The sequence below is a fragment of the Acidovorax sp. FW305-C-20-28 genome (assembly GCF_058783375.1).
The window spans coordinates 55568-155331 of record NZ_JBYSYM010000013.1; the positions used below are offsets into that span (position 1 = coordinate 55568).

General features: G+C 68.5%; 85 protein-coding genes, 2 tRNA genes, 1 other RNA gene and 1 pseudogene (1 of these 89 cut by a window edge). 32 read left to right on the forward strand and 57 right to left on the reverse strand.

All coding sequences use genetic code 11. The annotated features are described in order from the left end of the window. Positions 1–1376: the 5' portion of a DNA polymerase III subunit gamma/tau gene (gene dnaX / locus AC3WOH_RS16220; protein WP_492230325.1), read on the reverse strand. 649 nt of this gene lie to the left of the window's left edge; only the first 1376 of its 2025 coding nucleotides appear in the window; it begins with the start codon at positions 1374–1376; its stop codon lies off the left edge, out of view. Between the two features lie 230 nt (positions 1377–1606). Here dnaX and AC3WOH_RS16225 point away from each other — a divergent pair, with 230 nt between their 5' ends. Beyond that, positions 1607–3172 carry a methyl-accepting chemotaxis protein gene (locus tag AC3WOH_RS16225; protein WP_492230326.1) on the forward strand — a complete coding sequence of 522 codons (1566 nt, stop codon included), beginning with the start codon at positions 1607–1609 and terminating at the stop codon, positions 3170–3172. 19 nt (positions 3173–3191) lie between these two features. Here AC3WOH_RS16225 and AC3WOH_RS16230 read toward each other — a convergent pair whose 3' ends face one another. Beyond that, positions 3192–3782: a TetR/AcrR family transcriptional regulator gene (locus tag AC3WOH_RS16230; protein WP_492230328.1), complete on the reverse strand. Its 591-nt coding sequence runs from the start codon at positions 3780–3782 to the stop codon at positions 3192–3194. A 70-nt stretch (positions 3783–3852) separates the two neighbouring features. On the opposite strand from AC3WOH_RS16230, the gene AC3WOH_RS16235 reads away from it, so the two are divergent. Further along, positions 3853–4257 (forward strand): DUF4345 domain-containing protein, encoded by a 405-nt coding sequence (locus AC3WOH_RS16235; RefSeq protein ID WP_492230330.1) that lies wholly within the window; start codon positions 3853–3855, stop codon positions 4255–4257. 17 nt (positions 4258–4274) lie between these two features. Here AC3WOH_RS16235 and AC3WOH_RS16240 read toward each other — a convergent pair whose 3' ends face one another. Then, positions 4275–4952, reverse strand: coding sequence for a hypothetical protein (locus tag AC3WOH_RS16240; RefSeq protein ID WP_492230332.1), 678 nt, complete (start codon positions 4950–4952; stop codon positions 4275–4277). A gap of 225 nt (positions 4953–5177) precedes the next feature. On the opposite strand from AC3WOH_RS16240, the gene ffs reads away from it, so the two are divergent. Both ffs and AC3WOH_RS16250 read left to right on the forward strand, forming a co-directional pair. Further along, an RNA gene (gene ffs / locus AC3WOH_RS16245) (signal recognition particle sRNA small type) lies at positions 5178–5274 on the forward strand. Positions 5275–5461: 187 nt separating this feature from the next. Beyond that, positions 5462–6199 carry a hypothetical protein gene (locus AC3WOH_RS16250; RefSeq protein WP_492230333.1) on the forward strand — a complete coding sequence of 246 codons (738 nt, stop codon included), beginning with the start codon at positions 5462–5464 and terminating at the stop codon, positions 6197–6199. A gap of 25 nt (positions 6200–6224) precedes the next feature. On the opposite strand, the gene AC3WOH_RS16255 is transcribed toward AC3WOH_RS16250, so the two are convergent. From AC3WOH_RS16255 to AC3WOH_RS16265, 3 genes are read right to left on the reverse strand one after another with little or no spacing between them, the layout of a single operon-like run. Further along, positions 6225–7595: a TIGR03862 family flavoprotein gene (locus tag AC3WOH_RS16255; RefSeq protein WP_492230334.1), complete on the reverse strand. Its 1371-nt coding sequence runs from the start codon at positions 7593–7595 to the stop codon at positions 6225–6227. 36 nt (positions 7596–7631) lie between these two features. After that, positions 7632–11129, reverse strand: a complete 3498-nt coding sequence (locus AC3WOH_RS16260) for a UvrD-helicase domain-containing protein (protein ID WP_492230336.1) — start codon at positions 11127–11129, stop codon at positions 7632–7634. Next, positions 11126–13672, reverse strand: a complete 2547-nt coding sequence (locus tag AC3WOH_RS16265; RefSeq protein ID WP_492230337.1) for a PD-(D/E)XK nuclease family protein — start codon at positions 13670–13672, stop codon at positions 11126–11128. The genes AC3WOH_RS16260 and AC3WOH_RS16265 overlap by 4 nt, the downstream gene beginning before the upstream one ends. A gap of 109 nt (positions 13673–13781) precedes the next feature. Here AC3WOH_RS16265 and trxA point away from each other — a divergent pair, with 109 nt between their 5' ends. Both trxA and rho read left to right on the forward strand, forming a co-directional pair. Beyond that, positions 13782–14114 carry a thioredoxin TrxA gene (gene trxA, locus AC3WOH_RS16270; protein WP_184862384.1) on the forward strand — a complete coding sequence of 111 codons (333 nt, stop codon included), beginning with the start codon at positions 13782–13784 and terminating at the stop codon, positions 14112–14114. A gap of 260 nt (positions 14115–14374) precedes the next feature. After that, positions 14375–15637 (forward strand): transcription termination factor Rho, encoded by a 1263-nt coding sequence (gene rho / locus AC3WOH_RS16275; RefSeq protein WP_184862382.1) that lies wholly within the window; start codon positions 14375–14377, stop codon positions 15635–15637. Between the two features lie 73 nt (positions 15638–15710). Here the strand turns inward: rho and AC3WOH_RS16280 are convergent, their stop codons facing one another. Next, entirely contained in the window at positions 15711–17102 is a 1392-nt protein-coding gene (locus tag AC3WOH_RS16280; protein WP_492230339.1) for a CoA transferase, read from the reverse strand. Positions 17103–17195: 93 nt separating this feature from the next. Here AC3WOH_RS16280 and AC3WOH_RS16285 point away from each other — a divergent pair, with 93 nt between their 5' ends. The 4 genes from AC3WOH_RS16285 (at position 17196) to AC3WOH_RS16300 (ending at position 22011) form a co-directional block, all read left to right on the forward strand. Further along, on the forward strand, positions 17196–18374 hold the full coding sequence (locus AC3WOH_RS16285; RefSeq protein WP_492230341.1) for a citrate/2-methylcitrate synthase: 1179 nt from the start codon (positions 17196–17198) through the stop codon (positions 18372–18374). Positions 18375–18493: 119 nt separating this feature from the next. Next, positions 18494–18757 carry a type B 50S ribosomal protein L31 gene (locus AC3WOH_RS16290; protein WP_492230342.1) on the forward strand — a complete coding sequence of 88 codons (264 nt, stop codon included), beginning with the start codon at positions 18494–18496 and terminating at the stop codon, positions 18755–18757. Positions 18758–18937: 180 nt separating this feature from the next. After that, positions 18938–20647, forward strand: coding sequence for a hypothetical protein (locus AC3WOH_RS16295; RefSeq protein WP_492230344.1), 1710 nt, complete (start codon positions 18938–18940; stop codon positions 20645–20647). Next, on the forward strand, positions 20647–22011 hold the full coding sequence (locus tag AC3WOH_RS16300) for an MATE family efflux transporter (RefSeq protein ID WP_492230346.1): 1365 nt from the start codon (positions 20647–20649) through the stop codon (positions 22009–22011). Before AC3WOH_RS16295 ends, AC3WOH_RS16300 begins: the two co-directional genes overlap by 1 nt. On the opposite strand, the gene phoR is transcribed toward AC3WOH_RS16300, so the two are convergent. The 7 genes from phoR to pstS all read right to left on the reverse strand — a co-directional run bounded on the left by phoR (position 21968) and on the right by pstS (position 28647). Then, positions 21968–23320: a phosphate regulon sensor histidine kinase PhoR gene (gene phoR, locus AC3WOH_RS16305; protein WP_492230348.1), complete on the reverse strand. Its 1353-nt coding sequence runs from the start codon at positions 23318–23320 to the stop codon at positions 21968–21970. The two genes, AC3WOH_RS16300 and phoR, sit on opposite strands and share 44 nt — an antisense overlap. A 58-nt stretch (positions 23321–23378) precedes the next feature. Next, on the reverse strand, positions 23379–24095 hold the full coding sequence (phoB, locus tag AC3WOH_RS16310; protein ID WP_492230349.1) for a phosphate regulon transcriptional regulator PhoB: 717 nt from the start codon (positions 24093–24095) through the stop codon (positions 23379–23381). Between the two features lie 15 nt (positions 24096–24110). Further along, positions 24111–24812 carry a phosphate signaling complex protein PhoU gene (gene phoU, locus AC3WOH_RS16315; RefSeq protein ID WP_492230351.1) on the reverse strand — a complete coding sequence of 234 codons (702 nt, stop codon included), beginning with the start codon at positions 24810–24812 and terminating at the stop codon, positions 24111–24113. A gap of 11 nt (positions 24813–24823) precedes the next feature. Next, the gene (gene pstB / locus AC3WOH_RS16320; RefSeq protein ID WP_471639320.1) at positions 24824–25609 is read right to left on the reverse strand and encodes a phosphate ABC transporter ATP-binding protein PstB; all 786 of its coding nucleotides are present in this window, start codon (positions 25607–25609) and stop codon (positions 24824–24826) included. Positions 25610–25635: 26 nt separating this feature from the next. Continuing rightward, complete coding sequence (pstA, locus tag AC3WOH_RS16325; protein ID WP_492230353.1) at positions 25636–26517, reverse strand: phosphate ABC transporter permease PstA; 882 nt, start codon at positions 26515–26517, stop codon at positions 25636–25638. Continuing rightward, positions 26514–27476, reverse strand: coding sequence for a phosphate ABC transporter permease subunit PstC (gene pstC, locus AC3WOH_RS16330; RefSeq protein WP_492230354.1), 963 nt, complete (start codon positions 27474–27476; stop codon positions 26514–26516). The genes pstA and pstC overlap by 4 nt, the downstream gene beginning before the upstream one ends. 130 nt (positions 27477–27606) lie before the next feature. Continuing rightward, a complete protein-coding gene (gene pstS / locus AC3WOH_RS16335; RefSeq protein ID WP_492230355.1) occupies positions 27607–28647 on the reverse strand; it encodes a phosphate ABC transporter substrate-binding protein PstS in 1041 nt (346 codons plus the stop codon). Between the two features lie 193 nt (positions 28648–28840). Here pstS and AC3WOH_RS16340 point away from each other — a divergent pair, with 193 nt between their 5' ends. From AC3WOH_RS16340 to AC3WOH_RS16355, 4 genes are all read left to right on the forward strand, one after another. Beyond that, complete coding sequence (locus tag AC3WOH_RS16340) at positions 28841–29332, forward strand: fasciclin domain-containing protein (RefSeq protein ID WP_492230357.1); 492 nt, start codon at positions 28841–28843, stop codon at positions 29330–29332. A gap of 27 nt (positions 29333–29359) precedes the next feature. Then, on the forward strand, positions 29360–30550 hold the full coding sequence (locus tag AC3WOH_RS16345) for an ABC transporter substrate-binding protein (protein ID WP_492230358.1): 1191 nt from the start codon (positions 29360–29362) through the stop codon (positions 30548–30550). A 70-nt stretch (positions 30551–30620) separates the two neighbouring features. Beyond that, positions 30621–32099: a Ppx/GppA phosphatase family protein gene (locus AC3WOH_RS16350; RefSeq protein WP_492230360.1), complete on the forward strand. Its 1479-nt coding sequence runs from the start codon at positions 30621–30623 to the stop codon at positions 32097–32099. 52 nt (positions 32100–32151) lie between these two features. After that, the gene (locus AC3WOH_RS16355) at positions 32152–32688 is read left to right on the forward strand and encodes a hypothetical protein (protein ID WP_492230362.1); all 537 of its coding nucleotides are present in this window, start codon (positions 32152–32154) and stop codon (positions 32686–32688) included. A 53-nt stretch (positions 32689–32741) separates the two neighbouring features. On the opposite strand, the gene AC3WOH_RS16360 is transcribed toward AC3WOH_RS16355, so the two are convergent. From AC3WOH_RS16360 to AC3WOH_RS16380, 5 genes are read right to left on the reverse strand one after another with little or no spacing between them, the layout of a single operon-like run. Further along, positions 32742–33206 carry a SixA phosphatase family protein gene (locus tag AC3WOH_RS16360; protein ID WP_492230364.1) on the reverse strand — a complete coding sequence of 155 codons (465 nt, stop codon included), beginning with the start codon at positions 33204–33206 and terminating at the stop codon, positions 32742–32744. Continuing rightward, entirely contained in the window at positions 33206–35407 is a 2202-nt protein-coding gene (ppk1, locus tag AC3WOH_RS16365; protein WP_492230365.1) for a polyphosphate kinase 1, read from the reverse strand. Before ppk1 ends, AC3WOH_RS16360 begins: the two co-directional genes overlap by 1 nt. Positions 35408–35445: 38 nt before the next feature. Then, the gene (locus AC3WOH_RS16370) at positions 35446–36537 is read right to left on the reverse strand and encodes a glycosyltransferase family 4 protein (protein ID WP_492230366.1); all 1092 of its coding nucleotides are present in this window, start codon (positions 36535–36537) and stop codon (positions 35446–35448) included. Further along, entirely contained in the window at positions 36534–37412 is an 879-nt protein-coding gene (locus AC3WOH_RS16375; protein WP_492230367.1) for a UDP-2,3-diacylglucosamine diphosphatase, read from the reverse strand. The genes AC3WOH_RS16370 and AC3WOH_RS16375 overlap by 4 nt, the downstream gene beginning before the upstream one ends. Further along, positions 37412–38239, reverse strand: a complete 828-nt coding sequence (locus AC3WOH_RS16380; protein ID WP_492230368.1) for a GNAT family N-acetyltransferase — start codon at positions 38237–38239, stop codon at positions 37412–37414. The genes AC3WOH_RS16375 and AC3WOH_RS16380 overlap by 1 nt, the downstream gene beginning before the upstream one ends. Positions 38240–38525: 286 nt before the next feature. Here AC3WOH_RS16380 and AC3WOH_RS16385 point away from each other — a divergent pair, with 286 nt between their 5' ends. Next, positions 38526–40754: an EAL domain-containing protein gene (locus AC3WOH_RS16385; RefSeq protein ID WP_492230369.1), complete on the forward strand. Its 2229-nt coding sequence runs from the start codon at positions 38526–38528 to the stop codon at positions 40752–40754. Positions 40755–40782: 28 nt separating this feature from the next. Here the strand turns inward: AC3WOH_RS16385 and AC3WOH_RS16390 are convergent, their stop codons facing one another. Continuing rightward, on the reverse strand, positions 40783–43413 hold the full coding sequence (locus tag AC3WOH_RS16390) for a sensor domain-containing diguanylate cyclase (RefSeq protein WP_492230370.1): 2631 nt from the start codon (positions 43411–43413) through the stop codon (positions 40783–40785). A gap of 172 nt (positions 43414–43585) precedes the next feature. Here AC3WOH_RS16390 and azu point away from each other — a divergent pair, with 172 nt between their 5' ends. The 3 genes from azu to AC3WOH_RS16405 are packed head-to-tail and all read left to right on the forward strand — an operon-like array spanning position 43586 to position 45752. After that, entirely contained in the window at positions 43586–44044 is a 459-nt protein-coding gene (gene azu, locus AC3WOH_RS16395) for an azurin (RefSeq protein ID WP_492230371.1), read from the forward strand. Positions 44045–44088: 44 nt separating this feature from the next. Then, a complete protein-coding gene (locus AC3WOH_RS16400; protein ID WP_492230372.1) occupies positions 44089–44358 on the forward strand; it encodes a hypothetical protein in 270 nt (89 codons plus the stop codon). Further along, positions 44358–45752: a 3-deoxy-D-arabino-heptulosonate 7-phosphate synthase gene (locus AC3WOH_RS16405; protein WP_492230373.1), complete on the forward strand. Its 1395-nt coding sequence runs from the start codon at positions 44358–44360 to the stop codon at positions 45750–45752. Before AC3WOH_RS16400 ends, AC3WOH_RS16405 begins: the two co-directional genes overlap by 1 nt. A 178-nt stretch (positions 45753–45930) precedes the next feature. Here AC3WOH_RS16405 and AC3WOH_RS16410 read toward each other — a convergent pair whose 3' ends face one another. Continuing rightward, positions 45931–46809, reverse strand: a complete 879-nt coding sequence (locus tag AC3WOH_RS16410) for a LysR family transcriptional regulator (RefSeq protein WP_492230374.1) — start codon at positions 46807–46809, stop codon at positions 45931–45933. Positions 46810–46915: 106 nt separating this feature from the next. Here AC3WOH_RS16410 and AC3WOH_RS16415 point away from each other — a divergent pair, with 106 nt between their 5' ends. From AC3WOH_RS16415 to AC3WOH_RS16425, 3 genes are read left to right on the forward strand one after another with little or no spacing between them, the layout of a single operon-like run. Then, the gene (locus AC3WOH_RS16415; RefSeq protein WP_492230375.1) at positions 46916–48622 is read left to right on the forward strand and encodes an acyl-CoA dehydrogenase family protein; all 1707 of its coding nucleotides are present in this window, start codon (positions 46916–46918) and stop codon (positions 48620–48622) included. A gap of 34 nt (positions 48623–48656) precedes the next feature. After that, positions 48657–49631 (forward strand): Bug family tripartite tricarboxylate transporter substrate binding protein, encoded by a 975-nt coding sequence (locus AC3WOH_RS16420; RefSeq protein ID WP_492230376.1) that lies wholly within the window; start codon positions 48657–48659, stop codon positions 49629–49631. A 13-nt stretch (positions 49632–49644) separates the two neighbouring features. Further along, a complete protein-coding gene (locus AC3WOH_RS16425) occupies positions 49645–50772 on the forward strand; it encodes a CaiB/BaiF CoA transferase family protein (RefSeq protein WP_492230377.1) in 1128 nt (375 codons plus the stop codon). Between the two features lie 17 nt (positions 50773–50789). Here the strand turns inward: AC3WOH_RS16425 and AC3WOH_RS16430 are convergent, their stop codons facing one another. From AC3WOH_RS16430 to AC3WOH_RS16455, 6 genes are all read right to left on the reverse strand, one after another. Then, a complete protein-coding gene (locus tag AC3WOH_RS16430; protein ID WP_492230378.1) occupies positions 50790–51827 on the reverse strand; it encodes an amino acid ABC transporter substrate-binding protein in 1038 nt (345 codons plus the stop codon). Positions 51828–52041: 214 nt separating this feature from the next. Further along, on the reverse strand, positions 52042–52551 hold the full coding sequence (locus tag AC3WOH_RS16435) for a GNAT family N-acetyltransferase (protein WP_492230379.1): 510 nt from the start codon (positions 52549–52551) through the stop codon (positions 52042–52044). 4 nt (positions 52552–52555) lie between these two features. Further along, a complete protein-coding gene (glmM, locus tag AC3WOH_RS16440) occupies positions 52556–53890 on the reverse strand; it encodes a phosphoglucosamine mutase (RefSeq protein ID WP_492230380.1) in 1335 nt (444 codons plus the stop codon). 69 nt (positions 53891–53959) lie between these two features. Next, entirely contained in the window at positions 53960–54802 is an 843-nt protein-coding gene (gene folP, locus AC3WOH_RS16445) for a dihydropteroate synthase (protein WP_492230381.1), read from the reverse strand. Positions 54803–54956: 154 nt separating this feature from the next. After that, entirely contained in the window at positions 54957–56885 is a 1929-nt protein-coding gene (gene ftsH, locus AC3WOH_RS16450) for an ATP-dependent zinc metalloprotease FtsH (RefSeq protein WP_492230382.1), read from the reverse strand. Positions 56886–57078: 193 nt separating this feature from the next. After that, a complete protein-coding gene (locus AC3WOH_RS16455) occupies positions 57079–57741 on the reverse strand; it encodes an RlmE family RNA methyltransferase (RefSeq protein WP_492230383.1) in 663 nt (220 codons plus the stop codon). A gap of 33 nt (positions 57742–57774) precedes the next feature. On the opposite strand from AC3WOH_RS16455, the gene AC3WOH_RS16460 reads away from it, so the two are divergent. Beyond that, entirely contained in the window at positions 57775–58251 is a 477-nt protein-coding gene (locus AC3WOH_RS16460) for a YhbY family RNA-binding protein (RefSeq protein WP_184862299.1), read from the forward strand. Between the two features lie 5 nt (positions 58252–58256). Continuing rightward, on the forward strand, positions 58257–59027 hold the full coding sequence (locus tag AC3WOH_RS16465; RefSeq protein ID WP_492230384.1) for a glycosyltransferase: 771 nt from the start codon (positions 58257–58259) through the stop codon (positions 59025–59027). Between the two features lie 6 nt (positions 59028–59033). On the opposite strand, the gene AC3WOH_RS16470 is transcribed toward AC3WOH_RS16465, so the two are convergent. The 7 genes from AC3WOH_RS16470 to carA form a co-directional block, all read right to left on the reverse strand. Beyond that, positions 59034–59489 (reverse strand): DUF4149 domain-containing protein, encoded by a 456-nt coding sequence (locus AC3WOH_RS16470; protein WP_492230385.1) that lies wholly within the window; start codon positions 59487–59489, stop codon positions 59034–59036. A 20-nt stretch (positions 59490–59509) separates the two neighbouring features. Further along, positions 59510–59986: a transcription elongation factor GreA gene (gene greA, locus AC3WOH_RS16475; protein WP_492230386.1), complete on the reverse strand. Its 477-nt coding sequence runs from the start codon at positions 59984–59986 to the stop codon at positions 59510–59512. Between the two features lie 133 nt (positions 59987–60119). Next, positions 60120–60848 carry an alpha/beta fold hydrolase gene (locus tag AC3WOH_RS16480; RefSeq protein ID WP_492230387.1) on the reverse strand — a complete coding sequence of 243 codons (729 nt, stop codon included), beginning with the start codon at positions 60846–60848 and terminating at the stop codon, positions 60120–60122. Positions 60849–60975: 127 nt separating this feature from the next. Further along, positions 60976–61935 (reverse strand): AraC-like ligand-binding domain-containing protein, encoded by a 960-nt coding sequence (locus AC3WOH_RS16485; RefSeq protein ID WP_492230388.1) that lies wholly within the window; start codon positions 61933–61935, stop codon positions 60976–60978. 123 nt (positions 61936–62058) lie between these two features. Then, complete coding sequence (gene carB / locus AC3WOH_RS16490) at positions 62059–65307, reverse strand: carbamoyl-phosphate synthase large subunit (RefSeq protein ID WP_492230389.1); 3249 nt, start codon at positions 65305–65307, stop codon at positions 62059–62061. Between the two features lie 10 nt (positions 65308–65317). Beyond that, the gene (locus tag AC3WOH_RS16495) at positions 65318–65728 is read right to left on the reverse strand and encodes a hypothetical protein (protein ID WP_492230390.1); all 411 of its coding nucleotides are present in this window, start codon (positions 65726–65728) and stop codon (positions 65318–65320) included. A gap of 21 nt (positions 65729–65749) precedes the next feature. Then, positions 65750–66922: a glutamine-hydrolyzing carbamoyl-phosphate synthase small subunit gene (gene carA, locus AC3WOH_RS16500; RefSeq protein WP_492230391.1), complete on the reverse strand. Its 1173-nt coding sequence runs from the start codon at positions 66920–66922 to the stop codon at positions 65750–65752. 456 nt (positions 66923–67378) lie between these two features. Here carA and AC3WOH_RS16505 point away from each other — a divergent pair, with 456 nt between their 5' ends. Continuing rightward, positions 67379–68182 carry a hypothetical protein gene (locus AC3WOH_RS16505; RefSeq protein WP_492230392.1) on the forward strand — a complete coding sequence of 268 codons (804 nt, stop codon included), beginning with the start codon at positions 67379–67381 and terminating at the stop codon, positions 68180–68182. Between the two features lie 115 nt (positions 68183–68297). On the opposite strand, the gene AC3WOH_RS16510 is transcribed toward AC3WOH_RS16505, so the two are convergent. The 16 genes from AC3WOH_RS16510 to rpsB all read right to left on the reverse strand — a co-directional run bounded on the left by AC3WOH_RS16510 (position 68298) and on the right by rpsB (position 83530). Further along, positions 68298–69089, reverse strand: coding sequence for a TrmH family RNA methyltransferase (locus AC3WOH_RS16510; protein WP_492230394.1), 792 nt, complete (start codon positions 69087–69089; stop codon positions 68298–68300). 48 nt (positions 69090–69137) lie between these two features. After that, complete coding sequence (gene rnhB, locus AC3WOH_RS16515) at positions 69138–69809, reverse strand: ribonuclease HII (protein WP_492230395.1); 672 nt, start codon at positions 69807–69809, stop codon at positions 69138–69140. Further along, on the reverse strand, positions 69772–70941 hold the full coding sequence (lpxB, locus tag AC3WOH_RS16520) for a lipid-A-disaccharide synthase (RefSeq protein ID WP_492230396.1): 1170 nt from the start codon (positions 70939–70941) through the stop codon (positions 69772–69774). Before lpxB ends, rnhB begins: the two co-directional genes overlap by 38 nt. Positions 70942–70963: 22 nt before the next feature. Next, positions 70964–71761, reverse strand: a complete 798-nt coding sequence (gene lpxA, locus AC3WOH_RS16525) for an acyl-ACP--UDP-N-acetylglucosamine O-acyltransferase (RefSeq protein ID WP_492230440.1) — start codon at positions 71759–71761, stop codon at positions 70964–70966. 11 nt (positions 71762–71772) lie between these two features. Further along, a complete protein-coding gene (fabZ, locus tag AC3WOH_RS16530) occupies positions 71773–72213 on the reverse strand; it encodes a 3-hydroxyacyl-ACP dehydratase FabZ (RefSeq protein ID WP_184862261.1) in 441 nt (146 codons plus the stop codon). A 16-nt stretch (positions 72214–72229) separates the two neighbouring features. After that, complete coding sequence (gene lpxD, locus AC3WOH_RS16535; RefSeq protein ID WP_492230397.1) at positions 72230–73210, reverse strand: UDP-3-O-(3-hydroxymyristoyl)glucosamine N-acyltransferase; 981 nt, start codon at positions 73208–73210, stop codon at positions 72230–72232. A gap of 33 nt (positions 73211–73243) precedes the next feature. Next, the gene (locus AC3WOH_RS16540) at positions 73244–73765 is read right to left on the reverse strand and encodes an OmpH/Skp family outer membrane protein (protein ID WP_184862257.1); all 522 of its coding nucleotides are present in this window, start codon (positions 73763–73765) and stop codon (positions 73244–73246) included. After that, positions 73765–76062: an outer membrane protein assembly factor BamA gene (gene bamA / locus AC3WOH_RS16545; RefSeq protein ID WP_184862255.1), complete on the reverse strand. Its 2298-nt coding sequence runs from the start codon at positions 76060–76062 to the stop codon at positions 73765–73767. Before bamA ends, AC3WOH_RS16540 begins: the two co-directional genes overlap by 1 nt. Before the next feature lie 49 nt (positions 76063–76111). After that, positions 76112–77473, reverse strand: coding sequence for an RIP metalloprotease RseP (gene rseP, locus AC3WOH_RS16550; protein ID WP_492230398.1), 1362 nt, complete (start codon positions 77471–77473; stop codon positions 76112–76114). Between the two features lie 59 nt (positions 77474–77532). After that, positions 77533–78711 (reverse strand): 1-deoxy-D-xylulose-5-phosphate reductoisomerase, encoded by a 1179-nt coding sequence (gene ispC / locus AC3WOH_RS16555; protein WP_492230399.1) that lies wholly within the window; start codon positions 78709–78711, stop codon positions 77533–77535. Then, positions 78708–79568: a phosphatidate cytidylyltransferase gene (locus tag AC3WOH_RS16560; protein WP_492230400.1), complete on the reverse strand. Its 861-nt coding sequence runs from the start codon at positions 79566–79568 to the stop codon at positions 78708–78710. The genes ispC and AC3WOH_RS16560 overlap by 4 nt, the downstream gene beginning before the upstream one ends. Before the next feature lie 8 nt (positions 79569–79576). Further along, a complete protein-coding gene (gene uppS, locus AC3WOH_RS16565) occupies positions 79577–80311 on the reverse strand; it encodes a polyprenyl diphosphate synthase (RefSeq protein WP_492230401.1) in 735 nt (244 codons plus the stop codon). A gap of 23 nt (positions 80312–80334) precedes the next feature. Beyond that, positions 80335–80895, reverse strand: a complete 561-nt coding sequence (frr, locus tag AC3WOH_RS16570; RefSeq protein ID WP_492230402.1) for a ribosome recycling factor — start codon at positions 80893–80895, stop codon at positions 80335–80337. 63 nt (positions 80896–80958) lie between these two features. Further along, positions 80959–81681: a UMP kinase gene (gene pyrH / locus AC3WOH_RS16575; protein ID WP_184862243.1), complete on the reverse strand. Its 723-nt coding sequence runs from the start codon at positions 81679–81681 to the stop codon at positions 80959–80961. A 62-nt stretch (positions 81682–81743) separates the two neighbouring features. Next, positions 81744–82673: a translation elongation factor Ts gene (tsf, locus tag AC3WOH_RS16580; RefSeq protein ID WP_492230403.1), complete on the reverse strand. Its 930-nt coding sequence runs from the start codon at positions 82671–82673 to the stop codon at positions 81744–81746. Positions 82674–82777: 104 nt separating this feature from the next. Beyond that, positions 82778–83530 (reverse strand): 30S ribosomal protein S2, encoded by a 753-nt coding sequence (gene rpsB / locus AC3WOH_RS16585; RefSeq protein WP_184862239.1) that lies wholly within the window; start codon positions 83528–83530, stop codon positions 82778–82780. A gap of 169 nt (positions 83531–83699) precedes the next feature. On the opposite strand from rpsB, the gene AC3WOH_RS16590 reads away from it, so the two are divergent. Beyond that, positions 83700–85034, forward strand: coding sequence for an amidase (locus AC3WOH_RS16590; protein WP_492230404.1), 1335 nt, complete (start codon positions 83700–83702; stop codon positions 85032–85034). Between the two features lie 49 nt (positions 85035–85083). Then, positions 85084–86316, forward strand: coding sequence for an FAD-dependent oxidoreductase (locus AC3WOH_RS16595; RefSeq protein WP_492230405.1), 1233 nt, complete (start codon positions 85084–85086; stop codon positions 86314–86316). Here AC3WOH_RS16595 and AC3WOH_RS16600 read toward each other — a convergent pair. From AC3WOH_RS16600 to AC3WOH_RS16615, 4 genes are read right to left on the reverse strand one after another with little or no spacing between them, the layout of a single operon-like run. Beyond that, the gene (locus tag AC3WOH_RS16600) at positions 86313–87530 is read right to left on the reverse strand and encodes an alpha-hydroxy acid oxidase (protein ID WP_492230406.1); all 1218 of its coding nucleotides are present in this window, start codon (positions 87528–87530) and stop codon (positions 86313–86315) included. The two genes, AC3WOH_RS16595 and AC3WOH_RS16600, sit on opposite strands and share 4 nt — an antisense overlap. A gap of 10 nt (positions 87531–87540) precedes the next feature. Next, positions 87541–88506: a Bug family tripartite tricarboxylate transporter substrate binding protein gene (locus AC3WOH_RS16605; protein ID WP_492230407.1), complete on the reverse strand. Its 966-nt coding sequence runs from the start codon at positions 88504–88506 to the stop codon at positions 87541–87543. Between the two features lie 31 nt (positions 88507–88537). After that, entirely contained in the window at positions 88538–89236 is a 699-nt protein-coding gene (locus AC3WOH_RS16610; protein WP_492230441.1) for an RraA family protein, read from the reverse strand. Positions 89237–89241: 5 nt separating this feature from the next. Then, complete coding sequence (locus AC3WOH_RS16615; RefSeq protein WP_492230408.1) at positions 89242–90231, reverse strand: hydroxyacid dehydrogenase; 990 nt, start codon at positions 90229–90231, stop codon at positions 89242–89244. A gap of 79 nt (positions 90232–90310) precedes the next feature. Here AC3WOH_RS16615 and AC3WOH_RS16620 point away from each other — a divergent pair, with 79 nt between their 5' ends. Further along, entirely contained in the window at positions 90311–91255 is a 945-nt protein-coding gene (locus tag AC3WOH_RS16620; RefSeq protein ID WP_492230409.1) for a LysR family transcriptional regulator, read from the forward strand. A 17-nt stretch (positions 91256–91272) separates the two neighbouring features. Next, the gene (locus tag AC3WOH_RS16625; protein ID WP_492230410.1) at positions 91273–92793 is read left to right on the forward strand and encodes an NAD(P)H-hydrate dehydratase; all 1521 of its coding nucleotides are present in this window, start codon (positions 91273–91275) and stop codon (positions 92791–92793) included. 10 nt (positions 92794–92803) lie between these two features. On the opposite strand, the gene AC3WOH_RS16630 is transcribed toward AC3WOH_RS16625, so the two are convergent. Beyond that, entirely contained in the window at positions 92804–93541 is a 738-nt protein-coding gene (locus tag AC3WOH_RS16630) for a helix-turn-helix domain-containing protein (RefSeq protein ID WP_492230411.1), read from the reverse strand. A 73-nt stretch (positions 93542–93614) separates the two neighbouring features. On the opposite strand from AC3WOH_RS16630, the gene AC3WOH_RS16635 reads away from it, so the two are divergent. Next, on the forward strand, positions 93615–94589 hold the full coding sequence (locus AC3WOH_RS16635) for an alpha/beta fold hydrolase (RefSeq protein WP_492230412.1): 975 nt from the start codon (positions 93615–93617) through the stop codon (positions 94587–94589). 18 nt (positions 94590–94607) lie between these two features. Here the strand turns inward: AC3WOH_RS16635 and AC3WOH_RS16640 are convergent, their stop codons facing one another. Next, complete coding sequence (locus tag AC3WOH_RS16640) at positions 94608–95552, reverse strand: LysR substrate-binding domain-containing protein (protein WP_492230413.1); 945 nt, start codon at positions 95550–95552, stop codon at positions 94608–94610. Between the two features lie 128 nt (positions 95553–95680). Here AC3WOH_RS16640 and pobA point away from each other — a divergent pair. After that, positions 95681–96877, forward strand: a pseudogene (gene pobA, locus AC3WOH_RS16645) (4-hydroxybenzoate 3-monooxygenase). A gap of 79 nt (positions 96878–96956) precedes the next feature. Here pobA and rnr read toward each other — a convergent pair. Further along, positions 96957–99290 carry a ribonuclease R gene (gene rnr / locus AC3WOH_RS16650; RefSeq protein ID WP_492230414.1) on the reverse strand — a complete coding sequence of 778 codons (2334 nt, stop codon included), beginning with the start codon at positions 99288–99290 and terminating at the stop codon, positions 96957–96959. 19 nt (positions 99291–99309) lie between these two features. Here rnr and AC3WOH_RS16655 point away from each other — a divergent pair. Together AC3WOH_RS16655 and AC3WOH_RS16660 are read left to right on the forward strand one after the other, a co-directional pair. Then, a tRNA-Leu gene (locus AC3WOH_RS16655) sits at positions 99310–99394 on the forward strand. Positions 99395–99685: 291 nt separating this feature from the next. Next, positions 99686–99764 (forward strand) — tRNA-Leu (locus AC3WOH_RS16660).

Here is a 99764-nt window from a genome sequence, read left to right on the forward strand (position 1 = left end):
TGCTGCACAGCAGCGGGGGCGGGCGCCGGGGCCGGTTCAGGATCGGCCACGGGGGCTGGGGCAAGGGCAGGCACGGCAGCCACCGCCTCCACGACGGCAGGAGCCACCGGCACGGGGGCGGCCGGCCGGGGCGCCACTGCGGGAGGCGCCAGGGGCGCTGCCACCGGCACAGGGGCCGCCGCGGGGGCCTGGACCTGGGCTGGCGCGGGTGCCGGGATGACCGGCTCAGCGCGCGTCAGAGTTTTTTTTTCCGCCGGGCCGTCTCCGGCCGGGGGTTTGAATGCCAGCAGGCGCAGCAGCACCATGGTCAGGGCCGCGTATTCATCGGGCGCCAGGCCCAGTTCGCCGCGACCGTGCAGGCACAGGCTGTACAGCAGTTGCGTCTCGTCGGCCGGCATGGCGGCCGACAGGCGTGCGGTCTCGGCGGCCTCGGGGTCGTCGGCATCGATGGCGCCCGCCATCTGCGGCACGGCCTGGAACACAGCCATGCGCTGCAGCACGGCGCTCATCTCCTCCAGCGTGGAGGCGGCGGACAGGCCGTTCATGCGCAGTGCATCGGCGGTCTCCACCACCGTCTTGCCGTCGCCCAGGGCCAGGGCCTCGATGAGGCGGAACACATAGGAGCGGTCTACCGCGCCCAGCATCTGGCGCACACCGGCTTCCTGCAACTGGCCGCTGCCGAAGGCGATGGCCTGGTCGGTGAGCGACAGCGCATCGCGCATGGAGCCGCGCGCCGCGCGCGACAGCAGGCGCAGCGCCTGGGGCTCGGCCGGCACGTTCTCGGCGGCCAGCACCCGGGTCAGGTGGCTGAGCACCGTCTCGGGCGCCATGGGCCGCAGGTTGAACTGCAGGCAGCGGCTGAGCACGGTGACCGGCACCTTCTGCGGGTCGGTCGTGGCGAGCACGAACTTCAGGTACTCGGGCGGCTCCTCCAGCGTCTTGAGCATGGCGTTGAAGGCCGTGTTCGTGAGCATGTGCACTTCGTCGATCATGAAGACCTTGAAGCGCCCCTGCACCGGCTTGTAGACGGCCTGCTCGAGCAGGCTCTGCACCTCGTCCACCCCGCGGTTGGAGGCGGCGTCGAGCTCGGTGTAGTCGACGAAACGGCCGCTGTCGATGTCGGTGCAGGCCTGGCACACGCCGCAGGGCGTGGCGGTGATACCGCCATTCCCATCGGGCCCCTGGCAGTTGAGCGACTTGGCCAGGATGCGCGAGACGGTGGTCTTGCCCACGCCGCGCGTGCCCGTGAACAGGTAGGCGTGGTGCAGGCGCTGCTGGGTGAGCGCGTTGGTGAGCGCCTGCACGACATGCTCCTGCCCCACCATTTCCGTGAAATTGCGGGGGCGGTACTTGCGGGCGAGCACGAGATAGGACATGGGCTGATTCTAAGGGGGTCTGCGCATGCCCCTGCGCAGCGCTCGCCGCGAGCGGCGCCCGCTTACACCTCGCAAAACCCCAGGCTGGCAACCCGGGAAAACACTGCGGGCTGTTCCTCTGTACATCCTGCAACACCCTGCCTAGCATGGGCCAGGAGCGCATTCACGCTCCGTGGCAGGCCGGGCCCGCAGCCGGCCTGCCAGCAACGCACGACGGAAGGTGGCTGTATATGGTGGATACCTCCCAGCGGCGGCCCATGGGGATCGCCAGGCGCATGGGCCTTCTGATTGCCTGCGCACTTGCCGGCATTGCGCTCATCACCGCCATCCTGCTCGGCTCGGAGCGCAGCCTCATCATGGAGGAGCGAAAGAGCAGCGTGCGCCAGAACGTCGAGTCGGCGCACAGCCTCATCGTGCACTTCCATGGCCAGGCCAAGGCCGGCAAGATGCCCGAGAAAGAGGCCCAGCAACTGGCCAAGGACAGCCTGCGCGCCATGCGCTACAGCGGCAACGAGTACTTCTGGATCAACGACATGCACCCCGTGATGGTGATGCACCCGATCCGCCCCGAGCTCGAAGGCAAGGACCTCACGGACAACAAGGACCCCACGGGCATGCGCCTGTTCGTGGAGTTCGTGAACGTGGTCAAGGCGCGCGAGGCGGGCTTCGTGCTCTACCTGTGGCCCAAGCCGGGCAGCACCGACCCGGTGCTCAAGGCCTCGTATGTCAAGGGCTTTGCGCCCTGGGGCTGGGTGGTGGGCTCGGGCGTGTACGTGGACACGGTGACCTCGACCGTCAACGAGCGCATCGTCAAGTTCGGCCTGGGTGCCGTGGCCCTGGCCGTGCTGCTGCTGGGCGTGGGCATGCTGATCTCGCGCGGCATCCTGCGCCAGCTGGGCGGCGAGCCCGACTACGCGGCCCGCATCACCGAACAGATGGCCCAGGGCGATTTGTCGATGGACATCGCCCTGCAACCGGGCGACCAGTCCAGCCTGCTGCATGGCATGCAGGCCATGCGCACCAGCATCGCCAACATCGTGAGCGAGGTGCGCTCGGGCACGCAGTCCATCGCCACGGCATCGACCGAGATCGCGGCGGGCAACAACGACCTCTCGGCGCGCACCGAGCAGCAGGCCAGCTCATTGCAGCAGACAGCCGCCTCCATGGAGGAGCTGACCAGCACCGTGCGCCAGAACGCCGACAACGCGCGCCACGCCAGCCAGCTGGCCAACACGGCATCCCAGGTGGCCGTGCGCGGCGGCACCGTGGTGAACCAGGTGGTGAGCACCATGGGCGAGGTGAACACCTCGTCCAAAAAGATCGTGGACATCATCGGCGTGATCGACGGCATCGCCTTCCAGACCAATATCCTGGCCCTGAACGCCGCCGTCGAAGCCGCGCGCGCAGGTGAGCAGGGCCGCGGCTTCGCCGTGGTGGCCAGCGAGGTGCGCGGCCTGGCCCAGCGCAGCGCCGAAGCGGCCAAGGAGATCAAGCAGCTGATCGACGCCTCGGTCAACAAGGTGGGGGAAAGCACCCGCCTCGTGGACGAGGCCGGCAGCACCATGACCGAGGTGGTCAAGAGCGTTCAGCAGGTCACCCAGATCATCAGCGAGATCGCCTCGGCGAGCCAGGAGCAGTCCTCGGGCATCGACCAGGTGAACGTGGCCATCTCCAACATGGACCAGGTCACCCAGCAGAACGCCGCGCTGGTCGAGCAGGCCGCCTCGGCCGCCGAGTCGCTGAATGTGCAGGCCGCCAAGCTGGAGCAACTGGTCAGCGTGTTCCGGCTGGGTTAGCGCGCGCGCCAGCCACCGCTCACCCCAGGGCGAGCAGGCGTGCGGCCAGCACCGAGGCCAGGTGCTGCGCCGGGGGCACCGCCACGCCCGGTGCCGTGGCCAGGGCACCATCGATGGCCAGGCTGGCCAGCCCGTGCGCCAGGCTCCAGCCCGCCAGGGCCAGTTCATCACCGCCCTCGGGGGCATGGGCCCGTGCGGCGCGCAGCAGCACGTGGAAGGCTTCGTCCGCTGCCGCCTGCAGTTCCGGGTGCTCGGCCTTGTGCTGCAGCAGGGGGCTGAACATGAGCCGGAACACGGCCGGGCGTGCCAGCGCAAACGCCACATAGGCCGTGCAGTGCCCGACCAGGGCGGCCGCCGTGCCCTCCCCCGCCTGCGCGCCCCGCATGGCTGCGGCCAGATCACTAAAACCCCGCGCAGACACGGCCGCCAGCAAGGCATCCAGGTTGGCAAAGTGGTGGTAGGGGGCCGCATGCGAGACACCTGCCGCCTTGGCCACGGCGCGCAGGCTGAGCGCGCCCCCTGCAGCCAGCAGAGACTCGGCGGCGGCCAGCAGGGCGGCGCGCAGGTCGCCATGGTGGTAGGGCGCACGGGAGGCTTGCAAAGGGGTCATGGCCGCGATCTTGACACAGTCAAGATCAGTCCGGACAATGCACCCATCTTGACAATGTAAAGATAAATCCATGACCCGACGCCTGCTCCAGGTCGCCACCGCGGCGATGGCACTCATTCCGGTGGCCACCGGCGTGCTGACCATGATGGGAATCGACGATCCGCTCTACCACGCCAGCGGCCTGCCACGGGACGCGCTGCTCGACGGCAACCTGCGCTTTTTCGGGGGCGTCTGGCTTGCGCTCGGGCTGGCCATGCTGTCGCTGGTGCCGCGGATCGAGCGCGAGGGGCGTCTGTTCGCCGTGCTCTGGGGGGCCGTGTTCCTCGGCGGTGTGGGCCGGGCCCTGTCGATGGCCTGGCTGGGCCTGCCGCCGGCGCCGTTCATCGGCTTCACGGCGCTGGAACTGCTGGGGGCCCCGGCCTTCATTGCCTGGCAGCGCCAGGTGGCGGCCCGCAGTGGCACTGCCGGCCCATGAGCCCCGATGCCCTGGAATCAGGGGAATGGCGGCGCGCCGAGCTTCTTCACGGCTTCTTCGCGGTAGGCGCTCAACCCCTTCTGCACGATCGACAGCCAGGCCCCATCGGTCGCAGCGCCCTGGGACTCTTCGGCATGCACGCTGATGCTGGTCGCAGCGGTCTCGCTGCCTGCGATATGGATGCTGGTCTCGACATCGGCATTCATGGTGATGGCCCAGAGACCCATGTTCACCCAGGACCACAGCTTGCGGATGCGCACGTCCACGACCAGGGGGTCGGGCCCTGCACTGCCCACGTCCCGGGCCACGCGGTAGCCCAGTTGCTGGAAGGCGCTACCCAGGTTCTCCCGCACCAGGCCGGTCACGGTCTGGCCCTCTTGCACCAGCACATCGCCCAGGGCCTTGCCGTAGGTGTTGCGCTTGCGGGCCACAGCGCGGGCCTTGACGGCTTCGGTGGCGGCGGCCGCGCCGCCAAAACCCAGCGATGGCACGTTGGGTGAGCGCGGAGCCTCCTCGAACACGCGCTGGTCCGTGACGGACTGGATGACCACGGCACGGGCCTTGGTCACCGTGGGAGCGGCAGCGGGGGCTGCAGGCCCCGTCACCTTGAGCTCACTGCGGTTGGTGGCGCAACCGGTCAGAAAAACGGCCGCGGTGGCCAGCAATGCGATCACGCCGTAGCGTCGAATACCCATGATTTCTCTCTCCCTCGTTGGTGGTGACGTTGTTGCCTGACCGCGTGCCGCCAGGCGGCACCGGCGAGGCACTATAACAATGGAAAATCGAGATCAATAGAAAAATCCAACCACCCAGAATGGCATCACCCGCTTGGGGGAGCGCCATGAAAAAAGGCGGCCCGCGGCAAGGACAAAAGGCCATCCGCGCCGGCAGCCCCTTCCACACCGGCTACAATGGCGGCTGACGGGCCTCCCCGCATGGCAAAGCGGCCAACCGGGTCAGGTGGGGAACCAAGCAGCCCTAACTGTGGAGTCAGTGCCGGGGGTAAGGCTCGTCAACTTCTCTTCTTGCTGCCATGCCTGCGCAGCACGGAATGCGCCCAGCGCGCAGCATCCCTTACCCATTTCCGTTTTTTTGCCCGTGTCGGTGCTGTCCGACACAGTTTTGCGGCGCTCGGCACTTCCCTCCACTGCGGCACAGGCGCACACTTTGTGGCATCGCTTCTCCCCCTTTTTCGGGTGCTGCCATGTCCACCGCCATGACCGTGCAAGTGTCCCCAACCCGCCGCGGCACCGCTGCGTACTGCCAGGGTCCGGCCGCAGCAACAGGCCCCGCGGCATCCCAGTGGATACGGCCCGCGTGCACCCTGGGGTTGGTCCTCTTCGGAACCGGCTGGGCGGTCGCGGCCGATACCTCCTCGTTCGGCGATGAGGCCATGGCCGGCCTGCAGGAGGAATCCGCACCGTGGGCTTCTGCCTATGAAGTCCGCAGTGCCGTGCTGCCCGAGCTGGGCGACTACGCCGTGCGCAACCCGGCCCTCGCAGGCGGCGGCAACGCCCCCAACACCCAGTATCTGGACTTCACGCGCTGGCTCACACCGGACGCCGCGGCACGCTTCGGCCTTTCCCTGGGCCTGAGCGCTCCCGCACCTGGCGCCCTGCCGCTGGCGCCCGAAGCCGCCTCCCCCGCCAGCCTGGACCTGGGCGTGCGCTGGAGGTCGCGGCTGGAGAGCGGGCGCCAACTCGACGTCACGGCCTGGGCACGCACGCCGCAGGGGGCGCAGGCCTCGGACGCCCTGGGCCTGATCCGGCAGGCGCAGCAGCCCTTGTATGGCACGCGCGTGGAGGTGCAGTGGGCGACCGCCAAGACCGGCGGGCTCACGCCCGAGTTCGGCGCCGTGGGCGTGCAACTGGAGGGCGGATCGCGCCTGGTGCTGCGTGCGCGCAAGGGCGGCCCCATGCTGTACTACCGCTCGAAATTCTGAGTTCCCGGCCCGGCGGGGCCCCCGGTCACAGGTTGCCGGCCTGCTCCAGCCAACGCAACACTCCCTCACCCGCCACCCTGCCGCTGGCCATGCTCGCGGTGAGCAGATAGCCGCCGGTCGGAGCCTCCCAGTCGAGCATCTCGCCCGCGCAGAACACGCCCGGGGCCGCCGTGGCCATGAGCCGGGCGTCCAGCGCCTCGAAGGCGACGCCCCCAGCCGTGCTGATGGCCTCGTCCAATGGCCGCGCCGCCACCACGGTGACGGGCAGGGCCTTGATGGCATGGGCCAGGGCCACGGGGTCGGCCATGCCGTCCTTGCCCAGGTGCTCATAGAGCATGCCGGCCTTGATGCCATCGAGCCCCAGGCGGCTTTTGAGGTGGCTGGACAGCGAGCGCGAGCCGCGCGGGTGGCGCACCTCCCCCAGCACGCGCTCGGGCGTGTGGTCGGGCAGCAGGTCGAGATGGAAGGTGGCATGGCCATGGGCTTCGACCTCGTCGCGCAGCAGGTGCGAGGCAGCGTACACCAGGCTGCCCTCCACCCCCGTGGCGGTGGCCACGAACTCGCCGCGGCGCTGGAAGCTGCGGCCCTGGCTGTCGGTGAACGCCAGGGCCACGGTCTTGAACGGCTGACCGGCGAAGCGCTCGGTGAAGTGCTCCGTCCAGCCCACGGCCGGCGCCGACGTGCGGCCGATCAGCTCGCGCAGGAAATCGCGCCGCGTCTCGCCCGCCGGCGCATCGGCACGCAGCACGTCAAAGCCGCTGTTGGCCGGGCGCAGCGGCGCCACGGCCACGCCCCGTGCGGCCAGCAGGGGCACCCAGGCGCCATCGGAGCCCAGGCGCGCCCAGCTGCCGCCGCCCAGCGCCAGCACCGTGGCGCGCGCATGTACGGCCAGCTCGCCCGCCGGCGTGGCAAAGCGCAGCGCACCGCCCTGCCCGGCATCGGCCCAGCCCAGCCAGCGGTGGCGCATGTGGAACTGCACGCCCTGGCCGCGCAGTCGCTGCAGCCAGGCGCGCAGCAATGGGGCGGCCTTCATGTCGGTCGGGAACACGCGGCCCGAAGTCCCCACGAAGGTCTCCACGCCCAGGCCTTGGGCCCAGTCGCGGATCGCGGGCCCACCGAAGGCCGCGAGCAGCGGTTCGACCTGCTTCTCGCGGCCGGCAAAGCGGGTGGCGAAGGCCTCGTGCGGCTCGGAGTGTGTGAGGTTGAGCCCCCCCTTGCCGGCCAGAAGGAATTTGCGCCCCACTGAGGGCATGGCATCGAACACGTGCACCGCCACGCCCGCCTGCGCGAGCACCTCGGCCGCCATCAGGCCGGCCGGGCCACCGCCCACGATGGCGACATCGCAGTCCAGGCCCGGGGCGACCGCGTCCGGGGTGGGGGAAGTGCTTGCATTCATGGTGGAGGCTTTCGGAAGTCGGGGCAACGGCAAGGGTCAGAACAGCGACCCCTGGGGGGAGTCGTCCGCAGCCGGAAGCGCGCGGCGGTGCTTGGCCGCCGCAGGCGCTGGAGGTGCGGCGGGGGCGAGAGTATGCCCCATGGCGTCCGCCCCGCCACCGGCACCGGGATCCGCAGGCACCACGACCATGCGCCCATCCCCGGTCAGGAAGGCCGCATGCACGGGCTCACCGGGCATCAGCGCGCGCACCGCCTCGCGGTAGCGCTGCAGCTGCGCCATCAGGCCGGGCTGGCGCTCGGGCCGGGCAGCGCTCTTGTAGTCCAACACCCACCAGCCCGGCGCGGGGCCCGCGCCGCCTGCCACGGCCGGCCGGTGCACCAGCCGGTCGAGCCGCAGGCTCTGGCCCCGGTGGTTCAGGGGCGCCTCGTTCATGGCGCTGTCCATCTCCGCCGGGTCCCAGGCCCAGGAGCCCTCGCCGGCCAGGATGCGCTGGGCCAGTTGCGCCGCGCGCGCAGCGGCCGCGGCGCTGATCTCGTGGTCCAGCGCCAGGCGGGCCAGGCGCGCGGGTGGCCAGCCATGGTGGCGCAGATCGGCCAGCGCCATGCCCGCCACGCCGGCCTGCTCCAGCAGCTGGTGCATGGCCTCGCCCAGGCGGGACTCCGGGGTCGATTCGCTCGCCTGCCGCTCGGCCTGGCCATCGGCACGGCCCACCGCCGCGAACCCCTCGACCAGGCCCGCGCCCAACCCGCCCTTGCGCCCCCGGCCCAGTTCGGGGGGCAGCACGGGCAAGCCGGCCACGGCAAAGGCCTGGGCCTCGCCGGCTTCACCCGCCAGGGCCCCAGCGCCCCCCTCCCCCGGCACCACGACCTCGTGCACCAGGCTGGCCAGGCGGTTCCACCAGCTGCCAGGGGCGGAGCTGGTGGGCTGCACGGACGACAGGGCCAGGCAGTGCTTGGCCCGCGTCATGGCCACGTAGAGCATGTTGAGCTCTTCACGCTGGCGCGCCTGCTGCTCCACGGCCAGGGCATCGACGGCGCTGGGTGGCGGATTCGATTCACTGGCCAGGAAGACAAAGCCCGCGGGCACGGCCTGCTCGCCCGGCCAGTCCACCAGCACGCCCATGGTCTCGGCCTTCTGGGGGCGGGTGTCGGTGTCGAGCAGCAGCACGCACTCGGCCTCCAGGCCCTTGGCGCCGTGCACCGTGAGCAGGCGGATGGCCTGCGCGTCCACGCGGCCGGGCGCGCGCACCCCGCCCTTCTTCATGGCCCGCACAAAGGCATAGGGCGTGAGGTAGCGCCCGCCGTCGTGCTGCAGCGCCGACGCCAGCAGCGCGCGCAGGTTGGCCTGCACGGCCGCGCGCTGGGTGGCCGGTGCCGCTGCGGCAAAGCGGGCCAGCACATCGCCATGGGCATAGATGGCATGCAGGGCATCGTGCGGCGGCAGCGCATCCACCCAGGCCTTGTACTGCGCGAGCACGGGGCCGGCAGGGCCGGCTGGCGTGGCGTCCACCAGTGCGGGGCGCTGCAGCAGTTCGTACCAGCTGCACCCGGCATGCTCGGGCTGGCGGCGCAGCAAGGCCAGGGCCACGAGCGCATCGTCCCCCAGGCCGAACAGCGGTGACCGCAGGGCGCGTGCCAGCGACAGGTCGTGCCCGGTGGAGACCAGGGCATCGAGCAAGGCCACCATGTCCTGTACCTCGGGGGCGTCGAACAGGTCGGCCTTCTCGGGCTGCACGCAGGGCAGGTGCAGGGCGCGCAGCGCATCCTGCATGGAGGCCAGGCGGTCGCGCTTGCGCGCCAGCACCAGCACCTCCTTCGGGGGGATGCCCTGCGCGATCTGCTGCGCCACCCAGCGCGCAGCCTGCTCGCATTCGCGCATGCGCTGCGTTTCCTCGGCCTCGTGGCGCGGCTCGGTCAGGCTGTCGCGCCAGGCCACCAGGCCGCGACGGCTCGCATTGCCTTCTTCTTCCAGCGGGCCGATGGCGGGCAGGCGCAGCAGCTCACCGGGGTCGCGCGACTCGGTGGTGTGGTCGCGAAAGCCGCTGGTCTCGCCCTGCGCCTGGGCATTGCCCAGGGCATCGTTCACGGCGGCGATCACGCCCGTGGCATTGCGGCGCGTGTGGTCACAGCTGAGCAGGTCGCCCGCCAAGCCGTTGCGCACGAAGGCCTGTGCCGCAATGAAGACCTGCGGCTCGGCCCGGCGAAAGCGGTAGATGCTCTGCTTGGGGTCGCCCACGACGAACACGCTGGGCGCCGTGGAACCGCCACCCGAGCCCACGTAGCCCGACAGCCAGGCGTGCAGGGCCTGCCATTGCAGGGGGTTGGTGTCCTGAAACTCGTCGACCAGCAAGTGGCGCACGCGCGCGTCCAGCCGCTCCTGCACCCAGCCGCTGAGCACCGGGTCGGCCAGCATGACCAGGGCCGTGCGCTCCACGTCGTTCATGTCCACCCAGCCGCGCTGGTGCTTCACGGCAGCGAACTCGGCGATCAGGCAGCGCGCCAGGCGCGCCATGCGCTGCTGGTGCTGCCAGGCATCGTGCTGGCGGCGCGCCAGCAGCAGGCGCTGCAGCTCGGGCTCGGCCTCCTGCGCGGCGGCGAACTTCTCCAGGTTCTTCGACAGCCGGTCCTCCTTGGCGACGAACAGGGCCTTGCGCAGCAGGTCCAGGCGCAGGTCCAGGTCCTCGCAGGCAAAGGCGTCGACGATGGCATCGGCCGCCTTCTGGGGCGTCTTGGCGGACTCGGCGCCCAGGGCCTGGGCGCGGTCGAGCCAGCGGCGGCGCACCAGGTCGCCGCGCAATGCATCGGCAGGGCTGTCCAGCCCCGCCAGTTCGGGGCAGTGCTCGGAAAATGGCGGCACCGAGGCATCGACCACGCCAGCCTCGTCCGCCAGGTCGAACTCCACGCGCTTGGCCAGCGCCGCCGCCAGCGCCTTGTGCGTCTGCGAGCGGCCGTGGCGGAACACCGCGGCCTCGTAGTCGGCGCGCAGGCCGGCGTGGCCGTCCACCGCCTGCAGAAACGGCGGCCAGACTTCGCCCACGGCCTCGGCATCGTCCTCCAGCAGGTCGAAGTTGGCGGGCAGGCCCTGGGCCTGCAGCAGCGCCAGCGGCGCCGTGCCCAGCAGCGCGGCAAACCAGCTGTGGAAGGTGCGGATCTGCACGGGCCGGCCGCTCTCCAGCATCCGGCGGTACAGGCCGCGCAGGGCCTCGCGCTGCTCCAGCGCGCGCTCGGGTGCCATGCCGCGGGCCACCAACTCGCCCGTGAGCTGGTCCAGGGGGGCATCGGCGAACTGCTCCAGCCATTCCTGCAGGCGCTGGCGCATTTCGCCGGCCGCCTTCTTGGTGAAGGTGATGGCCAGGATCTCGTGCGGCGCGGCGCCGTCGAGCAGGGCACGCAGCATGCGCGAGACCAGCATCCAGGTCTTGCCCGCGCCCGCGCAGGCCTCGACCGCCACGCTGCGCTGCGGGTCGCAGGCAATGGCGTAGAAGCCCTCGCGCGAGATGGGCTGTCCATTGTGTTCGTAAGCGGCCTTGTTCATGCCCAGAAGTCCTTGCGGCACAGGCCGCGCGCCGCGCAGTAGTCGCAGACCATGCCCTCGCCCAGCGCAGGCATCGGGTCGCCGGCCGCAATGCGTTCGAAGTCGTGCTGTATGCCCTCGACCAGCAGGTCGCGCAGCGCCACCACGTCTTCCTGTTCGTGCATCTGCGTCTCGCCACGCTCACCCACGTTCACATAGGCGGCGCGCAGCGTGTCGTGGCTCAGCAGCGCGGCGTAGAAGGCCAATTGCGTGTCTTCGCTGCCCGCACCGATGCGCTGGCGCGTGACAGCATCGCTCTCGGTCTTGTAGTCGATCACCAGGGTCTGCACTTCGCCGATGCCCGAGACCGCATCGAGACGGTCGATGGTGCCGATCAGCTCCAGCGCCCCCAGAGGCTGCGTGGCCCGAAGTTCGGCCTGGCGGAAGGCGGCGCCCGCCTGTTCGTGCTGTGCCAGCCAGCGCAGGTAGCCATCGCGCACCTGCGGCCAGCCCGCGGCGAACGGCAGGAAATCGCCGCCTTGCAGGCCCTGGCGCACGGTCACGGCCTGGGCCGATTCGTCGAGCCTGCGCGCGCGCGCGGGCCCCGCATCGAGCGGCGACGCCAGCAGGCCTTCATGGAAATGCTGCAGCACCTCGTGCAGCCAGTTGCCGAAATCGCGCTTGTCGACCTCGCCGCCCAGCTCCTCGGCCTCCTGCAGGCCCAACTGGCGCAGTGCGAAGAAGCGGTAGGGGCAGTGGCGCAGGTCCGAGTACGCGGTGGACGACAGCTGGTGCAGCGGCAAGGCCTGGCCGCTGGGCTGCGGCCGGGCCGTGGGCGCACTGGCCACGCTGCGCGCCAGGCGCAGGTCTTCGCCCGCACGCGCCGTGCCATCCAGGTGCAGCGCCAGCACCAGGGCGCTGGCCAGCAGCGGCTCGCCGCCCTCATCGCCCGTGCGCCACAGCACATCCACCACGGGGGTCTGCAGCGCGCTGCGCCAGGCCAGGCGCTGCGCAGCCTCCAGCGATTCGCGCGTGGGCAGGCCAAAGGCCTCGCGCTGGGCCTGCGTCCATTCTCCGGGCGGCTCGGGCGCGGGCTGCAGGCGCTTTTCGTCGCAGCCCGGCAGCACCAGCGCGGCAAAGGTCCGCGCCAGCAGTTGCGGCAGCGGCAGGATCACGACCGGCGCGCCGGGTGGCGGCGGGGGCACGAAACGCGCGGCCTCCAGCACCTCGTCGACCCAGCGCGTGAACTCGGCCAGCGCCATGCGCCGGCCCGCGCCCTCCCAGACTTCGAGCCCGGCCTGCAGACCCTCGGGCAGGCGCAGCAAGGCCAGCACGCGCTCGCCCGCTTCGTCGGCCTCGAGCTCGGCCCATTGGCCCGTGGCCTCCAGCAGCCCGCGCAGGGCCGCCAGCCACTGCGCCAGCGGGCGCGCTGCGCGCAGGCCGGCGCGCCAGGCCTCGGTCTGCGCCACGGCATCGGCCAGCGCCAGGTGTGCGCTCCAGTCGCGCCCGGCCGCCGCATCCCAGCGCGCGAGCGAGCCCTTGCGCAGCGCCTTCTCCAGCCGGTTGAGCGTGTCCGCCGGCCAGGCCGGCACCTGCTTGAGCCAGGCGAGCACGGCGTCCGCGTCGGCGTCCCAGGCGCAGGCCTTGAGTCCAGCCATGACCTGGGCGGCCGCGCGCGTGGTCGACAGGGTCCAGCCGCTTTCGTCGCGCACATCCACGCCGCTGCTGCCCAGGTGGGCCCGCACGCGGCGGGTCAGGGCCCGGTCGGTGGCGGCCAGCACCACGGGTGTGCGGCCCGCCGCCAGGTGGGCCAGCACGCAGGCGGCGGCGCGCTGCGCCTCGTCCTCGGCGTCGCTGGCCGCATGCAGGGCGATCCGGCCCTGCGCACCACCGTCCTCGCCGGGCGCATAGAGCGGCAGCACCAGGGCGCGCTCGCCCCATTGGGCCAGCAGCGCAGCGGCCAGGGGTTCGGCCTGGAAGCCTTCGAGCACCACCAGGGCATCGGTGGCGGCGCACACGCCGGGCTCGAACAGCACATCGGTCGCGTAGCGCGAGGCCAGCGCCCATTCGAGCGCAATGCGCGCCACCACGGCTTCGAAGCGCAGGGCGCTGCCCTCGTCCGCCACCGGCAGCAGGCTGCGCGCCTGCAGGCCCCAGGCATCGCGCTGTGCGGGGGGCACAGCCGCCACGGCCAGGGCCAGCTGGGCCGCCGCCTCCTGCAGCGGTGTGGCCAGCACCTCGCGCTGCGCCGACAGGCCCGCCTGGTCGAGCAGGGTGCGCGCGGTCAGCGTGTCGCGCGCCACATCGCCCGCCAGGTCGCGGCCTTCAGGCACAAAGACCGCCAGCTGGTGGGCCCAGTTGCGCGTGGTCTCGAAGCGGGGAACGAAGCTGTCCGGCTGCTGGCGCGCCCACAGCTGCTGGCCCCAGGGCATGAGCTGCGCATAGGGCACCAGCACCACGGTGCGCGCCGGGTGCGCGCCGCAAGCCGCCAGGTGCCGCGCCACCGCACCCAGCACCCGGGCCCAGCAAGGCGCTGCCTGATCGGTTTTAGCTATGACAGTCATAGCATCGGAGGGCCCGGCCACACCGGTGAACGTGGGATTGGTTTCTGTCACAATGACCCAACTTTATACGTACCCCGGTCCCAACCCGCCCAGATACAAGGAATACGCCATGGCCAGCGAACTCATCAAGCACCTCACCGACGCCAGCTTTGAAGCCGACGTACTGCAGTCCACCACCCCCGTGCTGGTGGACTACTGGGCCGAGTGGTGCGGCCCCTGCAAGGACATCGCCCCCCACCTCGACGACCTCGCCAAGACCTATGAAGGCAAGCTGCAGGTCGCCAAGCTGAACATCGACGAAAACCGCGAGACCCCCGCCAAGTTCGGCATCCGCGGCATCCCCACGCTGATGTTCTTCAAGGATGGGCAGCTGGCTGCCACCAAGATCGGTTCCATGCGCAAGGAACAGCTGACGGCCTTCGTCGACCAGCAACTGGCCTGACGCCAGCATGGCAGCAGCGCCCCAGGCCGGGGTACTGCTGCCCCGCATTGCACCGCTGCTTGCATCTCTTCACATGCCCGCAGGCAGCGGCCCGGCCTTCCCGGATTTTTTCCTGTCATAATTCCAGCAGATCACCGGCTTGCACGCATTGGCAGCCGGTTCGAGAGATCCTCAGGCGCGCCGTGACTGCCATCAGCAGACCACCGGCGAACAGCCCCACTCCCCCGAGACACCTACCTACTCCGCCAAGGAGTCATTCCATGCACTTAAACGAACTCAAGGCACTGCACGTGTCTGAAGTCCTGAAGCAGGCCGAAGAACTCGAAATCGAAAACACGGGCCGGATGCGCAAACAGGAGCTGATGTTTGCCATCATCAAGAAGCGCGCCAAGGCAGGCGAGCAGGTGTTTGCGGACGGGGTGCTGGAAATCCTTCCCGATGGCTTCGGCTTTCTGCGCAGCCCGGACACGAGCTTCACCGCGAGCACGGACGACATCTACATCTCCCCCAGCCAGGTGCGCCGCTTCAACCTGCACACCGGCGACATGATCGAAGGCGAAGTGCGCACCCCCAAGGACGGCGAGCGCTACTTTGCCCTGACCAAGCTCGACAAGGTCAACGACGGCCCGCCGGAGCAGAACAAGCACAAGGTGATGTTCGAAAACCTGACGCCGCTGTTCCCCAAGGAGCAGATGCGCCTGGAGCGCGACGTCAAGAGCGACGAGAACATCACCGGCCGCATCATCGACATCATCGCGCCCATCGGCCGCGGCCAGCGCGCCCTGATCGTGGCCCCGCCCAAGAGCGGCAAGACGGTGATGATGCAGCACATCGCCCACGCCATCACGGCCAACAACCCCGACGTGCACCTGATGGTGCTGCTGGTGGACGAGCGCCCTGAAGAAGTGACCGAAATGCAGCGCACGGTCAAGGGCGAGATCATCGCCTCCACCTTCGACGAGCCCGCGGCCCGCCACGTGCACGTGGCCGAGATGGTGATCGAGCGCGCCAAGCGCCTGGTCGAACTCAAGAAGGACGTGGTGATCCTGCTGGACTCCATCACCCGCCTGGCCCGCGCCTACAACAACGTCGTGCCCTCCAGCGGCAAGGTGCTGTCCGGCGGCGTGGACGCGGCCGCACTGCAGCGCCCCAAGCGCTTCTTCGGCGCCGCCCGCAAGGTCGAGGAAGGCGGCTCGCTGACCATCATCGCCACGGCCCTGGTCGACACCGGCAGCCGCATGGACGAAGTGATCTTTGAAGAATTCAAGGGCACGGGCAACTGCGAAATCCACCTGAACCGCCGCCTGTACGAAAAGCGCGTGTTCCCCGCCATCGAGCTCAACAAGAGCGGCACGCGCCGCGAAGAGCTGCTGCTGGTGCCCGAGATCCTGCAGAAGACGCGCATCCTGCGCCAGTTCATGTACAACATGGACGAGATCGAGTCCATGGAACTCATGATCAAGAACATGAAGGCCACGAAAACGAACGTGGACTTCTTCGACATGATGCGCCGCGGCGGCTGAGGCAGGCCCGGCACCACAGCACAACGCCCCGCAGGCCGCACGGCCTGCGGGGCGTTGCCGCATCCGGCCCTGTCTACCAATGCGGCTGCGCAGAGCCCAGCGCCAGCGCCGGCCGCGCCCAATGCAGGGGGGCGCCCTGCACCACGAGTGGTGCACGCACCCGCCGGGCCGGGCCCCAGGCGGTGGCCTCCAGCGCGTCGCCCACATCGCTTGTTTGCTCGGGCGCCAGAGGCTGCGCCGGGTGGCGCGCGGCAGACATCAGCCAGTGCGCCGTGCGCGCCAGGGACAGCCGGGCCGCGCAGCCCGCGCCCATGGCCCGGCGGCGCGCCAGGCCCTGCACCACGGCCGCCGCCATCAGGTAGCCCGTGGCATGGTCGATGGCCTGCACGGGCAGGGGCATGGGCCGGTCATGGCCGCCTTCGCGCATGCCGGCATCGACGATACCGGAACTCATCTGCACCAGGCTGTCGAAGCCGCGCCGGTGCTGCCAGGGGCCACTCCAGCCATAGGCATTGAGCGACACGTCCACCAGGCCCGGGTGGAGGGCGCGCCGCCGCTCGGCCCCCAGCCCCAGGGCGTCGAGCGCGCCGGGCCGCAGGCCGTGCACCAGCACATCGGCTTGGCCCAGCAGCGCCTCGAACACCTGGCGCCCCTCACGCTGGCGCAGGTCGAGCCGCGCGCAGCGCTTGCCCAGCACGACCTCGGGCACGGTGACGGGCTCGTCCCAGCCGGGCGGGTCGATGCGCAGCACCTCGGCGCCAAAGCCTGCAAGAAAACGGGTGGCCGTGGGGCCGGCGAGGATGCGCGTGAGGTCCAGCACGCGCACACCGCGCAGGGGCCGCGCGGGATCGGTGCGCCAGCCGGGCAGCGGCATCGCCGGCGCAAAGGCCTCCCAATGCACCAGGGGCTCGGCCCGCACGGCCAGGCCCTGCGCATGGTGCGCCCAGCCCTTGATGCTGCGCATGGCGGCGGCGCAGCCACCCCGCTCCACCACGGCCGACTCCAGCGCATCGGCATTCCAGCGGGCCACGGCGCGCGCCACGGCCTCCCGGTCGGCCGCCACACCCAGCACCGCCAGGGCCGCCTCGCGGTGGTGCGGCGCATTGGTGTGCAGGCGCACCCAGCCATCGACCGCGCGGTAGTCGCCCGCCACGGCATCCCACACCGGCGGCAGGGACCAGCCCTCGGGGCGCAGCGACATGCCGAACCAGAAAGAAGCGAGGCGCCGGTCCACCTGCACGGCGGGCCAGGTGCCCGCTGCCTGCGCGATGAGCCCGGCCACCGACAGGCCCGCCACGCTGACCGAGGCGGCTGCCAGGTCCGTGACCGGGAAGACCGAGGGCAGGTCGCCATGGCCGGCCATGGACAGATGGCGGCACGCCGATGCATCCCCCTGCAGCGCCGCCCAGGCGTCGGCGGCCAGCGCCAGGGCATCTGCCGGGGTGGTAACTGCCTGCTCGACCATGGCCAAACTCCTTGAAAGAGGTTTCCCAGAATAGAGAGGCAGAATTTATTGTCAATATTGATTTATATTTTCAACATTATTTTGCCTACCGCCATGTCCAGCTACCTCACCGCTGCCCAGACTGCCGAGCGCCTGGGCGTCTCGCGCGCCACGCTGTATGCCTATGTGAGCCGCGGCCTGCTGCATGCCCACCCCGGCCCCACCCCGCGCGAGAGCCGCTACGCGCTGGCCGATGTGGAGCAGTTGGCCGGCCAGCGCAAGCGCGGCCGCAAGCCGCGCGAGGTGGCCAAGGCCACGCTGAGCTGGGGCCTGCCGGTGCTGGAGTCGGCCATCACGCTGATCGAGGATGGGCAGCTGTACCTGCGCGGTGCCCGCATCGACACCCTGGCCACTTCGGGCAGTGTGGAGGCCGTGGCGGCCCTGCTGTGGCAATGCAGCGAAGCCAGCGCATTCGCCGCACCACCCCCGCCCTCGCCTGCGCTGCTGGCTCTGGGCCAGGCCCATCTGGCAGGCCTGCGCCCAGAAGAATCGCTGCTGCCCTTGTTCACCATGGCCAGCGAGGATGGCCCCACCGCCCCTTGGCAGACCTCGCCCGAACGCCTGGCCGGGGGCTGCGGCGCCCTGGTGCGCCTGCTGGCGGCCTGCTTGCTGGGCACAGCGCCGGCCTCGGCACCGCTGCATGTGCAGTGCGCGGCCGCCTGGGGACTCGACGACCAGGGTGCCGACCTGGTGCGCATGGCGCTGGTGCTCAGCGCCGACCATGAGCTCAATGCTTCGGGCTTTACCGCGCGCTGCGTGGCTTCCACGGGTGCCAGCCTGCGCGCGGCGGTGGTGGGCGGCCTGGCGGCACTGACCGGGGGACTGCACGGCGGCGCCACGGCCCGCGTGGAGGCCCTGTGGGACCAACTGGGCCATGCGCCGGCCCAGGCCCTGCGCCAGCGCCTGGCGCGCGGCGAGGCACTGCCCGGCTTTGGCCACCACCTGTATCCCGAGGGCGATGTGCGCGCCCGGATGCTGTTCGGCCGCATCCTGCCCGCGCAACCCGCCTGGGCCGGCTGGATCGACGACGCCCGGGACCTGGTGGGCCAGTACCCGTCGCTCGACCTGGCGCTGGTGGCCGTGCGCAGGCACCTGGGGCTGCCGCCGGGCAGCGCCTACGGGCTGTTCGCCCTGGGCCGCTCGCTCGGCTGGATCGCCCACGCGCTGGAGCAGCGCAACGGCCAGGCCCTCATACGCCCCCGCGCCGCCTACACGGGGCCTCGCCCGGCTTGAGTTCATTTGCACTCCAGGTTATAATGGAGGGCTTTTATTGCGGAAAGTACGCTGGATGCTCCACGGCGCAGAGGTTGCACCGGGTCCTGCACGGCTCCCGCACTTGACAAGGATTGATCATGAAAGAAGGCATTCACCCCAACTACCGCGAAGTGCTGTTCGTGGACCTGTCCAACGGTTTCAAGTTCGTGACCCGTTCCTGCGTGAACACCAAGGAAACCGGCAAGACCGACGACGGCCGTGAGCTGCCCCTGTTCAAGCTCGATACCTCCAGCGAATCGCACCCCTTCTACACGGGCACGCAAAAGTCCGTGGACAACATGGGCGGCCGCGTGGAAAAGTTCCGCAACCGCTTCGGCAAGACCACTGCTGCTGCCAAGTAAATCTTCGCAGGCAGTGCGCCGACAGAAAGGCAGCCCGGGCAACCGAGCTGCCTTTTTTCATGCCCGCGCCATGCGCTGTGACCAGGGTTACCAGATTTACCCTGACCACCACAGCCTGCTGACGGAACCTGTGCGCTTATCCCTTATTCTTGGCGGCTCCCTGAAGCCCCTGACCACCGCGTGAATCCACCCACCCCGGCCATCGTTACCCAGAATGCCGTGCGGCCGCTGCCGCGCTGGGCCCTGATGCTGCTGTGCATTGCCTATGTGATCCCCGGCTTCGTGGGCCGCGCGCCGTGGAAGAGCGCCGACATCACCGCCTATGGCTACATGCTGGAGCTGGCCCAGGGGCGCACCAGTTGGCTCAATCCGCTGCTGGGCGGCATGGCGCCCGAGACCGAGGGCCTGCTACCCTACTGGATCGGTGCCCTCGCCATCCAGGGTGCCCCGGCCTGGCTCTCGCCCGAAATGGCCGTGCGCCTGCCCTTTGCCGCACTGCTGGCGCTGACCTTCATGGCCACCTGGTATGGCGTGTACTACCTGGCACGCAGCCCGGGCGCCCAGCCCGTGGCCTTTGCCTTTGGCGGCGAGGCCAACCCGCTCGACTATGCGCGCGCCATTGCCGATGGCGCCCTGCTCGCCCTGATCGCCTGCCTGGGGCTGGCCCAGCTCTCGCACGAGGTCACGAGCTACCTGGTGCAGTTGAGCTGCACCGCCTTCCTGTTTTTCGCCTTCGCAGCCCTGCCCTACCACGCCGGCAAGGCGTGGGCGGCCATGCTCGTGGGGGCGTTCGGCCTCACGCTGGCCGGAGCACCGGCCCTCACGGCGCTGCTGGGTGCCAGCGGCGTGCTGCTGGCCCTGCACCTGCCGGGCAAGGACGAGCGCCAGTGCAAGGCCTGGGCGGTGGCCACCGTGCTGGTCATCGTGGTGGCGGCCGCACTGGCCTGGCAGCTCGACCTGTGGCGCTGGCGCATTGTCAGCACCGAGGGCGGCGGCAAGGAATGGGCGAGCCTGGCGCGCCTGCTGGTCTGGTTCGGCTGGCCCGCCTGGCCCCTGGCGCTGTGGACGCTGTGGCGCTGGCGCAAGCAGATCGCCAGCCGCCAGTGGCACCGCCACCTGCTGCTGCCGCTGTGGTTCACCGCCGTCTCCGTGGCAGCCACCATCACCACGCAGCCGGCCGACCGCGCCCTGCTGCTGGGCCTGCCCGCACTGGCGGCGCTGGCCGCATTCGCCTTGCCCACGCTCAGCCGCAGCATGGGCGCGCTGATCGACTGGTTCACGCTGCTCTTCTTCAGCGTCTCGGCACTGGCCATCTGGGTGATCTGGATCGCCATGCAGACCGGCGTGCCCGCCAAGCCAGCCGCCAACGTAGCCAAGCTGGCGCCGGGCTTCGTGCCACAGTTCTCGGCGCTGGCCCTGGTGGTGGCGCTGGCCGCCTCGGTGGGCTGGTGCGCCCTGGTGTGGTGGCGCGCCTCGCGCAACCGCGCGCCGATCTGGAAGAGCCTGGTGCTGCCGGCCAGCGGTGCGGCCCTGAGCTGGCTGCTGCTCATGAGCCTGTGGCTGCCGCTCCTGGACTTCGCGCGCAGCTATGTGCCGCAGATGCGCGCCATCAGCGCCGTTGTCGGACCCAACCCCGGCTGCGTGCAGACCGTGGGCCTGAGCCGTGCCCAGGTGGCGGCCCTGCAGTACCACGCCGGCCTCACGCTGCACCCGGCCAGCCTCACGGTGACGGGCTGCGAGTGGCTGGTCTCGGACATCGCCTCCTGGCCCGCGCCAGCATCCACGGTCGACGCGCTGCAGTGGGAGCGCGTGGCCACCGTGGCACGCCCCACCGACAAGACCGACTTCCTGGTCCTGTTCCGCCGCATCGAGACCGAAGCCAAACCCTGATGAGCGAGCTGTCGACCATTTCCCGCCACGCCGTGACGGTGCTGGCCGGGCAACTGGCCGTGATGGCCTTCGGCGTGGCCGACACCATCGTGGCGGGCCGCTACAGCGAAGCCTCGCTGGCAGCGCTCTCGGTGGGCTCGGCCATCTTCATCAGCGTCTATGTGGCGCTGATCGGGGTGCTGCAGGCGCTGATGCCGGTCTGGGCCGAACTGCGCGGCGCCGGGCAGCAGGCACAGATGGGTGCATCACTGCGCCAGTCACTGTACCTGTGCGCCGTGGCCAGCGCCCTGGGCATGGCCGTGCTGCTCTCGCCCGGCGCCCTGCTGCGCTGGACCGAGGTGCCCGACACCCTGCGCGGCGAGGTCGAGAACTACCTGGCCGTGCTGGCCTTGGCACTGCCGCCGGCGCTGCTGTTTCGCATCTACAGCACGCTCAACCAGGCCCTGGGCCGGCCCCAGCTGGTGACCTGGCTGCAGGTGGGCTCGCTGTTCATCAAGGTGCCGCTGTCCATCTGGTTCACCTTTGGCGGCGCCGGCCTGCCCGCGCAGGGCGCCGTGGGCTGCGCCTGGGCCACCCTGGTGGTCAACTGCAGCATGCTCGCCCTGGCGCTGTGGCTGCTGCGCACGCAGTCGCTGTACCGGCCACTGGCCCTCTGGCAGCCGCTGGAGCGCCCGCACTGGCCCACCATCGCAGGCTTTGCGCGCCTGGGCGTGCCGGCCGGCCTGGCGGTGATGGTGGAGGTGACCTCCTTCACCCTCATGGCCTTGTTCATCGCGCGCCAGGGCACCGTGGCTTCGGCCGCGCACCAGATCGCGTCCAACCTGGCGGCGGTGCTCTATATGGTGCCCTTGTCGCTGTCCATTGCCACCAGCGCACGTGTGAGCTACTGGCTGGGCGCCGGCGAGCCGCTGCGCGCGCGCCAGGTCGGGTTGCTGGGGCTGCGCCTGGCCTGCACCATGGGCCTGGCCCTGGCGGCGCTGATGTTCCTCGGGCGCAACCACCTGGGGGCTCTGTATTCGTCGAACGCGCAGGTGGTGGCGGTCACGGGCGGCTTGCTGGCCTGGGTGGCGGCCTACCATGTGGCCGATGCGCTGCAGACCCTGTGCGTGTTCGTGTTGCGCTGCTACCGCATCACGGTGGCGCCGCTGGTGGTCTACTGCACCCTGCTGTGGGGTGCCGGCCTGGGCGGCGGCTACCTGCTGGCCTACCAGGGCCTGGGGCCCTGGGATGCCATGGCCACACCGGCCACCTTCTGGGCGGCCAGCGCCGCCGCCCTGGCCGTGACGGCGGCCCTGTTCGCGGCCATGCTCTGGCGCGCGATCAAGCTGCCAGTGCCTGTGGCGCTGGCACGCGCAGCCGGTTGACCGGAAAGGTCACGCAAAAGGTCGAGCCCTTGCCCAGGGTGCTCTGGATGTTGAGCGTCGCGCCATGGCGCTGCAGCACATGCTTGACGATGGCCAGGCCCAGGCCCGTGCCCCCGGTCTCGCGCGAGCGGCTGCGGTCCACCCGGTAAAAGCGCTCGGTCAGCCGCGGGATGTGCTCGGGCGCAATGCCAGGCCCCGTGTCCTGGACCGAGAACGTGGCCGAGCCATCGTCCTTGCGCACCCAGCTGACCGTGATGGTGCCGCCCGCCGGCGTGTAGCGCACGGCGTTGTTGATGATGTTGGACAAAGCACTCTGCAACTCGGCCGGCACGCCGGCAATGTCGCCTTGGGCCAGCAGCTCGGCCTTGCTGGGGAACAGCAGGGTATGGGGGCGCTGCTGGGTCTGCGCAAGCAGGGCCGACAGGGCACGGCTCTCCTCCTCGCAGCGCTGCACCAGGCCCTGCACCGGCGTCCATTCGGCCATGCCGGGCGGCGGGCTGCCCTCCAGGCGCGACAGCGTGAGCAGGTCCTGCACCACGCTCTGCATGCGTGCCGCCTGCTGGGACATCATGCCCAGGTAGCGTGCGCGCTCGTCCTGCGCCAGCGGCAGGGTCTGCAGCGTCTCGACAAAGCCCATGAGCACCGTGAGCGGCGTGCGGATCTCGTGCGAGACGTTGGCCACGAAGTCGCGGCGCATGGCCTCGGCCTGCTCCAGCGCCGTCACGTCGCGCGAGAGCAGCAGTGTGCGCCCGTCGCCGTAGGGATGCAGCTGCACCGAGATGCGCACCGGGCGCGAAGACGTGCTGAAACGCCCCTCCAGTACCACATCGTGCGTGAAGTCCTGGGCCGTGTAGTAGGCGGTGAATTCGGGGTCGCGCACCAGGTTGCCGATGGACTGCATGACGTCGCGCTGCGCGTCGAAGCCGAACTGGCTGGCCGCCATCTGGTTGCACCACTCGATGTGGCCCTGCGCGTCGAGCAGCACCACGCCGTTGGGCGTGGCCTGCAACGCCGCCAGGATCTCCTGCAGGCGGTTCTGGCTGCTTTGCACCTCCTGGGCCTGCAGGCGCAGCAGGCGCCGCGCCCGGTCGGCCGCCTCGCCCCACATGCCGCGCATCACCGGGGCGCGCGACAGCTCGCCCGTGCGCAGCCAGCGCAGCACGCGTGCGCCACGCAGCAGGTCCCACACAAACCAGGCCCAGGCCGCAATCGCCGCACCCAGGGCCGCCCCCCAGGGCCCTCCCTGCCACCAACCGAGCCCGCCGCCGGCGATTTGCCAGAGCAGGAAATACGTGAATCGCCAAAGCATGCAGCGTGCAAAGCCTTTTTCTGAAAACCAGGGGCGCCCTGCGGCGCCCCGTGAACCGTCAGGCCTGCAGTGGCTGCGCCTGGGGTTGCGATTGCGCCGTGAGCCGGTAGCCGGCGCCGCGCACGGTCTCGACCATCACCGACGCAGCGCCCAGCGCCTCGCGCAGGCGCTTGACGTGCACGTCCACGGTGCGCTCCTCGATGAAGACATGGTCGCCCCAGACCTTGTCCAGGAGCTGCGAGCGGCTGTGCACGCGCTCGGCATGCTTCATGAGGTAGTGCAGCAGCTTGAACTCGGTGGGCCCCACCTTGAGCTGCTGGCCCTGGAAGGCCACGCGGTAGGTGCCGGCATCGAGCACCAGCTCGCCGATGGTCACGCTGTCGCTGACCTGCTCGGGCGCGCGGCGGCGCAGCACGGCGCGGATGCGCGCCAGCAGCTCCTGCGTGGAAAAAGGCTTGGTGACGTAGTCGTCGGCACCGGCATCCAGGCCCGCCACCTTGTCCGGCTCGTCGCCACGGGCCGTGAGCATGAGGATGGGGATGGCCTTGGTGCGCGCGTCGGCGCGCCACTTGCGCGCCAGCGACAGGCCGCTCTGGCCGGGCAGCATCCAGTCGAGCAGGATCACGTCGGGCAGCACGGCATCGAGCTCGCGCTGGGCCGAATCGCCATCTTCGGCCCAGAAGGGCTGGAATCCGTTGTGCCGCAGGTTGACCGCGATCAGCTCGGCGATCGCGGGTTCGTCTTCGACAATCAGAACTCGGGGTAACTTTCTCATACAGCGTTCACAGGCCTACAGCACGGCCGATTCGATTTCATCAAGGGTCGTATGGCGCACGTCCTTGCCCTTGACCAGGTAGATGATGAGTTCGGCCACGTTCTTCGAATGGTCGCCGATGCGCTCGATGGCCTTGGCCAGGAACAAGAGGTCCAGGCTGGGGGAGATGGTGCGCGGGTCTTCCATCATGTAGGTGACCAGCTTGCGCACGAAGCCGTCGAACTCCTTGTCGATCAGGTCGTCCTCCTTGAGGATGGAGACGGCCATCGCGGTGTCCAGGCGGGCGAAGGCGTCGAGCGTCTTGCGCAGCAGGCCCGAGGCCAGGTCGGCCGCCATGCGCAGGTCGCTCGAGGGCAGCGAGCGGGCGGCGCCGCTCTCGATGATGGAGCGCACCATGCGCGCCATCTTGTTGGCCTCGTCGCCCATGCGCTCGAGGTTGGCCGTGGCCTTGGAGAAGGCCAGCAGCAGGCGCAGGTCGCGCGCCGTGGGCTGGCGGCGCGCGATGATCGACGACAGCTCGTGGTCGATCTCCACTTCCATGGCATTCACGCGCACTTCGATGGCGGCCACCTGTTCCACGGCCTCGATGCTGAACTGCGACAGGGCGTAGACCGCCTGGCGGATCTGCGACTCCACGAGCCCGCCCATCTCCATGACGCGGGCGGAGACGCTGTTGAGTTCGGAGTCGAACTGCGACGAAAGGTGCTTGTCGGGCATGGTCTGTCTCCTTAGCCGAAACGGCCGGTGATGTAGTCTTCGGTTTCCTTGCGCTGCGGCTTGAAGAACATCTGTTCCGTCTCGCCGAACTCGACCAGATCGCCCAGGTACATGTAGGCGGTGTAGTCGCTGCAGCGCGCGGCCTGCTGCATGTTGTGGGTCACGATGACCACGGTGTACTCGTTCTTGAGTTCGGCGATCAGCTCCTCGACCTTGGCGGTCGAGATCGGGTCCAGCGCCGAGCAAGGCTCGTCGAGCAGCAGCACTTCGGGCTTGATGGCAATGCCGCGGGCAATGCACAGGCGCTGCTGCTGGCCGCCGGACAGGCCGGAGCCGGTCTGGTTGAGCTTGTCCTTGACCTCGTTCCACAGGGCGGCCTTGCGCAGAGCCCATTCGACACGGTCGTCCATGTCGGTGGCGCTCAGGCTCTCGAACAGCTTCACGCCGAAGGCGATGTTGTCGTAGATCGACATCGGGAAGGGAGTGGGTTTCTGGAACACCATGCCGACCTTGGCACGCACCAGGGCCACGTCCTGCTTGCTGGTGAGCAGGTTCTCGCCGTCCAGCACGATCTGGCCTTCGGCGCGCTGCTCGGGGTAGAGCTCGAACATGCGGTTGAAGGTGCGCAGCAGCGTGGACTTGCCACAGCCCGAAGGGCCAATGAAGGCCGTGACCTTGTTCTCGGGAATGTCGAGGTTGATGCCCTTCAGGGCGTGGAACTTGCCGTAGTAGAAGTTCAGGTCGCGCACCGTGATCTTGGACTTGTTGGGCGCATCGTTCTTGAGGATTGCGGACATGGGAGTGTCTTTCTTGCTGCTGGAGCTTACTTTTGGCGGGTCAGGACCCGCGCCAGGATGTTCAGGCCGAGCACGGCGACGGTGATCAGGAAGACACCGGCCCAGGCCAGTTGCTGCCAGTTTTCATAGGGGCTCATGGCAAATTTGAAGATGGTCACCGGGAGGCTGGCCATGGGTTTGCTCAGGTCGCCGTTCCAGAACTGGTTGTTCAGTGCGGTGAACAGCAGCGGAGCGGTTTCGCCGGCGATGCGGGCCACGGCCAGCAGCACGCCGGTGATCACGCCGGCGCGGGCTGCGCGCAGGGTCACCATGGTGATGACCTTCCACTTGGGCGTGCCCAGGGCGTAGGCGGCTTCGCGCAGGCTGGCCGGTACCAGCACCAGCATGTTCTCGGTGGTGCGGATGACCACCGGAATCACGATCAGCGCCAGCGCCAGGATGCCGGCATAGGCCGAGAAGCTCTTGAAGCGCGCCACCACCACCGCATACACGAACAGGCCGATCACGATGGAGGGCGCCGACAGCAGGATGTCGTTGACGAAGCGCGTCACCGAGGCCAGCAGGCTCTTGGTCTCGTACTCGGCCAGATAGATGCCGGCCATGATGCCGATGGGCGTGCCCACGAAGGTGGCCAGCATCACCATCACGAACGAACCGAAGATGGCGTTGGAGATGCCGCCCGCCTCGTTGGGTGGTGGCGTCATCTGCGTGAACAGGGCCACGCTCAGGCCACCGAGGCCCAGGCGGATGGTTTCCCACAAGATCCAGATCAGCCAGAACACGCCGAAGGCCATGGCGGCCAGCGACAGCACCAGGGCGATCTGGTTGACGCGCTTGCGGCTGTTGTAGCGCGCCTGGCGCTGCTGGGCCAGGTCGGCCGCGGAGATCAGTTGCTGCGCGGTGCTCATGAACGGGCTCCTTCACTCTTTTGCAGGCGGGACAGCAGGATCTTGGAGCACGACAGCACGACGAAGGTGATGAAGAACAGGACCAGGCCCAGGTAGATCAGCGAGGCCTGGTGCAGGCCTTCGCCGGCTTCGGCGAACTCGTTGGCCAGGGCCGAGGTGATGCTGTTGGCCGCCTCGAAGACGGACAGCGAAGACAGCTGGTTCATGTTGCCGATGACGAAGGTCACGGCCATGGTCTCGCCCAGCGCACGGCCCAGGCCGAGCATGATGCCGCCCAGCACACCGGTCTTGGTGTAAGGCAGCACCACCTTCCACACCACTTCCCAGGTCGTGGAGCCCAGGCCGTAGGCGGACTCCTTGAGCAGGGCCGGCGTGACTTCGAACACGTCGCGCATCACCGAGGCGATGAACGGAATGATCATGATGGCCAGGATGATGCCGGCCGACAGGATGCCGATGCCCACCGGGGGGCCGGACACCAGCGCGCCCAGGAAGGGAACGCCCTTGAAGAGGGCCTGCAGCGGCTGCTGCACATAGGTCGCCAGGATGGGGCCGAACACCATCAGGCCCCACATGCCGTAGACGATGGAGGGAACCGCAGCCAGCAGCTCGATGGCCGTGCCCAGGGGACGCTTGAGCCAGGAGGGCGACAGCTCCGTCAGGAACAGCGCAATGCCGAAGCTCACCGGCACGGCGATCAGCAGCGCGATCGCAGAGGTCGTCAGCGTGCCGTAGATCATCACCAGGCCGCCGTACTCGTTCTGCACGGGGTCCCAGACACTGCTGGTGAGAAAACCCAGGCCGTACTTGGCGATGGACGGCCAGGCGCCCACCACCAGCGAGGCCAGGATGCCCAGCAGCAGGAGCAGGGTCAGCACGGCCGCACCGCGCGCCAGGAAGCCGAACAGCTTGTCGGCCACCACGCCGGAAATGAGGGGTCGGTGTGGGGAAGGGGGCATTTTCTCAGTACGCAAGGGAGCCGTCACAAGGGACGGATTGTCGCGGACCGGCATCGTTGTGGACACGTTGTTTGCCTTGAATTCAATGGATTTGAAGTTGAAGGGCCGGCTTATCGCCGGCCCTGTCAAATTACTTGAACGCTACGGCCTTGCCGGAGGTGTCCTTGATGTCACCCCAGGACTTCTGGATGATGGCCTTGACGCTGTCGGGCATGGGCACGTAGTCCAGGTCGGCGGCAGTCTTGTCGCCCTGGGCATAGACCCAGTCGAAGAACTTCAGGGCCGTGGTGGCCTGGGCAGGCTTGTCCTGCGACTTCTGCATCATGATGAAGGTCGCGGACGTGATGGGCCACGAATCCTTGCCAGGCTGGTTGGTCAGGATCTGGTAGAAGCTCTTGGCCCAGTCGGCACCGGCGGCAGCGGCCTTGAAGGTCGCATCGTCGGGCGAGACATAGTTGCCGGCAGAGTTCTGCAGCTGCACATAGGTCAGCTTGTTCTGCTTGACGTAGGCGTACTCGACGTAGCCGATGGAGTTGGGCAGGCGGCCCACGAAGGCGGCCACGCCTTCGTTGCCCTTGCCACCCGCACCGGTGGGCCACTTCACGGCCGTGCCTTCGCCGACCTTGGACTTCCACTCGGCGTTGACCTTGCTCAGGTAGTTGGTGAAACCGAAGGTGGTGCCCGAGCCATCGGCGCGGTTCACCGGGGCGATGGCGGCGTCAGGCAGGTTCACGCCGGGGTTCAGGGCCTTGATGGCCTCGTCGTTCCACTTGGTGATCTTGCCCAGGTAGATGTCGCCCAGGACCTGGCCGCTCAGCTTCATCTGGCCCGGAGCGATGCCCTTGATGTTGACCACCGGAACGATGCCACCGATCACGGTGGGGAACTGCACCAGGCCCTTCTTGGCCAGGTCTTCGTCCTTCAGGGGAGCGTCCGAAGCACCGAAGTCCACTGTCTTGGCTTCGATCTGGCGCATGCCGGCACCCGAGCCCACCGACTGGTAGTTGATCTTGACGCCGGTGGCCTTGTTGTAGTCAGCCGCCCACTTGGAATACAGAGGCGCCGGAAAACTGGCGCCTGCGCCGGTGGCTTCCTGCTGCGCCATGGCTTGGGAGAAAGCACCAGCAGCAATGACACCAGCTACAAGGACCCGAATCGCGGACATTTTCATGGAGATACCTCTTGGGAGAGTGAGTTGGGATGAGGCGACTCTAGGACCCGTATGTGACATTGTCGTGACACACAGATCGGTTGTCACACATCCGTCTCCTTCGTACAGGCGTTTACGTTTGTCATCCAGCTGTCACGGTGCCTGCTTAGTCTCCCGCCACCGAGATGAATCGGCCACCTACCTGGAGAATCACATGTTCCGCCGTTACGCACTGCAATCCGCCCTCGCACTGGCCGCGGCCGCCTCCCTGGCCGGCTGCGCCAGCACCGGTTCCGCCCCCGCCTCCCTGGACAGCACGATTGCAAAGACGCCATCGCTGAGCACCTTCAACAAGCTGGCGGCCCAGGCCGGCCTAGCCGACACCCTCAAGGCCGCTGGCCCCTACACCGTGTTCGCGCCTTCGGACGATGCCTTCAAGGCCATCCCGGCCAAGACCCTGGCCGACCTGCAGGCCAACCCGGCCCAGCTCAAGGCCGTGCTCAACCACCACATCGTGGCGGGCAACGTGACCGCCGCCGCCGTGAAGCCTGGCGCCACCAAGACCCTGAACGGCTCCGACGTGGCCCTGGCACGCGCCGGCACCTTCGTCACGGTGGAAGAAGCCATGGTGGAAAAGGCCGACATCGTGGCCACCAATGGCGTGGTGCACGTGGTCGACCGCGTGCTGATGCCCCCCAAGAAGTAAAACGCACTGCCGCCCGCAGCACCGCACATGACACGCACACCCCGCACCAGCCAGCCCGGCGTCCTGCGCCGCCACTGGCTGCAAGGGGTGGCGGCCATGGGCCTGGCCGGCAGCACCTGGGCCCAGGGGACGGAGCCCTCCGCCAAAAAGACGGATGGCGAGCGTCCCCACGTGGTGGCCCAAGTGGCCGACCTGTCTCCCGACCAGCAGGACGTGAGCCGCGACTTCCTCGTCGGCTCGCGCACCGCCTGGCAGGAAATCAATGCCAAGGGGGGCATCCACGGCCGCCCCGTACAACACCTCACGCTGGAGACCGATGGCACCCCGGCCAGCCTGCAGTCCGTCTGGCAGACCGCGCACAAGCAATCCACCTGCATCGCCCTGTCGGGCTGCGTGGGCAATCCAGCGGCCAGCGGCCTCATCGCACTGCAGGCCAAGGCGGCTCCGGACTCCCCGCTGCCCATCGTCGCCCCCTGGCTGCACGACACCGCCGCTGTGGCGAACGCCACCGGCGCCAGCGACTTCGTGTTCGACATCTTTGCCGGGCAGGAGGCACAGATCACCCACGCCATCAAGAACCTGGCGACCATGGGGGTCCAGACCGTGGGTGTCACCTACGCCAGCCCCGGCGTCCAGCGCCAGTCACAGGCCATGGTGGCGCATGCGGCAAAGGCCATGTCGCTCAAGGTGCAGACCATTCCCATGCCCACCGCAGGCGCCAAGCCTGGCACGGGCAACCGGGTGGAGCAGACCATCGTCCTGTTCATCGGCGGCACGCCGGAGCTGTTCTCCTTTCTGGACCAGCTCGCCGTGCCCCAGGGCCGTCAGTGTTATGTGGTCGCCCTGGCTGACGTGAACCTGCAGGTGCTGGCACAGATGGGCCCCACGGCCGCCAAGGCCTCGGTCATCGTCACCCAGGCCGTGCCCATGGTGAATGCCAGCCTGCCCGTGGTGCGCAGCTACCGCGATGCGCTGGCCCGCCTCTACGACGAGCCCCCCTCCCCGCTGGGCCTGGCGGGCTACATCGCCGCGCGCTACACCGCCGAGGTCATGGCTGGCATCAGCGGCCCCATCACCCGTGCCGGCATGCTGGGCGCGCTGCAAAAGCGCACCGCACTGAACATCGGTGGCTATACCGTCGGCTACCAGGGCCGCCAGCGCACCACACCCTACGTGACCCAGAGCATGCTGACCACCGCAGGGCGCATCATTGGCTGAACTCGCCACAAGACGCCGGCCCGGGTGCTATGCTGGGCCGAAAGGAAAACAGCGCACTCCGCGCACCACCATGCACAACGGAACACTGCTCGCTGCCGTGGATCTGGGATCCAACAGCTTTCGCCTTGAAATCGGCCGCTACGAGCACGGCCACATCCAGCGCGTCGAATACCTCAAGGAAACCGTGCGCCAGGGCAATGGCCTGGACGAGAACCGCAACCTGACCCCTGAGGCCATGCAGCGCGGCTGGGACTGCCTGGCGCGCTTCGGCGAGCGCCTGGCGGGCTTTTCGCGCACGCAGGTGCGTGCCGTGGCCACCCAGACCCTGCGCGAGGCGCGCAACCGCGAGGAGTTCATCGCACGCGGCAGCCAGGTGCTGGGCTACCCCATCGACGTGGTCTCGGGCCCCGAAGAGGCCCGCTTGATCTACCAGGGCGTGGCGCGCCTGCTGCCCCAGTCCGACGAACGGCGCCTGGTGGTGGACATCGGCGGGCGTTCCACCGAGCTCATCCTGGGCCAGCAGTTCACACCCCATGCCGTGGCCTCGTTCCGCGTGGGCAGCGTGGCCTGGTCCTCGCGCTACTTCGCCAACGGCGCTTTCACACCCCAGGCCTTCATGGCCGCGGAGATTGCCGCCAAGGCGGTGCTCGACGAGGCCCTGGCCACCTTCCGGCCCGATGGCTGGGACGTGGCCTATGGCTCCTCGGGCACGGCCGGTGCCGTGGGCGACATCCTCACCGCCGCGGGTGGCCCCGAAGGCCTGATCACGCGCGAAGGCCTGGATTGGCTGCAGGAGCGCCTGCTGCGCGCGCAGAGTGCCGACCGCATCCGCCTCGATGGCCTCAAGGACGAGCGCCGCGCCGTGATCGGCGGCGGCATCAGCGTGCTGCGCGCCGTGTTCGACCTGCTGCACATCCAGCAGATGCAGGTGGCCCAGGGAGCGCTGCGCCAGGGCGCGTTGTACGACCTGCTCGACCGCGAGCAGCCCGGCACCGACCTGCGCAGCACCACGGTCCACGGTCTCATGCAGCGCTTTGGCGTGGAGGTGGAGCATGCCGAGCGCGTGGCGCGCATCGCCTGCCAGCTCTTCGACCAGGCCGCCCCCGCCGGCAGCGAGCGCGCATCGCGCAAGCTCGACTGGGCTGCGCGCCTGCACGAGATCGGCTGCCGCATCTCGCACAGCGACTACCACCGCCACGGCGCCTACATCCTGGACCACACCGATGCCGCGGGCTTTGCCATGCCCGAGCTGCACCGCCTGGGCCAGCTGGTGCTGGGCCAGCGCGGCAAGGTGCGCAAGCTCGATGTGGACCTGACCGACGCAGGCTTTGCCTTGCAACTGCTGTGCCTGCGTCTGGCCGTGGCCTTGTGCCACGCACGCCGCGACCCCGACACCGAAGGCCTGCAACTGCAGCTCAAGGGCACCCGATTCCTGCTGGCAGCGCGCCGCGGCTGGGCGGCCGGCTACCCGCAATCGGCCCACCTGCTGCGCGAGGAAATGCTGGCCTGGCAGAAGACCCCATGGGAGCTGGTGGCAGAGCTGCCGTGACGCCGAAATGAAAACGGTATAAACTGTTTATACCGTTTTATCTTTCGCAACCATGACCACCACTGCACCCGCGTCCGCCCCTGTCACCCCCACCGCTGCTGCCGCCCCGGCCGCAGCCCCCGCGGCCAAGGCACCTGCCGCCGCAAAGAGCACCGCCAAGGCCACCAAGGCGCCCAAGAAGTCCGCAGCGGCCAAGCCTGCTGCCGCAGCCCCCAAGAAGGCCGCCCCCAAAGCCCCTGCCGCCAAGCCGGCAACCACCACCAAGACCAAGGCAGCAGCCGCCCCCGCCGCAAGCAGCAAGCCCGCTGCCGCCGTGGTCCCAGCCAAGGAAACCAAGGCCAAGAAGCCCAAGCTCGTGCGCGACAGCTTTACCATTCCCAAGGACGAGTACGCCGTGGTCGAGACGCTCAAGCAGCGCGCCGCCACACTGGCCCAGCCCGCCAAGAAGAGCGAGCTGCTGCGCGCCGGCCTCAAGCTGCTGGCCGGCCTGTCCGACACCGCCCTGCGCAGCGCCCTGCAGGCCGTGCCGTCGATCAAGACCGGCCGCCCGAAGGCCGAATCCCCTGCCGCCAAGAACGGCCGCAAATAAGAAAGCGGCCCCCGGGCCGCTGTGGGATGGTGGCGACTGTGCTGCTGCCCAGGTCAGACGAACTCGGGCGACTGCACGGCCATCAGCACCGTCTGGCTTGCGTCCATGCGCTGGCGCTGGCGCAGCCACCACACGGCGCCCTTGCGCACCGCGCACTCGGGCGCCTGCATGCCCAGCAACTGCGCAATGGTCTGGCCCAGCACGGGCTGGTGGCCGATGATCAGCACGGCGCCACGCGCGCGCGGCCACTGGGCCAGCTCCAGCAGATCCTCGGTGGTGCCACCGGGCAGCAACTCGGCACGCATCTTGAACTTGCGGCCCAGTGCATCGGCCGTCTGTTCGGTGCGCCGTGCCGGGCTGGCCAGCACGCGCAGGCCCTCGGGCAACTGGCGGTCCAGCCAGGCGGCCATGCGTGCCGCCTGCTTTTCGCCGCGCGGCGTGAGCGCACGGGTCAGGTCGTCCGAGCCGTCCTCGGCTTCTTCGGCCTCGGCATGGCGCCACAGGATCAAATCCATCATCACGTTCCTTGCTGCTGCTCCACGCGCGCCACAGGCGCGGGCGGTCCATAGCGCACCATGAGCGCCGCCTGTGCGCCCTGCCCGTCTTCGGGATGGGGGGCCCGGGCGTAGGTGCCATCGGGGCCCAGTGTCCACGCGTCACGGTCATCGTGCAGGTAGGCCACCAGGCACTCGTCCACGATCTGGCGGCGCAGGCGCGGCTCGGTCACGGGCCAGGCCAGTTCCACGCGGCGCATCATGTTGCGGTTCATCCAGTCGGCGCTGGACAGGTACAGGTCTTCCTCGGCGCCGGCGCGGAAATAGAACACGCGCGTGTGCTCCAGAAAGCGCCCGATCACCGAGCGCACGCGGATGTTGTCGGTCACGCCCGGCACCTGGGCCGCGAGCATGCAGGCACCGCGCACGATCAGGTCGATGCGCGCGCCGCGCTGGCCGGCCAGGATCAGGGCGCGCATCAGCGCCTCGTCGGTCAGCGCGTTCATCTTGGCGACGATGCGCGCATCCTCGCCCCGGCTGGCTGCCAGGCCCACCTGCTCGATCTTCTCGATCATGCGCCGCTGCAGGTGGAAGGGCGCGAGCAGCAGCTTGCGCAGCTTGGGTGGCCGGTTCTGGCTGGCCAGGTGGTTGAACACGCCGTCCATGTCGGCGGTCGTGTCCTCATCGGCCGTGAGGTAGCTCAGGTCGGTGTACAGGCGCGCCGTGCGCGGGTTGTAGTTGCCGGTCGAGAGGTGTCCGTAACGGCGCAGCTGGCGCCCCTCGCGGCGTGTCACCAGCAGCATCTTGGCATGGGTCTTGAGCCCCACCACGCCATACACCACCTGGGCGCCGATGGATTCGAGCGCCTCGGCCCAGTTGATGTTGGCCTCTTCGTCGAAGCGCGCCTTGAGCTCCACCACGGCCATGACCTCCTTGCCGCGGCGCACAGCCTCGGTCAGCAGGTCCATGAGCGCGGAGTCGGCGCCCGTGCGGTAGATGGTCTGCTTGATGACCAGCACCTGCGGGTCGTTCACCGCCTCGCGCAAAAAGGCCAGCAGCCCGTCGAAGCTCTCGAACGGCTGGTGCATGAGCACGTCGCGCTTGTTCAGCTGCTCCATGATCGAAACCCCGGGCACCAGCTGGCGCGGCCAGGCCGAGCGCCAGGCCGGGAACAGCAGCGCGGGGTCGTTCACCAGGTCCACCAGCTGCGTCAGGCGCACCAGGTTCACCGGGCCGTGCACACGGTACAGCGCCGGCTCGGGCAGGTCGAACTGTTCGAGCAGGAAGCGCGAGAGGAACTGCGAGCAGCCGGCCGAGACCTCCAGCCGCACGGCCTGCCCGTAATGGCGGTGCTGCAGGCCCTGGCGCAGCGCCGTGCGCAGGTTGCGCACATCCTCCTCGTCGAGCGCCAGGTCGGAGTGGCGCGTGACACGGAACTGCGAGAACTCCGTGACCTCGCGCCCCGGGAACAGGTCGGCCAGGTGCGCGCGGATGATGCTCGACAGGCTCACGAACAGCGACTCGCCCTTGGCGGCCAGGCGCGGCGGCATGCGCACCAGGCGCGGCAGCGCACGCGGCACCTTGACGATGGCCACCTCGTTCTTGCGGCCGAAGGCATCGTGCCCATGCAGGCGCACGATGAAGTTGAGCGACTTGTTGGCCACCTGCGGAAACGGGTGGGCCGGGTCGAGCCCCACGGGGATCAGCAGCGGGCGCACCTCGCGCATGAAATACTCGTGCACCCAGGCCCGCTGCGCCGCCGAGCGCTCGCCGTGCGAGACGATGCGGATGCCATGCCGCGCGAACTCGGGCACCAGCGAGTCGTTGTACAGCGAGTACTGGCGCGCCACCAGGTCATGGGCCTTGGACGACAGGGCCACGAAGGAGGCCTCGGTATAGACCCCCTTGCCCTCGCCGCTCTTGGCGGCGGTCAGGTGGGCGGCGGCACGCACCTCGAAGAACTCGTCGAGGTTGGAGGACACGATGCACAGGTAGCGCAGGCGCTCCAGCAGGGGCACGTCGGTGCGCACGGCCCAGTCGAAGACGCGCTCGTTGAAGCCCAGGATGCTGTGGTCCCGGTCCAGGAACATGGGCGCCCCGGGCATGGCCACCGGTACCACGGCCGCAGGCTCGGCCCCCGCCACAGCGGCGCTGGCGGCTTCCTGGCGGTCATCGGGGCTGTCACATGGCGAAATCACAGGCGTTCTGGAGAAAAAGGAAGGCATGGGCACTCGAAAGCCGCGGAGGCGGGTGCCTGCAGTATTTAACGGCCAGATGACAGTGATGTGACAGTTTTTGTGACAGAAACCGCTTCGTCATCTCCGCGCGGGCGCGCCGGAACCAGGAATTGCTGGAACAGTCGGGCCGCATGGGCCCAGGTGAACTCCAGCGCCCGGTTGCGTGCCTCGTGGCGCGGCACGGCCAGCGCGTTCTGGGCGGCGGTCATCAGGTCCGCGTGCAGCACCCCGCCGCGCGCCTGGCCACCCGCGTGGGCGCCCAGCACCTCCATGGGGCCGTCCTCGAAGTAGGCGGCCACGGGCGTGCCGCAGGCCATGGCTTCCAGCATCACCAGGCCGAAGGTCTCGGAGCGGCTGGGAAAGACGAACACGTCGGCCGCCGCGTACACCCCCGCCAGGGTGGCCCGGTCCAGGATGCCCAGCCAGCGCGCCTGGGGGTAGCGGGCCTTGAGCCGCTCCTCCAGCGGCCCCACGCCGCAGATCACCTTGCTGCCGGGCATGTCCAGTTGCAGGAAGGCTTCGATGTTCTTCTCGTACGAGACGCGCCCCACGTACAGGGCCACCGGGTGGGCGAGGGCCCCCACGAGCGGATGCGGCGTGGTCTCGCCCCGGTAGCTGAAGGCCGCCGTGTCGACCCCGTGCGTCCACTGCCGCAGGTTGCGGAAACCGCGCCGCTCCAGCATCTTGAGCACGCCCACCGTGGGCACCATCACGCCCGACGAGGGGCGGTGGAAATGGCGGAACAGCGCATAGCCCAGGCCCAGCGGAAGGTGCATTGCCGCCTGCAGGATCTCGGGAAAGCGGGTGTGGAAGGCCGTGGTGAAGGCCAGCTTCCTGCGCAGGCAGTAGCTGCGACCGGCCCAGCCGATGGGGCCCTCGGTCGCCAGGTGGATGGCATCGGGCTGGAGTTCGTCGAGCATGCGCTCTATTTCACGCCCGGGACGGACGGCCAGGTCGATCCCCGGGTAGCCCGGGCAGGGGCGCGTCTTGAACAGGCCGGGCTGGATCACCTGCACCTGGTGCCCCGCGCTCTCCATGTGGCGCACCAGCTCCACCAGGGTGGTGACCACGCCATTGATCTGCGGGGCCCAGGCATCGGACAACAGGGCGATTTTCATGCGGTCACCTCGCTGCTACGGGTTGGTGTGCTCGTCTGGTGCCCCGGCACGGTATGCCACTGCACCAGCTCCAGGCGGCCATCCATGTGCTCGACCAGCGCGGTGTGGCTCTCCACCCAGTCGCCGTCGTTGCAGTAGAGGGTGCCGTCGATTTCGCGCATCTCGGCGCGGTGGATGTGGCCACAGACCACGCCATCGTGGCCGCGCCGGCGTGCCTCGGCGGCCACGGCCACCTCGAAGTCGGTCACGTAGTTGAGCGCCGTCTTCACCTTGCCCTTGAGGTAGGCCGAGAGCGACCAGTACGGCAGGCCCATGCGCGCGCGCAAGGTGTTCAGGTGCCGGTTGAGCTTGAGCGTGAACTCGTAGAGGTTGTCGCCCACATAGGCGAGCCACTTGGCGCACTGGATCACGCCATCGAAGTAGTCGCCATGCGTCACCCACAGGGTGCGGCCATCGGCCGTCTTGTGCACTGCGTCCTCCACCACCTCGATGCCACCGAAGGAGTGGCCGACAAAGGCGCGCGCGAACTCGTCGTGGTTGCCGGGCACAAAGACCACACGGCAGCCCTTGCGCGCACGGCGCAGCAGTTTCTGCACCACATCGTTGTGGGCCTGGGGCCAGAACCAGCGGCGGCGCAGTTGCCAGCCGTCCACGATGTCGCCCACCAGGTACAGGTGCTCGCTCGGGTGGTGCTTCAAGAAGTCGAGCAGGCCCTCGGCCTGGCAGCCGGGCGTGCCCAGGTGCAGGTCGGAGATGAACACCGCGCGCAGTTGGCGGTGGCCGGGGGGATGTGCGTCGTCGGCGTCGGCGGCAGTGTCCTGCCCACCTGCCATGTGCGCAGTCCAGTCGCCGAGCGCGTCGAACGCGGCGCGCATCAGGCCCCCAGAAAGTGCTTGCGGTAACGGGGGTGCAGGTCTGCCAGGCGCATCAGCATGGGCAGGTCTGCGGTGTTGAAGTCCGGATCCCAGGCCGGGGCCCCGAGCACCCGCGCACCCAGGCGCAGGTAGCCCTTGATGAGGGCCGGCGGCTCCACGAAGACCGAGCCGTCAAGGCGTTCGACGGGCAGCGGCAGGCGCGGCAGCACGTGGTATTCGATGGGGGCCAGGTGCGTCTGGCGCACCTGGTTCCAGATGCTGGCGGCCGCGTCGCCGCTGATCACGCCGTTGTGCAGCATGGGAATGCTGGCGCAGCCGATCATGGTATCGAGCTGGTTGCGCACCATGAAGTCCGCCAGGGCACTCCACAGCGCCATGATCACGCCGCCATGGCGGTGCTCGGGGTGCACGCAGCTGCGGCCCAGCTCCACCATGCGCGGGCGCAGCGTGCGCAGGCGGGTCAGGTCGAATTCGGTGTCGCTGTAGGTGCTGCCCACGCGGCGCGCCTGGGCGGGGGTCAGGACCCGGTAGGTGCCAATCACCTGCTGGGTGGCTGCATCCCGCACCAGCAGGTGCTCGCAGTAGTCGTCGAACAGGTCCACGTCGTGGCCGGGAACGGGGGTCGTCAATCGAGCGCCCATCTCCCCGGCAAACACATCGAACCGGAGCTTTTGTGCCTGGCGCACCTCGTCGGTGTGGCGCGCCCAGGCGACTTCGACCCCACCCCGCGCCATGGCGCCCGCCGCCGCGGATTCAGGGCGCTGGATGGCAGCGCCGGGGGCGGTGAGGGGAGACAGCGGCAAAATCGGGTTGGGCAAATCGCTCATGGATCAACTCCTTGGTACAGGGCGGCCCCATGGCCGCTGGTGCCCCGGATCACCGGGTGGTGTGCTTCGATGCGCTGGAGTTTGGAAGCCGCAGGTGACGCCTGCATGTCCAATGGATGTCAGTGCCGTGACAGACCAAGGCAAGGGCTCCGCCGGAGTGCGAAAAGACGCCGGTGCGGGCCTGGACAGGCCCCGGTTACCAGGCGGTTACCGCTGTAAGCTTGGGCTGCTACACTTTGGTACATTTTTCTGGGGCATTGCGCCTCTCCCTCCGGGTCCGGCCGCCATGTCCTTGCTGTCCATTGCCCCAGAACGCCTGCCGTCTGGGGAGTCTTCCGACGCGTCTTTGGAGCGCACGCTGCGCGAGCAGCAGATGCTGCTGGAGAGCGCGGGCGTGGGCATCGTGTTCATTCGCCAGCGCGTGGTGGTGCGCTGCAACCAGCGCTATGCGGAAATCTTCGGCTACGAGTCGGCGCAGCGCCTGGCAGGCCTGAGCAGCGAGGCCTTCTACCCTGACCGCGAGGCCTTCCGCACCCTCGGGCGCGAAGCCTACCCGGTGCTCGCCAGCGGGCAGGCCTACCGTGTCGAACGCCAGATGCGCCGGCGCAACGGGCGGCTTTTCTGGGGCAGCCTCACGGGGCGGCTGATCAACCCGCGCGACACGAGCGAGGGCTCGATCTGGATCCTCGACGACATCGACGAACAGAAACAGGCCCAGGCCCTGCTGAGTGCCGCCGTGCGCGAAAAGCAGGTGCTGTTCGACCAGGCCATGGTGGGCATCGTGTTCCTGCGCGACCGGCACCTGACACGCTGCAACCGCCATTTCGAGCACATGCTGGGCTATGGCCCGGGCGAGCTGGCGGGCAGCCCCTCGCGCCGCTGGTACGCCAGCGACGAGGACTGGGAGGACGTGGGCCACCGCTGCTATCCCGTGCTCGCGGCTGGCCAGTCCTACGAAGGCGAGGTGGTCATGTGCCGCAGAGACGGCACACCGCTCACCTGCGAGGTGCGCGCCAAGTTCATCGACCCGGACGACCCCGACCAGGGCTCGATCTGGATCACCATGGACATCTCGGAGCGCAAGCAGGCCCAGGCGGCCCTGGCGCGCGTGCACGAGCAGCTCGAACAGCAGGTCGAGGACCGCACGCGCGAGCTGCGCGACACGGTGGACAACCTGCACCGCGAGATCAGCGACCGCAAGGCCGACCAGGACCGCATCTACTGGCTGGCCCACTACGACCCGCTCACGGGACTGCCCAACCGCGCCCTGCTGTCCGAGCGTGCCCAGGAAGCCATCCGCGTGGCGCAGGAGGGCAATACGCCGCTGGCGCTGATCTTCCTGGACCTGGACCATTTCAAGCACGTCAACGACTCGCTGGGCCACCGCGTGGGCGACGCCCTGCTGGTGGAGATCGCCAAGCGCCTGCGTGCTGTGGTGCGCGACAAGGACACGGTCTCGCGCCTGGGCGGCGACGAGTTCATCCTGCTGCTGCCGGGCGCCAATGCCCACGGGGCGGCCCGCGTGGCCGGCAAGCTGCAGGAGGCCTCGCGCCAGCACTACCAGATCGACCACCACGAGCTGACCATGGCGCCGTCCATGGGCGTGGCCCTGTTCCCGCAGGACGGTGCCGACTTCGATACGCTGACCCAGTCCGCCGACGTGGCCATGTACCGCGCCAAGCTCGACGGGCGCAACACTTTCCGCTTCTTCACCCCCGAGATGCAGGCCCAGTCGGTGCGCGCGCTGCAGGTGGAGAACGCGCTGCGCCGGGCACTGGAGCGCGGCCAGCTGTACCTGCACTACCAGCCCCAGATCCACCTGGCCACGGGCCAGGTGCACAGTGTGGAGGCCTTGCTGCGCTGGGACCACCCGCAGATGGGCAGCATCTCGCCCACCGAGTTCATCCCGATCGCCGAGGACAGCGGCCAGATCCTGCAGATCGGCGAATGGGTGCTGCGCACTGCGCTCACGCAACTCAAGGACTGGCACGCCAACGGTTTTCCGGGGCTGACCATGGCGGTCAACCTCTCGGCGATCCAGTTCCGCCAGCCCCAGCTGCCCGAGCTGGTGAGCCGCATCCTGACCATCTTCGAGCTGCCGCCCGACTGCCTGGAGCTGGAGCTGACCGAGGGCGTGGCCGTGGACGACCCGCATTCGGCCGTGGAGACCATGGACAGCCTGCACTCGCGCGGGGTGCGCATGTCCATGGACGACTTCGGCACCGGCTACTCCTCGCTGAGCCAGCTCAAGCGCTTCCAGATCTTCAAGCTCAAGATCGACCAGTCCTTCGTGCGCGACCTGGGCGAGGATGGCAACGACCGCGCCATCGTGAGCGCCATCATCCGCATGGCCCAGGCCCTGGGCATGCGCACCACGGCCGAGGGCGTGGAGACACCGGAGCAACTGGCCTTTCTGCGCGAGCAGGGCTGCGACGAGGCCCAGGGCTACCTGTTCAGCCGGCCGCTGCCGGCCGATGAGCTGGAGCTTTTCTTGCGCCAGTACCTGCCCTCGTAGCACCGACCGAAGGCCTCGCGCCAGGGCTTCAGGACAGCGCTTGCACCGCCGGAGCCAGCTGCACGCGGTGTTTGCCCGAGCGCTTGGCCTGCAGCATGGCCTCATCCGCCTCGGCCAGCAGTTCCTGCGCGTCCAGCCGGCCCTGCGACAGGGCGACACCAATGCTCATGCCGACCCGCACGGTCGCACCGGAGCCCGGCAACTGCACGGACTGGCAGGCGGCCTGCATCAGGCGATCAAGCACGGCACGCCATTCGTCGCCGGCTACCGGGGTGAGGACCAGCACGAACTCATCGCCCCCGAGGCGCGCCGCCGTGTCCGAGGCACGGATGCTGCCTGAGATGCGCCGGGCCAGCTCCACCAGGAGTTGGTCGCCCGCATCGTGCCCGAACTGATCGTTCACGGCCTTGAATCCATCCAGGTCGGCAAAGCACACCGCGACCCCGTGGCCGGCCCGCTGTGCAGCTGCCAGGGCCTGGCGCAGGCGGTCCACGAGCAGCAGCCGGTTGGGCAGCTGGGTCAGTGCATCGTGGAAGGCCACGTGGGTGATCTGCGCGTGTGCCCGTTTGGCCGCAGAAATGTCCACCGCCATCCAGAAGGTCTCGCTGTCCGACAGGCGCACGCCGCTGAGGTCCACCCAGATAGCTTCGCCGTTCTTGTGCTGCAGGCGCACATCGGTGCGGAAGTTCAGCCCCTGGCCCAAGCGCAGAGCAGCGGACTCCTCCACATGGCGGTAGTCCTCGCCGCGCGCATACAGGGAGCGCACGTCGGCCCCTTCGAGCTCACCCGGCCCATAGCCCAGCATGCGCTCCATCGCGGTGTTCTTCCAGATGACGGTGCGGCTGGCGAGCTTGACCATGCCCACCAGGTCGCTGTTGAGCATGGCCGACTGGTCGTGCAGCAGGCTGCGCACCTGCTGCAGCGCCTCGTGCTGCGCGGTCACGTCGACCGCGACGGTGCGGCTCATCAGGAAGTCGCCGCGCCCATCGCGCACGGCCGTGGCATTGATGCGCACGACGCGGCGCGGTGCACCCGGTGGCGCGAGTTCGATCTCGATCTCCGGCGCGCGCTCCTGCAGGGTGAGCTCGATGAAATGGTCATGAAAACGCCGCCGGCTCTCGCCCTGCAGCAGATCGCTGAAGCGGGAGTGGGATTCGACCGCTGCGCTGCCCAGCCACTGCTGCAAGGTGGCGTTGACGTGCACCAGGCAGCCTTCGGCATCGAGCGAGAAATAGCCGCATGGGGCATGGTCGTAAAGGTCGCGCACGCGCGCGGCTGACTCTTCGAGGCTGCGGAGCAGGCGCTTCCTGTCGGTGATGTCGCGGGCCGAGCCGAAGACCAGCAGCTGCCCGTCGACATCGACCGCATGCCAGTGCAGGTCCACATCGATGACATGGCCATCGGCCAGCCGGTGCTGCACCTCCACACGCTGGCGGTCACCGTCGCGGATCCGGCCCAGCCAGGCGTCGATGGCCGCTGCGTCCTGGTTCACGTCCCAACTGGAGACATGGCTGCCCAGCAAGGCCTCGCGCTGCGAACGGTGCATTTGCGCGAACGAATCGCTCATCTCCACCAGGCGCCCCTGGCGGTCGATGATGTGGATGCCATCGCCCGCCACGCGCAACAGGATCTGCGTGCGCCGGCTCTGGGCCTCCAGCGCCCGCACAGCACCCAGTTCACGCCGGCCCACGCGGTAGATCGCAAAGGCGGCGGCGCAGCTGAGCAGCCACATGCAGGCCGCCATCAGCGACAGCATGCGCGCCTGCATGGCCAGGGGCTCGAAGAATTTCTCGTTGTTGAGCCCGGCCAGCACGATGAATGGCCAGCCCTCCACCTCCCGGTACGCCACGGTGCGCTCCAGCCCGTCGATCGGTGACACCGCCGTGAAGACCCCCGCTGAAGGGTGCGCCGCGAGGGACTCGCGCAGCTCCCTGGAGACCTGGGTCGACCCCATCGGGACCTGCGCCGCATTGCCGGGAGAGAGCCAGGCCACGAAGCGCAGATCGCGCATGCGCAGCGTGATGGTGTCCCGGCTGCCCAGGTCGTAGCGCTGGAACAGCTGCGCGAAATGGTCGACCCGGATGGTGGCATACAGCACCCCCGCAAACCGGCCCTCCCGCACCAGGGGGCGGGAAATGGAGACGACCCAATTGCCCGAGACGCGGGACACCACGGGGCTGGCGATGACGGGGCCGTCGGCCGTGGATTCGCGCGCCTGCTGGAAGAAATCGCGGTCCGCCACGTTGGGGATGTTGGCATTGCCAACGAGGTTGCCCCAGCGCACGGCCCCGCTGTCATCGGTCAGGCGAAACCCCTCGGCCCCCGGGAGCAGTCGGTGCCGAGCGGCGAGCAGTTCCTGGACCTCCTGGTCCCGGGATCCGGCACCGAGGCCCGAGCGCTGCAAATCGCTGATCGTCATGCGCAGCACCGCATCGACCAGGCCCAGCTCGGACCCCACGTTGGCACCGCCCATGGCGGCCATGCTGTCCGCCGTGGCGCGGGCACGCTCTTCGTGGTTCTGCCGCGAGGAGGACAGCACCCACAGCACCAGTGCCCCGAGCAGCACGCCCAGCAGCACATTGGCCGTGACCAGCAGCGTGCGCAGCCGGTGGCCGGGCTGGTAGGCGCGCACGGGCAGGGGTGGGGAAATCTCGGCCATGGGCAATGCTAGCTGAAGCCCTGCCCCCGGAACATCCCGCCTTGCCCGGGGGCCGTGGCCTGCAGCGCACCGGCCTTTGATGCACCTCAAGGGCGTTTTGCCAGGGCGGTGGTCCACTCATGGCCATCCCGGAGATGCCCGGCCCCCTATTTACCCCCTGGAGAAATTCGACATGAACATCACCTTGAGAAACACCGCCGCCGTGCTGCTGACGGCCCTGCTCGCCGGCCCCGCGCTGGCCGCCACCTGCGACGTGGAGATCGAAGGCAATGACGCCATGCAGTTCAACAAGCAGAGCATCACCGTTCCGGCCAGTTGCAAGCAGTTCACCGTGAAGCTCAAGCACGCGGGCAAGCTGCCCAAGACGGCCATGGGCCACAACTGGGTGCTGACCAAGGCAGCCGATGCCCAGGCCGTGACCACGGACGGGATTGCGGCAGGCGCGGACAAGGCCTATGTCAAGGCGGGCGATGCCCGCGTGATCGCCCACACCAAGCTCATCGGCGGCGGCGAGGCCGACAGCGTGGGCTTCGACGTGGCCAAGCTCAAGGCCGGCGAGGCCTATGCCTGGTTCTGCTCCTTCCCGGGCCATTCCAGCCTCATGAAGGGCACGCTGACGCTGGCCAAGTAAGCGGTCAGAATCGGGGCAGAACCCATGAAGGAAAGCCCCGATCCATGAGCATCGTCGTTTACTGGCTGGAAGCACCCGGCACACCTGCCATGCAGACCTTCGACCCCGGCCAGCTGATGCCGGCCCTGCAGTTCTGCGAGGAAAAGCGCAAGGCCGGCAAACGCCATGTGAGCCTGTCCAGCGAGCTCACCGAGAGCGTGGGGCGTGCCGGGGTGAGCACGGTGCAGGCCCGGCTGCTGCCCGATGGCTCGCCCTACGACTGGACCAAGTCCCATCGCGGCGCCGGGCCCGAGCGCAGCGGCGGCCAGGGTTGATGCCTCCTTCAGGGGCCCTGCCCCGGCCGCCCCACCCGCCCCTGCTCACGCAGGTGCTGCGCACGGCCGCACGCCGCTACCGCCTGCCCGCAGAGCCCGGCGCGGGCTCCCAGGCCGGCCCCGCGGCCGCCATGGCCCTGGCCATCGAGCAGGTGCGCCAGGACCTGGCCGGTGCGCGGCGCCCCGGGGACGCCACACGGCAGTCGTTCATCAATGCCCTGGCCCACCTGATCCGGGAGGCCATGCGCGCGGACGACGGGGACGCGGCCTACCAGGCCGCGGTGCTCGCACGCCGGGCACCCACGGTGCAGGAATACCTCGACCTGCAGGCCCATGCCGAGCAGGACCGCCGGCAGCTGCGCGCGGGCGCCAATGCCATTGCCCACCCGGCCAAGCGCCAGCATGTCGCCCCGGGCGCGCTGCGCGAGGCCCTGGAGCGCCTGCACGCCCAGGCGGATTCGTCGCACTGGGCGGCGCTGGGCGGTACGGCACACCAGCTGCAGGCCATGGCGCAGGCGGCTGCCGACATGCCGGCACTGCAGCGCGGCCTGGCCCGGCTGCTGCAAGGGCCCGCGCTGGCGCGCCTGCAGCGCGCGGACGCACTCGAAAGCGACCCGCAGGTGCAGGCCTACCAGCGGCTGCGCGACCGCCAAGGCCCCCGCCCGGGCACAGCAGAAGCCCTGGCCTACGGCGACAGGGCACAGCAGCGCGGTGCGGCCATGGAAGCCCTGGCCACCCAGGCCCTTGACGCCCTGGCGCAGCGGCTCGACCAGGCCGATGGCACCCGCAGTGCCTGGCGCGTGGTGACCTCGATGCGGGTGCCGCCCTCCATCCCCGCCAGCGCCGAGCGCGCCAAGAGCGAGTGGGATGCCGTGCTGCTGCGGCAGGCCCCTGCCGGTGCTGGCCAGCCCCCCGCCTGGGACGTCTGCCTGCTGCTGGAGGCCAAGGCCTCGGTGGATGCGGTGGCGAACGATTTCTCGCGCCTGCAGCGCGGCCTGCGCCTGCTCGGCCATGCCGACCCGGGCACGGACTACGCCTTCCTCTGCCGCGAGGGAGAGGTGCTGCTGCGCGGCGCCTCCCTGGGCCTCCTGGACAGGCCAGACGGCGCACTGGAGGACACCGTGCTCTACTGCACCGATGCCCCAGCCCCGCCAGCGCCCCAGTGGCTGGCCGCCGCGAGCCGCATGCAGTTGCTCGGTGCGCCGCAGAGCCTGGCCTTTGCCACCGCACTGGCCGAGGGCCGGCAGGCCGATGTACAGGACCTTACGCCCGTGTGGCAGGCCCTGCTGGCATCACCGCAGTGGGAGCCCGTGCGGCAGCAGTACCCCACGCTGCGCCGCGTGCACGCGCTGATGGTGCACGTGGACGACCTGGTGCAGGCCGTGCAGGGCTAAGAGACTGAGAAGATTTTGCCCATGCCCGCCTTGCACGCCAAAACACCCCGGCTCGTCGTTGCAAGTGCTCGCCATAGCCCGAGCTATGGCTGCGCTTTGCGCCTAGATCCGGGGCGTTGTGGCACGCCTTTCGGGCACGGTCAAAAAATTCCCAGCCTCTGAGCGGACCACCAGCCACTCAGTCCTTCGCCGCCAATTCCTGGAGCAGGCGCGGCACGAGCACGTTGCGCGACGCCGCATGCCAGACGGCGTAGGCCTCGGACTGCCTGCCCGATCCTGCCAGCGGCCGGAACACCGCGCCCGGCAGCGCGCAGCGCCGCATCGCATCGGGCACCAGGGCCACGCCCATGCCCTGGGACACCAGGGACACCACCGCCAGCCAGTGCCGCACCTGCATGCGCACCTCCGGATAGAAGCCTGCGTCGGCGCAGACCGAAAGAATGCGCGCATGGTAGTCGGGCGATGCACTGCGCGAGAACAGCACGAAGGGCTCGTCCTTGAGCTGCCCCACCGCCACCGTGCGCTTTCTGGCCAGCGCATGGTCCATGGGCAGGCAGGCCACGAAGGGCTCGGACACCAGCAGGCGGCAATCGAGCTCGGCCGGCACCTGGTGGGTGTGGGCAAAACCAATGTCCAGCCGGTCATGGAGCAGCTCGGTCATCTGCTCGGCGGAATTGAGCTCGGTCAGCGTGACCCGCACGGCAGGGTGGGCGGCCTGAAAGCGCACCAGCGCCTGCGGCAGGCCGCGGTACAGCATGGAGCCGACGAAGCCGATGCGCAGCCGCCCTGCCGCCCCCTGGGCGACCTGGCGGGCCTCGATGGCGGCCTCCTGGGCCGCCTGCAGCAGGCTCTGCGCCGAGGCCTGCAGCGCCTGGCCTGCGGGCGTGAGGCGCACCGCCTTGCTGCTGCGCTCGAACAGTTGCGCGCCCACCGACTCCTCGAGCTGGCGGATGGCCACGCTCAGCGGCGGCTGCGATATCGCCAGGCGGCGCGCTGCGCGGCCGAAATGCAGCTCCTCGGCCAGGACGGTGAAGTAGCGCAGGTGGCGCAATTCCATGGCAGGCCTTTCATCAATATTCAAATCAAAATGAACAAGACCAAATCAATATTAGACAAGAATTATTGAGCGGCGAAGAATGGGCGGCACAAGGAGACAAGCCACCATGCCCACTTCGCCCACCGACGAAGCCGCCCGCCATCCCGTGCCCGACCGCCACGGCACCAGCCTCTACAGCACGGACACCGAACTGCACCGCCTGCTGGCGCTGTACCTGCCGGCCGAGCTGCTGGCCCACATGCGCCCCCACTTCGAGCGCCTGGGCGCCCTGGCCGGGGGGCCTCTGGACGAACTGGCCCGCACCGCCGACCAGAACCCACCCACGCTGTCGGTACGCACCCGCACGGGCCGCGATCTGCAGACGGTGCACAAGCACCCGGCCTATGTGGAAATGGAGCGGCTGGCCTACAGCGAGTTCGGCCTGGCCGCGATGTCGCACCGCGAGGAGACCCTGGGTTGGAAGGGCCGCATGCCGCCGCTGGTGAAGTACGTGCTGACCTACCTCTTCGTGCAGGCCGAGTTCGGGCTGTGCTGCCCGGTGTCCATGACCGATTCGCTGGCGCGCACGCTGAAGAAATTCGGCAGCCCCGAACTGGTGGCGCGCCTCCTGCCGCGCCTGCAGCACCTGGACTTCGACAACGTGGCCCAGGGCGCCATGTTCATGACCGAGCAGGCCGCGGGCTCGGACATCGCGGCCACCGAGACGCGCGCCCACCAGGATGCACAGGGCCAGTGGCACCTCAGCGGCGACAAGTGGTTCTGCTCCAACCCCGATGCCGACTTCGCGATGGTGCTGGCGCGCTGCGAGGGCAGTGCCCCGGGCCTCAAGGGGGTGTCGCTGTTCCTGCTGCCCCGCCTGCTGGACGATGGCACGCCCAACCACTACCGCATCCTGCGGCTCAAGAACAAGCTGGGCACACGCTCCATGGCCAGCGGCGAGATCCGCCTGGAGGGAGCCCTTGCCCACCTGGTGGGCGAACAGGGGCGCGGCTTCGTGCAGATGGCCGACATGGTGAACAACTCGCGCCTGTCCAACGGCGTGCGCGCGGCGGGGCTGATGCGCCGCGCCGTGGCCGAAGCGCAGTACATCGCCAGCGAGCGCCGCGCCTTCAGCCAGCGCCTGCAGGACATGCCCCTCATGCAGCGCCAGTTGCTCAAGCTGCTGCTGCCGGCCGAGCAGGCGCGCAGCATGGTGTTCCAGACGGCCCAGGCCCTGGCCCGGTCCGATGCAGGCGAGCCGGGGGCCTATGCGCTGCTGCGCATCCTCACGCCGCTCATCAAGTTCCGCGCCTGCCGCGATGCGCGCAAGGTGACCGGTGACGCCATGGAGGTGCGCGGCGGCTGCGGCTACATCGAGGAGTGGAGCGACCCGCGCCTGGTGCGCGATGCCCACCTCGGTTCGATCTGGGAGGGCACGAGCAACATCGTCGCGCTGGACGTGGTGCGCGCCATCCGGCGCGAAGGCTCGCTGCCCGTGCTGCAGGCCCATTGCGAGGCGCTGATCGACGATGCGCCCATCGCCCCGGGCTTTGCACAGGCCCTGCGCGACGCCCTGGCCCGGGCCGCGGCACTGGCCCTGCGCGCTGCAGACAGCGGCGACGACACGCTGGCGCGGCAGTGCGCCTCGGCCCTCTACCACGTGGCCAGCGCGGTCGCCATGGCCTGGGAGGGTGCCCGTGGCGGCAGTGCGCAGCGCGTCGAATGGGCCCAGTTGGTGCTGCTGCACCGCGTGCTGCCGCGCGACCCGCTGGGCGCCACGGACATCCCCGAAGACTGGGTGGCCAGGGCGGCCGCACAGGCACCCATCGCCTGAACCTTTGAACGACAGATAACAACGGAGACAGACCATGCGACTTCTGGCCACCCTCGCGCTCGCCACGGCGGCAGCGCTCCCCCTGCTGCCCACGGCCCAGGCCCAGGGCTTTCCCGAGCGCCCCGTCATCCTGGTGATCCCCTTCCCTCCGGGCGGCCCCACCGATGCGATGGCGCGCACCCTGGCCGCCGAGATGAAGGACCGCCTGGGCCAGCCCATGGTGGTGGAGAACCGACCCGGCGCGGGCGGCAACATCGGCGCGGAGTATGTGGCCCGTGCCGCGCCCGACGGCCAGACCCTGCTGTTCGGCACCTCGGGGCCGCTGGCCATCAACGCCAGCCTGTACCGCAAGATCGGCTACGACCCGGCCAAGAGTTTCGCCCCCGTGATCCAGGTCGGCCACCTGCCCAACATCCTGGTCGTGAACCCTGCGGTGCCGGCCAGGAATGTGAAGGAGCTGATCGCCTATGCCAAGGCCTCGCCGGGCAAGCTGAGCTATGCCTCGTCGGGCAACGGCGCCTCGTCGCACCTGGCGGGCGTGCTGTTCAATGCCTCGGCCGGCGTGGACCTGCAGCACATTCCCTACAAGGGCACCGGGCCGGCACTCACCGACCTGCTGGGCGGGCAGGTGACGATGAGCTTCACCGATGTGCTCACGGCCCTGCCCTACGTCAAGAGCGGCAAGCTGCGCGCACTGGGCATCACCACGGCCGAGCGCTCGCAGGCGCTGCCGGACCTGCCGACCGTGGCCGAGCAAGGGGTGCCAGGCTATGACGTGAGCGTGTTCTTCGGCATCGTGGCCCCGGCGGGCACCCCGCCCGAGCGCATCGCCAAGCTCAACAAGGCCTTTGTCGATGTGCTGGCGACCGACAAGGTCAAGCAGCTGTTCGCCTCCCAGGGGCTCGAATCGGCGCCCTCCTCCAAGCCGGAGCAACTGGGCAAATTCATCGACACGCAGATCAGCAAGTGGAGCGGTGTGGTCAAGCAATCGGGCGCACAGCTCGATTGATGGGGCGCCCCCTATGAACGCATCTCTTTTGTCTGCGGGTGCCCTGGCGGGCATCCGCGTGCTGGACATCTCGCGCATCCTCGGCGGCCCCTACTGTGGCCAGATCCTGGGCGACCATGGCGCCGACGTGCTCAAGGTGGAGCCGCCGCAGGGCGACGACACACGCACCTGGGGCCCGCCGTTCAAGGAGGGCGTGGCCTCCTACTACCACGGGCTCAACCGCAACAAGCGCAACATGCACCTGGACCTGGGCAGCCCCGAAGGGCGCGAGGCACTGCTGACCCTGCTGGCCGAGGCCGACGTGCTGATCGAGAACTTCAAGGCCGGCACCATGGAACGCTGGGGCCTGGGGTACACAGAACTGTCCGCGCGCTTTCCGCGCCTGGTGTGGTGCCGCGTGACGGGTTTCGGCACCGATGGCCCGCTGGGCGCCCTGCCCGGCTACGACGCGGCCGTGCAGGCCATGGCGGGCATCATGAGCATCAACGGCGAAGCCGAGGGCGGCCCCCTGCGCGTGGGCCTGCCCGTGGTGGACATGGTGACCGGGCTGAACGCCGTGATCGGGGTGCTGCTGGCGCTGCAGGAGCGCCAGCGCAGCGGGCGCGGCCAATTGGTCGAGGCGGCGCTGTACGACAGCGGCCTGTCGCTGCTGCACCCGCATGCCGCCAACTGGTTCGTCGATGGGCGCACCCCGCAGCGCACGGGCAACGCGCACCCCAACATCTACCCCTACGACACCCTGGCCACGCGCACGCAGCCCGTGTTCGTTGCCGTGGGCAACGACCGCCAGTTCGCCAGCCTGTGCCGCTGCATCGGTGTGCCCGCCCTGGCGGACGACCCCCTCTATGCGCGGGCCGGCGACCGCTCGGTGCACCGCACGGCACTGAAGACCGCACTGGAAGACGCGATGCAGGAGTGCGACGGCAGCGCGCTGGTGGACACCCTCATGGCCGCCGGCGTGCCCGCCGCGCCGGTGCTGTCCGTCGATGCGGCACTGGCGCATCCGCACACGGCGCACCGGGAGATGGTGGTGGAGCTGCCCGGCGGCTATCGCGGCATCGGTGCACCGGTGAAACTCAGCCGCACGCCGGCCAGCTACCGCCATGCCCCCCTGACGCCCGGGACGCGCTTTCAGGACTGAACGGAGGCGACACTCTCTTAGCGCACCGGGAAGGCGTACATCAGACCGCCCTTGTTCCACAGGTTGTTCAGGCCGCGCTGCAGGCCCAGCGCGGACTTGGGGCCCACATTGCGCTCGAAGATCTCGCCATAGTTGCCCGTGGTCTTGACCGCGCGGGCCAGCCAGTCGCGGTCCAGGCCCAGCAGCTTGCCCGTGTCTTCGGTGGTGCCCAGCAGGCGCTGCACCACGGGGTCGGTGCTGCTGGTCTTGAGGCGATCGACCGAGGCCTGGGTCACGCCATACTCCTCGGCCTCGACCAGGCCGTAGACCACCCACTTGACGATGGCAAACCATTCGTCATCGCCACGGCGCACCATGGGGCCCAGTGGCTCTTTGGAAATCAGCTCGGGCAGCAGCACGTGTTCCGAGGGATCCTTGGCCTCCTTGTTGCGCACCGAGGCCAGGCCGGAGGCGTCCGTGGTGTAGCCCACGCAGCGCCCGGCAAAATAGGCGGCGGTGGCGGCCTCGACCTTCTCGAACACGGCGGGCTTGATGGCCAGGTTGTGGGTCTTGGAGTAGTCGAGCAGGTTCTTCTCGGTGGTGGTGCCCGACTGCAGGCACACGGTCTGCCCCTTGAGCTGCTTCATGCTCTTGATGCCGCTCTTCTTGAGCACCAGCACGCCCTGGCCGTCGTAGTAGGTCACGGCGGTCTGGTGCAGGCCCATGGAGGCATCGCGGGCGAGCGAGAACGTGGTGTTGCGCGAGAGCACATCGATCTCACCCGACTGCAAGGCCGTGAAGCGCTGCGCGGTGCTCAGCGGCACGAACTTGACCTTCTCGCCATCGCCCAACACCGCGGCCGCCACGGCGCGGCAGATATCCACATCGAGGCCCGACCACTTGCCTCCGGTATCGGCCACCGAAAAACCGGCCAGCGCCGTGTTCACACCGCAGACCACCTGGCCCCGGGCCTTGATGCCATCCAGCGTCTTGCCGGCATGGGCCGGCAAGGAGGCCGCGGCACCGGCGGCAAGGAACAGGCAGGTGGCTGCGGCGCGCAGGAAGGTGAGGGTCATGAAAGGCGTGCTCCTTGAAAAAGGCGGCCGTGGTGCAGGATGTGCACCGCGCGCCACCACCTTGTGGGTGCGAGATTCTGGACGATAGCTGCCATGCGCCTGCATCGGGATTTACGCGGGTGCCAACAGCCAACAGGCTACACGGATCGCGCCCCCGCATCCAAGGGCAAAACAGCTGCTTACAAAGATCGGGCGGCAGGGCACCGCCGGGGGCTCAGGGCAGCAGCTTCTTCTGCAGGAACTGCGCCTGGCCCATGGCCGGGTCCAGCGCGTAGGGGGCGAAGCCCTCGCGCAGGTACAGCGCCATGGCGCTGGTGTTGCCGGAGAGCACTTCGAGCGTGAGCTTGCAGGCCCCACGCTCGCGCGCGATGGTCTCCACCAGCGCGAGCATGCGCTGCGCGATGCGCTGGCCGCGCCAGCCCGGCGCCACCACCACGTCGTGCACATTGACCAGCGGCAGGCAGGCAAAGGTGGAAAAGCCCTCGAAGCAATTGACCAGGCCCACCGGCACGGCCCCACCCTCTTGTTGCGCCCAGGCGATCACGCTGAAGGCCTGGGGGCGCTGCTGGAGCGCAGCGGGCAGGCCCTGCAGCACCTGCGCGGCCAGCGGCTGGCCGCCACCGGCGGCATCGCGAGCATAGCCATCGAGCAGCTGCACCAGTGCCTGGGCGTCGCCAGGCTCGCCATAGTCCACACGGCGCACATCGATCGTTGCTGCGGCCATGGGCTCAACCGGCACGTGCGGCATCGACCAGGCGCTGGGCGCAGCGGCTGGCCATTTGGGCTTCGCGCGCCTCGACCATCACGCGCAGCAGGGGTTCGGTGCCGCTGGCGCGGATCAGCACCCGGCCCGTGTTGCCCAGCTCCTGCTTCACAGCCTCGGTCTCGCGCGCTAGCAGGGCATTGGACTTCCAGTCCTGCCCCGGCGCCAGGCGCACGTTGAGCAGTACCTGCGGGTACAGGGTCACGTCGCTGAGGAGTTCGGGCAGCTTCTTGCCGCTGCGCACGCAGGCCTGCAGCACCTGCAGTGCGCTGACCAGGCCATCGCCCGTGGTGTGGCGGTCCAGCGCCAGCAGGTGGCCCGAGCCCTCGCCGCCCAGGTTCCAGCCGTGGCGTGCCAGTTCTTCGAGCACGTAACGATCGCCCACCTTGGCGCGCACGAACTGCACGCCGCGCTGCTGCAGAGCCACCTCCACGGCCATGTTGGTCATGAGCGTGCCGACCACGCCCGGCACCTCTTCGCCCCGGCCCAGGCGGTCCGCGGCCATCAGGTAAAGCAGTTCGTCGCCGTTGTACAGGCGGCCCGCCGCGTCCACCATCTGCAGGCGGTCGGCATCACCGTCCAGGGCAATGCCGTAGTCGGCGCGGTTGGCGCGCACCGAGCGCACCAGGGCCTCGGGATGGGTGGCGCCCACTTCGTGGTTGATGTTCAGGCCATCAGGCGCGCAACCGATGGAGATCACCTCGGCGCCCAGCTCGTGGAACACCTTGGGAGCCACCTGGTAGGCCGCGCCATGGGCACCGTCCACCACGATCTTCAGGCCCTTGAGCGTGAGGTCCTGCGGGAAGGTGCTCTTGCAGAACTCGATGTAGCGGCCTGCCGCGTCGTCGAGCCGGCGCGCCTTGCCCAGGCTGGCCGAATCGGCCCACACCGGGGCTTCCGCGAGCGCGGCCTCCACCGCCAGCTCCCAGGCGTCGGGCAGCTTGGTGCCCTGGGCGCTGAAGAACTTGATGCCGTTGTCGGGGAAGGCGTTGTGGCTGGCGCTGATCACCACGCCCAGGCTGGCGCGCTGCGCGCGCGTGAGGTAGGCCACGCCCGGCGTGGGCAGCGGGCCGAGCAGCACCACATCGACCCCGGCGGAGTTGAATCCCGACTCCAGCGCGCTTTCAAGCATGTAGCCCGAGATGCGCGTGTCCTTGCCGATCAGCACGGTGGGGCGCTCTTCGGTGCGGCGCAGCACGCGGCCCACGGCATGGGCAAGGCGCAGCACGAAGTCGGGGGTGATAGGGGCCTGGCCCACGGTACCGCGGATGCCGTCGGTGCCGAAATACTGGCGTGTCATGGGGGAAGATCTCCTCGGGTTCTGTCGTTTTTGTGGGTGTGCCATGCGCCAGCCGTCGGCGCACCGCCTTCAGGGCTGCTGTACCTGCTGCTCCATCGCCTGCCATACGGCCAGGGCGGTCACGGTCTCGGCGACGTCGTGCACGCGCACGATGCGCGCACCGTGTACCACCGCCAGCAGCGCTGCGGCCACGCTGGGCAGCATGCGCTCACCGGCCACGGCCAGCCCGGTCACGGCGCCCAGGGACGATTTGCGTGACCAGCCGGCCAGCACGGCATGGCCTGTGGCCACGAGTTCCTGCTGGCGTGCCAGCAGGGCAAAATTCTGTTCCACCGTCTTGCCGAAGCCGATGCCGGGGTCGAGCACGATGCGGCTGCGGTCCACGCCCAGGGCCTGCAACTGGCTGGATGCGGTTTCCAGGAACACGCGCACCTCGCGCACCACGTCACCCTCCATGGGCGCCACCTGCATGGTCTGCGGGTCGCGGTGCATGTGCATCAGGCAGATCCCGCAGCCCGGGTGGGCCGCCACCACGCCCTGGGCTCCCGGGCGGCGCAGCGCCCACACGTCGTTGACGATGTCGGCCCCCAGGTCGAGCACGGCCTGCATGACTTCTGGCTTGTAGGTGTCCACGGAAACCGGCACGCCCAGAGAGACCGCCCCCTGCACGACGGGCACGACGCGCGCCAGCTCCTCTGCGAGCGGCACCGCCGGGCTGCCCGGCCGCGTGGATTCACCGCCGATGTCCAGGATGTGCGCACCCTCCTTGACCAGTTGCTCGCAGTGGCGCAGGGCCGCGGCCGTGCCGGCATGCTGGCCGCCATCGGAGAAGGAGTCGGGCGTGACGTTGACGATGCCCATGACCTGCGGGCGGGCCAGGTCGATCGCGAAACGGGAGGTCTGCCAGGGCATGGGGAGAAGGAGCCCACCGGCGAAAGCGGCGGCTGCAGGGGAAGAATGAAAGAAGGCGGAGGAGAGGACGGCCCGGCCACGAAAAACGGGGCACTGGGCCCCGTTTGTCCAATCGAACCTTGCTGGCCCGTGGCCTGCCGTCCTGCTGGACCGATCAGGCAGCCGAAGGTGCGGCGGGCGATGCGTCCGTCGCCACGGCAGGTGTGCCGCCGCCAGGCGTGTCGCCACCCGACGAAGGCGTGCGCGGCGTCCAGTCCTTGGGAGGACGGGGCGGCTTGCCGGCCATGATGTCGTCGAGCTGTTCCATGTCGATGGTTTCCCATTCGAGCAAGGCCTTGGCCATGGCATGCATCTTGTCGCTGTTCTCTTCGATCAGGCGGCGTGCCAGGTCGTACTGCTCGTCGATGATGCGGCGCACTTCGCTGTCGACCTTCTCCATGGTCTGCTCGCTCATGTTCGTGGTCTTGGTGACCGAGCGGCCCAGGAAGACCTCGCCCTCGTTCTCGGCGTAGACCATGGGGCCCAGGGCCGTGGTCATGCCATAGCGGGTCACCATGTCGCGCGCGATGTGCGTGGCACGCTCGAAGTCGTTGCTGGCGCCGGTGGTCATCTGGTTCATGAACACTTCTTCGGCGATGCGGCCACCGAACAGCATGCTGATCTGGTTGAGCATGTACTCGCGGTCGTAGCTGTAGCGGTCCTGCTCGGGCAGGCTCATGGTCACGCCCAGGGCACGGCCGCGGGGGATGATGGTGACCTTGTGCACCGGATCGCACTTGGGCAGCAGCTTGCCGATCAGGGCGTGGCCGGCCTCGTGGTAGGCCGTGTTGCGGCGCTCTTCCTCGGGCATGACCATGCTCTTGCGCTCGGGGCCCATGAGGATCTTGTCCTTGGCCTTCTCGAAGTCCTGCATCTCCACGGTGCGCGCGTTGCGGCGCGCAGCCATCAGGGCCGCTTCGTTGCACAGGTTGGCCAGGTCGGCACCGCTCATGCCGGGCGTGCCGCGCGCGATGATGCCGGGGGCCACGTCCTGGCCGATCGGGATCTTGCGCATGTGCACGTTCAGGATCTGCTCGCGGCCGCGGATGTCGGGCAGCGTCACATAGACCTGGCGGTCGAAACGGCCGGGGCGCAGCAGGGCGGCGTCCAGGATGTCGGGGCGGTTGGTGGCAGCCACCACGATCACGCCCAGGTTGGTCTCGAAGCCGTCCATCTCGACCAGCATCTGGTTCAGGGTCTGCTCGCGCTCGTCGTTGCCACCGCCCAGGCCGGCGCCACGCTGGCGGCCCACGGCGTCGATTTCATCGATGAAGATGATGCAGGGAGCGTTCTTCTTGGCGTTGTCGAACATGTCGCGCACACGGGCCGCGCCCACGCCGACGAACATTTCCACGAAGTCCGAACCCGAGATGCTGAAGAACGGCACCTTGGCTTCGCCCGCGATGGACTTGGCCAGCAGGGTCTTGCCGGTACCGGGCGGGCCGACCAGCAGCAGGCCGCGCGGAATACGGCCGCCGAGCTTCTGGAACTTCTGCGGGTCCTTCAGGAAGTCCACGACTTCCTTGACTTCTTCCTTGGCCTCGTCGCAGCCAGCCACGTCCGCGAACGTGACCTGGTTGTTGTTCTCGTCGAGCATGCGCGCCTTGCTCTTGCCGAAGCTGAAGGCGCCGCCCTTGCCGCCACCCTGCATCTGGCGCATGAAGTACACCCACACACCGATGAGCAGCAGCATGGGGCCCCAGCTGACCAGGAGGGTCATGAGCAGGGAGCCTTCCTCGCGCGGCTTCACGTCGAACTTGACGTTGTGGCTGATCAGGTCGCCCACGAGGCCACGGTCGAGCACAGAAGCGTTCGTGCGGATCTTGCGGTCGTCGTTGGTGACGGCCACGATCTCGCCACCGGAGAGCCCTTCGGGGATGGTGGCGCTCTTGATACGATTGTTACGAACTTCCTCGAGGAATTCGGAGTACCCGATATGTCCTGCGCTGGCGCCGCCACGGGTGTCAAATTGCTTGAATACCGTGAACAGCACCATGGCAATGACCAGCCATACGGCAATTTTTGAAAACCACTGATTGTTCAAGCGGGGCTCCAGTTGCAAGGGAGAAGGGCGACGGTCACAGAGCCGTCACGGCCTATATGTGGCGCATTTTAGGTCTTTCAAGCCAGGGCGCCATGGCTATTCCCCCTAGCGGCCATGGGCACCGCTCGGGATTTGCGGGGGTTTTTCACACATTGGCCGGGGTTTTCCCGGCCTTTTCCCCTGATTCGGTCCATCAGGCCGGCTTCTTGAGGCCGATGCCGACCAGAAAGGTTTCCGAGGATTTATCGCGCGAGGCCTTGGGCTTGAGCGGCTTGACCACCTTGAAGGTCTGCTTGAACAGCGTGACCAGGTCGCTGTAGCCGCTGCCGTGGAACAGCTTGACCACCAGGGCCCCGTCGGGCTTGAGGTGGGCCGTGGCGAAATCCACCGCCAGCTCCACCAGATGGGAAATGCGGGCGGCATCGGACGATTCAATGCCCGAGAGATTGGGCGCCATGTCGGAGACCACCACGTCCACCACCCGGCCTTCCAGGGCCGCCTCCAGCTGGGCCAGCACCGATTCCTCGCGGAAATCGCCGTTCAGGAAGGTGACGCCTTCGATGGGCTCCATGGGCAGGATATCGAGGGCGATGATGTTGCCATTGAGCTCGCCGGTGGCTGCGCCGCTGGGCGACAGGCGCCGGCGCGCATACTGGCTCCAGGCGCCGGGGGTCGAGCCCAGGTCCACCACGGTGTAGCCGGGCTTGATGAGACCGAACTGCTCGTCGATCTCCTTGAGCTTGTAGGCCGCACGGGCCCGGTAACCCTCTTTTTGCGCCAACTTGACGTAGGTGTCGTTGACGTGGTCGTTGAGCCACGCCTTGTTGACTTTCTTGCTTTGGGTCTTAACTTTCATTGCGATTTTCTTCCAGCCTCGATAATACGGCCCATGCCCCAAATTCAACTGACTCCCGCTGAGCGCCGGGAACACCGCGCCAATGCCCACCACCTCGACCCCGTGGTCCTCGTGGGCGGCGACGGCCTCACCCCCGCCGTCCAGAAGGAAATCGACGCTGCCCTGAACGCCCACGGGCTGATCAAGGTGCGCGTCTTCGGCGATGACCGCGCCGCACGCGAGCTGATGTACCAGCAGCTCACGGCCGACCTGAACGCCGCCCCGATCCAGCACATCGGCAAGCTCCTCGTGCTGTGGCGCCCCCAGCCGGTGAAGGAGCGCGTGCTCGACGAAGACCGCATGCCCGGCCCGCGCGACGTCAAGGTGCTCAAATTCAGCAAGCGCGGCGGCCAGCGCCCCGAGATCAAGCAGCTGCGCGTGCTGGGCAACCAGCGCCTGACACCCGGCGGCCAGATCAAGCGGGCCAAGAAACCCAAGCAGAAGTCCGTCAAGAAGCGCCAGGCCGACTGATCCGCATGCTCGCCCCTGCCACGCCTGCCGGCAGCGCTGCAGCCCCCGGGGGCCAGCGCCACGTCATCTGCATGAAATGGGGCACGAAATACGGCCCCGAGTACGTCAACCGGCTCTACGCCATGGTACGCCGGCATCTGTCGGGCGACTTCCATTTCGTCTGCCTCACGGACAACGGTGCCGGCATCCGCCGCGAAGTGCAGTGCCTGCCCATTCCGCCCCTGGACCTGCCCGCCGGCATCCCCGAACGCGGCTGGACCAAGCTCGTGACCTTCAGTGCCGACCTGCACGGCCTGCGTGGCACGGCGCTGTTCCTCGACGTGGACGTGGTGGTCACCGGATCCCTGGACGATTTCTTCACCCAGCCGGGTGAATTTCTCATCATCCACGACTACAAGCGGCCCTGGCGCATCACCGGCAATTCGTCGGTCTACCGCTTCGAGCTGGGCGCGCACCCCGATGTGCTCGAGTACTTCCGCGGCCACTTCGCAGAGATCCGCGAGCAATTTCGCAACGAACAGGCCTACCTGTCGGACTTTCTGCACCGCCAGGGCAAGCTCACCTACTGGCCTGCCGCCTGGTGCCCGAGCTTCAAGTACCACGGCATCCCCGCTTGGCCCAGCAACTACTGGAAGGCGCCTTTCGTGCCGGCGGATGCGCGCATCGTGATCTTCCATGGCGAGTGCAATCCCCCCGATGCGCTGGCCGGCCGGCGCAACCGGCGTTTTCGCTATATCCGCCCCGCCACCTGGGTGGCGGAGCACTGGCACGAGTAAATGTGATCAGGGCGCGGGCTGCGCCGCCACCGGTGCGGTGGTGGGTACGGCCTGGACCTGCACGGTGCGCCACAGCACCACCAGCGCGCACACCCATTGCAGCACGTACATGCCCGTGCCCACCGAGTGCCACAGGCGCAGGTCCTGCCGGGCCACGATGCGTGGCGACACACCGTACTGCACCAGCAGGGCGAGCAACAGGCCACCCAGCACGAAGCCCAGGGCCGCCTGGGCCCAGGGCTCCTGCACCTCTTCGTGCCGGCGCCGGGACATGAGCAACAGCAGCACGCAGCAGGCCACCGTGACCCAGGTCTGGGCGGCGAACAGCCTGGCCGCCATCTGCCCGGCCAGGGCGGGTGACGGCAGGTGGGCGAACAGCAGGGGAACCACCAGGAAACCCACGGTGGTGAGACTGCCCCACCACAAGGCGGCAACCAGGGCCGGCAGGCGCGCAGCGATCATGGAATCGACAGGCCCGTGCCTCAGATGTAGCTGACAGCCACCACTTCGTAGCGGCGGATGCCGCCGGGCGCCTGCACCTCGGCGGTATCGCCCTCTTCCTTGCCGATCAGCGCACGCGCGATGGGGCTGGAGACGTTGATCAGGCCCAGCTTGAGGTCGGCCTCGTCTTCGCCCACGATCTGGTAGGTCACCGTATCGCCGGACTCTTCATCCTCCAGCTCCACCGTGGCACCGAACACCACCTTGCCCCCCGCGTCCACTGCGGTCGGGTCGATGATCAATGCGGCGGACAACTTGCCCTCCACCTCCTGGATACGGCCTTCGATGAAGCCTTGGCGGTCCTTGGCGGCCTCGTACTCGGCGTTTTCGCTCAGGTCACCCTGCGCGCGGGCGTCGGAAATGGCCGTGATCACCCAGGGGCGGTCCACGGTCTTCAGGCGGTGCAGCTCTTCGCGCAGCTTCTCCGCGCCGCGCTTGGTGATGGGAATGGTGGTCATGTCCGTTGTCGTTCGGGTTTGTCAAAAAAACGACACCGCCGGGCCTGGGCCGGGCGGTGTCATGGACATGATTATGCCGCGTGTTGGGCGCGGGTCCAAGCGCCCAACCCCACCCGGCCAAAGGGCCCCGGGCTCAGTCCCGCCCCGCCCGCTCGATGCTGGCCGCGGCCAGCGCCGGATCGGAGAAACAGATCTCGTGGCTGCCCTGGCACTCCACCAGTCGGAACAGGCCCAGCCGCTCCGACAGGCGCGGATGCCAGGGCAGGCTGTGGGGCAAGGCCACGTCCTGCTGGGCATTGAGGTAGCTCTTGCCGATCTCCAGCGCCGCCAGCGGCACGGGCAGGCGCGCGGGCTCGGTGAAGGTGCGGTAGGGGTGCGGGTTGAGCAGCGCATAGCTGCTTTTCGCCAGGGCCTCGTCGGCATCGTTGATGAAGGCCTCGCGCCAGATCGGGTAGGGCAGCATCACCGCATTGCCATTGGCCGCCGCGACCCGGTCGAACAGCGCGCGGTAGTGCGGCGGCACCAGGTCGTTGAGGCATTCCCCGTCCTGCGGGACGAAGGCATTCCAGTACACCAGCCGGCGGATACGCCCCGGCACACGGGCAGGCATGTGGCTGATCACCATGCCGCCGTAGCTGTGGCCCACCAGGCGCACGTCGCTGAGCTTCTGCTCCTCGATGAAAGCCGCCAGCGAAGCCACCGCTTCGGCCAGCCCCGTGGCTGCTCGCTCATCGCCGGGCCGGTTGCCCGCCAGTGTGGGGCAGTGCACGGTGTGGCCGCGTGCGCGCAGGTGGCCGGCCGTGGCCTCCATCTCGGCGCCGGTGTGCCATGCGCCATGGACCAGGACATAGGTATCCGCCATCGTTGTCTCCTTGGGTGGTTGCGACAGGCCAGGCGACATGCCCTGCCCTGGCGATACCTTAGGAGACAGGCGGATGCCTGGATGGCCTGTGCGTGCCAGGCCCCTGTGCTGTGTGTGCCAGCCGCCCTCAGCGCCGCCGCCATGCGGCCGGCGTGGCGCCCATGGCGCGCTGGAAGGCACGCGCAAAGTGGGAGGCATCGGCAAAGCCGCAGCGCCGCCCGATCTCGGCCACGGAGACATGGGCCAGTTGGGGGCGGCGCAGCAGTTCGCCAGCCCGCGCCAGGCGCATCTGGCGCAGCGTGCCCGCAAAGCTGCCGCCCTGGGCCGCGAACGCACGGTGCAGGGTGCGCAGCGAGACCCCGGCTTCGTCGGCCAGCGCCTGCGCCGACAGGCCACCCTGGTCGATCCGCGCCGCCATCCGCGCCGCCAGGTGCGCATGCAGGCCCTGGGTGGCACTGGCAGGTGCCGGGGGCTGCTCCAGCGCGGCCGACAGCAAGGCCCCCAGGTGGTCCGACAGCAGCGCGGGTGGCAAGGCCTGGGCCGAACCCGGGTCACGCGCCAGTTGCACGGCCAAGGCGCCCAGACTCTGGCCCCAGCCCTGGTCACGCCAGGCCACACGGGGCCCCAGTGCCTCGGCCTGGGCCAGCCACTGCCCCACCCAGGCGCGCGGCAGCTGCAGCGAGACGCAGTGCACACCCTCCGGGAAATGCAGCTCATAGGGCCGGGCCGAATCCACCAGCGCCACATCCCCCGGGCGAAGATGGGCCACCCGGCCATCCTGGCGCACATGCCAGGATGCCTCGGCCTGGGCGATCAGGTAGAACGGTAGTTGCCGGCTGCAGGCAATGCCGGCCGGCGTGCGGTACACATCCTGCGTGGAGGCGCGCACCTGGTTGACCGAGAGGCTGGCCACCGGCAGGCTCTGCAGCATGCCGTCGAAGGTGGTCGCCTCGCGCGAGCTGCAGTCCATTTCCAGGAAGGCCTCGCAGATGGCGCCCACCCAGTAGTCCAGGCGCGCCGCGGGCGCGACCACATCGGTCGTCCACTGGCGCAATGCGGGTGAGGCGGATGCAGGGGCTGCAGGCATGGCGCCAATCTAGCGCCAAGCCCTGGCGGCAGGCAACAGGGCAACTCCGCACGCCCCAAGCAAAAAAGCCCCGTGGAGTCACCTCCCCGGGGCTTCGCAGCCGTTGCGGGCCTGCCTGCGGGATCAGGCAGCCGCCAACTGTGCGTGCAGCTCCTGCACCGAGTACACGTCCAGCTTGTCCATGTACTTCATGCCTTCCACGGCCGCTTCGGCGCCGAAGATGGTGGTGAAGGTGGTCACGCGGGCCAGCAGCGACGAGGTGCGGATGGCACGCGAATCGGCGATCGCGTTACGGCGCTCTTCCACGGTGTTGATGACCATCACGATCTCGTTGTTCTTGATCATGTCCACGATGTGTGGGCGGCCTTCGGTCACCTTGTTGACCACCTGCACCGGCACGCCGGCCGCGTCGATGGCGGCGGCCGTGCCCTTGGTGGCCACGAGCTCGAAGCCCAGGGTCACCAGTTGGCGCGCGATGTCCACGGCACGGGGCTTGTCGGCGTTCTTCACCGTGAGGAAGACCTTGCCGGAAGTCGGCAGCTTGGTGCCCGCTCCCATCTGGCTCTTCACGAAGGCTTCGCCGAAGGTCTTGCCCACACCCATGACTTCGCCGGTGGACTTCATCTCGGGGCCGAGAATGGTGTCCACACCAGGGAACTTCACGAAGGGGAACACGGCCTCCTTCACGCTGAAGTACGGCGGCGTCACTTCCTTGGTGATGCCCTGCGAAGCCAGGGTCTGGCCGGCCATGCAACGCGCAGCCACCTTGGCCAGCTGGATGCCCGTGGCCTTGCTCACGAAAGGCACCGTGCGCGAGGCGCGCGGGTTCACTTCGAGCACGTAGATCACGTCCTTGCCATCTGTCTCCTGGATCGCGAACTGCACGTTCATCAGGCCGACCACGTTCAGGCCCTGGGCCATGGCCGCCGTCTGGCGCTTGATCTCGTCCACCGTGGCCTGCGACAGGTAGTACGGGGGCAGCGAGCAGGCGGAGTCGCCGCTGTGCACGCCGGCCTGCTCGATGTGCTCCATGACGCCGCCGATGAAGGTGACGCCCGTGGAGTCGCGCACGCAGTCGACGTCGCACTCGATGGCATTGCTCAGGAAGCGATCCAGCAGCACGGGCGAGTCGTTGCTCACCTTGACGGCTTCGCGCATGTAGCGCTCCAGGTCGCGCTGCTCGTGCACGATCTCCATCGCGCGGCCACCCAGCACGTAGCTGGGGCGCACCACCAGGGGATAGCCCAGGGCGGCGGCCTTTTCCAGGGCTTCAGGCTCGGTACGGGCCGTGGCGTTGGGCGGCTGGCGCAGGCCCAGGTCGCCCAGCAGCTTCTGGAAGCGCTCGCGGTCTTCGGCCGCGTCGATCATGTCCGGCGTGGTTCCGATGATCGGCACGCCTTCGGCTTCGAGGCCCAGGGCGAGCTTCAGGGGCGTCTGGCCACCGTACTGCACGATCACGCCGACCGGCTTTTCCTTGTCCACGATCTCCAGCACGTCTTCGAGCGTCACGGGCTCGAAGTACAGGCGGTCGGAGGTGTCGTAGTCGGTGGAGACGGTCTCGGGATTGCAGTTGACCATGATGGTCTCGTAGCCGTCCTCGCGCATCGCCAGCGCCGCGTGCACGCAGCAGTAGTCGAACTCGATGCCCTGGCCGATGCGGTTGGGGCCACCGCCCAGCACCATGATCTTCTTGTTGTTCGTCGGCTCGGCCTCGCACTCCTCGTCGTAGGTGGAGTACAGGTAGGCGGTGTTGGTCGCGAACTCGGCTGCGCAGGTGTCCACGCGCTTGTACACGGGGCGCACGTTGAGCGCGCGGCGCGCCTCGCGCACGGCCTTCTCGCTGGTTTTGAGCAGCTTGGCCAGGCGGCGGTCGGAGAAGCCCTTTTGCTTGAGGGTGCGCAGCGTCGTGGCATCGATGGCGGCCAGTGCGCCCTCGCCCTTCTCGGCGACGAGCTGATCGATATCCAGCTCGATCTTCACGATCTGCTCGATCTGCACCAGGAACCACTTGTCGATCTTGGTCAGCTCGAACACCTCGTCGACCGACAGGCCCATGGCAAAGGCATCGCCCACATACCAGATGCGCTCGGGGCCGGGCTCGCCCAGTTCCTTCTCGAGCACTTCGCGGTCCTGGGTCTTCTCGTTCATGCCGTCCACGCCCACTTCCAGGCCGCGCAGGGCCTTCTGGAAGGATTCCTGGAAGGTGCGGCCCATGGCCATGACCTCGCCCACGGACTTCATCTGCGTGGTCAGGCGGCTGTCGGCGGTGGGGAACTTCTCGAACGCGAAGCGCGGGATCTTGGTGACCACGTAGTCGATGGAGGGCTCGAACGAGGCCGGTGTGATGCCGCCCGTGATCTCGTTGCGCAGCTCGTCGAGCGTGTAGCCCACGGCCAGCTTGGCCGCGACCTTGGCGATGGGGAAGCCCGTGGCCTTGGAAGCCAGCGCCGAGGAACGCGAGACGCGCGGGTTCATCTCGATCACGACCATGCGGCCGTCCTTGGGGTTGATCGAGAACTGCACGTTGGAGCCGCCCGTGTCCACACCGATCTCGCGCAGCACCGCCAGCGAGGCGTTGCGCATGATCTGGTATTCCTTGTCGGTCAGGGTCTGCGCGGGGGCCACGGTGATGGAGTCACCGGTGTGCACGCCCATCGGGTCCAGGTTCTCGATGGAGCAGATGATGATGCAGTTGTCCGCCTTGTCGCGGACCACTTCCATCTCGTACTCCTTCCAGCCGAGCAGCGATTCCTCGATCAAGAGCTCGTTGGTGGGCGAGGCTTCCAGGCCGCGCTTGCAGATGGTCTCGAACTCTTCGGGGTTGTAGGCGATGCCGCCGCCCGTGCCGCCCAGCGTGAAGCTGGGGCGGATCACGGTGGGGAAGCCCACCTGCTTTTGCACGCCCCAGGCCTCTTCCATGCTGTGGGCAATGCCCGAGCGCGCCGAGCCCAGGCCGATCTTGGTCATCGCGTCCTTGAACTTCAGGCGGTCTTCGGCCTTGTCGATGGCCTCGGGCGTGGCACCGATGAGCTCGACCTTGTACTTGTCGAGCACGCCCTGGTGCCACAGGTCCAGCGCACAGTTGAGCGCGGTCTGGCCGCCCATGGTGGGCAGGATGGCGTCGGGACGCTCCTTGGCGATGATCTTCTCGACCGTCTGCCAGGTGATGGGCTCGATGTAGGTCACATCGGCCGTGGCCGGGTCGGTCATGATCGTCGCGGGGTTGCTGTTGATCAGGATGACCTTGTAGCCCTCTTCGCGCAGGGCCTTGCAGGCCTGCACGCCGGAGTAGTCGAACTCGCAGGCCTGGCCGATGATGATCGGGCCAGCGCCAATGATGAGGATGCTTTTGATGTCTGTACGTTTTGGCATGTTGCGTCGATCAGTCGATCGTGGGTTCGGCTGCCTTGAGGCTGGCGGGCGCGGCGGCTGCGGCATCGCGGCGCGTGTTGATCTTGGCGATGAGTGCCTGCGCGCGCTCGGGCGGCAGGTTCTTCTGCATCAGCTGCAGCAGGCCATCGCCCTGCACCAGGGGCAACAGCACTTCGGTTTCCGCGTCATAGAACGTCGCGTCCCACTCGGCCATGGCTTCCGCAAAGGTCTCGTCGTCCCAGGTCTTGCCCTTGGCCACCATCGTGACCAGTGGCATGGCCTTGTTCTCGATGAAGGACTTCTTATAGGGTTTTTGCGCCCATCGCTCGGTGAACCACTCGCGGTGCGGCGACGGCAGGGTCAGCACACGCTTGTGGATGGCCTTTTCGAGGGAAGCCTGGGGGAAGCTGAAGAGTTTCATGGCGCGGTTCCTTGGCTGGGCTTATTGGGTGCGCGCGGCCCGCATCGCGTCGGTGAAGCGATCGAACAGGTAGGCGATGTCGTGCGGGCCGGGCGATGCCTCGGGGTGGCCCTGGAAGCAGAACGCCGGCTTGTCCTTGTGCACCAGGCCCTGCAGCGTGCCGTCGAACAGGCTCACGTGCGTGGCCCGCAGGTTGGCGGGCAGCGAGTCCATCTCCACCGCGAAGCCGTGGTTCTGGCTGGTGATGCTCACGCGGCCGGTATCGAGGTCCTTCACGGGGTGGTTGGCACCGTGGTGGCTGTTGGCCATCTTGAAGGTCTTGGCGCCGGCGGCCAGGGCCATGATCTGGTGGCCCAGGCAGATGCCGAAGGTGGGCACGCCGCTTTCGACGATGGTGCGTGTGGCAGCGATCGCGTAGTCGCAGGGCTCCGGGTCGCCAGGGCCATTGGACAGGAACACGCCGTCCGGCTTCATGGCCAGCACGTCGGCGGCGGGCGTCTGCGCGGGCACCACGGTGACCTTGCAGCCGCGCTGGGCCAGCATGCGCAGGATGTTCTTCTTCACGCCGTAGTCGTAGGCCACCACATGGAACTGCGGGGCCTCGAGCTTGCCGTAGCCCTTGCCCAGGGCCCACTCGGTCTCGGTCCACTCGTAGGTGGCCTTGGTGGAGACGACCTTGGCCAGGTCCAGCCCGGCCATGCTGGGCGCTGCCTTGGCAGCGGCCAGCGCCTGGTCGATCAGCGCCTGTGTCACATCCTGGCCTTCTGCGAGGCCGATGATGGCACCGTTCTGCGCACCCTTTTCGCGCAGCAGGCGGGTGAGCTTGCGGGTGTCGATGCTGGCGATGGCCACGGTGCGCTCGCGCACGAGGTACTGCGACAGCGTCTCGGTGGAGCGGAAGTTGCTGGCCAGGAGCGGCAGATCCTTGATGATCAGGCCTGCGGCATGGACCTTGTCGGCTTCGATGTCCTCGGAATTGACGCCGTAGTTGCCGATGTGCGGATACGTCAGGGTGACGATCTGCTGGCAGTAGCTCGGGTCGGTAAGGATTTCCTGGTAGCCGACGATGGAGGTGTTGAACACCACCTCGCCGACGGTGGTGCCGGTGGCACCGATCGAATTGCCGATAAAGACCGTGCCGTCTGCGAGCGCCAGGATGGCGGGCGGGAAGGTTCCCTTGAGAGACAAAAGCACTGGGTTCTCCGAATGGTTACGGTCGCCCGGAGTCGCAGGAAGAGGTCCTGGGACTGCTGTTTGTGGGAAGTTTGCTTTGGGTGCGGCCGGGCGACGTGTTTGCGGGAAAGCCTCCAATTGTAGCCTGAGAGGCCCATCTTTAAGTATTAACCCGGCATCTTTCCCAGCATTTGCTGCAACTTGCGTGCCATGGGCCGGCCGCAAGCCCGCCACACAAGCGGGGCAGCTTGCTATTACTTGCATAGCAAATTTCATTGTAACAAGCAGCGACAACGGATGCACACCCTTGCGCCATGGCTACCCAGTTGCACCGCGGCCTGGGCGCGTTTGCGGCACCGGGCGCGGATTCGAGAAGCTTTTCACGAACCGACACAACTTCGCCGCAGCGCGGCCAGGCCCGATCGGGACCCTCCGCTAGACTTTCCCGCATCGTTCGACACCACCAAGAGAGACGGGATGACCAAGACTTCGATCGCATTCGCGTGCGCACTGTTTTCCACCCTGGCCAGTGCACAGGACCTGGCTGCCTACCCGCAGGTGTTCACCGGCCCGCAGGGCCTGGAGGTGGTGCTGGCCCCGACCACAGACGGCAAGACGGCCCTGATGCGCGTGAGCGGCGTCAACCACGCGATCGACAAGGTGGTCTTCCTGGGCAAGCAGGAGCAGCGCGGCAGCGGCACCGAGGCCTATGTGACCACCCTCGACGGCCGCGACTGGGGCCTGGTGCAAAAGCAGGCCAACCGCTATGGCGGCGGCGAGCGCTACGTGACCTACCTGCCGGGGCGCCAGGGCGCGGTGGACCTGGCATTTGACGAAAAGAAGAGCAAGGCCCTGAACACGGCCGAACTCAAGACCGCCTACACGCGCCAGAACAAGGACGGCGTGCAGGAAAAGCTGGCCCGCTTCGACCGCGACAAGCACCTGGCCTCGGCGCAGACGGATCTGTCCAACACGGACACCTCGGCCAGCAGCGCCTGCGGCAGCCCGGTGAAGACCGTGGTGGACTGGAAGTCCATCGACGATGACAAGCTCAAGAAGCTCAGCATCGCCAGCTTCTGCGGCGAGGTCGCCTCGCAGATGGGCAGCATGTGCGGCAGCAACGCCGGCTTCAAGGCCAAGGCCGCGTCGCTGGGCCAGATCCAGTGCCAGTTCGGCGCTGAGATGAAGCTGCGCGTGGAAGGCCAGAAGCTGGTGTTCACCACGCACCAGGATGCGCCCAACCAGGGTGACTTCGTCCAGCAGTTCCTGCGCAACCAGTAGTACGGCTTTGCCTTCGGGCGTCTAGCGTCGTTGGTTCGCCTTGCCGTGCTACAGCACTGTCTGCGGCTTCCCGCCTAGCTATACTCCCGAATCCAAACCCGTGCGGGGAAGTGGATCAGCACCCCGCCTGCAGGGCGCGCTGTGCCGCACTCGCATGCAGGCAGATGGCGGCCGCCGCGCCCACGTTGAGCGACTCCTCGCCACCGGGCTGGGCGATGCGGATGTGCTGCGCGGCGCGCTCCTGCAGCACGGCGCTCACGCCCTGCCCTTCGTGCCCCATGACCCAGGCGCAGGGCCAGGGCAGCTCGGCGCGGTGCAGGTAGTCGCCCTGGTGCGAGCTGGTGACCAGCGTGGGCAGGTGGAGGCCCGCCAGGTCCTCGGGCGCCAGGCCCTCGACCAGGTCGAGCGCGAAATGCGCACCCATGCCGGCGCGCAGCACCTTGGGCGACCAGAGCGCGGCGCTGCCCTTGAGCGCCAGCACCTGGCGGAAACCGAAGGCCGAGGCACTGCGCAGGATGGAGCCCACATTGCCCGCGTCCTGCACCCGGTCGAGCACCACGGCGGCCACGCCGGGTTGCGGAGACCGGCCCTCGGGCAGGCCGAGCACGAAACCCATCTTCGCAGGCGACTCCAGGCCGCTGATGTCGGCAAACAGCGCATCGGCCAGCACCACCACCTTGGGCGCTGCCTTGCCCCACTCGACCTGGGCCGATGGCCACAGCGATTCGGCAAAAACGGCCACGGCCGGCTGCACGCCGCGCTCCAGCGCCGCGCGGCACAGGTGGTCGCCCTCCAGCCAGACACGGCCCTGCTTGCGGTAGGCGCCGTTGTCCTGCGCCAGGCGGCGCAGGTCCTTGACCCAGGCGTTGTCGCGCGAATGGATGGCGGTGATGGAAGATGAGGTCATGGGATGCAAGGCTGCAGGAAAAAGGCGCAGCCCCAGGGCCGCGGCGCCCTATGCGCCGATGCCGATGTGGATATCCTGGGACATGGCTGGCTGCCCCACCAGGGCCTGCGCCACCGGGGCGAAGGAGCGGCGGTGGTGGATGCAGGCGCCATGGGTGCGCAGGGCCTCCATGTGCACCGCGGTGCCATAGCCCTTGTGGGCCGAGAAGCCGTAGTGCGGAAAGTGCGCGTGCACTTCTTCACACCAGCGGTCACGGTGCACCTTGGCCAGGATGGAGGCGGCAGAGATGGATTTGACGAGCGCATCGCCCTTGACGATGGCCTCGGCGGGTACATCCAGGCGCGGCAGCTGGTTGCCGTCGACCAGCACACGCACGGGCTTGAGCCGCAGGCCCATCACCGCACGGCGCATGGCCAGCAGGGTCGCCTGCAGGATGTTGAGCTGGTCGATCTCCTCCACACTGGCCTCGGCGATCGCAAAGCACAGGGCCTTGGCGCGGATCTCATCGAACAGCGCTTCGCGGCGCAGCGCGGTGAGCTTCTTGGAGTCGTCGAGCCCGGCGATGGGCCGCAGGTCGTCGAGAATCACGGCCGCAGCCACCACGGGCCCGGCCAGCGGGCCCCGGCCAGCCTCGTCCACACCGGCCACCAGGCCCGGCGGATGCCAGTCCAGGCTCGCCTGTTCAGACAGCAGCGGTGGCAAGGATTTTCTCGATCGCATCGGCAGCCAGTTGGGAGGTGTCGCGTCGCAGGCTCGCGTGCAGCGCGGAAAAACGCTGCTCCAAAGCCGTGATGGTAGCGGGATGCTGCACTTTTGCATCCAGCCATTGCAGCGTGGCGTCGCACAGGGCCTGCGGCGTGGCCGCGCCCTGGATCAGTTCGGGCACGACGAATTCGCCACACAGGATGTTGGGCAGCCCGACCCAGGGCTGCAGCTGCTTGCGCTTCATGAGCCACCAGCTCAAGGGGTGCATGTGGTAGCCGATGACCATGGGGCGCTTGAACAGCGCGGCCTCGAGCGTGGCCGTGCCGCTGGCGATCAGCGTCGTGTCGCAGGCAGCCAGCACCGTGTGCGACTGGCCGGTGACGATCTGCAGCATGTCGGCCACGCCCTGCTCACGCGCCACCTGCTCGATGCGCGCCTGCAGCGCGGGCACGGCAGGCACCACCATGCGCAGATTCGGGCGCGCCTGGCGCAGCAGCGCCGCGGCCTGGAAAAACGCCGGGGCAATGTACTGCACCTCGGCCGAGCGGCTGCCCGGCAGAATGGCCAGCACCTCGTCGCCATCGGCCAGGCCCAGGCGTGCACGCGCGCCGCTGCGGTCGGGTACCTCGGGGATCACGCTGGCCAGCGGGTGGCCCACGTAGGTCGCCGCGATGCCGTGGCGCGCCAGCAGCTCGGGCTCGAACGGGAAGATGCACAGCACGTGGCCGGCGCTTTTGCGGATCTTCTCCACGCGGTCGGCGCGCCAGGCCCAGATCGAAGGGCAGACGAAGTGCACGGTGGGGATGCCCGCCGCACGCAGGTCGGCCTCCAGCCCCAGGTTGAAATCGGGCGCATCCACGCCGATGAAGATGTCGGGCCTATCGGCCAGCAGACGGTTGCGCAGCTGCTTGCGGATGGAAAGCAGCTCGCGCAGGCGGCGAAAAACTTCCACGCTGTAGCCATGCACCGCCAGCTTGTCGCTGGGCCACCAGGCGGCAAAGCCGCGCCGGGCCATCTGCGGCCCGCCGATGCCATGCGCCGTGGCGGCCGGCCAGCGGGCCTGCATGCCATCGAGCAGCAGGCCGGCCAGCAGGTCGCCCGAGGCTTCGCCTGCGACCATCGCCACGCGGGGCGCCTTGTCCGTCATTCAGCCGTCTCTCGAAAAGGGATCACCGCGCAATGCCGGCGGCAGAGCTTTCCAGAAAAGCATCCATCAATGCCACGTCGGCGGCGGCCTCGGGCATATCGGCAGCCAGTGCGAGAATGGCCTTGCGCGCCTCGTCCAGCGACAGGCCCTGGCGGTACAGCAGCTTGTGCATCTCGCGGATCGCGGCGATGCGCTGGGCCGAGAAATCACGCCGGCGCAGGCCCACCAGGTTCACGCCGCGCACGGCCAGTGGACTGCCGTCCACCACCATGTAGGGCGGCACATCCTTGTTGACGTGGCTGGAGAAGCCGACCATGGTGTGAGCGCCCACACGCATGCGCTGCAGCACGCCGGTGAGCCCGCCCACGGTGGCCCAGTCGCCCACCTCCACATGGCCCGCGAGCGTGGTGTTGTTGGCCAGGGTGGTCTGGTCGCCGATGGCGCAGTCGTGTGCGACGTGCACGTAGGCCATGATCCAGTTGTCGTCGCCCACCGTGGTCTCGCCGCGGTCCTGCACCGTGCCGGTGTTGAAGGTACAGAACTCGCGGATGGTGTTGCGGTGGCCGATCACCAGGCGCGTGGGCTCGCCCGCGTACTTCTTGTCCTGCGGGTCGGCACCCAGCGAGGCGAACTGGAAGATGCGGTTGTCCTGGCCGATGGTGGTGTGCCCTTCGATCACGCAGTGGGCACCCACCGTGGTGCCGGCACCGATCGCCACGTTCGGGCCGATCACGGCATAGGGCCCGACCCGCACCGAAGGGTCCAGGCGGGCGCCGTCGGCGACGAGGGCGGTGGGGTGGATATTGCTCACGTGGGACAGCAGGCCGGCTTTCAGCCCACCTGGCGCATGGTGCACATGAGTTCGGCCTCGCACGCGACTTCCTCGCCCACGCTGGCCACGCCCTTGAACTTCCAGATGCCGCCGCGCACGCGGTCGATGGTGATGGTCATCACCAGCTGGTCACCCGGCTCCACGGGGCGCTTGAAGCGCGCGCCGTCGATGCCGACGAAGTAGTAGATGTTGTTCTCGTCAGGCACCTTGCCCATGGCATCGAAGGCCAGCAAGCCGGCCGCCTGGGCCAGGGCTTCGAGGATCAGCACACCGGGCATCACCGGGCGGCCCGGGAAGTGCCCCATGAAGTACGGCTCGTTGAAGGTGACGTTCTTGATCGCCTTGATGTGCTTGTTGCTCTCCAACTCGATCACCTTGTCCACCAGCAGGAAGGGGTAGCGGTGCGGCAGTTGCTTGAGAATCGCGTGAATATCCATCATCGAGTTGTTCTTCCGTTCATGCTGCCTTGAGAGCCTGCTCCAGCGCCTTGATGCGCTCGCGCAAGCTGTGCAGTTGTTTGAGTGTTGCAGCGTTTTTTTCCCACCGCGCATTGTCGTCGATGGGGAACATGCCGGTGTACTGGCCCGGCTGGGTCAATGAGCGGGTGACCACGGTGGCCGCCGAGATGTGCACGTTGTCGGCCAGCGTGAGGTGGCCCAGCACGATGGCGCCGCCGCCCACCGTGCAGTGGGCACCGATGGTCGCGCTGCCGGCCACGCCGACGCAGCCGGCCATGGCCGCATGCTTGCCGATGCGCACGTTGTGGCCGATCTGGATCAGGTTGTCGAGCTTCACGCCGTCCTCGATGACGGTGTCGTCCAGCGCCCCACGGTCGATGCAGGTGTTGGCCCCGATTTCCACGTCATTGCCGATGCGCACCGCACCCAGCTGCTCGATCTTGACCCACTGGCCCTTCTCGGGGGCGAAGCCGAAGCCGTCGGCACCGATCACCACGCCGGCATGCACGATGCAGCGCTCTCCGATGGAGCAGTCTTCGCCCACGGTCACGCGGGACTTGAGCACCGTGCCCGCGCCAATGCGCGCGCCCCGCTCGACCACGCACAGCGGACCGATGGTGGCCGAGGGATGCACCTGCGCCGCTGGATCGACCACCGCACTGGCATGCACCCCGCCCTGCCCTCCTGGCGCCGTGTGCTGGCGCCACAGCTGCGTGGCCCGCGCGAAGTAGACATAGGGGTTGTCCGCCACGATGCAGGCGCCCCGTGCCACGGCGGCCTCGCGCATCGCGGGGGCCACAATGACACAGGCCGCCCGGGAGGCGGCCAGTTGCTGCTGGTAGCGGGGGTTGCTCAGAAAGCTGAGATCCCCCGGCCCTGCAACCTCCAGTGGCGCGATGCGGGAGATGACGGTATCACCCATGCCCCCCTCCAGCGAGCCCCCCAGCGCATCGACGATGTGCCCGAGACGCAAGCTCACAGGCCACCTGCTCCGCGCTGCTGGTGCAGCGGCTTACTTGGCAGGCGCTGCATTGAGCGCCTTGATCACCTTGTCGGTGATGTCGTGCTTGGGGTTGATGTAGGCGACTTCCTGCAGGATCACGTCGTACTTCTCGGCCTCGGCGACCTGCTTGACGACGCGGTTGGCGCGCTCCTGCAGGGCGGCATACTCTTCGTTGCGGCGGGCGTTCAGGTCTTCCTGGATCTCGCGGCGCTTGCGCTGGAAGTCACGGTCCTGGTCCACCAGCTGACGCTGGCGGATGGCACGCTGGCTCTCGGCCAGCGTAGGGGCTTCACGCTCGAACTTCTCGGAAGCGGTCTTCAGGGCATTGCCCATGTCCACGAGGTCCTTCTCGCGGCGCGTGAATTCCTGCTCGAGCTTGGCCGATGCCGCCTTGGCCGAGTTGGCCTCGCGCAAGATGCGGTCGGTATTGATGAAACCGGCCTTGAAAGACTCTTGCGCTTGTGCGGGAACCGCCATGGCAAAGCTGCCAAGCAACATGACCAGGGCGAAATGGCGGGAAAGGGAGTTCATTAGAAAGACGTTCCAATCTGGAATTGCAGTTTCTGGATTCTATCGCCAGCAAACTTGCGTACCGGTTGTGCAAAGGCCAGGCGCAGGGGGCCCAGCGGGGAAATCCAGCTCAAACCAAGCCCGGCGGAGGCGCGCATGGTGCTGGCGGTTACCTTTTCATTCTCTCCATACACATTGCCTACATCCACGAAGGTGAAGACGCGCAGCGTACGGTCGTTGCCGGCCCCCGGGAAGGGAGCGATCAGCTCGGCATTGAGGGTGACCTTCTTCGGGCCGCCCAGCGAGGCGCCGGTGACATCGCGCGGACCCAGGGTGCCCTGGTCGAAACCACGCACCGAACCCAGGCCGCCCGAATAGTAGTTCTTGAACACGGGGAAGGGACGGCCGTTCATGCCCTTGCCGATGCCCAGTTCACCGTTGAAGGCCAGCGTGAAGCGCTTGTTCAGCGGCACATACTGCTGGTACTGGTAGTTGGCGCGCACATAGCGGGCGTCGCCGGCCACCGACCATTCGGAGTTCAGGCGCTGGTAGCGGCCCGAATTGGGCGCCAGCGCGCTGTCGCGGTCGTCGCGCGACCAGCCGATGGTCAGCGGGATCGAGGTGCTCTTGTAGCCGAAGTTGTCGGCATAGGCCAGGTAGGTGGCCGGGATGTTGGTGCCGGGCTTGATGGTGGTCTGCTCCAGACCGCCACCGAAGAACACCGTGTCGGTCTCGCTGAACGGCACGCCAAAGCGCACCGAGCCGCCGGTGGTCACCAGTTGGTAGTTGCCGCCCTGGTCCTCATAAGGCTTGTCGGTACGGTAGTACAGGTCCAGCGTGCGCGAGATGCCTTCGTCCGTGAAATACGGGTTGGTGGTGCTGAACACCAGCGTGCGGCGGTACTTGCTGGTGTTGACGTCCACACCCAGGTAGTTGCCGGAGCCGAAGAAGTTCTCCTGCTTGATGCCGAAGGACAGGGCCACCTTCTCGGCGCTGGAAAAACCCACGCCCATCTGCAGCGAGCCGGTGGGCTTTTCGGCCACGTTGACCACCAGGTCCACCTGGTCGGGCGAGCCGGGCACCTCCTGCGTCTCGACATTGACCTCGGTGAAGAAGCCCAGGCGGTCCACGCGGTCGCGCGACAGGCGGATGCGCTCGCCGTCGTACCAGGAGGCTTCGTACTGGCGGAACTCGCGGCGGATCACTTCATCGCGCGTGCGGTTGTTGCCGCTGACGTTGATGCGGCGCACGTAGGCACGGCGCGAGGGCTCGACCTGCAGCACCAGGGCCACGCGGTTGTTCTCACGGTCGATCTCGGGCACGGCCTCCACGCGCGCGAAGGCAAAGCCGAAGCGGCCGAAGTACTCGGAGAAGGCCTTGGTGGTCTCGGTCACCTGGTCGGCATTGTAGGGCTCGCCGGGGCGGATGGTGATGAGCGACTTGAACTCGTCCTCGCGCTCCAGGTAGTTGCCTTCGAGCTTGACGCCCGAGACCACGAAGCGCTCGCCCTCGAACACGTTCACCGTGATCGAGATGCCTTGCTTGTCGGGCGAAATCGCGACCTGCGTCGATTCCACGCGGAACTCCAGGTAGCCGCGCTGCAGGTAGTAGGTGCGCAGAGTTTCCAGGTCGGCATTGAGCTTGGCGCGCGAATAGCGGTCGGACTTGGTGTACCAGCTGAGCCAGCCCCCCGTGTCCTGGTCGAACAGGCCCTTGAGCGTGGATTCGCTGAAGGCCTTGTTGCCGACGATGCGCACTTCGTTGATGCGCGCAGGCTCACCCTCGACCACCGAGAACGTCAGGTTCACACGGTTGCGCTCGATGGGCGTCACCGTGGTCACCACCTCGGCGCCATACAGGCTCTTGTTGATGTACTGGCGCTTGAGCTCCTGCTCGGCGCGGTCGGTCAGCGCCTTGTCGTAGGGGCGGCCTTCGGTCAGGCCCACTTCGCGCATGCTCTTCTTGAGCGCGTCCTTGTCGAATTCGCGCGTGCCCGCGAAGTCCACGTCGGCAATGGTGGGGCGCTCCTCGACCACCACCACCAGCACATTGCCCGAAGCCTCCAGGCGCACGTCCTTGAACAGGCCCAGGGCGAACAGCGCGCGGATGGCGGCTGCGCCCTTCTCGTCGTTGTAGTCATCGCCCACACGCAAGGGCATGGATGCGAAGATGGTGCCGGGCTCCACGCGCTGCAGGCCCTCCACGCGAATGTCCTGCACCTTGAAAGGCTCCAGTGCCCACGCCGCGTTGGCGACAAAGACCATGGCTGCAATGGCCGATGCGGTACGCACGCCCAGGCGATTGATTGGATTTTTCATGAATGGAACTGGAGCCGCTCCTGCGGGGCAAGAGCGGAAAGAAAAATGGTTAGCCAAAAAGCCGGGTGATATCGTTGAACAGGGCAATGGACATCATGAGAAGCAGCACCGCGACACCACCGCGCTGCAAACGCTCCAGCCATGCGTCCGACACTTGCTTGCCCGTCACGCCCTCCCAAAGATAATACATCAGGTGCCCACCGTCCAAAACTGGCAGCGGCAGCAGGTTCAGCACCCCCAGGCTCACGCTGATCAGCGCCAGGAACACCAGGTACTGCGTGAGGCCCATGCTTGCCGAACGGCCGGCATAGTCCGCAATCGTCAAGGGCCCGCTGAGGTTCTTGAGCGAGGCCTCGCCGATCACCATGCGCCCCATCATCTTCAGGGTGAGCAGCGAAACGTCCCAGGTCTTGACCACGCCGGTCCAGAAACCTTCGAACAGGCCGTATTCAACGGTTACAAATTCGGGCGAAGCCCCCACGTAGGCACCGATGCGTCCGACCGTGGCTCCGAGCTCGGGCTGGGCATCGGGCAACACGTCCAGCGTGAGCGAGTGCCCCGCACGGTCGATCAGCCAGGGCTGGGACAGCGGCTCGTTGCCCTGCATGGACTTGCGGATCAGCTCGCGCAGCTGCTGGCCGTCCACGACCTCGGTGGTACCGATCTTGAGCACCACATCGCCCTGCTTGAGGCCTGCGCGCTCGGCCGCGCCCTTGGGCATCACCTCACCCAGCACCGGGCGCGTCCAGGGCCCCAGGATGCCGATCTTGCGGAACAGCTGGGCGTCGGCCTCGCGCGAATCGATCTTCGACATGTCCAGCACCATCTCGCGGTGCGCACCGGTCTGCGGCTGCACGTCCAGGCGCACGGACTCGCCCTCCAGCGCGCCACGGGTCAGCAGCCAGCGCAGGTCCTCGAACGAGCGCACGGGCTCCAGTTCCTCGGAGCCCAGGGCCGCACGCTGCACCAGCTCGCCACCGCGCAGGCCGGCGCTGTGGGCCACCGAGCCCGCCACGGGGCTGGCCAGCACGGCCTTGGGCTCCTCGACGCCGTTCCAGTTGACGATGGAGTACAGCAACACCGCCAGCAGCAGGTTAGCCAACGGGCCCGCGACCACGATGGCCGCGCGCGAGCGCAGCGGCTGGGTGTTGAAGGCCAGGTGGCGCTCTTCGGGGGCCACGGGCGCCTCGCGCTCATCGAGCATGCGCACATAGCCGCCCAGCGGGAAGGCGCCGAGCACGAATTCGGTCGGCGAGCCCTTGGGCCGCCAGGTGAACAAGGGCTTGCCGAAACCCACGGAAAAGCGCAGCACCTTCACACCGCAGGCCACGGCCACGCGGTAGTGGCCGTATTCATGCACGGCGATCAAAAGGCCCAGGGCGACGATGAACGCGACGACGGTCAACAGCATGGAAAGCTCCGTGGTTTGGCAGTGGCAGCGGCAGTCGCCAGGAAACGGCGCTACGCGCCTCAGGCGGCCAGCAGGCCTGCGGCCCGCTCTGCCGCCCTGCGCGACTGCGCATCCAGATCGAGCAGCGCTGCCAGAGAATCCGGCTTGGAGGGCGAAACCGCATCCAAAGTTGCAAGATTGACCGCGTGAATGTGATCGAAACGCAATCGACCCGACAGGAACTGCCCCACCGCCACCTCGTTGGCGGCATTGAGCACCGCCGTCGTGCCCTCGGCCGCCTTGAGCGCCTGCCAGGACAGGTGCAGGCCCGGGAAGCGGATGGCATCGGCATCCTCGAAGGCCAGCGCGCTCAGCGTCGAGAAGTCGAGCCGGCTGGCGCCGCTGGCGATGCGCTCGGGCCAGGCCAGGCCCACCGCAATGGGCACGCGCATGTCGGGCGTGCCCAGTTGCGCGAGGATGGAGGCGTCCTTGAACTGCACCATGGAGTGGATGATCTGCTGCGGGTGGATCACCACCTTGATCTGGTCGGGCGCCAGGTCGAACAGCCAGCGCGCCTCGATCACCTCGAGCGCCTTGTTCATCATGGTGGCCGAGTCGACCGAGATCTTGCGCCCCATGGAGAAATTGGGGTGCGCGCAGGCCTGTTCGGGCGTGATCTGCGAGAGCGTGGCCGGGTCGCGCTGGCGGAAAGGCCCGCCCGAGGCCGTGAGCAGAATGCTGTCCACCCGGTCAGGCCAGGTGGCGGGGTCTTCGGGCAGGCACTGGAAGATGGCCGAGTGCTCGCTGTCGATGGGCAGCAGCGTGGCACCGCCGGCCTTCACCGTCTGCATGAACAGGCCGCCGCCCACCACCAGGGCCTCCTTGTTGGCCAGCAGCAGGCGCTTGCCCGCACGCGCCGCGGCCAGGCAGGGCGCCAGGCCCGCCGCGCCAACGATGGCCGCCATCACGGCATCCACCTCGGGGTGGGAGGCAATGGTTTCGAGCGCATCGGCCTCGTACAGCACACGCGTGGCCAGGCCGTTCTGGCGCAGCCGGTCTTCGAGCTGGCGGGCATGCGGCGCGCTGGCCATCACGGCAAAACGGGGGGTGAACTGCGCGCACTGCGCCAGCATCAGGTCCACCTGGGTGGACGCACTCAGGGCAAAAACCTCGAAGCGCTCCGGGTGGCGCGCCACCACATCGAGGGTGCTGGTGCCGATGGAGCCGGTGGAACCGAGGACGGTAAGCCGTTGTTTCATAGAGGGATCGTCGTCAGGCTCGTAAGCATCATGGCCAGGGGAAGGGTGGGCAGCAGGGCATCCACGCGGTCGAGCACGCCGCCGTGGCCGGGCAAGAGGTTGCTGCTGTCCTTGACGCCGGCGCTGCGCTTGATGAGCGATTCCACCAGGTCACCGGAGACGCTCATCGCCGTCATGAACAGCGCCGCCACCACCAGCAGCCACCAGCCCTGGCGGGCCATGCGGCTGTAGAAACTGAGCACCTCGGCCTGCCAGTGGGCATCGGCCGCCACCCAGGCGAAGGACAGCACCAGCACGCCGGCCAAACCACCCCAGACACCCTCCCAGCTCTTGCCGGGGCTGATGGAGGGGGCCAGCTTGCCCTTGGTGAAGCGCAGGCCGAAGGCACGGCCCGCAAAATAGGCAAAGATGTCGGCCACCCAGACGAGGACCAGCACCGACAGCAGGAAGTTGATGCCCACATGGCGCGCCTGCACCACCGCCAGCCAGGCCATCCACAACGCCAGCACGCCGGCCACCAAGCGCACGGCCGCGGGAATGCGCGGCCAGCCGGGCACCCCGGCGCGCAGCAGCCAGGCCGTGCCCAGCACCCACAGCGCGCCACCCACGATCCACAGCACGGTCAGCGGCTGCGTGAGCCAGCCCAGCGCCCAGGAACCCAGGCACAGCGCCACGCAGGTGGCGCCCACGGCCAGCGAGCCGGACTGGCCGAAGCCGCACAGCCGCCCCCATTCCCAGGCACCTGCCGCCATGAGCACCAGCACCACCACGGTGAAGGGCAGTGGCGAGCTGTAGAACAGGGCCGGCAACAGGATGGCCAGCAGGACGAGTGCGGTGATGACGCGCTGTTTGAGCATGGGGCCTTTCAGCCCGGCATCGGATCGGGATGCGCGGACAGGGTAATCTGTTCAGAGGTTTTGCCGAAGCGGCGCTCCCGCGCACTGTAAGCCGCAATCGCCTCGTCCAGCGCGGATTCATCGAAATCCGGCCACAGCCGGTCGCTGAAGACCAGCTCCGAATAGGCGATTTGCCAGAGCAGGAAGTTGCTGATGCGCATCTCGCCGCCCGTGCGGATCACCAGATCCGGGTCGGGGACATGGGCCATGCCCATGGCAGCGTTCAGGCTGGCCTCGGTGATGGGCTCGCCTTTGGTTGCCAGAGCGGCAGCCGCCTGGGCGATGTCCCAGCGCCCGCCATAGTTGAAGCAGACATTGAGCACCAGGCGGGTGTTGTGGGCGGTTGCCGCCTCGGCCTGGGCCAGGCCAGCCTGCACCTTGGCCGACAGGCCCGCGCGCTCGCCCACGAAGTACAGGCGCACGCCATCCTTCAGGAGCTGGGGCACCTCGCGCGCCAGCGCCATGGCCAACAGTTCCATGAGGCCCGAGACCTCTTCGGCCGGTCGGTTCCAGTTTTCGGAGGAGAAGGCGAAGACGGTGAGCACGCCCACACCGCGCTGCACGCAAGCGCGTGCGCAGCGGCGCAGCGAATCGACCCCTTGCTTGTGGCCAGCCAGGCGCGGCAGGAAGCGGCGTGTGGCCCAGCGGCCGTTGCCATCCATGACGATGGCAATGTGGTGCGGCACCACCGTAGGTACAGACATGGAAACGTTCAAGCCCTGGGGGCTCAAACCGCCATGATTTCCTGTTCCTTGGCCGCCACCAGGGCATCGACCTCGGCGATGTGGCGGTCGGTGACCTTCTGCACATCGGTTTCGGCACGCTTCTGGTCATCCTCGGAAGCGAGCTTGTCCTTGACCAGCTTCTTCACGGCTTCATTGGCGTCGCGGCGCAGGTTGCGCACGGCGATCTTGGCGCCTTCGCCTTCGGAACGGGCCAGCTTGGTCATTTCCTTGCGGCGCTCTTCGCTCATGGGGGGCATGGGCACGCGGATCAGGTCGCCCATGGAAGCCGGGTTCAGGCCCAGGTCGCTTTCGCGGATGGCCTTCTCGATCTTGGCGCCCATGCCCTTTTCCCAGGGCTGGACACTGATGGTGCGCGAGTCGATCAGCGCCACATTGGCCACCTGGGAGAGGGGCACGAAGGAGCCGTAGTACTCGACCTGCACGGAGTCGAGCAGCGCGGGGTTGGCGCGACCGGTGCGGATCTTCTGCAGGTTGTTCTTGAAGGCCGTGATGGACTGGTCCATCTTGGTTTCAGCGTTCTTCTTGATGTCGGCAATCGTCATGTTTTTCTCCTCGGGGCGGACCAGAGACAGGCTGGCGCGTGGCCAGCCCGTGCTTCGTCATCATCAGGCGTAGACCAGCGTGCCTTCGTCCTCGCCCATCACCACGCGCTTGAGCGCGCCGTGCTTGATGATCGAGAACACCCGCACCGGCAGTTTCTGGTCGCGGCACAGGGCGAAGGCGGTCGCATCCATGATGCCCAGGTTGCGGGACATGGCCTCGTCGAAGCTGAGCTTCGTGTAGCGCGTGGCCGTGGGATCCTTCTGGGGGTCGGCAGTATAAACGCCGTCCACCTTGGTGGCCTTGAGCACCAGCTCGGCGCCGATTTCGGCACCGCGCAGGGCTGCGGCCGTGTCGGTGGTGAAGAAGGGGTTGCCCGTGCCGGCCGCGAAGACCACGACCTTGCCTTCTTCGAGGTACTGCAGCGCCTTGGGGCGCACGTAGGGCTCGACCACCTGCTCGATGGCGATGGCGGACATCACGCGGGCCACCAGGCCCTGCTTGTCCATGGCATCGGCCAGGGCCAGTGCGTTCATCACGGTGGCCAGCATGCCCATGTAGTCGGCGGTGGCGCGGTCCATGCCGACCGAGCCGCCCGCGACGCCGCGGAAGATGTTGCCCCCACCGATCACCACCGCCACCTGCACGCCCAGGCGGGTGACCTCGGCGATCTCCTCGACCATGCGCACGATGGTGGCACGGTTGATACCGAAGGCGTCATCCCCCATCAGCGCCTCACCAGACAGCTTGAGCAGGATGCGCTTGTGGGCTGGTGCGGCTTGGGACATGGGAAATTTCTCCGGTAGGTGGTTCTGGGCTTTGGTGGGGTGGTTGCAGGAAACGGCGGCGATCAGGCGGCGGCCTTGGCGGCTGCCACCTGGGCGGCCACTTCGGCCGCGAAGTCGTCGACCTTCTTCTCGATGCCTTCGCCCACCACGTACAGGGTGAAGCCCTTGACGGTGGTGTTGGTGGCCTTGAGCATCTGCTCGACGGTCTGCTTGCCGTCCGCAGCCTTCACGAAGACCTGGTTGAACAGCGAGACTTCCTTGAGGTACTTCTGCACGCCGCCTTCGATGCGCTTGGTCACGATTTCGTCGGACTGCACGGGCTTGCCTTCGGCTTCGGCCTTGGCCTTGTCTTCGGCCGCCTTGGCAGCGGCGACCGAGCGCTCCTTCTCGATCAGGTCGGCAGGCACGTCGGCAGCGGTCAGGGCCACGGGCTTCATGGCGGCCACGTGCATGGCGACGTCCTTGGCAGCCGTTTCGTCACCCTCGAACTCGACGACCACGCCGATGCGCGTGCCGTGCAGGTAGGAGGCCAGCTTGCTGCCGCCGCTGAACTGCTTGAAGCGACGGAAGGACATGTTCTCGCCGATCTTGCCGATCAGGCCCTTGCGCACGTCTTCCAGCGTGGGGCCGAAGCTGTCTTGCTCGTAGGCCAGGGCACCCAGGGCCGCCACGTCGGCGGGGTTGTGCTTGGCGATCAGCTCGGCAGCGGCGTTGGCCAGTGCGATGAAGCTGTCGTTCTTGCTCACGAAGTCGGTTTCGCTGTTCACTTCGACCAGGGCGCCAGTGGTGCCGCTGATGAAGCTGGCGACCACGCCTTCGGCGGTGATGCGCGAGGCGGCCTTGCCGGCCTTGGTGCCCAGCTTGACGCGCAGCAGCTCTTCGGCCTTGGCCATGTCGCCGTCGGCTTCCGTCAGGGCCTTCTTGCATTCCATCATCGGGGCGTCGGTCTTGCCACGCAGTTCGGCAACCATGCTTGCGGTAATTGCAGCCATCTTTATTCCTTCGGTGTTCAGTTCAGTGATTTCAGATTCGGGCTAAAAAAAAGGGGGCCAACAGAGCCCCGCTTTTGTTCGCGACGGATCGCGCAGCCGGGCTATCAGGCAGCGGCTTCTTGCACTTCCACGAATTCGTCGCTGTTTTCGCCGGAGGCGGCCTTGACGACTTCGTTCACTGCGTTGGCACGGCCTTCGATGATCGCGTCGGCGATGCCACGGGCGTACAGCGTCACTGCCTTGGCCGAGTCATCGTTGCCGGGGATCACGTAGTCGATGCCTTCGGGCGAGTGGTTCGTGTCGACCACACCGATCAGCGGAATACCGAGCTTCTTGGCTTCGGCAACGGCGATCTTGTGGAAGCCCACGTCGATGATGAAGATGGCGTCGGGCAGTGCAGCCATGTCCTGGATGCCGCCGATGTCCTTCTCGAGCTTCTCGATCTCACGGGTGAAGGTGAGCTGTTCCTTCTTGCTCAGGCTGTCCAGGCCGGTTTCCAGCTGGGCCTTCATGTCCTTGAGGCGCTTGATCGAGGTCTTCACGGTCTTGAAGTTCGTCAGCATGCCGCCCAGCCAGCGCTGGTCGACGAAAGGCACGCCAGCGCGTTGCGCTTCGGTGGCCAGGATTTCGCGGGCCTGGCGCTTCGTGCCGACCATCAGGATCGTGCCGCGGTTGGCAGCCAGTTGCTTGGCGAACTTCTGGGCTTCCTGGAACAGTGGCAGCGACTTTTCCAGGTTGATGATGTGGATCTTGTTGCGATGGCCGAAGATGTAGGGGGCCATCTTGGGGTTCCAGAAGCGGGTCTGGTGACCGAAGTGGACACCGGCTTCCAGCATTTCGCGCATGGTAACGGACATAAAAATACTCCAAAGGTTAGGTCTAAAATCAGCCCCTGAATTTGCAACGCCGTGTTTCCCACGAGCGCCACAACACCTTGACAGGGCTGGTTTGCGATTGGTTTTGCACCAGGCGGCCACGCACAAAGCGCTACTGCTCCCAGCAAAACCCAAGGATTCTAGCACACCCATGCTCCCCGACCTTCTGGAAACCCGCTCGGCCGTGCGGACAGGCGCCAGCACCCCGGCCGCAGAACTGGAGCGCTGCATTGCGGCGGCACAGGCTCCCGCCAATGCCCACAGCTTCCTGCAGACCCATTTCGACACGGCGCGCACCGCCGCGGTGCAGCCCGGCTTGGCACACAAGCCCCTGGCCGGGCTGGCGGTGTCGGTCAAGGACCTCTTCGACATCGCTGGCCAGGCCAGCACCGCGGGCTCCACCGCGCTGGCCGGCAGTGCCCCGGCAGCGCAGGACAGCCCGGCCGTGGCGCGCCTGCGCGCAGCGGGTGCCAGCCTCATCGGCCGCACGAACATGGTCGAGTTCGCCTTCTCCGGCGTGGGGGTGAACCCCCACTTCGGCACGCCCGCCGCCTTTGACGGGCGCTTCGGCGCCCTGCCTGGGGAGGCGCGCGTGCCTGGCGGCTCTTCGTCGGGCGCCGCCGTCTCGGTGGCCACGGGCGCCGCCTTCGTGGGCCTGGGCTCCGACACGGGAGGCTCGATCCGCATACCGGCAGCCCTCAATGGCATCGTGGGTTTCAAGAACACCCAGCGCCTGGTGCCCACCACGGGCGCCGTGCCCCTGTCCACCACCCTGGACACCGCCTGCGCCATGACGCGCAGCGTGCGCGATGCCATCGTGGTGCACGAGCTGCTCTCGGCCACGCGCGTCACGCGCAGCCCCGCCCCGCTGGCGAGCTACCGGCTCGCCGTGCCCACCACCTTGTTCCTTGACGGCATGGATGCGGCCGTGGCCCGGGCCTTCGAGCGCACCCTGGCCACGCTGCGCCAAGCGGGCGCGCGCATCGACACCATCGCCCTGCCCGAGGCGGCCGAGCAGCCGTCCTATGGCTTCTCGCCCCCCGAGGCCTATGCCTGGCACCGCGAGCTGCTGGCCGCCAGGGGCGCCCAGTACGACCCCCGGGTGCGCGCCCGCATCGACAAGGGCGCCGCGCTCACGGCCTGGGAGTACATCGCCCTCATCGGCATGCGCAGCGCCTGGCAGCAGCGCATGCACTCGGCCATCGACGGCTACGACGCCCTGCTCTCGCCCACCGTGCCGATCACGGCGCCCACCATCGCCAGCGTGGCGCCGGGTGCAGAACGCGACGAGGAGTTTTTCCGCGTCAACACCCTGCTGCTGCGCAACACCAGCCTGGTGAACCTGCTGGACGGCTGCGCCCTGTCGCTGCCCTGCCATGTGCAAGGGGAACTCCCGGTCGGCCTGATGGTCTGGCATGGAGCGCTGCGCGACGATGGCGTGCTGAACGCCGGCCTGTGCATCGAGAAGGCACTGCAAGAAAAATAACAGTGACCGTTTGCTGCAAAGCAGCAAACGCCATCCATACTCCCCATTCATGAAGATCGCCATCGTGGGCGCCGGCATCATCGGCGTCACCACTGCTTATGAACTGGCCCGTGACGGCCATGAGGTCACCGTCTTCGAGCAGCGCAACGCCGCTGCCGAGGATGCCAGTTTTGCCGCCGCCGGCCTGCTGGCCCCCGTGTTGCCCACTCCCTGGTCCCTGCCGGGCATGGCACCCGCCCCGCGGCTCATGGGCGCCCAATCGAGCGTGCGCCTGGGCCAGGGCTTCGGCCGGGCCGATGTCGCCTGGTTGTGGCACTGGAAACGCCTGGCCAGGCGCGGCCCCGGCCCCGCCACCGCACTGGAGCGCCTGGCCCAGTACAGCCTGGCACGCACGCTGGAGATCGCGGCCGAGCACGAACTCGATTTCGAAGGCACGCCCGGGCGCCTGCTGCTGCTGCGCACCGAGCAGGACCGCGCTCCACTGCAGCCCATGCTGCAGTGCCTGCGCGATGCCGGCGTGGCGGTGCAGGAGATCGATGCCGCAGCCGCTCGGAAGATGGAGCCCGGCCTGTGCCCCGATACGCCGCTGGCCGGCGCCATTGCGCTGCCCGGCGCCGCATCGGGCAACTGCCGGCTGTTCGCCCAGTTGCTGCGCCAGGGCACGCAGGCCGGGGGCGTGCAATTCGCCTTCGGCACGCGCGTGCAGCGCCTGTCCACCAACCCCACGGGGGTGGTGCTGCAGGGCGATCCCGCCACCCACCGCTTCGACGCCGTGGTGCTGTGCGCCGGCATGGCTTCGGCCGCACTGCTGCCGGCCATCGGACTGCCATTGCCCCTGACGGCGGTGTACGGCTACTCCATCAGCGCGCCGCTGCGCGAGGACACGCACGCCCCGCAGGCCAGCGTGGTGGACGTGCAGCAGCAGATCAGCATCACCCGCCTGGGCCTGCGCGTGCGCGTGGCCGGCGGGGCCGAGCTGGGCAGCGCCGATGCCGAGCACCATGCCCCCACACTGGCACGCCTGTACCACACGCTCAACGACTGGTTCCCGGGCGGCGCCCAGCTCTCCACGGGCATTCAGGCCTGGCGCGGCGCGCGCACCATGCTGCCCGATGGCGCGCCCGTGATCGGCGCCAGCGGCATCCCGGGCCTGTGGCTCAACACCGGCCACGGCAGCAGCGGCTTTGCGCTGGCCAGCGGCAGCGCGCGCGCGGTTGCCGACCTGGTGGCACAGCGCAGCCCAGCCGTGGAGCTGGACGGGCTGGGCATGCGCAGGTTCTAGAGCGGCACCACACGCCCGTCGCGCAGGTCCGCCAGGCTCTGCGCACCCAGCAACGCCATGTTGCGGTGGACCTCCTGCTGCAGCAGGTCGATGCCGTGCCGCACACCGGCCTCGCCCGCCACCGCGGCCGCATACAGGAAGGGCCGGCCCACGAACACGAAGCAGGCGCCCAGGGCCAGGGCCTTGAGCACATCGCTGCCCCGGCGCACACCGCTGTCCATCATCACCGGCAGTTCAGGCACGGCCGCCACGATCTGCGGCAGCACATGCAGGGGCGAGACCGCACCATCGAGCTGGCGCCCGCCGTGGTTGGAGACGATGATGCCGTCGGCACCGCAGTCGCGCGCGGCCTGGGCATCGGGCACGCTGAGGATGCCCTTGACCACCAGGCGCCCGGCCCACAGCCGGCGGATCCGGCGCAGGTGCTCCCAGCCCAGGTGGTCGCGCGCGCCAAAGTCGCGCACCGCATCGCGCGAGAGGATGGGCGCACCCCGCGTGGCCTGCGAGTTCTCGAAATGCGGCATGCCGTGGCACAGCAAGGTGCGCGCAAAGCTGCCCAGCAGCCAGCGCGGGTGCGACACTCCCTGCCAGGCCAGCGACAGGCTGGGCCGCAGCGGACTGGAAAAGCCCACGCGCACATGGTTCTCGCGGTTGCCCGACACGGCGGTATCGGCCGTGACCACCAGGGTACCGTAGCCGGCGCGCACCACGCGCTCCAGCAGCGCCTCGATGCGCGCCACCTCGCCCGGCACGTAGGCCTGGAACCAGGCGTCCGGGTGGGCCTGGCGCACTGCCTCCAGCGTGGTCAGCGCGGTGCCGCTGCAGACCATGGGAATGCCGGCGTCTTTCGCGGCCTGCGCCAGTGCCAGGTCGCCCTGGTAGGCGGCCAGCGCACACATGCCCATGGGCGCAATACCGAAGGGCGAGGCCCAGGTGCGGCCCCACAGCGTGGTGGCCTGGCTGCGCCCGGCCACGCCCTGCAGCACGCGCGGCACGAAGCCATAGTCGGCAAACGCGCTGCGGTTGCCGGCCAGCGAGGCATCGGTCTCGCAGCCGCCGGCCACGTAGCCGAACACCGGGCGCGGCAACAGGCGGCGTGCGGCGGGCTCGAAATCCCCCAAAGAAAGTATGGGCCGCAGGCGGCGCGGCGTGCCGGCCGCCACCGTGCGCGAGCCGCCAGAGGGCGTGGTTGCCAATGTCGGGGCAGCGGTCATGGCAAGCCCGTCATTCGATGCGGATGTTGGCCTCGCGGATCAGCGCGCCCCACTTGGCATGCTCGGCCTTGATGTGGGCGGCGAACTGCTGCGGCGTGCCCGGCGTGGGTTCGCTGCCCTCGTGCGCGAGCTTCTCCTTCACATCGGCACGGGCCAGGATCTTCTGCGCCTCGGCATTGAGGCGTGCCACGGCATCGGCCGGCATGCCGGCCGGGCCCACCAGGCCCAGCCAGGTGGTGGCGTCGAAGCCCGCAAAGCCCTGCTCGGCCACCGTCGGCACCTTGGGCAAGGCGCTGACGCGCTGCGCCGAGCTCACGGCCAGCGCGCGGATCTTGCCGCCCGCCAACTGCCCCATCACCGAGACGGTGTTGCCGAAGTAGGTCTCCACCTGGCCGCCCAGCAGGTCGGTCATGGCCGGTCCCGCGCCCTTGTAGGGCACCTGCAGCAGTTCGATGCCGGCGCGCCGCTCCAGCAACTCGCCCGCCAGGTGGCCCACCGTGCCATTGCCGGCCTGCGCCACGCCCACCTTGCCGGGGCGCGCCTTGGCAGCTTTCACGAAATCATCCAGGGTCTTGAGCGGTGAATCGGCACGCACCACCAGCACCACGGGCTGGTCGGCCACCGAGACGATGGGCGTGAGGTCCTTGAGCGGATCGAAGGGCATCTTCGCGTACAACGAGGGGTTGATGGCCAGGTTGGCCGCCTGCCCCATGCCGATGGTGTAGCCGTCCGCGGGCGCCTTGGCCACGAAGTCCAGGCCGATGTTGCCGCCCGCGCCGGGCTTGTTGTCCACCACCACCGTCCAGCCCAGCAGGGAGCTGAATTTCTCGGCGATCAGGCGCGCCGTGGTGTCGGTGCCGCCACCCGGCGGGAACGGCACCACGAAGCGCAGGGGCCGCGCCGGGTAGCCCTGAGCCCGGGCAGAGCCCAGCACAGCGGTAGCCGCGGTGGCTGCCAGGAAATCACGTCGTTGCATGCTTTTGTCTCCTTGTTGTCGTTCACGGGAATCAGACCGGGCAGCCCTTCTGGCGCAGCAGGGCGTTGAAGCGCTCGGGGTCGGGCGTGCCGGCCTGGTTGCCGGCGCGGATCTTGTCTTCGCGCGCTGCATGGGCACGCACCAGGGGCAGCAAGGCGGCGGCCTGGGCCGCGGGCACGCAGAGCACTCCGTCGGCATCGCCCAGGACCAGGTCGCCGGGCGCCACGCTCATGCCCGCGCAGGCAATCGGCACGTTGACCTCGCCCGGGCCGTCCTTGCTGGGGCCGCGGTGCGTGTGGCTGCGCGCGTAGGCGGCCACACCGCCCTCGGCCCACTCCACCAGGTCGCGGATGGCGCCATCCACCACGAAGCCGGCAATGCCGCGCGCCACGGCCGTGGTGCGCATGAGCCCGCCGATCAGCGCCTGCGTGGGGTCGCCCGCGCCGTCGATCACGATCACGTCACCAGGCTGCGCCATCTGCAACGCCACGTGGATCATGAGGTTGTCACCCGGGCGCACGCGCACCGTGATGGCCGGCCCGCACAGCGTGAGCTTGAGGTCGCCGTGGTAGGCCGCCAGGCCCAGCGCGCCCACGCCGCGGCCCAGGCAGTCGCTGGCATGGGCCGCAGGCACGGAGCGGAAGGCGGCCACCAGGTCGGCATCGATGGCCTGGACACGGGGGCGCACGGCATAGCCAGGGGGCCAGGGGGAGGTGGAGTCGAGGGTCATATCGGTCACGCGGGAAGGGAAAGGGTGGAAAGGACTTGGGGGTTGACGCAGCTGCGCACATCGGGCGGCTGGCCTTGCAGGTAGCCCAGCACATTGCGCGCAGCGCCTTCGGCCATGGCATCGAGCGCGGCGGCGGTGGAGCCGCCCACATGCGGGGTGAGCACCACCGTGGGCAATTGCGCCAGCGCATGGCCGGCGGGCAGCGGCTCGGTGGCCATGGTGTCCAGGCCCGCGCCGGCCAGGCGGCCATCGGCCAGGCGGGCGATGAGGGCGGCCTCGTCCACCACCTCGCCACGCGCGGTGTTCACCAGCAGTGCGCCGGGGGGCAGCCGGTCCAGCGCCGCGCCATCGATCAGGCCGCGCGTGGCGGCGTTCAGGGGCACATGCAGGCTGAGCACATCGCTCAGCGCCAGCAGCGGCGCAAGCGCGCCATGCAGTTGCACGCCGGGCACGGGCGATGGGCCCTGCAGCGCCGGATCGAAGGCATGCACCTGCATGCCCAGGGCCTGGGCCACGCGTGCCACGCGCTGGCCCACCTGGCCAAAGCCCAGCAGGCCCAGCCGGCGACCGGCCAGTTGCAGGCCGTCCTGCGCACGCGTCCAGCGGCCAGCGCGCAGCTCGCCGTCCAGGCGCACGATGCGCCGGGCCGCGGCCAGCATCAGGCCGATGGTGAGCTCTGCCACCGAGGCGGCATTGGCACCCGGGGTCACGTACACCGGCACGCCCTGGCGCGTGGCGGCCTCCACCGCGATGTTGCTCACGCCCACGCCGTGCTTGGAGATCACGCGCAGACTGGGGCAGGCGGCAATGGCGGCGGCCGGCAGGTCCACCGTGCGCGAGATCACGGCATCGAAGGGCGTGGCCGCCATGCGGGCCAGCACCTCGGCACTGCTGTTGGCGTCGTCGAGGAAGTGCACGCTGCAGCCCTGCTGCTGCAGCAGCGCCAGGCCGGCAGGTGCCAGGCGGGGCGCGGTCACAAAGATCTGGAAGGTCATGGAGCGCGATTCTGGAAAACGCCATTCATTCCGTCCATTCGATAATGATCATCAAATCATCACTTTGGGATATGAATCGATGGACCTGCACCTGCGCGACCTTCGCTTCTTCGAAACCGTGGCGCGGCTGGGCCATCTGGGGCGAGCGGCCGAGGCGGTGGGCCGCTCGCAGCCTGCGCTGACCAAGTGCATCCAGCGGCTGGAAGAACTGATCGGCAGCCCGCTGTTCGAGCGCGCGGGCCGGGGCATCCGCCTCACGCGCGTGGGCGAGGTGCTGCTGGCGCGCTGCAGCCTGCTGCGCTCGGCCAGCGACGAGCTGGTGCGCGAGGTGCGCGATTTCGCCGAGGGTGCGGCCGGCCAGGTCACGCTGGGCAGCGGGCCCATCGCCGCCGAGCACCTGGTGCCCGAGCTGTGCCGTGCGGTGCTGGCCGAGGCGCCGCGCGTGCGCATCGACGTGGTGGTGGGGCCCAGCGCCGAGCTGCGCACTCAGTTGCGCCAGGGCCAGCTCGACCTGTTGGTGGGCCTGGCCGTGGATGGCGACCCCGAGCTCGAATCCCACGGTCTGGTGGAAGACGTGGTGGTGGTCGCCGCGGCACGCACACACCCAGTGTTCCGCCGGCGCAAGCTGGATCAGCGCACCCTGCTCGACTACGGCTGGGCCCTGCCCAGCGCCCACATCCCCAGCCGCCAGTGGCTGGACCTGGCCTTCAGCGCGCGCGGGCTGCCCACGCCCGAGGTGCGGCTCGAAAGCGGCTCCATCGCGCTGCTGCCGCGCATGGTGGCGCGCACCGAACTGCTGACTTTCGTCTCGCGCCACACCCTGGCACTGGAGCGTGGTGCCGCGCTGCGCGAGGTGGCCCTGCCCGCCACCACGCTGCGCCGCATGCTGGGTGTGACGCACCGGCGCACGGGCTACCTGTCGCCGGCCACGCAGCGCGTGCTCGGCCTGCTGCGCGAGCGCAGCGAGGAGCTGTACGGCAACTTGGCCCCAGCAGACACGCCGCCATCCCGGCGCAGGCGCTGACGGCGCACAATGCGCGCATGCACCGCATCACCCCCGAGCGCCCCCATGCCCTGCACCATACCGCCGCCACGCGCCGCATCGAGCGCGAGGCTGCCGCAGCCCTGCCGCCGCACACGCTGATGCGGCGCGCCGGCCTGGCCGTGGCGCAACTGGCGCAGGCCCTGGCACCCCATGCGCGCACAGTGTGGATCGCCTACGGCGCGGGCAACAACGGCGGCGATGGATTGGAAGCCGCCATGCACCTGCGCCTGGCCGGGCGCCGCGTGGTGGTGACCTGGCTGGGCACCCCCGAAACCGCCCCGCCCGATGCGCGCCAGTCCTGGGAGCGGGCCCTGGCCGCTGGCGTGGAATGGGCCGAGGCCGCGCCCGATGACCTGACCGCAGCGGACCTGTGCATCGACGCCCTGCTGGGCATCGGCTTCGCCGCCGCAGCACCCGGCGTGGCGCCGCGCGCCCCCAACGAAGGCCTGCTGGCCTGCCTGCGCCAGTTGCAGGCCAGCCCGGCCCCGGTGCTCGCGGTCGACCTGCCCTCGGGCCTGGACGCGGACACCGGCCAGTTCGGCGCCGGCCTGGTGTCCGAGCCCCCGGTGCACCACGCCCCCTCGCCGCGCCACACGCTGAGCCTGCTCACGCTCAAGCCCGGCCTGTTCACCGGCGCCGGGCGCGATGCGGCGGGAAGCGTCTGGCTCGACGACCTGGGCGTGGCGCCTGGCCACGAGCCCCCCAACGCCTGGCTCAGCGGTCCGCCCCTGGCTGCAGCGCGCCTGCACACCAGCCACAAGGGCAGCCATGGCGATGTGGCCGTGGTGGGCGGCGAAGGCCTGGCCCAACGCGGCATGGGCATGGGCGGCGCAGCCCTGCTGGCGGCCTCGGCCGCGCTGCACCAGGGCGCGGGACGCGTGCTGGTGGCACTGCTGGATGCCGGCCACCTGGAGGTGGACCCGCAGCAACCCGAGCTGATGCTGCGCCGCTTTGCCGCGCTGGAGCTGCGCGAACTCACCGTGGTGTGCGGCTGCGGCGGCGGCGAGGCCGTGGGCAGCGTGCTGCGCGAAGTGATTGCGCATGCGGCGCGCCTGGTGCTCGATGCCGATGCCCTGAACCTCATCGCGCGCGATGCCGCGCTGCACGCGCTGGTGGTGGCGCGCGGCCAGCATGGCCAGCCCACGGTGCTGACGCCGCACCCGCTGGAGGCGGCGCGCCTGCTGGGCCTGACGACCGCCGAGGTGCAGGCCGATCGGCTCGACGCGGCCCAGCAACTGGCGGCGCAATTCAACTGCGTGGCCGTGCTCAAGGGCTCGGGCACCGTGGTGAGTGCCGCCGACCGCGTGCCCGCCATCAACCCCACGGGCAATGGCCGGCTGGCCACGGCCGGCACGGGCGATGTGCTGGCGGGCATGCTCGGCGCGCGCCTGGCTGCCGGCGCGAGCGCGCTGCGTGCAGCCAGCGAAGCCGTCTACGCCCATGGCCTGGCGGCAGACCATTGGCCCGCGGATCAGGCCCTCACGGCCAGTGCGCTGGCACGGCGCCTGAACGCCTGAGAAAGAAAACTCAGCGCACCAGCACCACTTCCCTCAGCGGCTTGAGCACACTCGACGGTGTCATGCCGAAGGTCTGGCGGAACATGCGGCTGAAGTGGGCCGAATCCGAGAACGCGCCGTGCAGCGCCGCATCCGTGAGGCGCGGGCTGGTCGCCAGCCCCGCCATGGCCAGGCGCACCTGCGACCAGACCCGGTAGCTGCGCAGGCTGACGCCCATCTCGGCGCTGAACAGGTGGTTGAAGCGCGAGGCCGACAGCTGCACGCCCGCTGCCAGCGCCTCGCGCCCGAGCCGCACCTCGCCCGGCTGGCGCAGCAGCTGCAAGCTGCGCTGCACACGCGCATCGAGCGGCCTGCCCGGGTCGCAGCGCAGCCGCAGAAGGGCGGGCAGATCGAACTCGCGCAGGTAGGCCTCCATGGTGCTGCGCGCGCGCACGGGGATGGTCACGTCCGGGATCACGCCGCCGTGCACGGCAAAGGGCTGGCGCAGGCTGCGCGCCTCGCGCGAATCGGGCTCCAAGTACATCAGCGCCACCTGCTCGCCACAAGGGTCCAGCAGGTGCTGCACGCCCGCATCGACCAGGGCACTGTGGCAGTGCTCCACCCGGCCGCTCGCGAGGTGCAGGGCGAAGCGGCCCGACAGGCCGATCAACAGCACCGGCGCCGCATGGCCGTGCCAGCCCGTGGGCGGCAGGCTGCCGACATACAGGGCCCGGTCCCCACCCAGGGTCAGCCTGCTGTGCGCCGGCATAGCCCAAACATGCAAGTCTTCACACCATGCTCCCGGTAGCCTTCAACGATCCCCACGCACCGGAGACCTGTTCTTGAAGCGCATCCTTGTTGCCACTGCAGCAGCCATCGCATTGGCCACCACCCTCCTCTACTACGCTGCACCCCAGCTGTTCCAGCAACCCTTGCTGGGACTGAACCGCCAGTTGTCGGGTCTCTCCGCCCACACGGCGCGGATCCCCGAGCACGAGGTGCACTACCTGGACAGCGCGGCGCCCACCGGCAACCGGCTTCCCGTCATCCTGCTGCACGGCATTTTTGCCGAGAAGGACCACTGGGCGGATTTTGCCCGCCCGCTCACGGCGACCTACCGTGTGATCGTGCCGGACATTCCCGGCTTTGGCGAGAGCACGCGCGACGAATCCCTGCCCTACGACTACGCAGCCCACGTGGTGCGGCTGCTCGCACTCATGGACGCCTGGGGCATCGAGAAAGCCCACCTGGCCGGCAACTCCATGGGCGGTACCATCGCCGCGCTGCTGGCGCGCGATCACCCCGAACGCGTGGCGAGCGTGGCCTTCATCGGCGCACCCCACGGCCTGCGCTCGCCCCGACCGAGCCGCATGGACGAGCTCGTCGACGCCGGGCAGCGCCCGCTGGTGGCCACCGATGCCGCCGCGTTCGAGGCCATAATGGCCCTGGTCTTCGAGAAACGCCCTTTCCTGCCCTACCCCATCCTGCATGCCAGCGAGCAGACCGCCACACGCAACGCGGCCTCCAATGCGCGGCTGTGGGACGCGCAGCTCAAGGACAGGTACCTGCTGCAGCAGCGCCTGGCCCAGGGCCTGCCGCAGCCCGTGCTGGCGCTGTGGGGCGAACAGGACCGGGTCTTCGACATCTCTGGAAGCAGGACGCTCGCCGGTCTGCTGCCTGGCGCACGCATCGAGCCCCTGCCAGGCATCGGCCACCTGCCCATGATGGAAGCCCCGGGCGATACCGCACAGCGCTACCTGGACTTCCTCTCGCAGCAAAGGCCCCTGGGCGCCTCCCAGGCCCAGGCAGCGCGGTGAAGAGGGCCGGCGGCAGACTCAGGGGCGCACACCCCTGGCCTGCCCGATGACCGCATCGCTGGCACCGCCGGTCAGCACGCGCGAGAACGACTGGCACATCCCTGCAAAGGTGTCGGCCACGCCCGCGAGCGGGGTATCTGCGCGGTAGACCAGGCAGTTGTCGAAGCTGGGCGGATGCTCGTCAATGGCCAGGGCCACCATGCCATCGCCCAGCAACTGGCGGTCCACCATGGCGGCGGGCACCATGGCCAGCCAGTTGGTGCCGCCCAGCAAGGGCGCCAGGTGCGAAAAGGACTCGCAGGTGGCCGCCACCCGGGGCATGGGCAGGCCCTGCTCCGCGTGGAAACGCAGCACGGTGCCCCCGGGCCCGCCCGGTGGCCCCAGCAGCACCCACTCCTGCCCCTGCAGGGCCTGGAGGCTGCGCGCCTGCGCCAGCGGATGGCCGCGCCGGGCGATCACCACCAGCGCACTGCGGAACAGCCGTCGCACCTCGAAACCCGCAGCCACGCCACCATCGGGCACGGCGGTCACCGCCAGCTGGATGCGCGCCTGCTGCAGCTCGGGCAGCAACTGCTCGTAGAAGCCGCTGAACAGGCGCAGCTGCACCGTCGGAAACCGGCGATGGAACTCCGGCACCACAAGGGGGAGCAGAACGGCAGCCGGCGTGGGCCCCAGGCCGACCGCCAGGTGGCCCGCCTCGGCATGCAGGGCCTGCAGCGCATCCTCCTCGGCCTTGCCGGCCTCGCGCGTGATCAGCCGGGCGCGGGGCAGCAGCCGCTCGCCCTGCTCCGTCAGCACGGCGCCCTGCACGGACCGGCGCAGCAAGGGCACGCCCAGCGCGGCCTCCAGCGCCTTCAGGCTCATCGTCAGGCCGGCCTGGGACATGCCGAGCCGGCGCGACGCGGCCCGGAAGCTCCCGCATTCGACCACCGCCAAAAAGGCCTTCAACTGCTGCAGCGTCATGGGTCCATTGATAAGAAACTCTGATCACTATAAGCCTGCCCTGGCTTCTGCGCAGAAGGTGTTTTGCGTAGATTTTCGAGGCGGGCGTGCGTGTCGCCGCTCAGAAACCTTCTGGAAAACCAATCATCATGAAAACCCAAGTGGCCATCATCGGTGGCGGCCCCGCAGGCCTGCTTTTGTCCCATATGCTGCACCAGGCGGGGGTGGACAGCGTGGTGCTGGAGCACCGCAGCCGCGCACAGGTCCAATCGCGCATCCGTGCCGGTGTGCTGGAGCAAGGCACGGTCGATCTGCTGCGCCGTTGCGGCCTGGGCGAACGCCTGGACCGCGAGGGCCATGCGCACGACGGAATGCAGGTCGCCTGGGCCGGCCGCGAGAGCTTCTTCATCGACGTGCGCAAGCACCTGGGCAAGCGCTTCGTGGCCTATGGGCAGACGCAGATCCAGGAAGACCTGCACGCGGCCTGCGACGCCCGCTCGGCCCGCGTCGTCCACGAAGCGCAGCAGGTTGCCCTGCATGGCGTGACCAGCGCACACCCGTACGTCAGCTTCGAGCACGCAGGTCAGATGCAGCGCCTGGACTGCCAGTTCATCGCAGGTTGCGACGGGTTCCACGGTGTATCGCGCAAGGCCATCCCGGCAAATGTTCTGCGCGAATTCGAAAAGGTCTATCCCTTTGGCTGACTGGGCATTCTCTCGGAGACGCCACCACTGCCGGACATCGTCTACGCCAACCATCCGCGCGGTTTTGCACTCGCCTCCATGCGCAGCCCCACACTGAGCCGCTACTACCTGCAGGTGCCACTGGACACACGCACCGAGGATTGGCCGGACGAGCGCTTCTGGCACGAACTCAAGGCCCGCTACCCGCGCGAGCTGGCCGACCGCATCGCCACCGGTCCGTCGATCGAGAAATCGATCGCCCCCTTGCGCAGCTATGTCGCCGAGCCGATGCGCCACGGCCAGCTGTTCCTGGCGGGCGATGCGGCGCACATCGTGCCGCCCACCGGGGCCAAGGGGCTCAACCTGGCCGTGTCGGACGTGTTCTACCTCTCGCGGGCGCTGGCCCACTTCTACGGCACCGGCTCAGCAGCCCTGCTCGACGGCTACAGCGACATGGCCTTGCGCCGCGTCTGGGCCTCGGTGCGCACCTCCTGGTACCTGACCAACCTGCTGCACCGTTTTCCCGACAGCACGGCCTTCGACCAGCGGGCCCAGGAACACGAGCTGGAGTACCTGCGCAGCAGCCCAGCAGCGCAGCTGGCACTGGCAGAGCAATATGCAGGATTGCCGTTCGAGCCCACAGGCGGTCCCCACACGGGATGAAGCGAAAAAGCCACCCCGCCCGCAGCCGGGCGGCGGTGGCATGCGGACCACCCCAGGGCGGGGCTCGGCCGCTAACGACTCAGCCGCGGCGCGGCTTGCGCCCCTTGCTGCCGGCCTTGCCCTTGGCGGCGGCCTTTTTCACCGAGGCCTTGAGCTCCTGGATCGGCGAGCGCGCCGCACGCTCGCGCGTGAGCGATGCCATCTCGGTGGCCGACGGATCGGCGGTTTTCGCCTTGGAGCGACCACCGCTTCCACCCTTGCGCGGCCCCTTGCCGGAGCCCCCGTGGCCATCCTGCGGCACGCCCTTGTCCTTGAGCGCCCGGCCCACCAGCTCCTCGCCTTCGCGCACCAGCCGGAAGTCGATCTTGCGGCCATCGAGGTCCACGCGGCTCACCTGCACACGCACGCGTGCGCCGATGGCGTAGCGGATGCCCGTGCGCTCGCCGCGCAGTTCCTGGCGCGCCTCGTCGAACTTGAAGTACTCGCCGCCCAGCTCGGTGATGTGCACCAGGCCCTCGACGTACATGGCATCGAGCGTGACGAAGATGCCGAAGCTCGTGGCCGCGCTCACCACGCCGCTGTATTCCTCGCCCAGGTGCTCGCGCATGTACTTGCATTTGAGCCAGGCCTCCACGTCGCGGCTGGCCTCGTCGGCGCGTCGCTCGTTGGCGCTGCAGTGCAGGCCTGCGGCCTCCCAGGCCTGGGTCTCGCGGCTGGGCGGCTTGACGTCCTTGCGCGGCTTCATGCCGGGCGCCGCCACGCGCGAAGCCAGGCGCTTGGCCAGCTTGGCATGGGCTTCGCCCGGCGTGGGCAGCGAGGGCAGCTTGTACTGCGTCTTGCCCAGGATGGCCTTGATCACGCGGTGCACCAGCAGATCCGGGTAGCGCCGGATGGGGCTGGTGAAATGGGTATAGGCCTCGAACGCCAGGCCGAAGTGGCCGCTGTTGATGGGCGTGTAGATGGCCTGCTGCATGGAGCGCAGCAGCATGGTGTGGATCTGCTGGGCGTCGGGCCGGTCCTTGGTGGCCTCGGCGATGGCCTGGAACTCGCCGGGCTTGGGATCGTCGCCGATGCTCATGCCCACGCCCATGGCCTTGAGGTAGTTGCGCAGGATCTCCTGCTTCTCGGGCGTGGGGCCTTCGTGCACGCGGAACAGGCCGGGCTGGCCGCCCTGGGCGATGAAGTCGGCGCTGCACACGTTGGCGGCCAGCATGGCCTCCTCGATGAGCTTGTGTGCGTCGTTGCGCGTGCGCGGCACGATCTTCTCGATGCGGCCGTTCTCGTCGCAGATGATCTGGGTCTCGGTGGTCTCGAAGTCCACCGCGCCGCGCTGACCGCGCGCCACCAGCAGCGCGCGGTACACGTCGTGCAGGTTGAGCAGGTCCTTGACGCGCTCCTTGCGCTTGCTCGCCTCGGGCCCGCGCGTGTTGGCCAGGATGGCCGCCACCTCGGTGTAGGTGAAGCGTGCATGGCTGAACATCACGGCCGGGTAGAACTGGTAGGCATGCACCTCGCCCTTGGCGGTGACCAGCATGTCGCAGACCATGCACAGGCGCTCCACCTCGGGGTTGAGCGAGCACAGGCCGTTGGACAGCTTCTCGGGCAGCATGGGGATCACGCGGCGCGGGAAGTACACGCTGGTGGCGCGGTCGTAGGCGTCGATGTCGATGGCGCTGCCGGTCTCCACATAGTGGCTCACATCGGCAATGGCCACCAGCAGGCGCCAGCCCTTGCCGCGGCCCACGCGCGCGGGCTCGCAGTACACGGCGTCGTCGAAGTCGCGCGCGTCCTCGCCATCGATGGTGACCAGGGGCACGTCGGTCAGGTCCACGCGGCGCTTCTTGTCCTGCGCGCGCACCTTGTCGGGCAGGGCCTTGGCCTGGGCCAGGCACTCGGCCGAGAACTCGTGCGGCACACCGTACTTGCGCACCGCGATCTCGATCTCCATGCCGGGGTCGTCGACTTCGCCCAACACCTCGGTGATGCGGCCCACGGGCTGGCCGAACAGGGCCGGCGGCTCGGTGAGTTCGACCACGACCACCTGGCCGGGCTTGGCGGCGCCGGTGGCGCCCTTGGGGATCAGCACATCCTGGCCGTAGCGCTTGTCTTCGGGGGCGACGAGCCAGACACCGCTTTCCTGCAGCAGCCGGCCGATGATGGGCTGGGGCGGGCGCTCGATGATCTCGACCACGCGGCCTTCGGGACGGCCACGGCGGTCCTGGCGCACGATGCGCACGCGCACACGGTCCTTGTGCAGCACGGCACGCATTTCGTTGGGGGGGATATAGATGTCGCCTTCGCCGTCATCACGCACGACGAAACCATGGCCATCACGGTGCCCCTGCACGCTTCCTTCAATTTCATCCGACAAATGTGCAGACGAAGTGCTGGGGGTGGTTTTTTTGATATACAATCTGAGTCTTTCCTGAAATGCCCAGGTGGCGGAATTGGTAGACGCACTAGTTTCAGGTACTAGCGAGTAACATCGTGGAGGTTCGAGTCCTCTCCTGGGCACCAAGTTTAACGAGAACCAGTGCTGGTTTTCGAAATATTGAAGAAGCCGCTGTATCCACAGCGGCTTTTTTATTTTCCGCGCACGCACCGCACACATCTTCGCAGTGAGCCGGAGTGGGCAATACACTACCCCACACCACTTGCCTCCCGGCACTCTCCACGCACCGCGTGCACCCACGTGATCAGCGCCACTGCCAACAGGCGATCCCGTGCGGCCCCCAACAATTTTCAAAAAAGTTGGCAAATTTCCTGGCGACCCCAAAAAACGTTCTATAATTCAAATCTGATCTGAAAGCCCAGGTGGCGGAATTGGTAGACGCACTAGTTTCAGGTACTAGCGAGTAACATCGTGGAGGTTCGAGTCCTCTCCTGG

Bases quoted from the DNA above. Each gene is read 5' to 3' on its own strand.
- AC3WOH_RS16460 (WP_184862299.1), top strand. From the start codon at position 57,775: ATGCCCCAAATTCAACTGACTCCCGCTGAGCGCCGGGAACACCGCGCC.
- fabZ (WP_184862261.1), bottom strand. From the start codon at position 72,213: ATGATGGATATTCACGCGATTCTCAAGCAACTGCCGCACCGCTACCCC.
- AC3WOH_RS16350 (WP_492230360.1), top strand. From the start codon at position 30,621: ATGCACAACGGAACACTGCTCGCTGCCGTGGATCTGGGATCCAACAGC.
- phoU (WP_492230351.1), bottom strand. From the start codon at position 24,812: ATGCCCGACAAGCACCTTTCGTCGCAGTTCGACTCCGAACTCAACAGC.
- frr (WP_492230402.1), bottom strand. From the start codon at position 80,895: ATGACGATTGCCGACATCAAGAAGAACGCTGAAACCAAGATGGACCAG.
- AC3WOH_RS16605 (WP_492230407.1), bottom strand. From the start codon at position 88,506: ATGCAACGACGTGATTTCCTGGCAGCCACCGCGGCTACCGCTGTGCTG.
- AC3WOH_RS16375 (WP_492230367.1), bottom strand. From the start codon at position 37,412: ATGCGCGCCGCGTTCGACGCGCTCGGCGACTGGACTGCGCACATGGCA.
- carB (WP_492230389.1), bottom strand. From the start codon at position 65,307: ATGCCAAAACGTACAGACATCAAAAGCATCCTCATCATTGGCGCTGGC.
- AC3WOH_RS16485 (WP_492230388.1), bottom strand. From the start codon at position 61,935: ATGCCTGCAGCCCCTGCATCCGCCTCACCCGCATTGCGCCAGTGGACG.
- azu (WP_492230371.1), top strand. From the start codon at position 43,586: ATGAACATCACCTTGAGAAACACCGCCGCCGTGCTGCTGACGGCCCTG.
- AC3WOH_RS16370 (WP_492230366.1), bottom strand. From the start codon at position 36,537: ATGAAAATCGCCCTGTTGTCCGATGCCTGGGCCCCGCAGATCAATGGC.
- AC3WOH_RS16385 (WP_492230369.1), top strand. From the start codon at position 38,526: ATGTCCTTGCTGTCCATTGCCCCAGAACGCCTGCCGTCTGGGGAGTCT.
- AC3WOH_RS16615 (WP_492230408.1), bottom strand. From the start codon at position 90,231: ATGACCTTCCAGATCTTTGTGACCGCGCCCCGCCTGGCACCTGCCGGC.
- AC3WOH_RS16345 (WP_492230358.1), top strand. From the start codon at position 29,360: ATGACACGCACACCCCGCACCAGCCAGCCCGGCGTCCTGCGCCGCCAC.
- AC3WOH_RS16455 (WP_492230383.1), bottom strand. From the start codon at position 57,741: ATGAAAGTTAAGACCCAAAGCAAGAAAGTCAACAAGGCGTGGCTCAAC.
- AC3WOH_RS16495 (WP_492230390.1), bottom strand. From the start codon at position 65,728: ATGAAACTCTTCAGCTTCCCCCAGGCTTCCCTCGAAAAGGCCATCCAC.
- pstS (WP_492230355.1), bottom strand. From the start codon at position 28,647: ATGAAAATGTCCGCGATTCGGGTCCTTGTAGCTGGTGTCATTGCTGCT.
- rho (WP_184862382.1), top strand. From the start codon at position 14,375: ATGCACTTAAACGAACTCAAGGCACTGCACGTGTCTGAAGTCCTGAAG.
- bamA (WP_184862255.1), bottom strand. From the start codon at position 76,062: ATGAAAAATCCAATCAATCGCCTGGGCGTGCGTACCGCATCGGCCATT.
- AC3WOH_RS16415 (WP_492230375.1), top strand. From the start codon at position 46,916: ATGCCCACTTCGCCCACCGACGAAGCCGCCCGCCATCCCGTGCCCGAC.
- AC3WOH_RS16480 (WP_492230387.1), bottom strand. From the start codon at position 60,848: ATGGCGGATACCTATGTCCTGGTCCATGGCGCATGGCACACCGGCGCC.
- AC3WOH_RS16600 (WP_492230406.1), bottom strand. From the start codon at position 87,530: ATGACCGCTGCCCCGACATTGGCAACCACGCCCTCTGGCGGCTCGCGC.
- AC3WOH_RS16225 (WP_492230326.1), top strand. From the start codon at position 1,607: ATGGTGGATACCTCCCAGCGGCGGCCCATGGGGATCGCCAGGCGCATG.
- folP (WP_492230381.1), bottom strand. From the start codon at position 54,802: ATGCCCTGGCAGACCTCCCGTTTCGCGATCGACCTGGCCCGCCCGCAG.
- AC3WOH_RS16265 (WP_492230337.1), bottom strand. From the start codon at position 13,672: ATGACTGTCATAGCTAAAACCGATCAGGCAGCGCCTTGCTGGGCCCGG.
- lpxB (WP_492230396.1), bottom strand. From the start codon at position 70,941: ATGACGGACAAGGCGCCCCGCGTGGCGATGGTCGCAGGCGAAGCCTCG.
- AC3WOH_RS16630 (WP_492230411.1), bottom strand. From the start codon at position 93,541: ATGCCGGCGCACAGCAGGCTGACCCTGGGTGGGGACCGGGCCCTGTAT.
- AC3WOH_RS16610 (WP_492230441.1), bottom strand. From the start codon at position 89,236: ATGACCCTCGACTCCACCTCCCCCTGGCCCCCTGGCTATGCCGTGCGC.
- AC3WOH_RS16230 (WP_492230328.1), bottom strand. From the start codon at position 3,782: ATGACCCCTTTGCAAGCCTCCCGTGCGCCCTACCACCATGGCGACCTG.
- AC3WOH_RS16390 (WP_492230370.1), bottom strand. From the start codon at position 43,413: ATGGCCGAGATTTCCCCACCCCTGCCCGTGCGCGCCTACCAGCCCGGC.
- AC3WOH_RS16260 (WP_492230336.1), bottom strand. From the start codon at position 11,129: ATGAACAAGGCCGCTTACGAACACAATGGACAGCCCATCTCGCGCGAG.
- AC3WOH_RS16235 (WP_492230330.1), top strand. From the start codon at position 3,853: ATGACCCGACGCCTGCTCCAGGTCGCCACCGCGGCGATGGCACTCATT.
- AC3WOH_RS16540 (WP_184862257.1), bottom strand. From the start codon at position 73,765: ATGAACTCCCTTTCCCGCCATTTCGCCCTGGTCATGTTGCTTGGCAGC.
- AC3WOH_RS16410 (WP_492230374.1), bottom strand. From the start codon at position 46,809: ATGGAATTGCGCCACCTGCGCTACTTCACCGTCCTGGCCGAGGAGCTG.
- AC3WOH_RS16280 (WP_492230339.1), bottom strand. From the start codon at position 17,102: ATGGTCGAGCAGGCAGTTACCACCCCGGCAGATGCCCTGGCGCTGGCC.
- ppk1 (WP_492230365.1), bottom strand. From the start codon at position 35,407: ATGCCTTCCTTTTTCTCCAGAACGCCTGTGATTTCGCCATGTGACAGC.
- AC3WOH_RS16620 (WP_492230409.1), top strand. From the start codon at position 90,311: ATGGACCTGCACCTGCGCGACCTTCGCTTCTTCGAAACCGTGGCGCGG.
- AC3WOH_RS16470 (WP_492230385.1), bottom strand. From the start codon at position 59,489: ATGATCGCTGCGCGCCTGCCGGCCCTGGTTGCCGCCTTGTGGTGGGGC.
- tsf (WP_492230403.1), bottom strand. From the start codon at position 82,673: ATGGCTGCAATTACCGCAAGCATGGTTGCCGAACTGCGTGGCAAGACC.
- pstB (WP_471639320.1), bottom strand. From the start codon at position 25,609: ATGTCCGCAATCCTCAAGAACGATGCGCCCAACAAGTCCAAGATCACG.
- AC3WOH_RS16505 (WP_492230392.1), top strand. From the start codon at position 67,379: ATGACCAAGACTTCGATCGCATTCGCGTGCGCACTGTTTTCCACCCTG.
- phoB (WP_492230349.1), bottom strand. From the start codon at position 24,095: ATGAGAAAGTTACCCCGAGTTCTGATTGTCGAAGACGAACCCGCGATC.
- glmM (WP_492230380.1), bottom strand. From the start codon at position 53,890: ATGACACGCCAGTATTTCGGCACCGACGGCATCCGCGGTACCGTGGGC.
- rseP (WP_492230398.1), bottom strand. From the start codon at position 77,473: ATGCTGTTGACCGTCGTCGCGTTCATCGTCGCCCTGGGCCTTTTGATC.
- pstA (WP_492230353.1), bottom strand. From the start codon at position 26,517: ATGAGCACCGCGCAGCAACTGATCTCCGCGGCCGACCTGGCCCAGCAG.
- AC3WOH_RS16250 (WP_492230333.1), top strand. From the start codon at position 5,462: ATGTCCACCGCCATGACCGTGCAAGTGTCCCCAACCCGCCGCGGCACC.
- trxA (WP_184862384.1), top strand. From the start codon at position 13,782: ATGGCCAGCGAACTCATCAAGCACCTCACCGACGCCAGCTTTGAAGCC.
- uppS (WP_492230401.1), bottom strand. From the start codon at position 80,311: ATGTCTGTACCTACGGTGGTGCCGCACCACATTGCCATCGTCATGGAT.
- AC3WOH_RS16510 (WP_492230394.1), bottom strand. From the start codon at position 69,089: ATGACCTCATCTTCCATCACCGCCATCCATTCGCGCGACAACGCCTGG.
- AC3WOH_RS16340 (WP_492230357.1), top strand. From the start codon at position 28,841: ATGTTCCGCCGTTACGCACTGCAATCCGCCCTCGCACTGGCCGCGGCC.
- ispC (WP_492230399.1), bottom strand. From the start codon at position 78,711: ATGAAACAACGGCTTACCGTCCTCGGTTCCACCGGCTCCATCGGCACC.
- AC3WOH_RS16380 (WP_492230368.1), bottom strand. From the start codon at position 38,239: ATGAGCGATTTGCCCAACCCGATTTTGCCGCTGTCTCCCCTCACCGCC.
- AC3WOH_RS16355 (WP_492230362.1), top strand. From the start codon at position 32,152: ATGACCACCACTGCACCCGCGTCCGCCCCTGTCACCCCCACCGCTGCT.
- AC3WOH_RS16425 (WP_492230377.1), top strand. From the start codon at position 49,645: ATGAACGCATCTCTTTTGTCTGCGGGTGCCCTGGCGGGCATCCGCGTG.
- pyrH (WP_184862243.1), bottom strand. From the start codon at position 81,681: ATGTCCCAAGCCGCACCAGCCCACAAGCGCATCCTGCTCAAGCTGTCT.
- AC3WOH_RS16290 (WP_492230342.1), top strand. From the start codon at position 18,494: ATGAAAGAAGGCATTCACCCCAACTACCGCGAAGTGCTGTTCGTGGAC.
- AC3WOH_RS16285 (WP_492230341.1), top strand. From the start codon at position 17,196: ATGTCCAGCTACCTCACCGCTGCCCAGACTGCCGAGCGCCTGGGCGTC.
- AC3WOH_RS16595 (WP_492230405.1), top strand. From the start codon at position 85,084: ATGAAGATCGCCATCGTGGGCGCCGGCATCATCGGCGTCACCACTGCT.
- AC3WOH_RS16360 (WP_492230364.1), bottom strand. From the start codon at position 33,206: ATGATGGATTTGATCCTGTGGCGCCATGCCGAGGCCGAAGAAGCCGAG.
- AC3WOH_RS16400 (WP_492230372.1), top strand. From the start codon at position 44,089: ATGAGCATCGTCGTTTACTGGCTGGAAGCACCCGGCACACCTGCCATG.
- rnhB (WP_492230395.1), bottom strand. From the start codon at position 69,809: ATGCGATCGAGAAAATCCTTGCCACCGCTGCTGTCTGAACAGGCGAGC.
- AC3WOH_RS16560 (WP_492230400.1), bottom strand. From the start codon at position 79,568: ATGCTCAAACAGCGCGTCATCACCGCACTCGTCCTGCTGGCCATCCTG.
- AC3WOH_RS16465 (WP_492230384.1), top strand. From the start codon at position 58,257: ATGCTCGCCCCTGCCACGCCTGCCGGCAGCGCTGCAGCCCCCGGGGGC.
- AC3WOH_RS16625 (WP_492230410.1), top strand. From the start codon at position 91,273: ATGCACCGCATCACCCCCGAGCGCCCCCATGCCCTGCACCATACCGCC.
- AC3WOH_RS16590 (WP_492230404.1), top strand. From the start codon at position 83,700: ATGCTCCCCGACCTTCTGGAAACCCGCTCGGCCGTGCGGACAGGCGCC.
- AC3WOH_RS16405 (WP_492230373.1), top strand. From the start codon at position 44,358: ATGCCTCCTTCAGGGGCCCTGCCCCGGCCGCCCCACCCGCCCCTGCTC.
- AC3WOH_RS16300 (WP_492230346.1), top strand. From the start codon at position 20,647: ATGAGCGAGCTGTCGACCATTTCCCGCCACGCCGTGACGGTGCTGGCC.
- phoR (WP_492230348.1), bottom strand. From the start codon at position 23,320: ATGCTTTGGCGATTCACGTATTTCCTGCTCTGGCAAATCGCCGGCGGC.
- rpsB (WP_184862239.1), bottom strand. From the start codon at position 83,530: ATGTCCGTTACCATGCGCGAAATGCTGGAAGCCGGTGTCCACTTCGGT.
- greA (WP_492230386.1), bottom strand. From the start codon at position 59,986: ATGACCACCATTCCCATCACCAAGCGCGGCGCGGAGAAGCTGCGCGAA.
- AC3WOH_RS16435 (WP_492230379.1), bottom strand. From the start codon at position 52,551: ATGGCCGCAGCAACGATCGATGTGCGCCGTGTGGACTATGGCGAGCCT.
- AC3WOH_RS16430 (WP_492230378.1), bottom strand. From the start codon at position 51,827: ATGACCCTCACCTTCCTGCGCGCCGCAGCCACCTGCCTGTTCCTTGCC.
- pstC (WP_492230354.1), bottom strand. From the start codon at position 27,476: ATGCCCCCTTCCCCACACCGACCCCTCATTTCCGGCGTGGTGGCCGAC.
- AC3WOH_RS16240 (WP_492230332.1), bottom strand. From the start codon at position 4,952: ATGGGTATTCGACGCTACGGCGTGATCGCATTGCTGGCCACCGCGGCC.
- AC3WOH_RS16420 (WP_492230376.1), top strand. From the start codon at position 48,657: ATGCGACTTCTGGCCACCCTCGCGCTCGCCACGGCGGCAGCGCTCCCC.
- AC3WOH_RS16255 (WP_492230334.1), bottom strand. From the start codon at position 7,595: ATGAATGCAAGCACTTCCCCCACCCCGGACGCGGTCGCCCCGGGCCTG.
- AC3WOH_RS16640 (WP_492230413.1), bottom strand. From the start codon at position 95,552: ATGACGCTGCAGCAGTTGAAGGCCTTTTTGGCGGTGGTCGAATGCGGG.